Genomic DNA, 114872 nt, shown 5'->3' with positions numbered 1-114872 from the left:
CGCATGGTCGGCATTGCCCAGATCAAGCTGGAAGACCCCAGCGCCTGCGAATCGTTGCGGCAGGCCCTGAAGTGGGGCGACGCGGCCGTGGGCGAGAAAGAGCTCAAGCGCATTATCAAAGAGCACTGCCGCTAGCAGGCGAGTGGCACAACCCCACCCGGGCCGCCCTGCGTATGCCCAGCAGTCTTCACGTCTTACGCCCTCACCCTATGGAAGCCACCGACCGCAAAATCGTGGATACCTCCCTCGACCAGCTACGCAGCCTGCACCAGAACATTGGCAAGCTCTGGCCCGCCGACACGCTGGCCGCTTTTTACTACGAGGTGCTCAGCGGTACCATTGCCCGCCACGGCCCCGAAGTGGCCCAGGCCATCAGCGCCATTCTAAGTGAGAAGTTCGACAATGCCTCCAAGGCCCACGCCAGCCTGGGCCAGCTGGGCATGAATGCCTCCGCCGCCGACGAAAGCTCAACTACAGGCAGCTAGCAACTTCGCTTTCCACCCTAAAAGTCCCGAAAACTACGCGTCCATGCGCCCAGACTGCTGCGTGTCGGGCATGCGCCAGTAAACGAGCAGGGAAAGCGCGGCGCAGAACGTAACGTACCAGTAAAACCAGGCTTCCACGCCCCACTGCTTGGCTTGCAGAGCCACGTACTCGGCCGAGCCCCCGAAAATAGCCACCGTGAGGGCGTAGGGCAGCCCCACGCCCAGGGCCCGGATGGTCGTTGGGAACAGCTCGGCTTTCACCACGGCATTGATGGAGGTGTAGCCGCTCATAATCAGCATGGCCACGGCCAGCAGCCCCAGCGCCGCCCCCTGGCTGTCGGCCCGGCCCAGCAGGGTCATCAGGGGCACGGTGCCCAGGGTAGCGCCCACGCCAAAAAACAACAGCACCGGCCGCCGCCCCACCCGATCCGACAAGGCCCCGAACAGGGGTTGCAGTACCAGGGCAATGGCCAGCGTGACAAAGGAAACCCAGGAGGCAGCGGCCTTGCTGAAGCCAGCGGTATTGACCAGAAACTTCTGGGCGTAGGTAGTAAAGGTGTAAAAGACGATGGTACCGCCCAGGGTAAGGCCCACCACAGTCAGGATTTCTTTGGGGTAGCGCAGCAGCAGCTTCAGCTTGCCAGGCTCCTTCGCCTCAGGCTTCTGCTGCTCCTGCACAACAAACGAGTCGGTTTCTTCCATGTGGCGGCGCAGATACAGGGCCACCAGGGCGGCCCCCGCTCCTATTCCGAATGGCACGCGCCAGCCCCAGCTATACATTTCCGCTTCGCTGAGCACTTGCAGCAACCCTAGCTGCACGGTCAGGGCCAGTAGCTGCCCGGCCAGCAGCGTTACGTACTGGAAGCTGGAGAAAAAGCCCCGGTTGCGGCGGTCGGCCATTTCACTCAGGTAGGTAGCCGAGGTACCATATTCGCCGCCCACGCTCAGGCCCTGCAGCAGGCGGGCCAGCACCAGCAGCACCGGCGCGGCCACCCCAATCTGCTCGTAGCCGGGCGTGAGGGCAATCAGCAACGAGCCCCCGCACATGAGCAGCACCGACACCACCAGGGCGGCTTTGCGGCCGTGGCGGTCGGCATACGCCCCCATCAGCCAGCCCCCCAGGGGCCGCATCAGAAAGCCCACGGCAAACACGGCGGCCGAGTTGAGCAGCTGGGCCGTGAGGTTGCCTTTGGGAAAAAACGCCGGGGCGAAATACAGGGAGAAAGCCGAGTACACGTACCAGTCGTACCACTCCACCAAATTGCCGATGGAGCCGCTGACGATGGATTTAATGCGGGAAGCCATGCTACGCGGGGGCAGCGCAGCGGGAAGAGGTGCGGACATACAACAAGCGGGAAAGCCGAGGTTCGGGCCGGCGGGAATACGTCCGTACACCGGCCCCTGAGAAAGCCAAGGTAGCCCGGCCCGCCGAAACTCCTACCTTTGCCGGTGTTGTTCTTGGTTTGATTTCAATCAGACGGCTCAAGGTTTTCGGGTAATACCGGAATTAATAGGGAACCGGGTGCAAATCCCGGACAGACGCGCTACTGTAAGTACCCAGTTGGTTTTCACCTCGCTACAGCCCATTGGCCCGGCCCCAAGCCGAGCTGAGAAGGGCGGTGAAAACCGGTATAAGTCAGGAGACCTGCCTAGGGCCATGTGGATAAGGCTGCCTTCGCGCCATGAGGCTCTTATCGGGTGCTGGTCGTGTTCGGGCGGGAGCGGGCGGGCTGCGGCGCGCCGGCCCCACCGGGTAGCAGCCGTTCTTCCCGATTGTTTGCTTTGCTGCGTGGGGCGCCGGAAATCGGCCGCAGGACGTTTGTTTCCTTCTTTTCCCCTCTTGTATGCCTACTCTTGAAGAGAAAATTGCCCGCGCCGAAACGCGTATTTTCAAAGCGGTATTTCCCAACACCACCAACCACTACGACACGCTCTTTGGCGGGGCTACCCTGCACATGATGGACGAAGTGGCCTTTATCTGCGCCACCCGCTTCAGCCGCCTCAAGATGGTCACCGTCTCGTCCGACAAAGTCGACTTCACCCACCCCATTCCCGGCGGCACCCTGGTGGAGCTGATCGGCAACGTGGTGCGGGTCGGCAACACCAGCCTGCAGGTGCGCGTGGAGCTGTTTGTGGAGCAGATGTACTCCGAGGAGCGCACCAAAGCCGTGACGGGTTTGTTCACCTTCGTAGCCATCGACAACGAAAAGCGCCCGGTCCGGATTCTTCCCGAGGCAGTTGTAGCCGAGTAGTAGTGCCTTACCCCAAGAAGGGCGGTGCTGTCTTCCATTAATCGCCAGGGCCGCTCTTCTTGACAAGTGACTCCCTGGCGTATCTTTGCCCCCGGAAAAACACCTTTTGCTTAGGTCTAAAGGCTAAACACCTTTCACCCACTATGTTTGAAAAACAAGAAATTGAGGCCCTGCTTCCCCCGGAAGTGGCCTACGACGAGTACGCGCGCTACCGCGCCCTGCTGGCGGCGGCGGGCCTGGAACCCGGCCAGGCCGACTTTGTGCACCTGCGCAAGCGCAGCATCGACGCCCGGGGCCGCCAGCCCCTGGTGCGCCTGCGGGCCGATATCTGGCGCACCCCCCCACCGGCCGACTTATTCGGCCCCTGGTTTCAGTATCCGGATGTGAGCCGGGCGCGCCACTCGGTACTTATCGTGGGGGCGGGGCCGGCCGGACTTTTTGCGGCTTTGCGCGCCATCGAGCTAGGCCTGAAACCTATTGTACTGGAACGGGGCAAGGATGTGCGCACCCGCCGCCGCGACTTGGCCGCCCTCAACAAGGAGCACGTGGTCAATCCCGATTCTAACTACTGCTTCGGCGAAGGCGGGGCCGGCACCTACTCCGACGGCAAGCTCTACACCCGCTCTACCAAGCGCGGCGACATTCAGCGCATTCTCAAGCTGCTGGTGCAGCACGGCGCCACCCCGGAAATCATGGTCGACGCCCACCCCCACATTGGCACCAACAAGCTGCCGATGGTGGTAGCGGCCCTGCGCGAGTCCATTCGGCAGGCCGGCGGGCAAGTGCGCTTCGACACCCGCGTCACCGACCTGATTCTGGACGGCAGCCACCTGCGGGGCGTCGTGACGGCCAGTGGGGAAGCCATGGAAGCCGACGCCGTGATTCTGGCGACTGGCCACTCGGCCCGGGACATCTACGAGCTGCTGCACCGCCGCGGGGTCCGCATCGAGGCCAAGCCCTTTGCCCTGGGCGTGCGCGTAGAGCACCAGCAGGAGCTTATCGACCAGGCCCAGTACCGCCGCGCCGACCGGGGGCCGCTGCCGGCTGCCTCCTACTCGCTGGTGCACCAAACCCAGTGGCAGGGCAAGCAGCGGGGCGTGTTTTCGTTTTGCATGTGCCCCGGCGGCTTTATTGTGCCCGCCGCCACGGCCCCGGGCGAAGTAGTCGTAAACGGGATGAGCCCCAGCCGCCGCGACTCCCGCTTTGCCAATTCCGGTATTGTAACGGCCATTGAGCTCGAAGACATGGACCTGCAGCGCTACGGCGCTCTGGCGGGCTTGCAGCTGCAACAGGAAATTGAGCAGCGGGCCTGTGCCTTGGCCGGCAACACCCAGCTGGCCCCGGCCCAGCGCCTGGGCGACTTTCTCAAAGGCAAAGTCTCGGCCGAGCTGCTCGAAACTTCCTACCAGCCGGGTCTGGTGTCGGTGAACATGGAGCAGGTGCTGGGCAAAGGCCTGGCGGCCCGGCTGCGACAGGGCTTTGAGAACTTCGGCCGTAAGATTCCCGGCTATGCCACCAACGCGGCCCAGATTGTGGGCGTGGAAAGCCGCACCTCGGCCCCGGTCCGCATTCCGCGCGACCCGGCTACGCTGCAGCACCCCGAAACGACGGGGCTGTTTCCCTGCGGCGAAGGAGCTGGCTTTGCCGGCGGCATCGTGTCGGCGGCCATGGATGGGGAACGGTGTGCCGAAGCCGTAGCGGCCCTGGTGGCTCGTTTTTAGGGATTGGTTTTTGGTTTTTTACCGCCAGAATCCGTTAAAGACCTGGCACCACACCTCGTGCGGGCCGCAGTTCGGGCTTTCTGGCTTGGAACGGCGGCTAAAAACCAAAACCGATAAACCACTACCCAAGATGAAAAAGACCCTTGTTCTCGGCGCCAGCGACAACCCGGCCCGCTACTCTTACCGCGCCGTGCACCAGCTCAAGCAGCACGGCCACGAGGTAGTACCCGTCGGGATTCGCAAAGGCCAGGTCGCCGGCCTCGACATTCACACCGACCGGCCCACCGGCGACGATATCGACACGGTGACCCTGTACGTGGGCCCGCAAAACCAGCCGGCCTGGTACGATTATATCCTGGACCTGAAGCCCAAGCGCATCATCTTCAACCCCGGCACCGAAAACGAGGAGCTGGAGCGTATGGCCCAGCAGCGGGGCATCCGGACCGAGGAGGCCTGCACCCTGGTGATGCTGAGCATCGGCAATTACTAATGTGCGAATGTGGAGAACGTGAGGAAGGGGCTACTGCCAAAGACGTGTCATAGTAAGGCATAAGCCGAAGCCATCCGTCCTCTGAAATGCATCGAGCTTTCTAAAGTAAAAAGCCCTTTCTCGTTGATACGAGAAAGGGCTTTTTACTTTAGGGCGGTTATCACCAGTAGAGGACGAATTGCTTCGCGCTGCTCGCCAGGACACGTCTTTGGCAGTAGCCCCTTCCTCGCAGTAGCACATCAGCACATTCCCACCACATTTCTCGCATTAATTTTTCTTTTCCAGGCAACCGCGCCGACTGCTTTGGTATCTACCCCGCCAAACACCTTCTTACCGTCTGATTCTACCCTTTACCCCGTGACTGACGCTGACCTCATTGCTGCCTGCCGCCAAGGCAGTGGCCGTGCCCAGAAACTGCTCTACGAGCGGTTTGCGGGCATGATGCTGGGCGTGTGCATCCGGTATCTGCGCCGCCGCGAAGATGCGGAGGAAGCCATGCTGGGCGGGTTTGCCAAAGTGTTCCGGGCCCTGGATCAGTACCGGCACGAGGGCAGCTTCGAGGGCTGGATTCGCCGCATCATGGTAAACGAGGCCCTGGGCCAGCTGCGCCGCAAGGAACCCCTGCACCTGGCCATCGACGACATGGTGACCGACGTGCCGGCCACGGCCGCCGAAGCCGAAAGCAACCTAAACGCCGCCGACCTGTTGGCCTTGCTGGCCGAGCTGCCCGCCGGCTACCGCACCGTCTTCAACCTGTATGCCCTGGAAGGGTATTCCCACCCCGAAATTGCCGAGCTGCTGGGCATTTCCGAGGGCACTTCCAAATCGCAGCTCAGCAAGGCCCGCGCCATGCTGCAGCGCCGGCTGGCGGCCGCCAGCCTGAGCGCCTCCAACTCCTCACCGAAAGAATACTATGCAACCGGAAGATATTGATAAGCTGTTTCGCGACAAGCTGCAGCACCACGCGCCCACCCCGCCGGCCTTCCTGTGGGAACAGCTGGAAGAGGAAATCCGGCCGGCCCGCAAGCGCCCCGCCCTGTGGCTCTACGCCGTCGCGGCCATGATTGCCCTGCTCATCGTGGCCGGCGGCACCTGGATGCTGCGCACTTCGGGCTCGGCGGCCACCAGGGGCACCCTGGCAACGACCACGACCGGCCCGGCCACGCCCGCCAGCCCAGCCGGGCAAGGAGCGGCCAACTCCGCCAAAAAATCTACCACGCCCCAGGCAACTGCCGACAACGGGTTTTCATCTGGCAGTGTAGAAGGACAAACAACCACGGAAGTGGCCAGCGCCGAAGCCCCGGCTTCGGCAAAGCAACAGCCGAAGCCCCGGCCCGCTCTCTCGCCCGCCGGACCCGCACCCCGGAAACCGTCCGTCCTGGTAGCGCAAACTACTGCTCACCCCACGAAGGCCAACCGCTCGGCGTCGGTACCCGCCCCCGCGTTGGCCCCTGCTGCTACCCTGCCTGCCGCGCCGCAACCGGAGCGTCGCCCAACGCAGGAAGTAGCAACTGTGGTGGAGTCTGCTACCCCCGTCTCATCGGCCCCGACGGGCCCTATCGAAGTAGAAGTGCACCGCGGCACCGAAGCTCCGGTAGTAGCCCTGGCTGCCGCGGACGCGCCGCAGCGCTACGAGTCGGATTCTCACCTGAAGAACTTATTCCACAAAGCCAAAACGGCCGTCAAAGATGGCCGGGTGCGGCTGCCCAAAGTCGAGTTGCCGGAAACGGTAACCGTGGAGGTCAACGTGTTCAACCGTTCGGCCACCAAAGTCATCCAACTCTAAGATTCTCAACCTCCCGTAGTCATGAAACGTTTTTCCTCCCTGTTGGCCCTGCTGCTGCTGACAGTTCTGGCGTCTCCCTCCCGCTCCCAGGCGGCCAGCAAGCCTGCCAACGACGATACCATTGTGGTGAAGCTGCCCAACCAGGCCACCATGACCCTGTATACCAAGAACAAGGAGCAGCTGCGCGAACTGCGCACCTACCGCCTCGACACGCTCATGGCCCTGCTCGACCGCTACATTCAGCAGGCTGAGGCAGCCAGCAAGAACGCCGGCAACAGCGCCGTCACCATGGAGTTTTACCCGGCCAAAGACCGCCCCGGCACCCAGGCTCCCGAGCAGATCCGGGTGACGGTGCGCAACGAGGAGCCCGCGAGCAAAGTAGCCGTGAAAGGCTACAAGTTCGGCCAGGTATTTAGCGTCACGGTGAAGGAAGGCAAAGACGGCAAGGGCCACAACGACGAGGTGTCCATCAGCATCGGCGACGATGATTCGCACCGCTCCGACTCCCTGCGCAACGTCCAGCGGGCGGCCAAGAAAGAAGAGCGCGCCAGCCGGGCCGTGCACAGCAACTTCTCCATCGACCTGGGGCTGAATGCGCTGACCAACCGCTCGAACCTGACCGAGGAGCAGTTTGACCTCAAGCCCACCGGCTCGCGCTACGTTAGCCTGAACTGGTACTACGATATCCGGGTAGGTGGCCGCCGCAGCCCCTTCTTCCTGACGCTGGGTCCGGAGCTGGCCTTCAATAACTACATGTTCGACCAAAACCGCCGGCTGGTAGCTACCGATACCCGCACCGACATTGTGCGCGAGCCCTCGGTAAGCCTGGAAAAAAGCAAGCTCGCTACCACCGTCATCAACCTGCCCCTAATGGCCAAGCTCAACTTCAAGGACAAGTCCGGCCACGATGCCTTCCGGATTGGGGCGGGCGGCTTTGCCGGCTACCGCCTGGCCAGCCACACCAAAATCAAGTACAACGACGAAGAACACACCCGCAAGGACAAAGACCGGGGCAGCTTCAACCTGGAAGATTTCCAGTACGGGCTGCAGGGCAAAATCGGCGTCCGGGGCATCGACCTGTTCGTGAAATACAACATGAACGAGCTGTTCAAGGAAAACCGCGGCCCCCAGGCCCAGTCCATCAGCTTCGGCATTTCGATTCTGGACTAAATCTGCCCGCGGGCAGCAACGCAACCGGGCCCGGCAGAAGCTTCTGCCGGGCCCGGTTGCGTTTTAGGAAGGCCGCTAAGGTTACAGCTCCCGATGGAAATTGTCGAGCAGAATAGCTGCTGAGACGGCCACATTCAGGCTTTCGGCCCCGCCGGCCCCGGGAATGTAGAGGCGCTGAGACAGGCGGGCCAGCACCTCGGCGCGCGGCCCGTGCGACTCGCTGCCCATAATCAGTACGCCGCCGGGGCGCAGGGTAAGCCGGTGCACGTTGTCGCCTTCGAGGTGGGCGCCGTAGCGGGGCAGCTCGGCCGGCAGTGCATCGAGCCACTCGGGCAGGCTGCGCTGCCACACGGCCACGCGCGTGAACGAGCCCATGGTAGCGGCAATGGTTTTGGGGGCCCAGGGGTCGGCGCAGGTTTCGGAGCACACCACCCCGTGCAGGCCGTACCAGTCGGCCAGCCGAATCAGGGTGCCCAGGTTGCCCGGGTCGCGCACCTCATCCAGGGCCAGCAGCAGGCGGTTGGCAGCGGGCAGCAGCACAGTTTCTTCGGGCAGGCGGGCAATAGCCAGGGCCGTGGTGTTGTTAGATAAGGTACCGAGTTTGGTTAATTCTTCCTCCGTCACGATTTCAACCGGTACCTTCGCGGGTAAAGGCGGGATTTTTGCGGCAAACTCAGCCGTCAGGAACACCCGCTCCGTTATAAGCCCGGAATTAAGCAGCTCCACCACACTTTTGCCGCCTTCTACCAAAAAGGCACCGTGGCGGAGCCGGTATTTCTTCAGGTGCAGCGCGTGCACGTATTTCGCTACTGCTTTTGAAACCATATTCGCTGTTTACGAACCGCCCTGGGCGGCACTCATTTAAATGGATACATCAGGCGGCGCTGGCCGGGGCTTTGCTGCTTCTGGCCGGCTGTTCGCCGTTGCGGCTGCTGGGTCCTAAGCAAAAGCTGCTGAGCCGGGTAAAGCTGGAAGGCGTGAAGGAAGCCGATGCGGCCCGCATCGAGGCCTTGTACCAGCAGAAGCCCAACAGCCGCTTTCCGCTGCCAAAGCTAACAATCTACCAGCTCGGAAACCGTTTTTACAACCAGCAGCGCCTACAAACCAAGCTGGCGCGCATTCGCACCGAGTTTGATGAGCGGATGCAGGCGGCCCGCACCGACTCGGTTAAAATCGGCAAGCTGCTGGCCCGGCGCGAGAAGCGCACCCGCCGCCTGCAGCTGGCCATCGACAAAGGCAACGCCATCATGCGCCTGGGCGAGCCGCCGGTTATCTACGATTCGACCCTGACGGCGCGCACCGTGGAGCAGATTGCCACCTTTCTGAAGTCGGAAGGATTTTTCCGCAGCGCGGTTTCGGCCACCGATACGGTGATGGACCGGCGCTTCTCCATCGGGCATATCTTCGCCAAGCCCGACACCGTGCACAACCGGCGGGTGACGGTGACGTACCGCATCCGCGAAAATCAGCCGTTTCACTACACCCAGCTCGACTACGACATTGCCGACTCGGCCGTGGCCCGGGTGGTGATGGGTGGGCAGCCAGCCTCGCTGCTCAAGGTGAATGACCGCTACAACGAAAACGTGATTGGCCAGGAGCGCAGCCGCCTGGAAACCCTGCTCAAAAACGCGGGCTACTACGATTTTCGACAGCAGTATATTACTCTGGAAGCCGACACGAGCTTTGGGGCGGGCACTGTGCGCCTGCGCACCATCATTGCCGACCCCGGCCCGGGTGAGCAGCACCAGCTGTATACAGTACAGCGGGTGCGCTTTATCACCGATGCGGGCACCGTCCGTTTTGGCGTGAGGCGCGACACGCTGGTGCGCGACTCAGTGTATTACCTGGCTTATAAACACCGCTTCAGTACCCGCATCCTGGACCGCAAGCTTACGGTGCGGCCCGGCGACCGATACAGTCTGCAAAGCACCCTGCTGACCCAGCGCCAACTCAGCGACCTGGACATGTTCCGCTTCAATACGGTCAGCTACAGCAAGGTGCGGCCCGTCAATGGCGACAGTATCAGCAGCCGGGGGCAGCTGATTGCCACCGTCAATGCCTCGCCGACGAAGAAGTACCAGGAAACCACCGAGTTTGGCGGCACCTACGTGGCGGGCCTGCCGGGGCCGTTTATCAACTTCCGCCTGAAGGTGCGCAATATCTTCGGCGGAGCCGAAGTGCTGGAGCTGGGTCTGCGCTCGGGTTTCGAAGGCCAGCTCAGCCGCACCGAGGCCCGCAGCGTGCTCACGACCCAGCTCGGGGCCAACGTCAACCTGGTGATACCGCAGTTTCTGGTGCCCTGGAACATGAACCGGTTTCTGACGCGCTATAACCCCAAAACCCGCATTAGCAGCAGCTTCACCTACGTGCGGCGCCCCGAATACACCCGCACCAACCTGGAGGCCACCTACGACTACATCTGGCAACGCTCGGCCTTCCACCAGTACGTGCTGACGCCCTTCGACCTGAGCGTGATTTACACGCCTACCATCGATACCAAGTTTGAGAAGGACCTGCAAACGCTGCGCGTCACGCAGGGCTCTCCCCTGTTCCGCAGCTTTACCAGCCTGTTTATTCCCAGCTTCAACGCGACGTCCCTCTACAACTCCAACGACTTCACCCAGACCCGGGACGCGCGCTACCTGCGGCTGTTTGCCGAAGTTGGTGGGCTGACCCGCTCGCTCTACCAGAGCAGTATCGACCGGCTGGGCCTGGACGTGTATAACTTCGCCAAGCTCAGTGCCGACTTCCGGCGCTACCACAAGCTGGGGCCCCGTTCCTACTTCGTGTACCGCGTCAATACCGGTATAGCGCATGCCCTGACCAAGACCGACGGGCAGTACACCATTCCCTACGACAAGTATTTCTTCGCCGGTGGTAGTTCCAGCGTCCGGGCCTGGCGCCCCCGCCGCCTGGGCACGGGCTCCTACACCACCTACAAGCTCAACGACGACGGTACCAACCGCATCGATGAAACCACCGGCCTGCCCGTGCGCGATTATGACCTCGAGCAGCCCGGCGAAGTGCTGCTGGAGGGCAACGTGGAGTATCGTTTCCCCATCTATAGCTTTATTAACGGGGCCTTGTTCACGGATTTTGGCAACGTTTGGACGCTGCAGGAAGAAGATGCCCGGCGCGAGGGAGCCGTGTTCCGCTTCAACCGGTTCTACCGGCAGCTGGCCGTGGGCTCGGGTATCGGCATCCGCTTCGACTTCACCTTCCTGATTCTGCGCCTGGACGTCGCCACGAAAGTCTACGACCCGACGGCGCCCGGCAACAAGTACGTGCTGCCCAACTTCCGCCTGGCCAAGTCACCGAATCAAACGGCTTTCAACCTGGGTATCGGCTATCCTTTTTAAGGCGCTCAGGTGCTAGTAAGGTTGAATGTGCTGATGTACAAACAAGTCTTTACGAGGCAGAAGCCACACGCCCTAAACGATGGGCAGAACAGTCTTTTACCAGAAAGCCCCTTACTGCCGTGCGCAGTAAGGGGCTTTTCACTTTAAGCAGCTCCGCACATTTCAGCGGACGGATTGACGCCGCTTGATGCGCGGAATGTCGTGCCGCCTGGCTATGACAGGAGAGGCATTAGCACCACAGCAGTACTCTTAATACTCCAGCAGCTCGGCCAAGGCCGTGGCTACTTTGTCGGCGCTGGGCAGCATCTGGCGCTCCAGCTCTACGTTCAGGGCAATGGCGGGTAGGTTGGCGGCTCCCAGGGTAAACACGGGCGCGTCGAGCTGCTGGAAGCAGGCGCGCTGAATCCGGCCGGCCAATGACTCGGCAAAGGAATTCATCAGGGGCTCCTCGGTGAGCACCAAGGCTTTGCCGTGCCGGCGCACCGCTTCCTGCACCGCCTCAAAATCCAGGGGATTGAGCGTCCGCAAATCCAGAATTTCCACCTGTCCGGCAAACTGCTTGCTGGCGGTTTTGGCCCAATGCACGCCCATGCCGTAGGTAATGACTACGCAGGTATCCCCCTGGCGCAGCTTTTCCGGATCGGCCTGCTGGGCCACGGCGGCTTGGCCGAGGGGAATAACGTAGCCCGTTTCCGGCTCCACGGTTTTAGCGTCCTCCGTGCCGGGCACCTTGCTCCAGTACAACCCTTTGTGCTCGAGCAGCACCACGGGGTTGGGGTCGAGAAAGGCGGCGCGCAGCAGGCCCTTCATGTCGGCCGCATTGCTCGGATACACGACTTTAATGCCGCGGATGGTGAGCAACGTGCTTTCTACCGAGCCCGAATGATACGGACCGCCCCCACCGTAGGCCCCGACGGGCACCCGGATCAGGCTTTGCACCGGAAACTTGCCGTTGGAGAGGTAACACGACTTGCTAAGCTCTTCCACCAGCTGGTTCATACCGGGCCAGATGTAGTCGGCAAATTGGATTTCGACAATAGGCTTGGCTCCCACGGCACTCATACCCGCCGTAGAGCCCACGATGTAAGCTTCCTGGATGGGGGTGTTGAATACGCGCGCATCGCCGTATTTCTTGGCCAGCAGCGCGGCCTCGCGGAACACGCCGCCCAACTCCCCGCCCACGTCCTGGCCATAGAACAGGGCTTCGGGAAACTCGCGCAGAATATCGTCGACGGCGTGCAGGGCGGCATCCACCATCAGGGCTTTGTCGGCCCCGGCGGGGTTTCGCTCCCCGGTTTCCACCGTTACGGCCGGCGGAGCAAACTCGTGGTCGGCAAAGGTGGAGGGTTCGGGGTTAGCCGCCGCCAGGGCACGCTGGTAGTCGGCCTCAACCCGGGTCCGGGCCTGCTGGCCCAGCTCTTCCAGCTCGGCTGCGCGCACGCCCAGTTCCAACAGCTGCTGATGCAGCCGGGGCAGCGGGTCGTTGGTGGTATGCTCGGCCAGGTTGTCGCCACGGTACCACTCGCGCCGTACGCCGCTGGTGTGGTGGCCCAGCAGCGGGCACTTGGCGTGCACCAGAATGGGGCCGCGGGTGCGCCGCACGTAGTCGAAGGCGGTGGCCAGGCCGGCGTAGGAATCGGGGAAGTCGGCGCCGTTGACGCGCAGGCGCTGCAGGCCTTTAAAGCCGGCGGCAAACTCGTAGGCGTCCATGGCGCGCATCTCGCGGCCGGTGGCCGAAATGCCCCAGTCGTTGTCCTGCACCAGGAAAATAATGGGCAACTGATGCAGCACGGCCATTTGCAAGGCCTCGGCGACCTCGCCCTCCGTCATGGCCCCGTCGCCGATGGAGCACACGACTACAGGGCTACCCTGCTGAGCTTCCGTGGGCAACAGGCCAAACAACCCGGGAATAGGGCCACCGCTTTCGTGCCAGTCGCGGGGGTCGGCTACCAGTGGATTCAGGCCCTGACTTTCCAAGTACTTGATGCCGTGGGCCATGCCCGTGGCCGGAATGGCCTGCATACCCGTCGCCGAGCTTTGGTGCGGAATGGTGGGAAAACCGGCCCGCCGCAGCGAAGGGTGAGAATAATAGGTGCGGCCGCCCGAAAACGGGTCGTCGCGCTTGGCCATGAGCTGCAGCATCAACTCGTACGGCTCCAGGCCCAGGCCCAGCAGCATGGCGTCGTCGCGGTAGTAGGGCGTCACGTAGTCCTGGGGGCCCAGAAAGCAGGCCGCGGCCAGCTGAATGGCTTCGTGGCCGCGGGCCGTGGCGTGCACGTACTTGGCCGTAACGGCCTTGTTTTCCTCGTAGAGGCGGGCCAGCTCGTCGCCCGTGCGCATCAGCGCGTAGGCGCGCAGCAGGGTTTCGCGCGGCGGCTGGGTGGCATTAAGCTCGGTGGTGAAGTCGGGTTCCAGGGTGGGAGCAGTTGAATTCGGCATGGGTGGCTAGGAATGCGGGGCGAAAGTACGGCATCGAGTTGATAGCAACAGCGTGTCCCGGCCCGGAGTTGCCTTAACGACTAGCTAATTAGGCCCAGGCGCCACCAGGGGACCCACCCAAAGATTGCCAAGCCAAGCAGGTTCATCACCGCTAGGTCGGCACTACGTTCGCCCGGCCATATTAACGCCTTACTTTGTACAATTCTGTTGGGTTTCAGCTCGCAATACCCCAAAGATGCTACCAATAGCCGGACCGCTTACTTATAAATAATTTTATTTTTAATATAACTATTATAATAAAATTAATTGTAGCTTCCCTTCGCACTAAGGGGATTTGCAGCACCCATTCATTCACATTTTCTATTATTTGTATGAAATCGACCGGATTACTTTTTGTCGTCTTTCTTGTCAGTGGCGTGGCTACGGCACAGGATAACAGCCAAACCTCCACTAGTTTCGGCAACAACAACCAGATTGCCGTAACGCAGGATGGCCGGAGCAACACGGCCACCGCCCGCCAGAACGATGCGGCCGTGAATGGTGGCAGCGCCAGCGGCAACAACAACCAGAGTACTCAAACCCAGATCGGCCGGAATCAGACGGCGCGGGTGGATCAGATGGGCAACGACCAAAAGGCCGTGCAGTATCAGAGCTCCGACCGTGGCCAACTGGCTACCATCCGCCAGGGCTCTGCCCAGGCGGGCAGCCACGGTAACGTCGCCGATCAGCGCCAGGGCGGCTTCAGCCAAACCGTAGCCATTGAGCAACTCAGTGGTCTGAACTATGCTACCCAGAACCAATCGGGTCGTAACAATAGCGCTACCATCCTGCAAAGTGTAGGCAACAGCAACGGAGCTAACCAGCAGCAGAACTCTGTTAATGCGTATGCGACGGCCACCCAACTGGGTACAGCTAATGGGGCCATCCAGCAACAGTCGGGGGGCAGTACTGCAGGCCAGCTTCATTATGTAACCATCCTACAGGAGGGAAATGCCAACAGCGCATGGCAGCTTCAGCAAAGCTCGAGCCTGCGCACAGAGGCCAGCATCAGCCAGCAAGGCCAGTTTAATGAAGCTAGTCAGACCCAGCTTGGAGGGTTGGCCAGTGCAACAATTACGCAGGTCGGGGAGAGCAACGCCGGGACGCAACGGCAAACCGAAGGATACGGGCAGAGTCCATTTGCTAACCCAACGCAAGCTACCCTGACGCAGACTGGCATGTATAATACCAGCACCCAGATGCAGGAGCGAATGGACCAGAGCTCTGTACGTGCCACCCAGATCGGCTTGTATAATACCAGCACCCAAAACCAGAGCAACGGCAACGGCTCCAGAGCATCGGTTTCCCAGAGCGGTAATCAGAACCGGGCCACCCAGACCCAGGAGGGCTCGTCTCAGAGCGCTACCATTGAGCAAACCGGCTCGGGCAGCACTGCCATGCAGGAGCAGGCCGCAGAAGGCAACTACGACACCAACTCGGCCTACATCAGTCAGCAAGCTACTGGCAGCGGCAACTATGCCCGGCAAGTGCAGCTGGGCTCCGGCAACAGCGCCCGCACGTATCAGGGCACGGCCGGCAACCAGAGCGAGGTGCAGCAGCACGGGGCTAATAACACCACCGTGGTGCGGCAAAATCAATAACAGTGCTTGGCTGCAAGTACCTGAAGCCCGCTTCCGTCCGGAGGCGGGCTTCACTTGCTTTGGATCCTGGCAGCACGCGGCGGGCAGGGCAGGAATGTGCCGGCTCCGCCAGGGCTTTGCCCTGCGGCTGTGCCCACCGCCGGCTGTTGCGGCTCCGTTGCCAGGCTTTCCAAAACCGGACCCGCCCGAAACGCGCGTAAACCCCTACCTTTGCGGCTTCAAACTTACCCCGCCGTCAGGCGGTTTTCTGTTTCTGCACGAGTCGGCCAGTGGCTGATTTGTGAGGAGTAGCCGCTTTACCTTCTATGCTGACCGATTCCTCTTCCCTTGCGCCGGTTGCCTCTACCTTCCGCGACTCCGTGGCCACCTGGCTGCGCGACTTCCAACGGCGCCTGTGCGCGCAGCTGGAAGCCGCCGATGGCCAGGCCACCTTTCAGTCAGATGAGTGGCAGCACGGCAGCGGCGGCGGCGGATTGTCGCGCGTGATTCAGGGTGGGGCCGTGCTGGAAAAAGGCGGGGTTAACTTTTCGGCCGTGTGGGGCGAAATGAGCGAACAGGCCGCCCGGGTGCTGCTCATGCCCAACCCCAACTACTTTGCTACCGGCGTTTCGGTCGTACAGCACCCGCGCAGCCCCATGGTGCCCATTGCCCACATGAACGTGCGCTACTTCGAGGCCGGCAACGGCGAGGCCTGGTTTGGCGGCGGCATCGATCTGACGCCGATTTACGTGGATGAAGCCCAGGCCCGCTGGTTTCACGAGCAGCTTCGGGCCGTCTGCGACCAGCACAACCCGGCGTACTACCCCCGCTTCAAGCAGTGGGCCGACGACTATTTCTTCCTGCCCCACCGTCAGGAAACCCGGGGCGTGGGCGGCATTTTCTTTGACCGCCTCACCGTGGGCCAAGACGGCAGCCGCGAAGAGCTCTTTGCCTTCATCCAGGCCGTGGGCAACGTGTTTGGCCCCACCTATACCGAGCTGCTGCGCCAGAACCGCGACCTGCCCTTCGGCGAGCGGCAGCTACAGTGGCACATGCTGCGCCGAGCCCGCTACGCCGAGTTCAACCTGGCCTTTGACCGGGGCACCCGCTTTGGACTCGAAACCGGCGGCCGTACCGAAAGTATCCTGATGAGCCTGCCTCCGCGCTGCGAGTGGCACTACGACCAGCGCCCCGAGCCGGGCTCGGCCGAAGCCGCTACCCAACAGTGGCTACGCAAGGGCGTGCAGTGGCTCGAAAACCCCAGCCAGCTTTGATCGAGAAACTACAAGACCTGGACCGTTGGCTGCTACTGGCGGCCAATAACAATCACTCCAACGCGCTGGATGCGTGGATGATTTTCTTTTCCGAACGCTTCGTGTGGTTTCCGGCCTACTTGGTCATTCTACTCGTACTGGGGTATATGTTCCGGCAGCGGGCCCTGCTGCTGCTGCCGTTGCTGGGCCTGAGCGTGGCCCTGGCCGATGGTATCTCCAGCCGGTTCTTTAAGCCCTATTTTGCCCGCCTACGCCCCTGCCACGACCCGCTCCTATCGGCTACGCTGAATCTGGCTAGTGGCTGCGGGGGGCAGTTTGGCTTTATGTCGTCGCACGCGGCTAATGCCTTTGCCCTGGTGGTTTTCCTGTGTCTGGCCCTGCCCCGGCGCTACCGCCTGGCCAAGGTGCTGGTGTTTATCTGGGCCGTACTGGTGTCCTACAGCCGCATGTACCTGGGCGCCCATTATCCATCCGACGTGCTGGCCGGCGCCGCCCTGGGCAGCCTGGCCGCCTGGGCCTGCTTCCGCCTCTACCAGCTAGGCGCGGCCCGCTGGTGGCCGGCCGCGCCTTTTTCCTCCGCAAACAATGCCTGAAACCCAACGCCGTTTTTTGTTTCTGCCGGGCAGCACCCGCCGCCAGGGCAATAGTGAGCAGCTAGCCAGAGTGGCTGCGCAGCATCTGCCCGCCGGTGCTGAGCAGCAGTGGCTCAACCTGCTGGACTACCCGCTGCCCGACTTTATCGACCTGCGCCACGATGCCCCCTATCCTGCTCCCGTAGGCAACGCCAAAGTGCTGATGGAAGCCACGCTGCACGCCACGGATCTGGTGCTGGTACTGCCTTTGTACTGGTATTCCATGCCCGTACCCACGAAGCAATACCTGGACTACTGGAGCGCCTGGATGCGGGTGGCGGAGGTACATTTCCGGGAGCGAATGGTGGGTAAAACCCTCTGGGCCGTGGTGGTCAGCAGCGGGGAGCCGGCCGAAGCCCAGCCCCTGCACGACACACTCCGGCTCTGCGCCAGCTATATGCGCATGCACTGGGGCGGCTTTCTCTTCGGCAATGGCTCCCGCCCCGGCGACGTTCAGCGGGACGTGGCCGCCCAGCAGAGAGCAGCTACTTTCTTTAGCGAAGCAACTCCGGGCTAGTCCTATTCGATACCCCGAAAGCAAAAAAGGCCCCATTAGCAAGTGCTAGTGGGGCCTTTTACGGGCTATAAAGCATTCTTACTTCTTGGCCGGCTTGCGGTTTCCCGTGTGGCCGTCTCCTTTGTCGCCCTGGCCGGGGCGGCTGGTGCGGTGGGAGTTGTGCTTATCGTCCTGCGACAGGGAACGATTCAGGTCTACTTCACTGGTGAACTGGCCTTTCTCGTTGCGGCGTACGTAGCGCTTGTCGCCCGGGGTGGGTTCTATTAATTCGCGTTTTGACATAGCTATGAGGGAGTTGGGTCTGTTTGCCTGTACGCAAACGGCCCGTAAAAGTGCCACAGGTTGCAAAGTTCAACGCATCGGCTCCGTTACGCCCACCAGTACGCCAAAGTCTCCGTCGGTTTGCACCCACCCCTTTGCGGGCAGGTAGGTGCGCGACACGAAGCCGTCCAGATACAGCGCGTTGCGGCAGCCCAACCGGCGGAAGTAGTCCGCAAACTCATAGAGGCTAACTTTCTGCCTGGACATGGCAAACACGACCTGCCCGTTCGGCAAAACACCCACGCCGTTGCGGACATTGAGATTAGCTGCACCCCGCCGAAACGCCGGGTGCATTCGCCCATGGAGCAGCAGCAGCGGCCCCGACTGGGTGGCATAGCGGATCCGGCGAGAATACCTGAACTGCTCGGTGCTACATACCTGCGCTTGCCCGTCGGAAGTCGTGTAAAAGACTCCGTTGGGTTTCAGGTAGAAGTTGCCCGCGCCCCGCGTCGTATCAAGCGGATTCAGGACGCGGCCATTCTGAATAAAGAGGCCCTGGGGGACATTGTTGGCTTTGTACATGCCCGCATTGGTGGCAAAAACCAGCCGCTGCCCCTGGCCTTCAAGCCAGTTTCGCAGATTGGCGATGCTGCGCAGGGGCTGTTGCCGGTCGTCTTGCCAATACAAACGCAAGTCCTGGCGGCGCACATCCACCGTGTAACGAACATACCCATCCGCGGAAGCCGGGCGCGGAGCTTTCCATAGCAAGGCCGCTCCTACCAAGCACGCCAGGAGCACCAGCACAAGAATGGCAGGTTTGCCCACGACCCAACTCAGGCCTACCGACCCAGCATTTTAGCTATGTACTTGCCCACGATGTCAAATTCCAGGTTTACCAGGTCGCCGGCGCGCAGGTGCTGAAACGTGGTGTGCTCGTAGGTATAAGGAATAATGGCCACCGAGAAGCCGTCGTCGGTGGAGTCGAAGCAAGTCAGGCTGGTACCGTTGACGCAGATGGAGCCTTTCTCGACCGTAACCCGGCTCGGGCCGGGCTCGTGGCGGAAGCGGTAGAGCCAGCTGCCGTTCTGGTCGGCGACGCTCTCGCACACGGCCGTCAGATCGACGTGGCCTTGCACGATGTGGCCGTCGAAGCGGCCGTTGGCGGCCAGGCAGCGCTCCAGATTTACCTGCCGGCCGGCGGCCCAGCTGCCCAAATTGGTTTTTTGCAGGGTTTCGTCGATGGCCGTGACGACGTGCGTACCGGCGGCGGCATCCACGGCTACCACCGTCAGGCAGACCCCGTCGTGGGCCACGCTTTGGTCAATCTGCAACTCGTGGGCGAAGGGCGCGGCCACGGTAAAGTGCCGGTTGGTGCCTTGGGTTTGCACGGCCGTGATGGTACCCAGCGCTTCTACAATTCCAGTAAACATGAGTTCTTTAAGGTGCTAATGTGGGTTGACGGTGCTGAGGTGCGAAGAGGCGCAAGTCGTGGCCATCCGTGCTCTGTGCCGGATTTTCCTCGGCGCCGAGCCCTCAGGTAGCAGGTATAACAACGAAACAGGCATTCTGGTAAAAGGTCGTATCGTACTGCGCAGAGGACGGCTTACTGCGCGCTGCTCGCCAGGACAGAGCCGGCACGTGCAAAACGCCAGCACCTGCGTGCATCATTTGCCCCGTCCTTCGACAATGATTTTCAGGGTGTAGAGCATGACGCGGAAATCCATGGCCAAGCTCATGTTCTCGATGTAGAGGATGTCGAACTTCAGGCGCTCGACCATTTGATCGACGGTTTCGGCGTAGCCGTATTTTACCTGCCCCAGGCTGGTAATTCCGGGCCGGACGCGGTGCAGATGCCGGTAGTGGGGAGCGACTTTCACAATCTGGTCGATGTAGAAACGGCGCTCCGGGCGGGGGCCCACCAGGCTCATATCACCTTTCAGCACGTTCCAGAACTGGGGTAGTTCGTCGAGGCGCACTTTGCGCATAAAGCGCCCCCAGGGCGTAATGCGCGGGTCGTGGTCGGACGACAGGGCCGGGCCCTGCTTCTCGGCATCCACGTACATCGAGCGAAACTTGTAGATGCGAAACGGCTGGGCGTTGATGCCGATACGCTCCTGGGCGTAGAAGATTGGGCCGGGAGAGGAAAGCCGCACCATCACGGCCGTGAAGGCATACACGGGCCAGGCCAGCAGCAGGAACAGGGCCGAGCCCACGATATCCAGCAGGCGCTTGGTAAACTCCTGCCAGGGCGGCAGCAAATCGTGCTTGATTTCAATCAGGGGCGTCCCAAACAAGTGGTTCACCTTCACCGAGCCCAGCAGCATCTGGTACAAGTCGGGCAGGATGCTGACCCGGGCCGGCGTGCCTTCCAGCAGCGAGAGAATCTCCTGAATCATGCGGTGCTCACTGGGCTCAATGGCAATGATGATCTGCTCGATTTTGAGAGCCCGGATCAGGGCCGGCAGACGGGTGTAGGAGCCGCGGGCGGGCAACTCGGCCGCTAGTTCGGGGTCGACGGTGTCGCCGACGGGCGCAAAGCCAACCAGCTTCAGCCCTAGGTGCTTGCCGGTGCGGGCCAGCTCGTGGTAGGTTTCGCGGGCCAGCATATTGGAGCCCACCAGCAGGGTATTAAAGGAAATAACGCCCCGCCGCACCAGGTGCTGCACAGTGGTAATGGCCCAGGTCCGCAGCACGGCCGTAATAAAGAAATGCAGCAGAAAGTAGGCCGTAATGGTTTTGTAGTAGAGCCGGTAGGAACTCACCCCCTGGTCGTCGAGCAGCAAGGCAAAGAAGATAATCAGGGCTCCCAGCACCGAAATGCGGGCCAGGCGGATAATCTCGGCCAGCCGCGACTTGCGGAAAATGTCGCGGTATTCGCCAATCAGGGTGTAGAGCACCGACCAGAACAGGCCAATCATCAGGGCCGAGCCGGTCAGGTTGAACAATTCGCCGCCGGTGAAGCGGTAGCCTTCGTTGATTTCGCTGAGCAGGTATTTGCGCAGCAGGAAAAAACACATCCACGCCAGCAGGGCCGCCACGAAGTCGGCAGTGATGAGCTTCAGCTTTTGAAAGGTGCGAGTCAAGGAGATAAGTATAGCAGACCGGCCAAGACCGGTAAACAAATGGGTTTTATGGGCAGGATGCCGTAATTTCGCGGCCGAGCGGCGTAGAAAGGCTTGGTTCCTTTTGCCGAGCCGCGCAAAGGTAGGGCATTAACCCATACCGCCGACACGGGCCCAACCCCAGACTCCATGCACGCTGACACGTACCGACACCGCGGCCTGCGCCGCACCCTTGTGGAAGAATTACGACGCAAGGGCATTCGGGACGAACGGGTGCTGACAGCCCTGGCCACGGTGCCCCGGCACTTGTTCTTCGAGCCCGCCTTTGAGCAGCACGCCTACCAGGACAAGGCCTTTCCCATTGGGCAGGGCCAGACGATTTCGCAGCCCTACACGGTAGCCTACCAAACTGCGCTGCTGCAGCTGCGGCCCACCGACCGGGTCCTGGAAATCGGGACGGGCTCGGGCTACCAGTGCGCCGTGCTGCTGCAGCTGGTGCCCGAAGTATTCAGCATCGAGTACAACCAGATTCTGTTCGAAAACACCCGCCGGCGCCTGGTGGGCTTTGGATTGCGCCCCCACCTGTACTGCGGCGACGGCTCGGTGGGCCTACCCGGACAAGCTCCGTTCGACAAGATTCTGGTCACGGCCGGCTCGCCTACGATTCCGCGGGTCCTGCTGCGGCAGCTGCGCGTGGGCGGGGCCCTGGTCATCCCGGTGGGCGACGAGCATACCCAGCGCATGATGCGGGTGGTGCGCGAGAGTGAGGACGAGTTTGTGCGCGAGGAGTTCGAGGACTTCCGCTTTGTGCCGCTGCTGGGCCAGGCCGGGTGGCCGAAGTAGCAGCCGGGCCCGCAGTTTTTGAGTTATTACCGACCGGTTAGCCGCTATTCTTTCACCAGGCCATCGGCATTCCGGCGGCCGGGGCCCTATCTTTGCGGCCGTTACTTTTTTCAGAAACTGCTTTTCAGATGCGCAAACAGAAGCCCGTTAAAGAATCCTTCGTGATTATGACTGAGCTGGTGCTGCCCAACGACACCAATACGCTCAACAACCTGATGGGAGGCCGCATGATGCACCTGATGGATATTGCCGCGGCCATTTCGGCGCAGAAACACTCCAACCGCATCGTCGTCACGGCCTCGGTCGATAACGTGTCCTTCCGCGACAGTATCGCCCTGGGCAACGTGGTGACCCTGCAAGCCCAGGTGACGCGCTCCTTCAACTCCTCGATGGAAGTGCACATCGACGTATGGGCCGAGGATATTCCCAGCGGTACGAAGATGAAGACCAACGAGGCCTTTTTCACCTTCGTGGCCGTCGACCAGTCGGGCCGCCCGATTGACGTGCCCGAGGCCGTAGCCGAAACCGAGGAAGAAATCCGCCTCTACGACGGGGCTTTGCGCCGGCGGCAGCTGCGCCTCGTGCTCGGGGGCCGGATGCAGCCCCAGGATGCCAATGAGCTCAAGGCGTTGTTTGACATGGAGTAATTGTGGTTATTAGTCGTTGGGGGTCAGCTGGTCGCTTCTTGGGAAGAGCCAACTGAAACCCGGTACCTGACAATTCCCCACCGTCTATGGATCAAGCGTCACTGGCTTTTTTTCAGAGTTTCTACACCAACGTCTCGTTGTATGTAGTACCCGAACCGGACGCGGAAGCAGCGCCCGGAGCCCGGGAGCCGCGGCCAGGGCCGGCGGTAGCGGCCCCGGCCGCGGCTCCCGCGCCCGCCCCGGCCGGCCGGCCAGTTCCGGCCCCCGTTGCTCCGCCGGCTACTCCCGTCCCGGTGGCCTCGAATCCGCCCGCTGCCCCGGCCGCCCAGCCCGGGGCCTCTCCCCCCGCGGGTCCGGGCAAGCTACCCTCCCTGTCTACCCTACACCTGACGCCACCAGCCCCGCCCCGGCCGCCCGTAGCCCCCGCCTCGGCGCCCGTGGTGCCGGCTGCACCTGCTCCAGTGGCGCCCCAAGCCCCGGCAGATGCTCCCCCGACGCGTACGGCTCCTCCGCTGAGTGCCACGCCCTACTCCACGCTGGGCAGCAACCCCAACGGCTTGGTAATTCTGGTGCGCATGGACCCGGTACGCTTCCAGCGTCTGCCCAAAAATGTGTTTTTGAATAACCTGCTCAAGGCCATTCGGCTGGTGATGGAAGACGTGGTGTTGATCAACGTGGAGTCGCACCTGCCGGTGGAGCTCAACACCATTCGCCAGAAGCTGGCCGCCAAACAGATTATTGCCTTTGGCAAAAATCTGCTCGACGTCGCCATCCGGACCACCCAGCTCTATGAGCCCGTTATCCTGGTCGGTGACGCGGCCTACCTGCCCGCGGCGGAAATAGAGCTGTTGGAAGAAGATAACAGCCGCAAAAAACTACTCTGGCAAGCCATGCAGCGAATGTTCCTGAGTTAGGGGCGGCTTGTCAGCCAGTCGTCGTGGACCATAAAAAAAGGCACGTCATATGACGTGCCTTTTTCGTGTTCTGACAGAGCTAAAATGAACGGCTACTTCAGCACCGAGGCCAGCTTGGCTTCCAGGGCATCGCCGCGCAGGTTTTTAGCCACGATACGGCCCTGGGGATCCAGCAGCACCGACTGCGGAATGGCTTTCACGCCGTAGGCCTGCCCGGCCGCACTTTCCCAGCCGCGCAGGTCCGACACGTGGGTCCAGGTCAGCCCGTCGGCCTGAATGGCCTTGAGCCACTTTTCCCGGTCCTGATCAAACGACACGCTGTAGATTTCGAAGCCCTTGCCTTTGTACTTGTTGTAGGCCCGCACTACGTTGGGATTTTCCTTGCGGCAGGGGCCGCACCAGGAAGCCCAGAAGTCGATGAGCACGTACTTGCCGCGCAACGAGGACAAAGCCACACTTTTGCCATCGGGAGCCGGCAGGGCAATTTCCGGGGCCGCCGACCCCACGGCCGTGGCCCGCAGCGGGTCAAGCTTGGCCGACAAGGCCTTGGTGTAGCGCGAGTCGGGCATCGACTTCTTGAACTGCGTCGCCATCGAGTCAATGAAGGCGAAGTTTTCGTCGGGATTCAGCAGGTTGCCCACCACGAAGGCCGAAACCACGGAATTGGGGTTCTGGCGCACCAGCTCCTTGATTTTAGCCGTGTTCTGGGCCTGAGCGGCGTAGAACTTGCCCTCAATCAGTTTCATCGAGTCGGACTGCCCGGCCTGGGCGCTGTTGTTGTAGCGCATTTCCAGCAGGGCCATGGCCCGCTTCGACTCGACCATGGTGCGGCCCAGCTGCTGCAGGGCTTCCGAGTCTTTGGAGCCTTTCACCACATAGCCGTCCGTGAGCTTCTTGGCGTCGCCGGAGAGTTGAATGTTGCTGCCGTTGTCCAGGGCCAGCATTACTTGGTTGGCATCATCCACCTTCACCTGGTAGAGCCCGGCCTCGGGCACCGTGCCTTGCAGCGTGAAACGCCCCTGCTCGTCCACCGTGGCCGTATCGCGCGACACAAACTGGGTTTCGCCCAGCTCGGCCAGATACACCTTCGTCCCGGCCGGGGCGTTGGTCAGCTGGCCGCTCACCTGGTAACCGGTGCCATTGGTGCTGCCCGTAGTCGGCGTGGCCGACTTACTGCAGGCATTGGCCATGCCCAGCACGGTGGTCACCAGAAGTATGCTTTTCATTTTCTCAATCATTCTAATGTTAGGCTACCAGCGGATCAGCACGCGGCTTTCCGCTTTTTGTGAAAACAAGCCTCCGGCGGCCAATTTGGTTCAGCCCGTAGGCTCAACAACGAAACCGGCCGCCTGGTTGGTGTAAAGTACAGGGCTTAGGCGTCGAGTTTCTGGCGCAGCAGCTGGTTGGCCAGCTTGGGGTCGGCCTTGCCGCCGGTAAGCTTCATGAGCTCCCCCATAAACATGCCGGTCAGGGACTTTTTGCCGCCGCGGTACTCTTCCACCTTGCCTGGGTTAGCGTCCAGCACCTGCTGAATCATGGCTTCCAGGGCCCCGGCGTCCGACTGCTGGGTGAGGCCTTGCGCCTCGGCCGCTGCCGCCGCCGATTGGCTTGGGTTGTCGAGCAGGTAAGGAAATAACTGCTTGGCTGCTACCGAGTGCCCTACCTTGTTCTCATCAATGAGGTGAATGATGTCGGCCAGGTGCTGGGGCGTGAGCGGGAAGTCGCTCATCGTCAAAGCCCGCTCGTTGAGGAAGGACTTCACCGGGCCCTGCACCCAGTTGGCGGCAGCCTTGGCGTTCGGGGTCAGGCGCGAAACCTCGTCGAAGAACAGGGCCACTTCCTTCTGGTCGGTGAGCACCGTCGCGTCGTAGTCCGAGAGGCCCAGTTCGCCGGTAAAGCGGGCGTAGAGCTGCTGGGGCAGGGCGGGCAATGAAGCCTGCACCTCGTGCAGCCACTCGTCGCTGATGATGAGTGGGGGCAGATCCGGCTCGGGGAAGTAGCGGTAGTCGTTCAGAGTTTCCTTCGAGCGCTGCCCGCTGGTCGTGCCGGTGGCGGCGTCGAAGCCGCGGGTTTCGCTGTCGAGGGTGTCGCCGGCTTCCAGAACTTCGATCTGCCGCTCGATTTCGTACTCAATGGCGCGCTGCACGTTGCGGAAGGAGTTCATGTTCTTGACTTCCACCTTGGTACCGAACTTCTCGGCGCCCTTGAGCATGACCGAAATGTTGGCGTCGCAGCGCAAGGAGCCTTCCTCCATGTTGCCGTCGCAGATGCCCAGGTACACCACCAGCTTCTTGATTTCGCTCAGGTAGGCATAGGCCTCGTCGGCGTTGCGGATGTCGGGCTCCGACACGATTTCAATCAGCGGCACCCCGGCCCGGTTCAAGTCCACGAGCGTCTCCACCTCCCCGGCCAGGTGCATCGACTTGCCCGCGTCTTCCTCCATGTGAATGCGGGTGATGCCGATGTTCTTGGTCGAGCCGTCGGCCAGCCGAATCGGGACATTACCGGCCGTGCAAATCGGGGTTTTGTCCTGGGTAATCTGGTAGCCCTTGGGCAGGTCGGGGTAGAAATAGTTTTTGCGCGCAAACAGGTTGTCGCGCGTGATGTGGCAGTTGGTGGCCAGGCCCATTTTCATGGCGTACTCCACGGCCGAGCGGTTCACCTTGGGCAAGGTGCCGGGGTGGCCCAGCGTGATGACCGAAAGGTTGTTGTTGGGCAGAGCGCCGTATTCATTCTCGTCCGAGGAGTACATCTTGCTCTGGGTGAGCAGCTGGGCGTGTACTTCCAGTCCGATTACGGGCTGGTATTTGGCTTTTATTGCGTCGTCCATATCAATCAAATTGAGCCGTTGGGGCGGGTTTGGCCCCAATGCGGCCGCAAGATAAAAACTATCCGGCGCCGCACCGGGACAAAAAAGCCGAGCCGGATGCGCATCCGGCTCGGCTTTGCTCAACCGCCCCCGCGGGGCCGCGGTTTCGTTAATCGTTAAACACCGGCACGTAGGTGGCCATAAAGGTGCTCCCGGCTTGGTTATAGGCGTTTACTACCTTCTGGTTCTGGGTGTTGTAGAAGCTAATGCACTTGTTGTAGAGGTCCACGTCGGCCTTGCTGAGCTTGTCTTTGCGCTCCAGCAGGTCTTTGAGCTTCACAAACTGGTCGGAACACATGCTGTGGTAGGTCTTTACCAGGGTGCGGGCCGCGTCGCGGTACTGCCCATCCTTGCCGCGGAAAGCCGGCACATTGGCTAGTTGGTCGAGGGCGGCCTGGGTATCGGTCAGGAGCTGCACGCGGGCTACCTCAAAGTCGGCCGCGTTTTGCTGGCGCATGGCATCGGCGAGCATGGCGCTGGCTTTTTCGGTGCGAAACTGGGCCAGGAAGATCTGGTGCTGGTAGGTATTCACTTCCGACACCTGCTTCATGTACTGCGACAGCCGCTTCCCCTCGGGGTCTTCGCCCACGGTCATGTTATGCCGCTTGGCAAAGCGCTGCTGGGCCGCGTCTACGCTGTCGTTGACGGCCCGCAGCTTGGCTTCGGCCACTTCCTGGGCGTGCAGGTAGCGCTCCATGTTTTCCACGCTGGCCGTGCGGGTAGCGGCCATCATGTCCACGGCCTTGTAGTCCTCGGAATACACTTTCAGTTGCTGGTAGAAGGCTTCGGTCGTTTGATCCTTAAAGCCCTTGTCGTCCTCGAAGGCAGGCAGCTTGGCCAGCTTAGCCAGCGAAATTTCGGTTTGCTTTACCAAGTCCATGCGCTTGGCGTCCACTTTTTTCTCGTTGTCGCTGTGGGCGGCCTTGCTGATGTAGCGCAGGTTTTTCTTGAGCATGGCCCGCTGCTCGCCGATAATAAAATTGTTGTAGGCCCCCGGGTCAGTGAAGGTCTGGGCCAAGGCCGGGGCGGCGAAAAAGCCAGTCAGCAGGGCGCTGGCCAGCAACAGGGTAGAAATGCGCATCCGTGAATAGGATAAAAATGAAAAAATCTGTTAAGAAAATCGGTCCTTCACCTCCATCAAGGATAAGCTAGCGGTGCTGACCGGAATACTGTATGAAAATAAAACCTCGTACCAGGGCGCGAAAAAATGGTGCTTCATGGCTGCCAGCGAAGCCGGGCGCACTGAATCTTTCACCCGAGTAGCAGACCGGCCCGCGCTTAGTGCTCCCCAACCCGGGCATCAATCAGCCGGATCAGCTGGCGGCTATGCTGCATCACGTCGTGGTACCGCTTTAGGATATAGGGAATCTGGTCTGCGTGACTGAGGTAGTTCTGCATGGGACCCACGGCCATTACCGCAGCCAAATTCTGTTGATTGGGCGCCAGGTGGTCGTCGAGGTAGCGGCCAATGGTTTGGGTCTTGTAATCCGAAAAATTATCGGCTTCACTCACCAGGCCAGGAACCAGCTCTTGGTAGTGGTCAAGAATCCCATTGAGCAGGGCTTCCTCTTCAATCACGTCCAGGTCGCCCGACGATTTCAGTCCTTCAAACCGGGAAGCATTGGGCACCAGCACCGTGGTGTTGCGCAGGGTCCAGCTATATTGTTGCAGGCTGTCGGGGTGCTGGGTCTGGGGCGTCAGGGCCCGGAAATAGCGGAATGCCTTGTACTGGGTGACGTACGAGGCCGAGTCGCCCTGCATTTCCTGAATATCGTGCCCTAAATCCTGGCGCAGCCCCAGCAGAAACTTCCGCTCCTTGTCGCGCTCCAAAGAGTGTTCGTGCCAGCTGTGGAGCTGAATGGAAAGCGTGATGGCAAAGACGATAATGCCAATTTCCAGCAAGATTTCGGGCAGGCGCTGCCGCCACGTTTGGTGGTGAATATGCTCTTCCATGCCCAAGGCTTTTTTACCGTGTTTGGTAACGAGGTCAACTTCAATCATAGGGGTACTCCGTAGGGCCGGCAAGATAGGCAGCCGCGCAGCTGCCAAACAATACGCACCCGCTGGATTCGGCCATCCACCAGACGCCTTAACCAGTCAAAGTATTCGGCTTCAAGCGCTTGCCGGTGGGCCAGAGCAAGCTACGACTTCCTTGGGGTTGCCCGCTCTTGAACAAACCGACCAAAAGAAAGCGGGCTGGACAGCCGCCGCCCGAAGAGCAGCACCATCCAGCCCGCAAACCGGGTTGGTCAAGCTTACGCCAAGGACTTACCGATCAGCTCCTCGGCCTTGGCAATAGCGGCGCCCAGGCCGGCCACGTTCTTGCCGCCGGCCGTGGCAAAGAACGGCTGGCCGCCGCCCCCACCCTGGATTTCCTTGGCCAGTTCCCGCACCAGCGTCGAGGCATTGAGCTTGCCGGCTTTGGCAATATCGTCGTCGAGCATCACGGCCAGCTGGGGCTTGCCTTCGATGTCGGCGCCGAGCACCAGCACGAGGTTGTCCACGGTCTGGCGCAGGTGGTAGGCCAGGGTTTTCAGGGCATCGGCCGAGCCGGCCTGCACCTGGGCGGCCAGGAAGTTGACCCCGCCGAGCGGCTTCACCTGGGCGGCCAGCTGGTCTTTCTGCTGGTTGATGCTCTGCTGCTCAAACTGCTCGATCTGCTTGCGCAGGGCGGCAATTTCCTCGGTTTGCTTCTGCAGGCTGGGCAGCAGGTGCTGGGGGTTGCCCAGGGCCTCGCGCACCTGGCTCAGCAGGTCGAGCTGCTGGTCCACGTAGGCTTCGGCGGTTTCTCCGGTTACGGCCTCGATGCGGCGGACGCCGGCACCCACGGCGCTTTCCGAGGTAATTTTGAAAAAGCCGATTTCGCCGGTGCCCCGCACGTGGGTACCGCCGCAGAGCTCCACGGAGTAGTTCTTGTCGAAAGTGATAACGCGCACGAACTCGCCGTACTTTTCACCAAAGAGGGCCATGGCGCCCAGGTTTTTGGCCTCGGCAATGGGCACGTTGCGCCGCTCATCCAGCGGAATCTGCTGGCGGATCCGCTCGTTGACCAGGCGCTCAATCTCGCGCAGCTGCTCGTCGGTGACCTTGGTGAAGTGCGAGAAGTCGAAGCGCAGCAGCTTATCGTTCACCAGGGAGCCTTTCTGCTGCACGTGGCTGCCGATGATTTCGCGCAAAGCGGCCTGTAGCAAGTGGGTGGCCGTGTGGTTTTTGCGGATCAGCTCGCGGCGGGCGTGGTCGATTTTGGCCGAGAAGTCGGCGTCCAGGTCCTGGGGCAAATCCAGAACGGTGTGCACAATCAGGTCGTTTTCCTTCTTGGTATCAATCACGCGCACCTTGCTCAGGGGCGACTCCAGGTAGCCCGTGTCGCCGATCTGCCCGCCCGACTCGGCGTAGAACGGGGTCTGGTCGAGCACCACCTGGTACTCGGTTTTGCCCTTCTTATCGATTTTGCGGTAGCGCAGGATTTTGGCCGGGGCCTCGTCCAGGTCGTAGCCTACGAAAGCCGGCTGCTCCTCGGATTCCAGCACCACCGTCCAGTCGCTCTGCTCGGTTTCCTGGGCGTTGCGGCTGCGGCTTTTCTGCTGGGCCAGCTCTTTCTGGAAGCCCTCTTCGTCCACGGTCAGGCCCTTTTCGCGGGCAATCAGGGCCGTGAGGTCCAGGGGGAAGCCGAAGGTGTCACTCAGCTCAAAGGCGGTTTTGCCGTCGATACGGTTGCCGTTCTGCCGGGCGGCTTCTTCCAGGGCATCGAGGCGGCGCAGGCCGTTTTCCAGGGTTTTGAGGAAGGCGACTTCCTCCTCCTCCACCACGCGCTGCACAAAGGAAGTCTGCTGCTTGAGTTCGGGGAAGATATCCTTCATCTGGTCGGCCAGCACGGGCACGAGCTTATAGAGGAAGGGCTGCTTCTGGCCCAGGGACGAAAACGCGTAGCGCACGGCCCGGCGCAGAATGCGGCGAATCACGTAGCCGGCCTTCACGTTGGAGGGCAGCTGCCCGTCGGCAATGGCGAAGGAAATCGTGCGGATGTGGTCGGCCAGGACGCGAATGGCAATGTCGGTTTTCTCGTTTTCGGTGGCCGGCTGGTCGTTCACGGTGGCTGGGGCCGTGCCGTGGTATTTCACGCCAGCCTCGGCGGCAATAAACTGAATCAGGGGCTGGAATACGTCGGTGTCGTAGTTCGACTTCACCCCCGACACGGCCATCATCAGCCGCTCGAAGCCCATGCCGGTGTCCACGCTCTGCTCGGGCAGCTTAATCAGGGACTTGTCGGCCAGGCGCTGGAACTCCATGAACACGTTGTTCCAGATTTCGACTACCTGCGGGTGGTCGGCATTGACCAATTCGCGGCCGGGCTTCTGCTGCCGCTCCTCTTCGGAGCGCAGGTCGATGTGGATTTCGGTGCAGGGGCCGCAGGGGCCGGTGTCGCCCATTTCCCAGAAGTTGTCCTTCTTGTTGCCGGGCAAAATCCGGTCGTCGGTGGTGTATTGGCGCCACAAGCCCTGGGTTTCGGTGTCGGCGGCGGTGCCGTCCTTTTCGTCGCCCTCAAAGTAGGTTACGTAGAGGCGGTCCTTCTCCAGCTTATAGACTTCGGTGAGCAGCTCCCAGGCCCAGGCAATGGCGTCCTTCTTGAAATAGTCGCCAAACGACCAGTTGCCCAGCATTTCGAACATGGTGTGGTGGTAGGTGTCGTAGCCTACCTCTTCCAGGTCGTTGTGCTTGCCCGACACGCGCAGGCACTTCTGGGTGTCGGCAATGCGCTTGTAGGGCGCGGGCTTGTTGCCCAGGAAGTAATCCTTGAACGGGGCCATACCCGAGTTAATGAACAGCAGCGTGGGGTCGTCCTTCACCACGATGGGCGCCGAGGGCACGATGTGGTGGCCTTTGGAAGCGAAGAAATCGAGGAACTGCTGGCGGACGTGGCTGGCGGTGGGAAGTGACATAAGAAGTAACGCGAAGCTGAACTTGGCGAGTCGAGTGATGCGGTGAATGAAACGGCCGAGCCCCAGAGGAATTGGCCGCAGCCGGGAATTTGGTTACTTTTCGCTTTTCCAGCGGAAAGGCCGTTCCGGCAAAGGTAGCCGACTTTGGAGAAGTGAGAAATCAGAAGTTAGAGCTTAGACTCGTTCCTGCGGATTTTTAGGCTTCACTCCTTCTTTTCCCGTCGCCCTTCTAAGCTCTAATATCTAAGTTCTAAGTTCTACCAAATGCCCTACAAAGAGCGCGACATCGAGAAGCAGTACTTCACCATCGGCGAGGTGGCGGCCCAGTTCAACGTGGCCCCGTCGCTGATTCGCTTCTGGGAAACCGAGTTTGAGGAGCTGCGCCCGCGCAAAAGCAAGAAGGGCAACCGCCTCTACACGCCCCAGGACGTGGATATTTTCCGCACGATTTACCACCTGGTCAAGGAGCGGGGCTACACCATTCCCGGGGCCCGCGACATGCTCAAGCAGAAAGGCCCCCAGCTCAAGGAAAAAATCGACGTGATTCAGAGCCTGGAGAAAGTGCGGGGCTTTTTGGTGACCATGAAAAAGGAGCTGGACGCCATTGGCAAAACGCAGGGGTAGCAACAGAACCCATTGCCATATTAACCCAGCTATTCCCGTTGACTCGAATTAAAGAGTATTTACCCAATCTGATAGCCACCATATGGCTGCTGTGCTGGCCATTGGTGCTGCTTACGTATTTCACGCCTCTAGAATTCGTGCCTTTGCAGCTAGGCAACTTGCCACGCTTGGGGTTATGGCTGCTGGCCTTCCCGGCCACTCGCTGGCTAAAAACCCGCACCAGAATTTTATCCTGGCTCTGGACGCTGCTGCCATGGCTTATGTGGGGTCCGCTGGTGCTGGTGCAGTTAGTCGTTGTTGCCAGTTGGTACCAGAAGGCGAAAAGCTATACTCCGGGCAAATTCCAGTGGACCTCCTGGCGGCAGGCAGTAATACCGGTTGAAGACCTATTTGTCCGACAATATCCGTGGCACACAGTTGCTTTCGACTATCGGCAGGGCGATGTTGTAGCAGTCAGGCAATTACGTTTTACAAACGCGGGTGCCGAGCCGCGACGGGTTATCATCACTCCCGTGATGCCCGGCCTGCAATGGTGCGTGCCAATTCCTTACGACAGTCTGCTGAAGGCTCCCTGGCAAATGGTTGATACGGTAGCTGCCCGGGAGTTGGAGCGGGTTGAGTAGTATCTTGATATTGAAATACAAGACCTAATTTACGTCCCTATTTTATCCATTAAACTATTATGCCTATTTCTACCGACGAAGTACTCTTCCACGAAGTCGCCCTGACGTTATTTCCCGGTATCGGGCCGCAGCTTACGCGGCAGCTGATGAGCTACGGGGGCTCGGCCAAAAACGTGCTGCTGCTGCCGCCGGGCAAGCTGCGCAAGATTCCCGGCGTGGGCCCTACCACCGTGGCTACGCTGACCGGCGGCGAACGGACTACCGCCCTGAAAAAGGCCGAAGAAGCCCTGCGCAAGGCCGAAAAGGACGGGGTACACCTCCTGTTCTACACCAGCAAGCAGTACCCGAGCCGGCTCAAAACCATTCCCGACGCGCCCGTGCTGCTCTACTACCAGGGCACGGCCAACCTGAACCAGCCCAAAACCATCGGCATCGTGGGCACCCGCAAGGCCACCGACTACGGCCGGGAGCAAACCGAGAAGCTGGTGCTGGGCCTGGTGCCCCACCGCCCACTGGTGGTGAGCGGGCTGGCCTACGGCATCGACATTATGGCCCACCGCGCCGCCTTGCAGGAAGGCCTGGAAACCGTGGGCGTGATGGCTACCGGCCTGGACGTGCTCTACCCCGCCGCCCACCGCAAAACGGCCGAAAAGATGCTCACCCAGGGCGGCCTGCTCACCGAGTTTGCCTTTGGCACCCAGCCCGACCGGTTCAACTTCCCGGCCCGCAACCGCATCATTGCCGGCCTTTCGGATGGGACGGTGGTGGTGGAAGCGGCCAGAAAAGGTGGAGCGCTGATAACGGCCGAAATTGCGCTCAGCTACAACAAGGACGTGCTGGCCGTGCCCGGCAACCTGGGCTCCGTAGCCTCTGAGGGCTGCAACGACCTGATCAAAGCTAACAAAGCCGCCCTCTACGGCGAGCCGGCCGACCTGGAGCAGCTCCTGAACTGGGACGCGGCCCTGCACCAGACCGGCAAGTTCAAGCCCACGCCCACCTACGACCCAGCTGATTTCACCGCCGAGGAATTCCAACTGCTGGAAGTGCTGCTGGCCAGCAAGGAAGAGCAAATGGATGATCTGAGCTGGAAAGCCCAATTACCGGTCAATAAAGTAGCCACGCTGCTACTGGGCCTGGAATTCCGGGGCGTGGTAAAGGCCCTGCCGGGCAAGAAGTTTGTATTGGTATAAGCTACTTTGCCGCTCGGCTACTCTGTTACTCATCCCTCCCTTTTCCCACTCGTGCTGCTGCTCAACAACCAACTGCTGCCTACTGCTACCCTGGCTTTACCCAACCGCGGCCTAGCCTTTGGCGACGGTTTTTTTGAAACCCTGGTCTATACCGACAACCGCCTGCGCCACGCGGCCCTCCACACGGCCCGGATGCAGCAAGCCGCCTCCGCCCTCTTCCTAACGCTCCCGCCTCAACTGGCCACGCCCGAAGCCCTGGAAACGACTCTGGCGGGGTTGGCCACAGCCAGTCGGCGGTCCGCGGCCCGCCTGCGGGTGCAGCTGTGGCGGGCCGGCGGCGGCCGCTACACTCCCCCAACCACCGACGCAGAGTGGCTGGCCACGGCTGAAGATTTTGCCGCTGATACTTCCCCTATTCAGCGTGCCGGCTTCGCCGAGGAAACCCAGGCGCTGTACTCGCCCCTGAGCTTTTGCAAAGGCCCGCAGGCCTGGCTCTACGTGCGCGCCGCCCACGAGCGGCAGCAGCGTGGCCTCGACGAAATTATTCTTTGTGATGCGGCGGGCCACGTGGCCGAAGCCGGGGCTTCTGCGGTTTTTTGGTTAAACGCAGGCAAGCTGTTCACGCCGTCCCTGACGACGGGCTGCGTAGCGGGCGTCCGGCGGGCTCACCTGCTGCGGGTAGCCCGGCAGCACGGCTTGCCTTGTGAGGAAGGCCTGTTCTACCCAGAAACTTTGTTGGCGGCAGAAACGGTGTTTGTTGCCAACGTGGCTTCTATTCGGACTATCCGCCAGATAGGGCACCAGATTTTTGCTACCGACCATGCCTTGCTAGCGCAACTGCTCGCCTGGGAACGGCCAGCCTAGCGGGTGGGCGACAAGTTCCGGCAGCGCAGGCGGAGCCAGCTTTCTTCAAATTCGGCCAAGTCAGCCTCGGTCACGTTGTTGATGCGCAAAATTTCGGCTCGATCCTGCTCGCAGCCTTCCAGGGCATAAAGCGCAATCCAAGCGCGGTGCTTACGAGGTAAGGACGTGGTTTCGAGAGGGGGCACTGGGGTACTGAGCAATAGAAGTGGGAGAGCAAGACTGAGACGATACTTACGCAATCTACACCCTTTTGGATTTTATATATACAGTTGAACTATTTCTAAACAAAAACCGAGCAACAAAATTCCGCAGGTATTAGAAATTTACAAAAGCACCCCCTCTTACGCGTTCAAGGACCAGAGGTTATACAAAGTCAAAAAATAGCCTATACAAAGCTTATAAGGGGCTATATACTAAAAACACATACCGTTCGTCTGCTATTAAGAAACAGAAAATCATGGATAAACATCATTTACCGAGGCAATAAATTAGTTTTCCGTTTTAGTGCTATACCCTTTTCATCACCTGTTTGCCCTACGATTCGACCCATAGCCCAAATACAGGCGCCACAGCAAAGGCTCCTTATTACCCTAAATCAGGTAGTGAATCCGGGCTTGAAGAGGGTTGGCAAGCGGTGCTACTATTGGGAGCATAGCTCGGTATAGTAGCCCCTGATAACGACAAGCAAATCACCCTAGCAACATCAGCGGCCCGCCCAACAAGCTCACAACACCCTGTGCGAGGCCGTCAGCTGGCAGGTCTGCCCAAAATTTCAGCCTACGGTAGCTTACACTGCTACGGGCGCCTTAATGGCCGGATGAGGAGTATAGTTCTCGAGAGTGAAGTCTTCGTAGCGGAAGCCGAAAATATCTTTTACCTGCGGATTCAGGTGCATCTGGGGCAAGGGCCGCGGTTCGCGGGTGAGTTGCAGGCGGGCCTGCTCGAGGTGGTTGGAATACAGGTGGGTGTCGCCGCCGGTCCAGATAAACTCCCCGGGCTGCAGGCCAGTCACCTGGGCCATCATGAGCGTGAGCAGAGCGTAGGAGGCAATGTTGAAGGGCACGCCCAAAAAGACGTCGGCGGAGCGCTGGTAGAGCTGGCAGCTGAGCTTGCCGTCGGCCACGTAGAACTGGAACAGGGCGTGGCAGGGCATCAGGTGCATCTGGTCCAGCTCAGCCACGTTCCAGGCCGACACCAGGATGCGGCGCGAATCGGGCGAGGTGGTGAGCTGGCGCACGACTTCGGAAATCTGGTCGATGTGGGAGCCGTCGGGCCGGGGCCAGTTGCGCCACTGCTTACCGTAGACCGGGCCCAGCTCGCCGTTTTCATCGGCCCACTCATCCCAGATTTTGACGCCGTTGTCGGTCAGGTACTTGATGTTGGTATCACCCTGTAAAAACCACAGCAGCTCGTGGATAATGCTTTTCAGGTGAACCTTCTTGGTCGTGACCAGCGGAAAGCCCTGTTGCAGGTCGAAGCGCATCTGGTGCCCGAAAATACTGAGCGTGCCGGTGCCGGTGCGGTCGGTTTTCTGGGTGCCGTGGTCGAGGATGTGCTGGACGAGGTCGAGGTACTGCTGCATGGCGCGAAAGTACGAACCCGCGCCGGAAACTCGTTAAGATTTGCGCCCGGTGGGCAGTACGGCAGCCTGGGCCGACACAGCCTGCCAGCGCCCCCCCTGCTTCACGTACACATCGGTATAGCGCAGACGCAGGGCGAAGGGCTGGCCCAGCCACGTGCCGGTTTGCAGAAACCAGCCGGTCAGAATCACCGTGTTTTTGCCGTACTGCCGCACCCGCACGCCCTCGCTCTGGAAGGGGTTGATGACCGAATTAGGGTTGCTGACGGCCAGCAGCACGGTTTTCTTGTCGTTCACGCTGCCGTCGGCGGCAATGTAGAGGAAGTCGGGGGCCAGTAGGCGGCTGATAAAGGCCGTGTCGCGGCTGACGATGGCTTCGTTCCAGCGCCGCTCCAGTTGCAGCAGCTCCTGAGCTACTTTGGGGTCGGGTGGCCGGGGCACGCCGCGCTGGGCGAAGGCGGCGGGCAGGGTCAGCAGGTTGAGCAGGCAGAACAGGAAGGTGCGCATGGAAATCAACTTGGGCGAAAATCAGCAGGATAAAAATCCAGTGTGTCATCCTGCGCTTAGCGAAGGACCTTACGACGAAAGAACGAATCGGAGCAACGATTGTCGTTTCTACCCTACAAGGCCCTTCGCTAAGCGCAGGATGAAAGACCTTGTACCAACGAAAAAGCCGCCCGTGTGGGCGGCTTTGTCAGGCCTAAACTTTTACCAACGGCGTATCTGGAAAGCCTTAATTGCGGCGGGTGAACTGCTCAATAACAGCTCGCAGCTGCGGAAACTCTTGAATCAGGGCTTCCTGCTGGCTCAGCTCAAAGTCCCGAAAGTCGAAGCCTGGGGCCACCGTGCAGCTCACCAGGGCAAAGCCTTGCTCGCCTTTTACCCGGGCCCCAAACCAAGTGTGGGCCGGAATAACGGCCTGGGGCACCTGGCCCTGCGCAAGGTCGTTGCCCAGCTCGATGGTAACCAGCTGGCCTTGCTGAATCAGGACGATTTCCAGGGCCTGCCCCTGGTGAAAAAACCACAGCTCATCCGACTGAATCCGGTGGAAGTGGGACTTGTCGGCGCCTTTCAGCAGGTAGTAAATAGCCGTGCTGACGTTACGGGATGCGCCGGCCGCCGTGGTGAGGGTAGCGGCGGCCCGGTAGGTTTCCTTGTAATAGCCGCCTTCCGGGTGCGGTAGCAGCTGGAGCTTCTCAATGATGGATTGGGCACTCATGGGGTAGTAAGCTCGGGGTTTTCGATGGGTAATTCACCGGTTGATGAGCTACTTACTTTCGGCGATGAGTCTGACCATGGCAAAGTCGTCGGTTGGTTTCAGCCCGTAAAGATGCTCTAGCTTCTTCAATTTCAGGCTAAGCATTTCTTTGCTGTCGGCATTCTGTTTATCAACGAGTAAAAAATCAACAGGATTAATTTCATCCAACGCATCCGCTTTTTTAACGGGCGCAAACATAAATATCCCATCCGTAGCGATGCTAACATCCTGCAAGGTGTCAAACTCTATCTTCTGAGTCTGGCTGTCGTACCACACCTCGAAGTTCTCGTGTAAATGAAAGCCTAGGTAATCTGGCTTGTTGTCCTGGTCAAATTCGGTAACCGTACCATTAACACTCACCAATCCGTCGCCGACTACCAAGACAATTCCTTGCTCAGTGCTTCGGTCAAAAATCAGAATAATTAACGTAGTCAACAATTCGTTTCGCTCAAGCATGAGTTGCTCTTTAGCAATATTCAACTCTTTGAACAAGCTGGCTACTACCGACTTTAAACAAGCATCAATGTCGGTTTTTGTATCGAGCTTATACAATTCCCGGTAGCCTTTTTCCTTGGCAATCTTACGCAATATCTTGCCAACCAGAGTAGAAACAAAGTAACTATCGGTTGCCATTGTACAGCCATCCATTACGGCGCACAAGATCTTATCAGACCCGATGTTCCCTACAAATACATAATCTTCGCAATGATTCGTGTGGTATTCTCCGATTTGTAAAGCTGAGTATATCTGCATTTAAACAAAGGTAGATTTTATATCCGCAACGAAGTTTCATACTATGAAAAAGCAGAACAGCACTTGCTTTTAAATTCGGGCATCTAACAGCCAACAGAAAACAAAAAAGCTGCCTTTTCAGGCAGCTTTTTTAAAACGAAATTCCAACTGCCGCTTACAGCGACTTGGCTACCGACGTTACGGCGGCAGGTGTGGTTTCGGCAGGCTTTACCGAAGCCGTTTTGCCGCCTTTTTTCATGCAGCAGCTGGCCGTGCCTTTCTCAGCCATCGAGCAGGATTTCGCGCTTTTCTTGCCTTTCTTGTCGTCTTTGCCCTCGTGGGCGGAGGCGGTGCCGACAAAGGCCAGCAGGGTCAGGGCGAGCAGGACGTTTTTCATGAGTAGATATCTTAAGAAGTGAGGAAACAAAAGGCGGCAGGGCATGGTTGGCCTCCTAGTGCCTCTAAAGTACAAAAGCGGCGGCATAGTTCGACGCTGCCGGAGGCTGCTTTTTTGTTTGGTTGCCCCGGTCCGCCACCGGGGCTCTAGCTCCTGGAATGCCGCTTCGCAAACTCAGTTACCTTACCCTGCTCCTGCTGACCCTGGTGACGGCCGTCAGCATCTATTTCGTGGCCCAGCTGCGGTTCAACTACAATTTCAACGACTTCTACCCCGCCGGCGACCCGGACCTGGACTACTACGAGCAGTACTCGGCCCGCTTCGGCAACGACAACGACTATGTGCTGCTGGGCCTGGAGGCGCCCCCGGGCCACTCGGTATTTGAGCCGCAGTTCTTGGTCAAAGTCGATTCGCTGACCCGCTTTATCCAGCAGCGGCGGCACGTGGTGCACGTCACCTCGCCCACCAACGCTACCAACCCCGTGGTGGAAGGCTTTGGGGTCTTCAATATTCCGTATCTGCACCCCCAGGAACCCGCCCGCCGCGCCCAGGACTCGACGCTGGTGTACCGCACCCCGGGCCTGGTCGACAACCTGATTGCGCGCGACGCCCGCTCGGTCACCATTCTGTTTCAAACTGCGCCTAACCTGAGCAAGCCGCCCGGCGACTCGCTGCTGGCCGCCGTGCGCACGGAGCTAACCCGCCAGGGCATTACCGACAGCCAGTACCACCTGGCCGGCAAAATGGTGGCCCAATCGGTATTCGTCGACCGGCTGCAGTGGGAGCTGGTTGTGTTTATGAGCCTGTCGGTAATGCTGGTCACGGTGCTGCTCTGGTTTACCTTCCGCACCTGGTGGGGCGTGGTCTTGCCGCTGGTAGTGGTCATGGGGGCCATTATCTGGGGCCTGGGGCTGATGAGTGCCTGCGGGGTCAGCATCGATTTGATGACGGCCCTGCTGCCCATCATGCTCTTCGTGGTGGGCATGTCCGACACGATTCATATCATTACCCGCTACAGCACCGAGCTGGGCTACGGGGCCAGCAAGAAGGATTCGCTGCTGATTGCCCTGAAGGAGTCGGGCTTCGGCTCGGGGCTGTCGGCCCTGACGACCAGCATCGGGTTTTTCACCCTGATGACCAGTACCATCCGGCCCATTTACAACTTCGGGCTCTTTACCGGCATTGCGGTGCTGCTCACCTTTGTGCTGTCCTTTACGCTGCTGCCGGCCATGCTGGTGCTGCTGCGTAAGCCCCAGCTGCGGGTGCCGCGCCGGGAAGGCCACAGCTGGGACGGGGTGCTGGGCCGGATGTTTCGCACGGTGCTGGCCCGGCGCCAGCTGGTCGTGGGCCTGAGCGCGCTGATTCTGATTGGCTCGGTGGCTTCGGCCTCCCGCATCCGCATCAACTCGTCCTTGCTCGACGACTTGTCAAAAAACGACCCGGTGAAGCTGGATTTCGCCTTTTTCGAAAAGAACTTCGCCGGCGTACGGCCTTTTGAGCTGGCGTTGCAGCCCGCGGCGGGCCGTAGCATCTACGACTTACAGGTGCTGCGCGAAACCGAGGAAATCGAGAAGTACCTACAGAAAACCTACGGCCTGAACTTCGTGGCCTCGCCCGTAACCATCATCAAATCGGTGCGCAAGGCCCTGAACGGCGGCCTCCTGGAGGAATACCGCCTGCCCGAGTCCGAGGCCGAGCTGGCCCAGCTGGTGCGCCGGGTGAAGCTGTTTCGCAAAAAGCCCGAGTTTCGGGCCCTGGTGCTGCCCGACGCCTCCGAGGGCCGCCTCACCGGCCGCATGCCCGACATAGGCAGCATCCGGGCCGACGCGCTGAATGCCGATTTGCGGCAGTTTCTGCGGCAGCACACCGACCCGAAAATCCTGACTACCCGCCTGACGGGCTCGGCCAACTTAATTGACAAAAACAACGAAAACCTCACGCTCAACATGATTACGGGCATGAGCATCGACATTGTGATGGTCACGCTCATCGTGCTGCTGCTGTTTCGCAGCCTGCGCATGACCCTGGTGGTGCTCATTCCCAACCTGGTCCCGATTCTGATTGTGGCCGGCGTCATGGGGCTGGCGGGCGTGAGCATGAAGGTCAGCACGAGCATCATTTTCACCATTGCCTTCGGCATTGCCGTCGACGACACGATTCACTTTATCAGCAAGCTCAAGCTGACCCTGCTGCAGGAGCCCAGCCTGTTTAAGGCCGTGCGCAAAACCTACCTCATGGCCGGTAAAGCCGTCATTGTGACTTCCCTGATTCTGGTCGGCGGCTTCAGCACCCTGATCTTCTCCTCCTTCGACGGCACTTTCTACGTGGGCCTGCTCATCGGCCTGACCCTGCTTTTCGGCGTAGTAGCCGAGCTGACCTTGCTGCCCATTCTCATCCTGTATTTCTACAAGCACAAGCCCAAAGAAATCCGCCAGCCGGTGCCGATGCTGACGGAATAAGGCGGAAAAAGGTGCTAATGTGGTTGTAGGTACCAAGATGCTAATGTAAAAGCCGTGCCCTTGCAAGGCAGCACGACACGTAGGTTTTAGCGCCTGCCAACCGTTCAGGCTACTTCCTCGTTACTTTGCTCCATGATAAAGCGTCTTTTCTTCCTGGTTTTGCTCGCAACAACGCTAAGCACCACCCGCGCCCAAACCCCGGAGCCGGTCCCCGCCCAGCCCGACCCTTTAACGCCCCTGATTAAGGAGCGGGAAACATTGATCCGTCAGTACGAAGAGGCTAGTGCTCAGCGCAATGCCTTTCTGGCCAACAAGCCCTCCAAGAAAGACCTGCAGGAAGTAATCGACGCACTAAAAGGCATTATTCGCAAAGACACCGAGATTGTGAAGGCCCTGAAGGAGTCCTCGATTCGGCGCACGGCGACCATTGTGGCCGAGAAAACCCAGGCGGAGCGGCAGGTGACCGTGGCCCAGGGCGACCAGTCGATGACCCGGGAACGGTTCTACGACCTGGAAAACCAAATTCAGAACCTGCAGATCCGGGACAAGCAGCGCGAAAAAAAGCTGCTCGATGCCCAGGCCGCGGCCACCGAAGCGGAAGGTGCCCGCACGAGTCGGGAACTGATTGCGGCAGGTCTGGCGGCTTTGTGCATTGCCCTGCTGTGGTACATTTTCAAGCTGCGCGGGCAGGTGCGTCCTGCCCGCCGCGCCGTGCGCCGGTAAAATGAGCTCTAGCCCATTACCCCAAACACCGTAGGGAATCTGGCGGGCGCTGCAATTTTTCACCCACTGAGCTCTCCGAGGGACCATAGTACCCCAGCCCGCGTGGTTCTGCCATACCCGGTCTTTCGCGTAGCTCCGGATAACAGGTTTTTCACTTTTCATCACCTCTATGCTCATCCCCGCCGCTCACTACCTGACGTACGCGGAGGCGGTGCAGCTGTATAACGAGCTGCTGGACGCCGGTATAAGCGCCCTGGTGAAAACCTGCGGGCCGCCGTCTTTTCCTTTTGGCGACGGTATCTGGTATCAGCTGCTCATCGAGGAAGCCGACGCGGCGGGGGCCCGGGAACTGGTGGAAAGTTTTGAAACCCAGCGCGCCACGGTGGCCGTGGTGCGCTGCCCCCGCTGCGGCAGCACCGCTACCCGGATCCTGGAGCAGCGCAGCCTCTGGCAACGGTTGTACTACGCCGGCACCACCTTGTACGGCTGCGCAGCCTGCAGCCGAAACTTTGCTGGCTAACAATTTCTATCTGCTTCGTTTATAGCACTCTATCAATAAGCAACAGCAGCAAACCAAGACATTTCGGGCCTTGGGCGGTTGTTGGAATACGGTACTTGTCCGGGCTTTCCGTTTATCTCCGTAGATCTACTTCTTTCAACCGTATCAATGGCTAACCACACCACACCCGCCAAAACCTTCGCCCTCGGCGGCGAGCTAACCCTTAACCGCATGGGCTACGGCGCCATGCGCATCACCGGCGACGGTATCTGGGGGCCTCCCCAAGACCACGCCGAAGCCATCCGGGTGCTGCAGCGCGCCGTGGAGCTGGGCATCAACTTTATCGACACAGCCGACAGCTACGGCCCCCACGTGTCGGAGGAACTGATTGCCGAGGCCCTGCATCCCTATGCCTCGGGCCTGATTATCGGGACCAAGGGCGGGCTGCTGCGCACCGGCCCCAACCAGTGGCCGATTGATGCCAGCCCCGAACACCTCAGGCAGGCCCTGGAAGGCAGCCTGCAACGCCTCAAACTGGCGCAGATTGACCTCTACCAATTGCACCGCGTGGACCCGAACGTGCCGTTTGAGAAAACCCTGGAGTTCCTGCAAAAAGCCCAGGAAGAGGGCCTGATCAAGCACATCGGCCTCTCGGAAGTGACGGTAGAGCAGATTCAGCAGGCCCAGCAGTACGTGAACGTGGTGTCGGTGCAGAATATGTACAGCGTCGACAACCGCAAGTGGGAAGCCGAGCTGGAATTCTGTGAGCAAAACGGCCTGGCCTTTATTCCCTGGTACCCGCTGGCCGGCGGCAATGAGCAGGCCCTGAGCAAGCTGACGCAAATTGGCGAAAAACACGGCGCCAGCAAGCAGCAAGTAGCTTTGAGCTGGCTGCTCCACCGCTCGCCCAACATTCTGCTGATTCCGGGCACCTCGAAGGTAAAGCACCTGGAAGAAAACGTGAAAGCCGCTGACATTCAGCTTTCGGCCGAGGATATGGCCGAGCTGGAAAACCTTGGCGGCCAGGCGTAGCCTGCTGTAACCGGATACCCGGCCCGTACGGAGCACCGTAATAGTGCTTCGTACGGGCCGGGTTTTGTTGTGACCGGTCCGCCGTATCTCTTCTCACCTCCTCATCCTACCGCCTTGCCATGCTTTACGTTCTAACCCTTGGCCTGACGCTGGGCACCTTCCTGGCTACCGGCACAGCCAGTGCCCAGTCGGCGGCGCCGGCCCCGAAGTATATCAAAACGACCACAGGCTTTTTGCTGGTACTGCGCCAGGGCGACAACGTGCTGCAGGAACTGGAGCAGCTAGCCACCCGGGAAAAGATTGCCGGGGCCAGCCTCACGGGCCTGGGTTTCGTGCATCCCACCTTCGGCTTCTGGAACCAGCAAACCAAAACCTACGACCCCAAATCCTTGCGCGACACGGAGCTGGCCAGCCTCACCGGCAGTATTGCCTGGAAAGACCAGCGGCCAGCCCTACACCTGCACGGCGTGGTCACGGATAAGACTTTCGCGGCCTACGGCGGCCACCTTCTGGCCTTGGAAGTCGGCACCGGCTCGGTGGAAATTACCATCACGGTGCACCCGCAGCGCCTGACGCGGACGGTGGACGAGCGGAACGGCGCTACGGTGATGAGCTGGTAAGATGCTTGTGCGGCGGCGTTTATGCCCTACATTAGGCAGCAGGACCACTCTTGGCGCTGCTCATGAACAATACTGCTGCCCCGGCCCCGCCGGCTTTACAGAAAGTACTGCGGCCCCTGCACCTCTGGGCCCTGGCCGTGGGTCTGGTTATATCGGGCGAATATTTCGGTTGGAACTACGGCTGGGCCGTGGCCGGGCCGGTGGGCTTTCTGGTGGCCACCCTGCTGATTACGGTGCTCTACGTCACCTTCATTTTCAGCTTCACCGAGCTGACCACGGCCATTCCGCACGCGGGTGGTCCGTTTGCCTACTCCTACCGTGCCTTCGGGCCCCTGGGGGGATTTGTGGCCGGCTACGCCACGCTGGTCGAGTTTCTGTTTGCCCCGCCCGCCATTGCCGCGGCCCTGGGTAGCTACGGCCATTTTCTGTACCCGCGGGTGCCGGTGCTGGGCACGGCCCTGGGCTGCTACGTGGTATTTATCGGCATCAACCTGCTCGGCATCCGGGAGTCGGCGCGGTTTTCCCTGCTGGTGACGCTGCTGGCCGTGGCCGAACTGCTGCTGTACATGGGTCTGGTAGCGCCGCATTTCAAAGTCAGCAACTTCCTGGCCCACCCGCTGCCGCTGGGCCCGGCCGGGGTGTTTGCCGCCCTGCCCTTTGCCATCTGGTTTTACCTGGCCATTGAGGGCGTGGCCATGGTTGCCGAAGAAGTGGAAAATCCGCGTCAGACCATTCCCAAAGGCTACCTCTACGGTCTGGGCACGTTGGTGGTACTGGCCCTGGGCGTGATGGTGCTCACGGGCGGCGTGGCCGACTGGCGCCGCCTGAGCCGCATCGACTACCCCCTGCCCGAGGCCCTGGGCCTGGTGCTGGGCCGCCACAGCCGCTGGACGCAGCTATTTGCCAGCATCGGCTTGTTTGGGCTGGTGGCTTCGTTTCACGGCACTATCATCGGCTACTCCCGCCAGGTTTTTGCCCTAGCCCGCAGCGGCTACCTGCCCGGCTTTCTGGCCCGGGTAAACCCGCTGTTTCGCACACCGCACTGGGCGTTGGCAGCGGGTGGCGGCGTGGGCGCGGCGGCCCTGCTCACTGGCACCACCGCCCAGGTGATTGTGCTGTCGGTGCTGGGGGCAGTGGTGATGTACGGCATGAGCCTGCTGAGCTTGTTTGCCCTGCGCCGCAAGGAGCCGCAGCTGGAACGGCCTTTCACGGCGCCATTCTACCCGTTTTTTCCGCTGCTGGCCTTGGCCCTGACGCTGTTGAGCCTGGGCGCCATCGTGTACTACAACTGGCTACTGAGTCTGCTTTTCTTTGCCGGCCTGGGTCTGATGCTGGGCATCTACGCACTGCTGGGCCGCCACCGCCGCCCCCTGCACGACGACGCCCTCCTGGCCCCAGCGCAGGATTTGTAGCGTGTTGGGGGCATTCAAAATAGAACGGAATGCTTCACTCGGCAGGACTAATAACCAACAACCAGCATGGCTTATCAGCACACCATTCGCCAGCGGACCTACCGCTTCCCCGACCTGAAAACCCTGCTGGCCCGGGCCTCGCCTCCTCGCTCGGGCGACGGGCTGGCCGGCGTAATGGCCGACACCTACGAAGAGCGGGTGGCGGCCCAGCTCGCCCTGGCCGACGTGCCCCTGCGCACCTTCCTCAACGAGGCCCTCGTTCCCTATGAGCACGACGAAGTGACCCGCCTGATTCTGGATACCCACGATGCCGCGGCCTTTGCCCCTGTCAGCCACTTCACCGTAGGCCAGCTGCGCGACTGGCTGCTTTCCGAGGCGGCCACCCCGGCCAGCTTGCAGCAGCTGGCTCCGGGCCTGACCCCGGAAATGGTGGCGGCCGTGAGCAAGCTCATGCGCAATCAAGAGCTGATTGCCGTGGCTCGCCAGTGCGAAGTTGTTACGCAGTTCCGCAACACGCTGGGCCTGCGCGGCCATCTGGCCACGCGCCTGCAGCCCAACCACCCCACCGACGACGCCCGCGGTATTGCCGCCAGCCTCGTGGATGGCCTGCTCTACGGCAGCGGCGACGCGGTGCTGGGCATCAACCCGGCCACCGATAACCCGCGCGTAGTGCGTCAGCTGCTGGAAATGCTGGACGCGGTGCGCGAGCAGTATCAGATTCCGACCCAGACCTGCGTGCTGAGCCACCTGACGACCACCTTGGCCCTTATCGAGCAAGGCGCGCCGGTAGACCTGGCGTTTCAGTCCATCGGTGGTACGGAGGCTACCAATACCAGCTTCGGCGTGAACCTGAGCCTGCTGCAGGAAGCGCACGAAGCGACGCTGAGCCTGCACCGCGGCACGTTGGGCCAGCACGTCATGTACTTCGAAACCGGACAGGGCAGCTCTCTTTCGGCTAATGCCCACCACGGCCTCGACCAGCAAACCTGCGAGGCCCGGGCCTACGCCGTGGCCCGGCGGTTTGCCCCGCTGCTGGTCAACACAGTAGTTGGCTTTATTGGCCCCGAGTACCTCTACGACGGCAAGCAGATCATTCGGGCGGGGCTGGAAGACCATTTCTGCGGCAAGCTCCTGGGCCTGCCCATGGGCGTTGACGTGTGCTATACCAACCACGCCGAGGCCGACCAGGACGACATGGACACCCTGCTCACGCTGCTGGGCGTGGCCGGCTGCAACTACATCATGGGCATCCCCGGCGCCGACGACATCATGCTGGGCTACCAGTCCACGTCGTTTCACGACGCGCTCTACGTGCGGCAAGTACTAGGCCTGCGCCCCGCACCCGAGTTTGAGGCTTGGCTGCAGCAGCAAGGAATTTTCAACGAACAAGGCCAGCTTCTGCCCGCTGCCGCGGGGCACCGGCTGCTGGATGTAGGTAAAGGAGCGTCGAAATTGTAGGCCACGGCAGCAGGATGGGCCGCAGTTGCGTACTTACACCCGTGTCTCACCAACTCCTAGCCCGGCATGTCCCAGGAAAACAGCTTACAGCGCTTCGTTACGGCCCAAGCCGCCGACTATGCCACGGCGCTGGCCGAAATCAAGAGTGGCCGCAAGCGCAGTCACTGGATGTGGTATATCTTCCCGCAAATTCAGGGCTTGGGCTTCAGCGAAACGTCCCGGTTTTACGCCCTGAAAAACCGGCAGGAAGCCCAGGCCTACCTACAGCACCCCACGTTGGGCCCTCGGCTGGTGGCCATAAGCCAGACGCTGCTGGGCCTGGACAACCCGGACGCTAGCCGCATCTTCGGCAGCCCCGACGATATGAAGCTGAAATCGTCCATGACCTTGTTTGCCGCCCTCGACAACCCCGACCCGGTTTTTCAACGGGTGCTGGAGCGGTATTTTAACGGGGCCGCCGACGCGAAAACCCTACAACTGCTGCAGCACGCCCACTAGCGCAACCCCACCGCGCACTCTTTCTCCAGCCAACCTATTTTACGCACTCTTTCGACGTACCCTGCATGGAAGACATTGCCCCTGGCCGGGGAGTACAGTACCTGAACTGGACCATTTCGGCCCTGCTCCTGCTGACCAATCTGCTCTTCCTCACGGAGCTGTTCCAGACTGTTCGCTCTTCCGGCGGGCCCATGGGATATGGCCTACTCGTTTCGCCCTTCCTATTGCTTTCCCTGGCTACCCTGCTTCCGGCGGCTCTTACGCTCACGCTTCGCGGCCGCCACAGCAAAGCTCTCCTACTGCTCAACCTGCTCGGCCTGCTCTGGAACTGCGGGTGGACTTTTTTGCTGCTGACCACTCCTCGAATGGACTAACAATACGGCCCTGGCCTCCTTCTTATGCCTGACGAAGTCACCCCCCCGCTGCCCAACCCGCCCCTCGACCCCTGGGACGGCCTGCGCGCCTTTACGGCGGCCCGCATTGCCTTGGGCCGCACCGGCAGCAGCGTGCCGCTGCGCGAGGCTTTGGCCTTTCGGCTGGCCCACGCCCACGCCCGCGACGCGGTATATTCCGAGTTGGAAACCGAGCGACTGATGACCGAACTGGAGGCCTTACAAATGCCGGTGCTGCGGGTGCGCAGCCAGGCCGAAAACCGCCCGCACTACCTGCAGCGCCCCGACCTGGGCCGACGTCTGCACGAAGACTCGGCCCGCGCGTTGCGGGAAATAGCCCCGGTAAAAGCCGACCTAGCTATTGTTCTAGCCGATGGCTTGTCGGCCACGGCCCTCAACCGGCATGCTCTGCCGCTGCTGCAACAGCTGCTGCCCAGGTTGCAGCGGGCCGGTTACAGCCTTGCCCCGCTTACCCTGGCCGAGCAGGGCCGCGTGGCCCTCAGCGACGAAATTGGGGAGGTCCTGCACGCCCGCCTGGCGCTGATTCTTATTGGGGAAAGGCCGGGCCTGAGCGCGCCCGACAGCCTGGGAGCCTATTTCACCTACGCTCCCCGCCCCGGCCGCACCGACGAAGCCCGCAACTGCGTGTCCAATATTCGCCCCGAAGGCCTGCCCGTTGAAGCCGCCGCCGAAAAGCTGTTTCGGCTGCTACAGGAAGCCCTGCGGCGGGAACTGTCGGGGGTAGCGCTGAAGGATGAAACCGGCCTACTGGACAGCTAAGCTAGCTGGCGCGGCCTGTTTGCTTGGGGCGGCGGACGAGCAACCAACCCCCAATAGCGGCCAGGGCCAGCGTGGCCAAAACTACGCCCGGCGTAGGCACGGCCCGCGGCCGGGTGGGCTTCTCGGCCGCCTGAGCAATGGCTTGGTCACGGAACGGCTGGCGGCGCAGAGTCGCCAGAATCAGGCGGGCCGCTTCGGCGGGCTGGTCCCACTGCGGGAAGTGGCCGCAGTTTGAAAACCAGTACAGGCGGGCATCGGGAAACTTAGCCAAAGCCCGCTCGGCCTGACCGGGCAGGCACACCCGATCTTGCCGGCCCCAGCCAATAACAAGCGGGGCGGTAATGGAGCCGGCCGGAGCCGGCTGTTGCTGTTCGCCGTGAGCCAGAGCCTCGAGCAGCTCTTCAAACACGGGCGTGTGCCCCATGGTGTACATCTCATCCTGAGCCTGGGCGGCATCCAGAGCCCAGGGCCGGGCCGAAAACTGCGGCAGCAGCGCCGTACGGCCGACGGGGGAGTTCATCAGCGCGGGCATGATGGGCTGCAGGGCCGCGACCAGCTTCTGCGACACCGCCACTGAGTGATAAAAGAACGGCACTTCCCAGCCTGCCCAGAAACCGCCCGGGTCCAGGGAAACGACGGCACCCAGCACGCCCCCGCGCCGGGCCAGTTCCAATACCAGCCGGGCGCCCATGGAGCTGCCTACCGCGTCGATGCCCAGCAGGTTGTGCTCGGTCAGGAAGTCGGTCAGCGCGTCGGCCAGCGTGGCAATGGTATGCTCACCGGCCAAGGGCGGCGAGGCCCCGTGCCCGGGCAAATCGACGGCAATAACGTCGTGCTCGGCGGCCAGCGCGTGCAGAACAGAGTTCCAGGAACGCCAGCTCCCGCCGATGCCATGAACCAGAAGCAGAGTCGGGCCGGAACCTTGCCGGATGTAGTGTAGGGCCATAGGAGTGCGCAGGAAAACGCCCGGCCAACAAGCAGCAGGCGGTGGAAATGAGAGCCTGCCAACTCATACGCCGCTGCTTCGGCATAGTTAGGGGGCCCGCCCCCAACTATTGGTCGTAGCTTTGGGCCTAACCTGCGGCTGTTCCGATGCAAACCACCTTTCCCTTCAAGATCTTTGCTCTGCCCGCCGAGATGCGCGTGGAAGACTTCCAGTTCGGCATCACGGCCGACGTTGAGGCCGACCCGGCCCTGGAGGGCCATTTCTACCTGTTCGAAAAGTACGGCTACGGCGGGGGCGGCACGTCCTGGGAAGAGCATATCCTGACCATTCTGGAAGAGCAGGCCCCCGAGCTGCTGGAGCACGTGCAGGGCTTTTCCACCGAGGCCAACCTGCTCCTCTACGCCGACTCCGAAGCGGCCGTACGTCAGTTTATGCGCCTCATCCAGCCCATCTTCGCCGACTTGGGCAGCCTGAATAAGTATTTCAGCCAAACCGATTCGAGCGACTTTTTCGCTTAGCAGGGCATCATGCTCTCAGGGTCTGGCCGAGGTCCGGTAGTGCGCCGTGAAGAATCTTCGTTCTCCATACAATTATGGGTTGTGCCAAGGTGGCAGCGCAGAGAGTAGCAGAGGCATTAGCCGGGGGCATTCTCAGAAAGCCTTTATCTTGGCTGCGGGTAGGGCTACTCAAGTTAACGGCCTGCTCACCGAACGTCAATGAATATTTTTGCGTGGATTCTTGGGGTTAGCCTGCTGCTGGCCCTCCCTTTTCAAACCGAGGCCCAGACTCGTAAGCGGAGCCGGGCCCGAACCAAAACCCGAACCCAGGCCCCGGCTGCCGCAGCCGCGCCCGCCCAGGTGTACCAGGCGGCCTACCAGCACATTCTGCGCAGCCCAGAGTTTGAGGAGTACCGCCGGCCCTGCGTAGCCGTCTTCGACAGCCTCGTGTTTCAGGACTACGTCACCTTCAGCGAACCGCTGCGGACTGAGCTAAACTTCCCCAAAAACCACCCCCAGGTGCAGCTGCTCGACTCGCTCTTCACCCTGGATGAGGCCAACAGTCATTCACCCTACTATTCGCCTTTGGTGGCCAAGCTCACCCCGGCTTCCGGCGCCCAGAAAGACTGTTCGGTCATTCTCTTCTCCCGCCTGAACAAAGGCCTGCTGCTGGCAGAGGTCAGCCTCAACGAGGAAGGCGGCCCCCGGGTGCGGGATATTGTGTCGCCGCTCAACAAAACCCTACGCTACTTGCTGGTCGTCGGCTCCGATGGCAAGGTGAAGCAGTATTATACCAAGGTGATAAACTATAATTGAGCGAAGACCGAACCAGCGGCGGAGCTAGCGACAGAGGCCCAGCGGGGGCCTTTGAAACACTTTATGGATGTTTCTCTACCGACATGGCGCCCCGCTGGGGCTACAGGACTTGCTCGTTTACGACTCTGTTCAATAGGGTAAGTAGTTGCGGCCGGTATAGGTTATTGAGTTGCTCTAGTTCTTCGGATACCTTCTGCAAAGCACTCGGCTCCCAGGCAAGGCGCTCCTCACCCAGGGGGAAATTTATGATTTGGGCATGATACGCCTCAACCAATTCCCACTCATCGTCGGTCAGCGGCTTAATATCATGCTGTGCCAGCCAGTATAAGGTGGCATCCAGGCGGAGAATCCCGGATGGCAGGTCTACTTGGTTGGTTAGAATGGAGCGGGCGATTGAAAGGAACTGCTGTAACAGTCCAACTGCTTTGGGAGGATTTTTGGCCATTGTAAATTACTTGAGCACGATACCAGCCGGCACAGACAACGACCCGGCCGATAAAGTTAATTTTCTCCCCGACCTTCGGCCACCATTTTGCCGTTTCCGTTGTTATAGCGGACTTCATAACGACTACCCATTTGTCTGAACAACCCACGTATACCGACCCGTACGCCATCGAGAAAGAGCTGCGGAAGGTGCAGGCCCTCATGAAGCTGGAGCAGAAAGAGGACCTCGAACAGTTTAAAATCAAGAGTGCCCAGGCCACCATTGCCGAGCGCCAGAAGCGCGGCCTGACCTGGTACCCGGTTAAAATCACCCAGGAAGAAATCGGCTTCGGCGGCAAGCTGGTGCTCGAAATTGAGCGGCCCGCGGGCCAGGGCGGCCTGCACCTGTTTCAGGTCGGCAAAAACGCGGCCCTGTTTGGCAACATTCCCGGCCGCGCCGCCACCGACCGCCCCACGCTCTCGGGCGTGATTACCAGCGTGAAGCGCAATAAAATCCTGCTGGCCACCAACAAGGAAGACCTGCCCGACTGGGTCGACGACGGCAAGCTGGGCGTGGACCTGACCTTCGACGAGGTGAGCTACCGGGAGATGGAGCACGCCCTGGGCAAGGTGATGGGCGCCTACGAAAGCCGCCTGGCCGAGCTGCGCGACGTGCTGCTGGGCGCTAGGCCCGCCCGCTACCGCGACGAGTCGGAAGCCACTTTGTACTACCCTTCGCCCCTGAATGAGTCGCAGCTGGCGGCCGTGCGCCACGTGCTGGCGGCCAAGGACGTGGCCATCATTCACGGTCCGCCCGGCACCGGCAAAACCACCACGCTGGTGCAGGCCATCCTGGAAACCATCCGGCGGGAGCGGCGGGTGCTGGTGTGCGCGCCCAGTAACACGGCCGTGGACCTACTGACCGAAAAGCTGGCCGAGCGGGGCGTCAACGTGATTCGCATGGGCAACCCCTCCCGCGTGTCGGACCTGCTGCTGCACCACACGCTCGACGCCCAGATTATGGAGCACAAGAGCTACGGGGAGCTGAAAAGCATGCGGCAGACCGCCGAGCAGTACCGGGAGCAGGCCGGCAAGTTTAAGCGCCACTTCGGCTGGGAGGAGCGCGAGCAGCGCCGAATGCTGAAGGAAATGGCCCACCAGATGCTGCAGGATTCCGACAACCTGGAGCGCTACATCACCGAGGACTTGCTGGAAAAAGTGCAGGTCATCACCTGTACCCTGGTGGGCGCTTCGAACCGCGCCATTCGCCACCTGACCTACGAAACCGTGTTTATCGACGAGGCGGCCCAGGCCCTGGAGCCCGGCTGCTGGATTCCGATAACCAAGGGCAACCGCGTGGTGCTGGCCGGCGACCATCAGCAGCTGCCGCCCACCGTGAAAAGTGAGCAGGCCGCCCGCGACGGGCTGCGCGAGACGCTGTTCGAGAAGTGCATCAAGCGCCAGCCCGATTCGGCCCGGATGCTGGAAGTGCAGTACCGCATGCACGAGCAGATCATGGAGTTCAGCTCCGAGCAGTTCTACGAAGGCCGCCTCAAAGCCGCGCCCGGCGTGGCCCGCGCCGACTTGCCCGACTACGACCTGCGCTTCGCCCCCGACCTGCCGGTGGAGTTCTTGGACACGGCCGGCTTCGGCTTCCAGGAGCTCGGTATCGAGGAAAGCCGCTCCATTGCCAACCCCGAGGAAGCCGACCTGCTGCTCAAGCGCCTTTCCCAGCTGCTGGAAGTCTACGACCCGGCCGACCACACCGACGACTTGCTCACCATTGGCGTTATTGCCCCCTACCGCGCCCAGATCAACTACCTCAAAGACGCGGTGGAAGACAACGACGAGCTGGTGGGCCTGATGGAGCACCGCATGCTCAGCATCGGCACCGTGGATTCGTTCCAGGGCCAGGAGCGCGACATTATTGCCATCAGCCTCACGCGCAGCAACGCCCAGAGTGAAATCGGCTTCCTCTCCGACATCCGCCGCATGAACGTAGGCATGACCCGGGCCCGGCGCAAGCTGCTCATCGTCGGCGACTCCAGCACCCTAGGCTCCCACCCCTTCTACAAGGCCTTTCTGGACTACGTGGAAAGCATCGGGGCCTACCGCACGGCCTGGGAGCTGCAGTAATTAAGCTTCTCGATACTAAATGCGTGTCATTGTGAGGCCAAAGGCCGTGGCAATCCGTCCTCTGCGAAGGTAGCCCCGTTCTATTACCACAAGCCCTATCGTCTGCTCAGGCGGTAGGGCTTTCTAGTAACGAAGTGTAGAGACGCATACTTGCGTCTCCTCGTTAAACGACAGGCAACGTCAGCAACGATTGAGACGCAAGTATGCGTCTCTACACTACACCGGGCAACGAGAAAGGTTTAATGGGGAAATGTCACCAGCAGAGGACGGATTGCTTCGTTCCTCGCAACGACACAAGGTTGTTTTGCCTTCTTTCTCTCTTCGCCACTAACCAACAAAAAGGGGCACCTACGCCGGGTGCCCCTTTTTGTTGGTTAGTGGCGAAGAGCTTTATTGATTCATAATCCGCTTGGTCAGCGTCTTGCCATCGGCCGTTATGCGGAGCACGAGCAGGCCCTTCGGCAGCTTAGCTACTGGCAACTGCAGGCTGTTCACATTCTGGTACGAGGCCCGGCTGGCCTCGTGGCCCCGGTCATTGACTACCACAACTGTTACTTGCTCGTAGCTCCGTCCCAGCTCCACCGTCAGGGCCGGGCCCTGCGCCGGGTTAGGATACACCAACAGCTCGGAAGCCAGACCGGATGCTACGTCGGCAGAAGCGGCGGTACGGGCGCTGGCGCAGGGGCCCACGAGCTGCCAGGGACAGTACTGGCAGCTGGCCGTCAGCGGGTCCTCGTTCTGGGTCCACCACTTGGCCACATACACCTGGCCGTTGCGGCTGGCCTGCATGTCCTTCGTGTACACGGCCGACGCCGACCACGCCGCCACCGTGCAGCCGGTGCTGCCTGATGTTACGGTGATGCTCACCGCCGCTGAGGTCGTCGTGGCGCCGGCGTTGTCGGTAGCTTTGGCCGTCAGAGAATACGTGCCGGCCGCGACGCCCGTCCACGAGTAGCTGTAGGGAGAAGTCAGGTCCTCGCCCAGTTTTGTACTGCCTTGGAAGAACTCCACTTTGCTCACCGTCCCGTTGGCATCGGCCGCGTTGGCTGTGATGGGGATGCTGGCCGGGGCCGTGTAAGACGCCCCACCAGTTGGCGCGGTCAAACTCACCGTCGGGGGCGTGTTGGTGCCGGTGCTCAGAGTACTGAAGAAGCTGTAGGCGTTGGTTACGAAGGGGTAGTTCTGGGTTTTGTCCCAGTTTATGGACCAGGTCATAATGCCCCGCAGGTTGGGATAGGTCGTGTTGAGCACGTACTGGCCGCCGTAGGATATGCCTTTCACCAGGTAGTTCAGAGCCTTGGTCACGTCGGCCGGGGTTACGTAGCCACCGGCGGGAGCGGCGCCGTTGCCGGTGGCGGGCAACCCGAAGGCTACTTGGTCCTGGCGCAGGGCGGGGAAGAAATTGGCCGCGTTGCGGGCGACGGGGAAGCCTTTGAGCAGCATGTCCGTCATCGAGACGATAAAGTCGGCCGTGCCCTGCCCGTAGATTTTGTCGTCCAGCGCGTTTTGGGAGCCGGTATTATAGTACTGCACGTGCACGAAGGTGAGCAGGTCGCGCAGGCCGTAGAGCACGGGCAGGTAACCGCCGAAGGCCGTGCCGTAGTTGCCGTAGCCGCCCTGCACGTACTGCACTTCCGGGGCCGAGGTCAGCCAGAAATCCTTGCCCTGCCCCCGGAAATACGTGGTCAGCTCCCGGGCCGCCGTCACCAGGTTGTTGATTTTGGGCGTGGTGGAATTTTTGAAATTGGTGTCGCCGGAGTTGAGAATCACCGAGGTGCCTTCCAGGTCAATGTCGAACCCGTCGAAGCCGTACTCGGTGATAATGGATTTCATTGAGGTGACGAATTTGTCCTTATCGGCGGTGGTGTTGAGTTCCACGGGCGCATCGGCGCCCCCTATTGAAATCAGCACCTTCTTACCCTGGCTTTGCAAGGTGCGGATGTCGGCAATAAACTCGGTTTTGGTTTGCTGGGTCGGGGTAAAGGTCATGGTCATGTCGCCGTAGGCCACGGGCGTAGCAAAGGCAATGTCGATGACGTTGTAGCGCGAATCGACGTCGCGCAGGCGGATATAGGGCGCGCTGGCGTTGTTCCAGTTGTGGAAGTAGCCCACGATAACCCGGCCCTGGGCCGCGGCGTCGAAGCCGCCGGTCAGCAGCGCAAAAAATAAGGCCAGCAGCCGCAGCAAGGACTTTTTACGCCCCAGAGGAGCTTGGTGAGGCGGTAATAGTTTGCGTGTTTTCATAGTAGTAGGAAAGAGTTGGTTGGGAAAAGAAAAAAGGGGAAGCCCGCGCAGAGCTTCCCCGGAGAACTATCTATTCATTCAGCAGGCGCTTGGTAAAGGTCTGGCCGTCGGCCCGCACCTGGAGCACCAGCACGCCCTTAGGCAGGGCCGGCAAGGTCAGCTCGACGGTGCGCGTGTTCTTTGCTGCCACTTTGTAGGGCTTGCTCCCGCTGATGCCGGTCAGCTCGAGTTCCACTTGGTCGTAGTGCCGGCCCAGGTCCAGGGTGAGCTTGTTGCCCGTCAACACTGGATTGGGGTAAACCGATAGGGCGTCGGAAGCAGTACTAGCCGGTGCGGCAGTGCGGGCGGAGCCGCAGGGGCCCACGAGCTGCCAGGGACAGTACTGGCAGCTGGCCGTGAGCGGGTCCTCGTTCTGGGTCCACCACTTGGCCACATACACCTGGCCGTTGCGGCTGGCTTGCATGTCCTTCGTGTACACGGCCGACGCCGACCACGCCGCCACCGTGCAGCCGGTGCTGCCCCCCGTTACGGTGATGCTCACCGCCGCCGAGGTCGTCGTGGCGCCGGCGTTGTCGGTAGCTTTAGCCGTCAGAGAATACGTGCCGGCCGCTACACCCGTCCACGAGTAGCTGTAGGGAGAAGTCAGGTCCTCGCCCAGTTTTGTACTGCCTTGGAAGAACTCCACTTTGCTCACCGTCCCGTTGGCATCGGCCGCGTTGGCCGTCAGCGTGATGCTGGCCGGAGCCGTGTAGGACGCCCCACCAGTTGGCGCGGTCAAACTCACCGTCGGCGGCGTGTTGGTCGTGCCACCGGTGACCGTCACCGTTACTGCGGCTGAAGTTGTGGCCGCGCCGGCGTTGTCGGTGGCTTTGGCCGTCAGAGAATAGGTACCCGCCGCTACGCCCGTCCAGCTAAAGCTGTAGGGCGCGGTGAGGTCTTCGCCGAGCTTGGTCGTGCCCTGGAAGAACTCCACTTTGCTCACGGTCCCGTTGGCGTCGGCCGCGTTGGCCGTCAGCGTGATGCTGGCCGGGGCGGCATACGTGGCGTTGTTGGCAGGGCTCGTCAAGCTCACCGTCGGCGGCGTGTTGGTTGCCGTGCCCGCGCCGAATACTTCGTTGAGCTTGTTGACCAGCGGAGCCTTGGTGTTGGGGCTGAACACCAGCTTGCCCCCGTAGGTCGTGGTATTACTGGCCAGGTCCAGCCAGTCACCGCTGGCCGACCAGACGATGACGCCGGCCAGCTGCTGGTCTTTCACGTACTGCGCCTTCAGGCCCACCGACCGTTCGTTGTCGTAGCTGAGGAAGTAGCTGCCGTTGGTTTTGTAGGGCACCTTGGCGTTGTCGTCCCAGAATTCAGCCCAGCTGCTGGTCTGGGCCACGATGGCCTGGTAGTTGGGCGTGCCGTCCCACACGTCCTTGGGCCAGTTGGTGAAGTCGGCGCTGGTCGAGACCTGGCCGTCGGGCGTCACGGTTTCGGGCCGCTTCACGGTGGGCGCGTTCAGGGCGGCCGGGCCGCTGGTTACCACGCCCCGGCCGTAGAAGGCCACGCCCAGGTTGACCTTGCTCAGCGGAATGCCGGCCGCCTTGATGCCCTTGGTGGTGGCATCGAGGGAGAAATTGGCGGCTTCGGCGCCGGGGTAGTCGTACAGCGGCGAGTTGTGCCCGGCCTTGCTCGACCAGCCCCCGTTGTAGTCGTAGGTCATGAAATTGAAGTAATCCATCGACCGGCTCAGCCGAACCCAGTCGAACTGGCTGAAGCGCGACGGCACCGCCGTAAAAGCCGCCGTAATCAGCTTGTTGGGTCCCACGGCCGCCCGGATGGCTTCGACCAGCACCGCGAAATTGGCATAGTCCTGGGCCTGGCCGACGAAGTTCATGCCCTCTTGCCCGGGGTATTCCCAGTCTAGATCAATGCCGTCGAAACCCAGGCCAATCAGCTTCTGACAGTCGCTCACGAAGCGGGCCCGCTTGGTGGGGTCGGCGGCCATGTCGCCGAAGTGCTTGCTCATGCTCCAGCCCCCGATGGAGGCCATGACCTTGACGCCCTGCTGGTGGGCCAGCTCGATGAGGCCAAGCCGGCCGTTTTGCTTATGAATAGCCAGCGGAAACGCACCCGTGGCCCCGGTATTCACGTTCGACCAGCCACCCGCGGCGTTGCGGTAGCCCAGCGAGTAGGCGTAGCTGCCGTCGGAAATGTACTGCACCAGGTCCAGCTCGCCCTGCAGCAGGTACAAATCCCAGCTGCTGTAGGTGTCGGAGTTGACGAGCGGGGCCGGCTGCTGCACCGAGCCGGGCTGGGCAATGTTGGGGTTGCGGTAGTCGCCGCTGTGAATGGAGCCGTCGACGGCCACCCCGAAAAAGGAGAAGTTCAGAATCGTGTACTGCGAATAGTCCACGTTCAGCTGGTTGAGGCTGCCCTTGGGAATCAGGCCGGGAATATCTTTCCAGGGCCCCCACTGGGTCAGGTAGCCGATAATCTGCTTGGTGTGGTCGGTGCGCTTCTTGGGCACCGTGGGGCTCACCTGGGCCCGCAGGGTGCCGGGCAGCAGACAAAGCAGCAGGGCTAAAAGGCCAAGCAGGCGCCGGGCTGGGGCTACCTTGTGGGCAAAGCGGGGCCGGGCTTCGGCTAGCCGAAGCATCGTAAGAGTTTTCATAGCTGTGAATGGGGTTAGATGGGAAATCCAAATTCAGCAGCAATGAATGCCGCGGAAGTTGCGCTAGGTTCTTGCGGCCCCGCCAGGGTGCGGGGCAGGTAGTGCCGGTGGTGCGAGGGGCAACAACCGGGCGGGGCCCGCAGCGGCGGGACCAGAATAGCTACCAAATGAGTTGCTTAGGCAAACGCAGGCCGCGGGGCCAGGCCCCGGGAACTCAGAGTATGGGCAAGAACGGCGCAACTGCCGTGGTGTGCTCTTGCGGAAACAAGAAGGACGGAAAAAGCGGAAGTGCTAGTTAACCAGTAGCTCGGCCGGCGGACTTTTGCGGCCGTTAGGCGTGATAGTAACGGCCCGCACGGTAAGACCCTTGTTCAGGGGTACGGCCAGGGGCTTGGTGTAGAGCTCGGTGGTTTCGTCGGGCAAATGACCGTCGAGAGTGTAGCGGATCTGGGCGCCGGGCACTAGGGAGCGAAGCGTGAATACGGCCTTGCCGTTCTGCCGCACCACGCTGGCGCTGTCGAGGCCCAGGGGCTCGGGCACCCGGTAGTAGACTTTCTTGGCGTCGAGGCGGGCAAACTGCTGGCCCATGCGGGGCAGAAACTCGGCGTACGTTTTACCCGCGGCCGGCCGCCAGGCCACTTCCGACACGGCCAGCAGCCGCGGAAACAGCATGTACTCGGCCGCGGCGGGCGTGGTAATGTACTCGGTCCACATATTGGCCTGGGGGCCGAGCACGTGCTGTTGCTGCTCCGCAGTCAGCTCGGCGGGCAGCGGGTTGTAGTTGTAAATGACCTCGAGCGGGATGTAGCCCCCAATCATCAGCGGCTCGTAGGGACTGTGGGGCTTCTTGCTCTGCCCGTAGTTGATGTACAAGTGGGTCGTAGGCGACATGACCACGTCGTGGCCCATTTTGGCGGCCTCAATGCCGCCTTTTTCGCCCCGCCAGCTCATCACCGTGGCGCTGGGCGCAATGCCGCCTTCCAGAATTTCGTCCCAGCCGATGAGCTTTTTGCCCTTGCTTGCAAGAAACTTCTCGATGCGGCGGTTAAACCAGCCCTGAACTTTCTCCACGTCGGTATAGCCTTCCTTCTTCATGATTTCCTGCACCGCGGCGCTTTCCTTCCACCGGGTTTTGGGCGCTTCGTCGCCGCCGATGTGCACGTAAGGGCCCGGAAACAGGGCGGTTACTTCGCTCAGCACGTCTTCAAAAAAGCGGAATGTAGGCTCCGTGGGGCACACGATGTCCTCGTTCACGCCCCACATGGTCCAGGTTTCGTAGGTGCCGGGCTTGCAGGCCAGCTCCGGATACGCGGCCAGAATGGCCACCGAGTGACCCGGCATTTCAATTTCGGGCACGATGGTTACGTAGCGCTTTTGGGCGTAAGCCACCACGTCGCGGATCTGGTCCTGGGTGTAGAAGCCGCCGTAGGGCGTGGCGTCGTACTTGAACTCGGCGGGGGTCTTGAAGAGCTGCTGGGCGCCAATCAGGGTTTCCTTGCGGAAGGCGCTGACCTGGGTGAGCTTGGGGTACTTCTTGATTTCAATGCGCCAGCCCTGGTCGTCGGTCAGGTGCCAGTGAAAGGTGTTGAGCTTGTAGGCGGCCAGCAAGTCGATGTAGCGCTTGACGAAGTCCACCGAGAAGAAGTGCCGGCTCACGTCGAGCATGGCCCCGCGCCACCGGAAGGCCGGCTGGTCATTGATGCGCACGTAATTCACCGGGCTGGTGGCCGCCGCGCGGGCCGGTAGCAGCTGCACCAGCGTCTGAGCGCCGTAGAACAGCCCCGGCCCACCGGCCGCCGTAATCCGGATTCCCTGCTGGTCGACATTCAGCTGGTAGGCTTCCGGGTTGGGCGCCGCGGCCGTGACCAGGGCAATATTCGCTCCGGCCCGGGTAGTGGTCAGCGTCACGGTTTTGCCCAGCCCGGTCAGCATTTCCTTGAGCAGACCGGCCACGTTCTTCTCGTCTTTGCTGGCGGCGTAGATGCTTACTTTCTGGGGCAGGGCATACGTGGCGCTGTAGGCTTTCACCTCGCGCGGCAACGGCACCAAACCCAGGCGCTGCGCCGGAATTTCAGTCAACTGGGCCAAAGCCGGCCGGCCGGCCAGCAGGCTTACTGCCAGAATTCCACCCAGGCGGGTAGCAGAAAAGAAAGAAAAGGGCATAAACGGTGGGTTGGTCAGCAGAAAGGAAGAATTGGCGAAATGGCAAGCAGCACGAGCTGAGGTAGCTGGCCGCCAAAATAAGCACTCGAAAAAGATAGATTCACAGGATATTCTGGGGTATGGATAGGACCATGCGGCGCCTGGCGACCTACCCGGTAGCTGACCCGTTGCAGCGGGGCAGCTACCGGTTGGCATCACTCAGCCCTCTCCTATTACTTATCCCACCACACCCGGCCCGTCAGGAAGTCCCCGCCCGGTACGGCGTCGCGGGCCGCTTTGTAGTTGTCGGGGTTGCTGGTGATTTCCGACGTCGGATACGGGAAGCGGCGCGGTATCTGGCCGTTGGTGGCGTTGTTGGGGTATACTACCGGCGTAAGCACCGGGAAGCCGCTGCGGCGCCAGTTGGCCCACGACTCGTAGAAGTCCAGCATGGTGTTGGTCAAGGCCCAGTACTGGGTGTTGATTTGTTCCAGCCCCGTGCCGGCGGTGTAGGGGTGGGCTGTCAGGTAGGCACTGGCATCCGTTTCGGCCACGGCCATAGCCGGGTCGTACTGGCTTAGGTAGGTCATAGCGGCCGTGACCCCGGCATTGTAGTGCTGGGCGGCGCTACCACCGATACCCCAGCGCTGGGCCGCCTCGGCCAGCAGCAGTTCCGACTCGGCGTAGGTAAGCACAAACGTGGGACCGTTGCGCTTGATCATCCCGGGGCTGGGCGAGGAGTAGGCGGGCATCGTGGTATAGTTGGCCGCGCCCGAAACATCGTAGGCCGGCCGGCCGCTCAGGTCCTTGCCGTTGGGCATGCCCTTCTGCGCGGCCGGGGTTGAAATGGCGCCGGGGTTCTGGGTTTTGCTCACGTCGGTGAGGTAGAGCTGGGTAACGGCTACTTTCGAGAGCCGGGGGTCGTTGTTGGTTTTGAGGAAATCAATAAAGGTCTGCGACCATTTCACGTAGTAGTTTTCCTGCCCCCCGTCGCCGAGCAACACCTGACTGTTGCGGTTCTGCGTTACCCGGGCACCGGCTACGTCGTGCACCACGTACGCGTTGTCGGCATTGCTCTGCAGGGTTTTGCCCACCACTTTGGTGGCGTAGGCCTGGGCCTTGGCCGGGTCAGCCTTGGTCAGGCGCATGGCCAAGCGCAGCAGCAGGGTGTTGCCCAGCCGCTGCCACTGAGTAATGTTGCCTTTGTAGAAGACGTCTCCGGTCGGAATATCGGCGCTGGGGTCCAGGGCCGCCGTGGCTTCTTCCACTTCTTTCAGCAGATCGTTGTAGATGTCCTGCTGCTTGTCATACTTGGGCCGGATAATGCCCGTGTAGTAGCCCTTGCCCGCTTCACTGTAGGGCACGTCGCCGTAGAGGTCGGTGATGCGGGCCATAATCAGGGCCCGCATGATGCGGCCAATCTGATGCAGATTCTTATACTGCGCCTTGCCCTGGGTAAGCTGCACCATTTCCGTGATGGGCTTCACCTGCTCGACGTAAGCCCCCACGGTAGTACCGCCCCAGTAGGCGGAAGTAAAGGCTTCATTCAGCAGGTACTTGTCGCCGGCCCAGTAGCCTACTACCGTCGAGAACCCCTGAATGAGCGTCGCACTGTAAATCAGGTTGGCCCGCCAGGTATCGTAGGCAAAGTCGGAGCTACCGGTGTAGGCCAGCTGGGAGGTGGTGAGCAGGAAGTTGGCATCAAACGACGACTGCGTGTAGGTCGACGGGTTGGTATTGATTTCGTCGAAGTCCTTGGTGCAGCCGCTAGCCAGCAGCAGCGCGGCCAGCATGGCGGCCGAGAATTTGGGAAGGATATTTTTCATGGGGAAGTGCATTGAGAGGAACTGGAGAGGCAAGCCCTAGAATTTGGCGCTCAGGTTCATACCGAACGTGCGAACCGGGGGCACACCGCCCAGCTCTAAGCCCTGGGCAAAGGCATTGTAGTTGCCCTCGGGGTCGATGTTGTCGGTGTTGCGCTTCAGGAACGCCAGGTTGCGGGCCACCAGGCTCAGGGTCAGGCGCTGAATGTGGTTGCCAAACAGACTGCTGGGAAAGGAGTATCCCAGCGTCACTTGCCGCAGCTTGATAAAGCTGGCGTCCTGCACGAAGTCCTTCGACACGTTGTTGGCCAGCGTGCTGTAGTACGTAGCCGCATCAATTTTGTCGCTGCCAAAGGTGCCTTCGCGGTTTTCCAGGGTGCGCTTGTGCAGCCCGAATACGGTGCCGTAGTAGTCGGTAGCCGAGAAGATCTTGCCCCCGAACTTGCCATCAATCAGCACGCCCAGGCTCAGGTTCTTGTACACGAAGTCGTTGCTCCAGCCTTCGGTCCAGGGGTGAAAGGCCGTGCCGAAGGACTTCAGCTCGCCGCGGGTCGGCACGCCGTTGGGCGTGGTGGCAATGCTGCCGTCGGGGTTGTAGAGGTAGTCGTAGGCCAGGATCTGTCCGTAGGGCTGGCCCACAATCTGCCCGACGAACCCGACGCCGGAGCGGGAGGTAGCATACACCGACTGCTGCTGCCCAGCGGCCAAGGACAACACCGTGTTCTTGTTATAGGCCGCGTTGAAGGACGAGGTCCAGGTGAAGTTCGTGGTGCGGATGGGCTGCACGGTCAGCAGCATTTCTACGCCCTTGTTCTCCATCTCCCCCGAGTTGAGCACGGCGCCCTGGTAACCCGAGCTGATGGAGGCCGGGGCAAAGACAATTTCGTCCTTGGAGTTCTTCTTGTAGAACGTCAGGTCCAGGCGCACGCGGTTCTGCACAAACGCCAGCTCCGTGCCGACTTCTATTTCCGTGGCCCGGGAGGGGCGCAGTCCCGTGTTGGGAATATTGACGTTGTCGGGGCTGATGGTGCCCAGGGGCAAGCCATTGAGGGAAATGGGCAGGAAAGCGTAGCTCAGCTGGGTCTGGAAGGGCAAAGTCGCCTGGCTTACTTCCGAGTAGCCCGCCCGGATCTTGCCAAACGACAGGAATTCGGGCTTTACCAGCTCCGAGAAAACGAATGAGGCGCTGACGCCGGGCGTCGTGTTGTAGAGCTTGTTGTCTTTACCCGGCGTAGCCAGGGTCGAAAACCAGTCGCGGCGCACCGTGGCCGTCACGAACAGCAGCTCCCGATAGGCCACTTCCAGCGAGCCGTAGGCCGACTGCACTTCCTGGTCGCTGAAAAAGCTCTGGGCCGATTTGTTTTTGGCGTTCCCCAGCGTGTTTACCCCAAACACGGCCAGGTCGGAGCCGAGGTTCTGGAAAGCCTCGGATTTGGTACGCCGGTAGCTGGTGCCCAGGTTGGGCGTGAAGGCAAAGTCCTCGCCCACCGAGAAGGTCTTGCCAATCAGGGCATCCGCGTTCAGGTCCGTAAACTGGGTAGTAAGCTCCGTAATGCGGCCCGTGGGCAGGTAGGCCGTGCCCGAAGGCGTCACGCTCGTAAACCGGTCGGTGTAGCCGTCGCGCCCCACCCGGCCCTGCAGAAACAGCCCGTTGTCGAAGGCGTAGCGCGCACTCACCGACGACAGCAGCCGTTCCCGCCGCGTGTCGTTGACGAACTTATAGGCGGCGAAGTACGGGTTGGTGTTGTAGGGGTTGCCGGTATTGTATTGCAGCTCGGTGCGGTCGGCATTCACCGTGGGCTCCAACGAGCGTACGTCGAGGCTGGTGGGCAGGAAGGTCACGTTGAAGTTCGCATTGCCGGCCCCGTCGGCCAGAATGGGCCGGTTGTCGGCCTGCTCCAGGATGTAGTTGGCCCGGGCATCAATGGTCAGGCGCTTGAACGGGTCGAAGGTGCCGACGAAGTTGAAAGTCTGCCGGCCCAGGCCCGAGTTGGGCACCACGGCCTTGTTGGTCAGGTTGCTGGCCGAAAGCCGGACCGAGCCGCCGGTGAAAGCCTTGCTGAAAGCCAGGGTGTTGGTCCAGCTGGAGCCCGTGCGGTAGAAGTTCTGCAGGTTGTCTTTCTGGGCCACGTAGGGCCGCAGGGTACCATCGAACTGCACCACCTGGGAGCCGTCGAGCCGGCCGCCCCAGCTCGAGTTGCCCACCTGCGCGGCCCCGGCGGCCGTGGTAGGCTTCAGGTTGTTGGCCCCCTGCCCGTACTCGTACTGCCAGTCGGTCAGGTTGTAGATCCGCTCGACGACGTAGTTGCTGTTGAACTCGATACCACCGTTGTTTTTGGCGCTTTTGGTCGTAATCAGAATCACGCCGGCCTTGGCCCGGTAGCCGTACAGGGCCGAGGCGGCGGCGCCCTTCAGCACCGATATGCTTTCAATATCGTCGGGGTTGATGTTGGAAATGGCGTCGCCCAGGTCGGGCGAGTTGTCGTACTGCCCGCCGGTGTTGGCAATGCTGGGCTGGCTTTCCACCGGCACCCCGTTGATGACGTAGAGCGGCTGGTTGGTTTGGTTCAAACTCGATACGCCCCGGATGATAACGTTGCTCGAGGAGCCCGCCCCGCCGGAGGTGGAGTTTACGTTCAGACCCGCTACTTTGCCCACCAGGGAGTTGGCCACGTTGGTTTCCCGGGCCTGGGTCAGGGTTTCGCCCTTCACCTCCGTGACGGAATAGCCCAGGGTTTTCCGCTCCCGCGCTACGTTCAGGGCCGTTACCACTACCTCGCCCAGCTGCTGCGCATTCTCGCTCAGGCTCACGTCGATAACTCTTCTGGAACGCACCGCAATGGTTTGCGGAGTAAAGCCAATGGAAGAGAAGACCAGGGTGGCCGTATCCGCAGCGGCAAGAGAATACGCCCCGCTGGCGTCGGTGCTGGTGCCCTGCTGCGTACCGCGGACAATGACGGTAACGCCCGGCAAAGTACCCCCTTTCGCGTCGGTGACTTTACCGGTCACGGTCAGGGTTTGGGCCATTCCTAGGCCCGGCAGGCCTAGAAGCAGCAGTAAAGTAAGCCAAGTAAATTTTCGCATAGCCTTCTGTGGGGGTTGGTGAGAGAGAAAACGCGGCAAACCAGTTTCCCAAGCCAGACCTCAATAGACTTCTGGGCGGCACACGCCCCGAAACCACCCGGAAATCAGGCAGGAAAGAAGAATTCGTAGTAAATGCGCAACTAGGTGGACGTACTGCGGGCAGTACCGGGAGCAGGCTCTGACGGGCAAAGCGGCTGGGATAATCAAGGATTAGTCAGCCGGAACGGAAGTATTACCGGCAGCCGAAGCCGCAAAGGGCTTCAAGGGCTGGTAATAAAGCGGTAGGCAATGCACTCGGGCGTATTCATGAGCGGCCACTTGTGGCGAGTTGGCAGGTGGCTACAACTCTTCACAGGGCAAAACATTGGCGTTCAAATCTGACCAATGCGGACTGTTAGCACCGGCTACCCGATTGGCTGATTCCACGAATGGCTTCAGCCCAGCTAAGCGGCTGCGAACAGTTATGTTCCAAACATAGATTTCCTTCGACGAGGAAACAAGTACTAGATCGAAAATATGTGTGCGCACACGCAAATAGTATGTAGTTTGAGTGGCCGCACACGCACAGTATTTTCAACTTAATAGTGCTATTAGGGCTAGCTGGCTGGTGAAGTAGAAGCCGGCATCGTCTATTAGAATATTCATTTATTAGTGATATAACTTTTTTCCTTACTTAGTCCAGCTTCAGTTCCCAACGGATAGTACTGTTCAACCGGCCTGAGTAATTTAGCTGACGGGCACTGCATACTTCAGCCGGGTTTTCACTTGGTAAGCATACCCCTTCAGGCCAAAAAACAAAATGTAGAGGTAGCAGGGAATCAGCAGCAGATACGCCTGCTGCAGGCCGACATTTTCACCCAACCAGCCGTAGAGATAAGGCAGGATGGCTCCTCCCCCAATGCCCATTATCAGCAGCGCTGAGCCCCGCTCGGTAAAGGCCCCCAGCCGCTGAATGCTAAGCGGAAAGATAGCCGGCCACATCAGCGAGTTGGCCAGCCCCAGCAGGGCCACCAGCAGCACCGACGCGTAGCCATGGGTACATACAATCCCAATGGTACAGCCCACCCCTACCAGGGCGCAGATGCTTAGGGCCGTCTGCTGATCCACATACCGCGGAATCGTGACCACACCAATGACGTAGCCCACGAGCATGGCTATCAGGGTCAAAGAGGTGAAGTTGCGGGCCACATCGAGGCTTATGCCCTGGGTCCGGCCGTACTGAGTAATCGTGTCGCCGGCAATGACTTCTACCCCTACGCAGCAGAAAATAGCCAGCACGCCCAGCAGCAGGTGCGGAAACTGAAACACGCTGTGGGCCGGCTCCTGGCTAGCTTCAAGCGGGTTTTCCGGCCGCGGGTCAATTTCGGGCAGGCTGGAAAGCCGGATCAGCCCGGCCAGCCCTACCAGCCCCACCGCCATGCACACGTAAGGCAGTATTACCCGGTCGGCCAACTGCTGGAGCAGGACGTTTTTCTCTGCCGCCGAGGTTACGGCCGCTAGTTGAGCTTCCAGCGCAGTAGCGCCCTTGAGCACGACGGCCCCGATAATGACCGGACTCAGGGCACCCGCCACTTTGCTACAGATGCCCATGATGCTGATGCGCTGGGCGGCACTTTCCAGCGGCCCCAGAATGGTTGCGTAGGGGTTGGAAGCCGTTTGCAGCAAGGCCAGGCCCGCCCCCTGCACAAACAGCCCGAGCAAAAACAGCCCAAACGAGCGGGCCTGGGCGGCCGGTACAAATAGCAGCGCCCCGGCCGCCATAACTACTAGCCCCAGCGCCATGCCGTTCTTAAAGCCGGTTTTCTGCAGAATGACCGATGAGGGGACCGCCAGAAAAACGTAGGCAATGTAGAAGGCAAACGTGACCAGCAGCGCCTGCGAGTACGTCAGTTCGCAGGCTAGCTTCAAAAACGGAATCAACGTGCCGTTGAGCCAGGTGATAAACCCGAAAATAAAGAACAGGGCGCCGATAATTGCCAGCGGGGGCACGACGCGAGTAGAAGCTTGTTTCATAGGTCAGAAAGGGTTGGGCAGGTGGCCAGCAGGGCATAGCGGTGGCAGGAACAGCCGCTTTTAGGTAGCGGCTGCTCAGAAAACAGCTTATTTCCGGCCGGTGGTGGGTTTTCTAGAATTTTTCGGGGCCAGCGTTAAAACCGGTGGCGGACGAAAGCCTCCATGGCTTCGTATTCGGCTAGGCCGAGCTTGTCATAAAGTTTGGCGGTGGTGTGGTTGCGGTCCTCGGAGCGCTGCCAGAACTCGCGCTTATCGTTGCCGGGGAATACGGCGCTGTCTTTCTGCGACTGATGCTTGAAAATGGCTTTACGCTTGCGCAGCAGCTCTTCCGGACTGATGGGCACGGCCATTTCAATTTCTTCCACGTCCCACTCCTGCCAGGCGCCTCGGTACAGCCACAGGTTGCAGTCTTCCACCCAGGCTTCTTTACCCTTCAGGCGGGCCAGGGCCGCAAAAATGGCGTCTAGGCACACCCGGTGGGTACCGTGCGGGTCGCGCAGGTCCCCGGCCGCGAAAATCTGATGGGGCTTTATCTGCTGCAGAATATCAACCACGGCCTGGATATCGGCTTCGCCCAGGGGCTTTTTCTTTACCTGCCCGGTTTCGTAAAACGGCATGTTCATGAAGTGCACATTCGGCTCCTTGACGCCGCAGAAGCGGCAGGCAGCGGCCGCCTCACCTTTGCGGATGAGAGCTTTAATATCCTGCACCAGCGGGCTGTCTTCCTCTCCTAGCTTTTTATGGCGTAAAAACTCGACTACTTTGTCGTGCTCCTGCTGCATCTGGGCCACGCCCACATTCATTTTTTGGGCGAAATCGAGGGCAAAATCCGCGTAGCGGCGGGCGTCATCGTCGAACACGGCAATGTTGCCCGAGGTCTGGTAAGCTACGTGCACATCGTGGCCCTGGTCAACGAGGCGCAAAAGCGTACCGCCCATGCTGATAACGTCGTCGTCGGGGTGAGGGCTGAAAATCAACGACCGTTTAATCGCCGGTTCAGCCCGTTCAGGGCGGTGGGTATCGTTGGAATTCGGTTTGCCGCCGGGCCAGCCCGTGATGGTGCGCTGAATGGCGTTAAATACCTTTAAGTTAAGATTATAGGCATTGCCGGCTTCCACCAGCAGGTCGCTCAGGCTGCCGTCCTTGTAGTCTTCGTCGGTCAGTTTAAGAATGGGTTTCTGAGTTTTCAGGCTCAGCCAAATTACTGCCCGTCGAATCAGGTTGTCGTCCCAGCTGCACATGCCCACCAGCCAGGGCGTCTTAACCCGGGTCAGCTCGGTGGCGGCCCACTGGTCGACGACCACCGCCACGCGCGGGTGCAGCTGCAGAAAGGAAGCCGGTACCTCATCCGAAACCCGGCCCTCCACCGTTTTATGCAGGATTTTGGCCTTGCCCTCGCCCCAGGCCATGAGCATAATCTTACGGGCCTTCATAATGGTGCCCACACCCATGGTCAGGGCCCGGAGCGGCACGTATTCTTCCTTAATAAAGTCCTTGGCCGCATCAGTGATAGTTAGCGGATCGAGCTTTACCAGGCGAGTAGTAGAGGTGATGGCTGAGCCCGGTTCATTGAAGCCAATATGGCCGGTGCGGCCAATGCCCAACAACTGCAGATCAAGCCCGCCGCACTCCTCAATCTGCTTCTCGTAGGCCTGGCAATAGTCCTTAACCTTATCGATGGGCAGGGTACCATCCGGAATATGAATGTTCTGAGGCAGAATATCAATATGCTTAAACAGATGCTCGTGCATGAAGTAGACGTAGCTCTGTAGCTCGTCGGGCTGCATTGGGTAGTATTCATCGAGGTTAAAGGTGATGACATTGCGGAAGCTCAGTCCCTCCTCACGGTGCAAACGCACCAGTTCCCGGTACACGCTGATGGGCGACGAGCCGGTAGCTAGGCCCAGCACGACCATCTCGCCCCTGCGCTGCTTGCTGCGAATCAGCTCGGCAATTTCGTAGGCTAGGGTAACAGCTCCCTCCTGGGCATCGTCAAAAATAGTGACCGGGAGCTTTTCAAAAGTGGTTTCAGGATAATTGAGGACTTCCATTGCGGCCTTTCGTATTTAAAAGTGAGAGATTTTAAGAACGAGGCAAGAGGTGGCCATTCCGGGCGGTCCACCCCATGGTGAAACCATCCTATAGAGAGCGGCAGGTCAGTAAGCCGGGCGTAGTATTACTAGCGGAGCTAGATAATCTGTATAGGTGTAGAGGGCAGGAAAAGAATAGGATTTTCCTGGCACTTACTATAGCATCTAAGTCAAACGTAGGCAACCTTCCCAACTAATGCAAGCAAAGCAATGAAAAAATGTGCGCGCACACGCAAAATATTTCTTGTGTGAGTGGGCGCACACGCACAGTACCATCTAATTCTTACTATATTTAGTTGACCAAGCAGTCTTAGTAGGAAAAAAACCAGACACTACATTCGCTCTTTGAGCGCAAATGAGGTGGTCGAGCAACCACAGAAGATGGCAAGTAAAGCCGCTGTGGTGCTGGCTCCGCGACTGCTCCTACTCTTACTTTTCGTCTTCTTACAAGCGTAGCATCGAGTTCGGCGGCACTTGTCGCCTAGGTGTTACCTTCGTGATATCTTTGGCATTGTTTACCAAATAAGCGCAAGGACCCCCATGAAGAAAAACGCGGTGCGCATCAAGGACATTGCAGCTAAAGCCAATGTCTCGGTAGGAACAGTAGACCGCGTGCTACATAACCGGGGCCGGGTGGCGGAGGATGTGCGGCAGAAAGTGCTGGCGATGATGAAGGAAATGGAGTACGAGCCCAATATGATTGCGCGCACGCTCGGCTCCAACCGTACCTACCAACTGGCTGTGCTCCAGCCCGATCATACCCTGGACCCCTATTGGCAAGCTCCCTGGAATGGCATCGAAAAGGCGGCCCGTGAACTAAAGCAATACGGGTTGAACATTGTGGTGTATCCGTATAATCTAACCCAGGTGGAATCGTTTCGGGAGCAGGCCGAAATAGCTACCCAGGCCCGCCCCGACGGTATTCTTATTGCCCCGCTGTTTTACCGGGAGTCGCTGACCTTCTTCGAGCAGTGGCAGCAAAAGAGCATTCCCTACGTGTTATTTAACACGTATATCGCCGAGCTGCAGCCCCTGAGCTACGTGGGGCAGGATTCGTATCAGAGCGGTTTTCTGGCGGGCAAACTGGTGCATATCGGGCAAACGGAGCCCGGCACCTTCCTGATTGCGCACATCGCCGAAGATATTGCCAATTCCGCCCATATTACTCAGAAAGAGCGCGGCTTCCGTGACTACTTTGCCCAACTGCCTACCGCCCCGGACTCGGCTGCTCTAGACCAGCCGAAGAGTCCGCACACGGTGCTCAGCGTGGACCTGCCCCATCCCGCCGATCCGTCGTTTGCCCGGCTGCTCAACCGGCTGCTGGATGAGGCGCAAACCCAGCTCAAGGGAATTTTTGTCAGTACTTCCAAGGCCTACGAAATAGCACCCTACCTGCAGGCCTACCGCCGCGAGGACATCCGCTTGGTAGGCTATGATCTGCTGGAAAAGAACATTCACTTCCTCAACGAGGGCGTGATTGACTTTTTGATCAATCAAAACCCCAAAAAACAGGGCTACCGGGGCATCTACGCTCTGGCCGACCTGCTGATCTTCAAGCAAGAGGTGCAGCGGCTGAAGTACCTGCCGCTTGATATTATCACCCGGGAAAACCTGGACTACTACCTGTAGCTGTTGCGGCTATCAAGCCTAGAGTTGCAACCCAACGGTATTCGTGCTAGTGGAAACCCAGCCGTGCACCGGATACAGGTCGCTATAAACCCTTTGCTGGTTTGGCAGCTGGGTAATTATCTGGTAGAAGGTCGAGAAATAATAGCGCTGGCTGGTCGAATCATAGTGCCCGGTCCCCTGACCAATTTGCTTAGCCTTCTGGCCTGAATTGCGCAGTCCATAGGCCAGGGAAAGCTTCTCAATGGAACGCTGCGCCGGATTCAATTTCATTTCCAGAAGCAGCGTTCCCACTGAGTCTCGCCTGCAGATTACGGAAGCTGTGTAGTTGGCCGGTTCAGCCGCAATCGGCTGGATTGCCATTTCTCGGTACGGCTTGTTCGGGTCCGGGTCCAGCGACTCTGCTTGCCCGGCAGATACAGTAGTAGAAGCTGGTGCCGTGGTAGTTACTCCGGGCTCGTGGGTCGAAACACACTGGCTTAGCAGCACTCCGGACACGCTGAGCAAACAGGCAAGCAGGTGGATACGCATAATGAACTAGTGGAATAGGATTGGATAAAAACGGCTTGCCGAAAGTAGCTGAATCCGCGCAACTGGAGGGCCGGGGTGCGGCAAAATTAGCTGATCCACAACCTTGCCCCTTGGCTTTGGGTATGTACTAGCTAAGTGTATACGTAGTGCCGGACCGATTTACAGGCCTTTTCCGTAACTAGCCGCCCTAAACTGTTTTTTCACCCAACCCGGATACCTAATCCACCCCGATTATGGCCCAGATCAGCCCCAATAAAGTCGTCACCATCACCTACGACTTGAGCGTGACCGACGAAAATCAAGAAAAAGTGTTGGTAGAATCGGCCGAGGCCGAGGCACCCATGGTATTCCTCTTTGGCCAGAGCGGCCTGCCTGAGGAGTTCGAAAGCCAGCTCAGCGGCAAAAGCGCCGGCGACGCCTTCAACTTCTCCCTGACCCCCGAGCAAGCCTACGGCGACTACGACCAGCAAGCCGTGGTCGATATCCCGAAAAATGTCTTTGAAATCGACGGCAAAATCGACGAGGAAATGCTGCAGGAAGGCAATTTCCTGCCCATGGCCGACAATCAGGGCAACCACATGCAGGGTAAAATCGTCGAAATCGGCGCCGACACCGTGAAAATGGACTTTAACCACCCCCTGGCCGGTATGGTTATGCACTTCGACGGGAAAGTAGCCGCCGTGCGCGACGCCACCCAAGAAGAACTGGCCCACGGCCACGTCCACGGCGAAGGCGGCCACCACCACTAGGCCGCTGCCACTTGTTGATACAAAAAACGGGGCCTTCGGGCCCCGTTTTTTGTTTTTATGCTTGCCCACCCGCTAGTGCAGCCTGCATTTCATCGGCCAGCTTGTCGGCGGTAGCTGTTTGCAGCAGGCGCAGCTGGGCAATAATTTTCCGTTGGTCGTCTCGGCTGTGCTGCTCGACTAGTCCGGGTGTTGCCCGGTGCACCACCCGGTGCCGGGGGGCGAGGAAATAGCTGCGGAGCCACTCGTTGACGATGCCGTCGATAACCAAGTGGACCCGGGCGGTGCGCCCCTCGTTTTTGACGTGGTGGGGCCGAGAGAGGTTGAGATACCAACAGCTGCCTTCTTCCATTACCAGGCGCTCCTCCTCCAGGTAAAACTGTAGCTGCGGGTTGGTTAGCACCGGAATGTGGAGGCGCACCTCGCCCTGCTCGAAATTAAGGTCCGGGTCGCGGTGCGGCTTAATGACCGCGCCGGGGGCTAGCTGCATAAACCGGACGGCGGTTTTCTCAATTTGAAAAAAATCGAGTACTTCTTTTGTGTAGGGGCACTGGGCTAGCAGGGGCGTATCGTGAAACAACTCTGCGCCCGGCAGCCAGCCGGGGTGGTTGGCGGCGTTGTTGGTGGGTAGCCCGTGCAGGGCGCGCAGTTGCAAGGTCTGCCAGCTGCCCTCGTAGCCGCCGCGGTTGTAGTGAGCCTGCCACAGCGTGGTTGCCAGCTGGGCTACTTCCTGCTGCAGTCGGGCCGCGTCAAACTGTTGGTCGAATTGAATGTACTGTATCACTGCTGCCAAGGAAGGGGTTGAACACAATCACCATAGACCACTGCTATTACGCCACCATCTGCACGGCCGGCCAGACAATCAGGGCATAAGCCTGACGAGCTCCTGCGCCACTCCCGCCCGCAGCTCCGGCCAAAACTCCCGAAAATCGGCCTCGTAGGCGGGCAGTTCCCGCAGAAACGCGGCGGCACCCGTCGCCAACACGGCCCCGCTGGGGGCACGGCGGCTGAGGCCCAGCAAGGCCCGCTCTAGGCCTTGGGGCTTGGCATACCCCGTCAGCCAATCGTCGCGGCGCATGTACTGGAGCATGTGCTGCAGGCGGTCGGGCAGCTCCTGGCGGCGGGCGTGCAGCAGGGCGTAGAGGCGCTGGCTAAACTCGGGCAAGGGCTCGGCGGAATGAAACTGGGGGAAGTAGCGGGCCAGCAGGTGGTCGTAGCCCACGTCGGCCACTACGCCGGCCCATTTGCCCAGGCCGGCCTGGCGCAGGCGGGCCGTGGTGCGGCGCACTACCGGGTGCGAATCGGTAAAGGAGTCGATGAAGCGGTGCAGATGAATGCCGCGCTGCACGCTGGCCGGGTAGGCCTGCACCTGGGCCCGGCCCCGCACGGCCTCGGCGGCGAAGTTGCCGATGACAAGGTCCTCGTAATCGGGCGTGGCGGCGGGGGCGCCGGAGAGCAGCAAGTGGGCCAGAAAATTCATGGCAGGCAAAGTACTGGAAAACTGCGGCAACCACCCCCGCCCAGCCCAACTGTAGAACCTTCCCCTGCCCCGCCCGTACTTCCTTGCACAACCCTTACACTACCAAAACCCTAGATACTATGGCCGAGCAAGTAGCCGTTAGCCACGATGTCACCAAGCTCGTGGAGCGCATTAAAGACATCAAAATTGCCATGATGACCACCGTGGAGCCCAGCGGGGAGCTGCATAGCCGCCCGATGTACACCCACGAGCCCGAGGAAGACGGCACGCTGTGGTTCTTCACCGAAAAAGACTCCGCTAAAATCGACGAGGTCAAGCAGGAGCGCCACGTCAACCTGGGCTACTCCAAGCCCGATCAGAACCTGTACGTGTCGATTTCGGGCACTGCAACAATTGTCAACGACCGGCAGAAAATCAAGGACTTGTGGAGCGAAGGCCTGCGCGCCTGGTTTCCCAAAGGCTCCGACGACCCAAACATTTCCCTGTTGCGCGTCGATATCAACCGCGGCGAGTACTGGGACCAGCCCAGCAACGTGCTGGTGCGCGCCTTCGGCTACGTGAAGGCCGTCACGACCGGCGAGCGGTACCAGCCCACCGGCGACGAGCATGCCAAGGTGAACCCCTAATTCGGAGACCTTGAAGTGCATCCAAAGGGCCGGAAGCAATTCCGGCCCTTTTTTGTTGTTTTGATGCGCGCACCAGCTACGTTGCTTGTCGCCGCGCTGGCCTTGGGATCTTAAAATCTCCTTTTCTCTTGCTCACCACCCTGTCCATTATTACCCTGCTACCCAACAATACCCGGTGGGCCCTGGCTCAGATGGGCACGGCCCAGCAGCCGCTCCGCCGGGTGCCGGGGCTGCGGTTTCAGAAACTGCTGGGTAGCGGGGCCGGCGGTTTTGGGGCCCTGCCCAACTTGCGGCGCTATGGCTTTATGGCCGTTTGGGACTCAGCAGAGGCGGCGGCGCAGTTCTTTGCAACTCACCCACTCTGGCAGCAGTACCAGCAGCGGACCCAGGAAATCTGGACGGCCGAGCTAGCCCCGCTCAAATCGCATGGTCTCTGGGACGGAGTCAACCCTTTCGATTATCAAGCTGAGGATGCCGGCGCCGAAGGGCCGGTCGCCGTGCTGACCCGGGCCTCCATCCGCTGGACGAAAGCACTGCGCTTCTGGCGCTACGTGGCCCCCACAAGTGCAACCGTAGCGCAGGCGCCGGGGGTGCGGGCAGCCATTGGGCTGGGCGAGTTGCCGGTGGTTCGCCAGGCCACCTTTAGCCTCTGGGAATCAGCGCAGGCTATGCAGCACTACGCCTACCGTAGCGACAAGCACAAGGAAGTAATCCGGCTCACGCGCCAGGAAAACTGGTATGGGGAGGAGCTGTTTGCGCGTTTTCGCGTGCTGGCTAGTGTAGGCACCCTGGACGGAAAAAACCCGCTGACCGGGGTATAGCCGGCGCAACGGGTTTCTGATTTCGGGGCGGGCCAGCCCTGCCGATGAAAATAACACTAGAAAACCACCTTACTCCTGCCACTGGCTGATGTCACTCAGTATTTTGTAGGAGCGCAGCCGGGCTGAGTGGTCGTAGATGTGCGACACGGCCAACAACTCGTCCACTTGGGTGAAGCGCAGAAAGTTCTGCAGTTGCTGCTGCACTGTAGTAGGCCCCCCGATAAAGGAATAAGCCATCATCTGCCCCACGGCCTCTTCTTCCAGATCATTCCACAGGCCCTGCATGCTCGGCACTGGCGGCTGCAAAGGGCGCGACGTGCCCCGGATAATGTTCAGGGCAAACTGGTAGAACGAGGTAGCCAGCCGCTCGGCCTCGGCATCCGAGTCGGCCGCAATGACATTGACGCAGGCCGCAGCATAGGGTTTATCCAAATGCTCGGAAGGCTGGAAGGAGTTGCGGTACAGCTGCAAAGCGGCCTGCAGGTGGGTGGGGGCAAAATGACTGGCAAATGCAAACGGCAAGCCCAGCATGCCCGCCAGCTGGGCGCTGTAAGTACTGGAGCCCAACAGCCACATCGGAATGTCAAGCCCCTCGCCCGGCATGGCCCGCACCCGGCTCGTGCGGTTGTCGGCCGAGAGGTAGGTTTGCAGTTCCTGCACCTGCTCCGGGAAGTCGTTTACGGCCCCGTGGGCGTCGCGGCGCAGGGCCCGGGCCGTGAGCGGGTCGGTGCCGGGGGCGCGGCCCAGCCCTAGGTCGATGCGCCCTGGGTACAAGGAGGCCAAGGTGCCAAACTGCTCGGCCACCACCAGCGGGGCGTGGTTGGGCAGCATCACCCCGCCCGAGCCGACCCGGATAGTGGAAGTGCCGCCGGCAATGTGGCCAATGAGCACGGCCGTGGCCGAGCTGGCAATGCTGGCCATGTTGTGGTGCTCGGCCAGCCAGTAGCGGGTATAGCCCCACTGCTCGGCGTGGCGGGCCAGGTCCAGGCTGTGGCGGAATGTATCGGCAGGCGTTGATCCTTCGAGAATGGCGGCCAAGTCCAGAACGGACACGGGCACGCGGGAGCTATGGTTGGGCATTATCTACTTGCTTAAAGCCTGCACAACCGCCGGCCGGGCGCGGTTGTTTGGCCCAGCCGCCTAGCTGAGGCATGCAAAAGGCCCGGCGGTGGGCCGGGCCTTGCAGCAAGAATCAGGAAAGCTGCTCTAGCTCCCGATGGGAGCAGCTTTAGTCGTCGGCTGGTTTTTCAAGGCCTGCTTCATTTCTTTCTCCTTGAGCTTCTTGCAGGTCAAGACGACGATGGCGTCGTTGCTCATGGCGTTTTCGTCGTAGCTCATGTGCACCTTCTTGCCGTTCCAGGCGTAGCGCTGGGCAAAGGCGCTGCTGCGCGTGCCTGTGCCAGCCTTCTGCTGTAGGGCGGCCAGCATAGCCCGGCTGTTTTTTATTCCCTGGGCCTTAATCAGAATCACACTGAGCTTGCCCTGATAAAAGCCGTAGGTCACGTCGGCCACTTCGCCCTCACCCAGGGTTTTGGGCTCCGACTTGCGGCGGTAATAGCGCGTCTGACCCGCAGTTTCGGCCAAGGCCAGGTCGCGGAAGGCACTGGTATCACTCTCAAAACGCGCGCCGCGGTAACCGTATGTTTCGTCCAGGGCCTGGAGGCTGGCCGGCGCCTGCTGGGCGAGCAGGGGCGCACTGCTCAGCAGTAGCAGGCCGGTTAAGGTAGAGTAGAGCTTCATTAAAGACAACTTAGAAGTAGCACAGAGCGTCGTAAGTCGGCAATATAGGCCCAACAGTACAATTTGGCACACCCTACTTAGCAGAACCCTATAAAACACCACCCGAACCAGGCAAAATACCCGGCCGACGGTCCGAGGCGCGCTTTTGCCCGGCTTAGAGCATTCCTGGCCCGCCACGCTGGCAAGCCCTAATCTTGGCAAGAATTACCCTTTCCCGGCATTTCCGCTTAATTTCGCCAGTTCAGCAAGTAACCACCTAATCGGAAGCCCATGCCCGGCTATAGTCCCCAGGAAATTGAGAAGAAGTGGCAAGCCCACTGGAAAAATAACGGCACCTTCAAGGCCGATAATAACTCGCAGAAGCCCAAATACTACGTCCTCGACATGTTCCCCTACCCTTCAGGGGCAGGCTTGCACGTGGGCCACCCGCTGGGCTACATTGCCTCCGACATCGTGACGCGCTACAAGCGCCTGCAGGGCTTCAACGTGCTGCATCCCATGGGTTTCGACTCTTTCGGCCTGCCCGCCGAGCAGTACGCCATCCAGACCGGCCAGCACCCCGAAAAAACCACCCGCGAGAATATTGCCCGCTACATCGAGCAGCTCTCGGCCCTGGGCTTCAGCTACGACTGGAGCCGCGAGGTCCGCACCTCCGACCCTTCGTACTACAAGTGGACGCAGTGGATTTTCCTCAAGCTCTTTAATAGCTGGTACAACCTCGACACCGACCGCGCCGAGCCCCTGAAAACCCTGCTCGACAAGTTTGCCGAAGGCGGCAGCCAGGGCGTACGCGCCGCCGGCGACGAAGAGGAGCGCCACGATTTCACGGCCGGCCAGTGGCAGATGTGGAGCGAAAAGCAAAAGCTCCAGGCCGTTCACCCCTACCGTTTAGCCTATCAGTCAGATACTTACGTCAACTGGTGCGCCGGTTTGGGCACGGTATTGAGCAACGACGAAGTAAAGGACGGCCTCTCCGAACGCGGAGGATTCCCCGTGGAACGTCGGCTGATGCCCCAGTGGAACCTGCGCATCACGGCCTACGCCGACCGCCTGTTACAGGGCCTCGACCACATCGACTGGCCCGAAGCCGTGAAGGAAATGCAGCGCAACTGGATTGGCAAATCCATCGGCGCTGAAGTCACCTTCCAGGTGCAGGGCCACGAGCAGGCCCAAATCAAGGTGTATACGACCCGCGTCGATACCATCTACGGCGCGACTTTCCTGGTGCTGGCGCCCGAGCACGAGTTGGTAAAGGAGTTGACCACACCCGAGCAGCAGGCCGAAATTCAGGACTACATCGACGCCACCAAGCGCCGCTCGGAGCGCGACCGGATGGCTGACACCAAAACGGTATCGGGCGCCTTCACCGGAAGCTACGGTATCAACCCGTTCAGCAACGAGCCCATCCAGATCTGGATTGCCGACTACGTACTGGCCGGCTACGGCACCGGCGCCGTGATGGCCGTGCCCAGCGGCGACCAGCGCGACTACGTGTTTGCCAAGCATTTCGGCCTGCCCATCGTGCAGGTCGTGGACCAGCAGCAGATTGAGGAGCAGGCCGACCCGACCAAGGAAGGCAAATACCTGCACGGCCTCATCCAGGGCCAGGACTACAAGCAAGCTACCCAAACCCTGATCCAGCAGCTCGAGGAGCGCGGCATCGGCAAGGGCAAAACCAACTTCCGCATCCGCGACGCCATCTTCGGCCGGCAGCGCTACTGGGGCGAGCCCATTCCGATTTATTACAAAGACGGCGTGGCCTACGGCGTCGCCGAAGAAGACCTGCCCCTGGTGCTGCCCGAAATCGATGAGTACAAGCCCACCGAAACCGGCGAGCCGCCCCTGGGCCGCGCCAAGGACTGGAAGTACAAGGGCCAGTACGAGTACGAGCTGAGCACCATGCCCGGCTGGGCCGGCTCCTCGTGGTACTTCCTGCGCTACATGGACCCGCAGAACTCGGAGCGGTTCGTGGGCCAGGAAGCCGAGCAGTACTGGCAGAATGCAGATTTATATCTTGGTGGGGCAGAGCACGCTACGGGCCACTTGCTCTACTCCCGCTTCTGGCACCTGTTCCTCAAAGATCTGGGCCTGGTAACGGCTGCCGAGCCCTTCCAGAAGCTCATCAACCAGGGCATGATTCTGGGCCGTTCGAACTTCGTGTACCGCATCAACGGCACCAACACGTTTGTAACGGCCGGCAAGAAAGACCAGCACGAAACCACCGCTTTGCACGTCGATGTGAACATCGTAGAAAACGATGTACTCGATATTGAAGCCTATAAAAAGTGGCGTGACGAGTACGCTACGGCTGATTTCATCCTTGAAGACAACGGCACCTACGTTTGCGGCGTCGAGGTCGAGAAAATGTCGAAGTCGAAGTACAACGTGGTAAGCCCCGACGTGCTGATTGATCGGTACGGGGCCGACGCGCTGCGCTTGTACGAAATGTTCCTTGGCCCCCTGGAGCAGTTCAAGCCCTGGAATACCAACGGCATGAGCGGGGTGGCGGGCTTCCTCAAGAAGCTCTGGCGCCTCTACCACCCCCAGGATGGCGACTTTGCCGTAACCGACGAAGCAGCGACGCCGGCCGAGCTGAAGGCTTTGCACAAGGCCATCCGGAAGGTAGAAGAGGACATCGAGAAGTTCTCGTTCAACACCACCGTCAGCGCCCTGATGATTACGGTGAACGAGCTAACCGCCCTCGACTCGCACAAGCGCGCCATCCTGGAGCCCCTCACCATCCTGATTTCGCCCTACGCGCCCCACCTGGCCGAAGAACTCTGGGTAAAGCTGGGCCACGAGGCCGGCAGCATCAGCTCGGCGCAGTACCCCGAGTTCAAAGAGGAATACCTGGTGGAAGACACCGTGAACTACCCCGTAGCCATCAATGGCAAAGTGCGCGAAACCCAGCAGTTTGCCGCTGCCGCCACCGCCGCCGAAATCGAAGCCGCCGTGCGGGAATCCGGTTTCCTGGCGCGGTTTGCCGAAGGCAAGGAGCCCAAGAAGTTCATCGTCGTGCCCGGCCGCATGGTGAACGTGGTAGTTTAGTTTTACCACCGCTTAGCAGCAAAAAGGCCCGCTGGATTCTCCAGCGGGCCTTTTTGTCTGTCCTGGCGAGGCCGCAGGACGAAGCCATCCGTCCTCTGCGCAGGTAGGCACAGCCCTTACCCAGAAAGCCCTAACGTCTGCTCAAGCGTTAGGGCTTTTCATGTAAGAGAGCTTAGTACATTTTAGAGGACGGATGGCCACGGCCTGCGGCCTCGCAAGGACACGGGGTTTAGGCTTTATCTATCACGCCGCAACTTGCTGTGCCTTCACCTTATGATTTCCCACCATTGTTCTGAAGATTAAGACACTGGCTGCAGAGCAAGCGGTGATAGTGGCGGCCATGGGTAAGGCGGTATTATTGGCTAAAACACTGACGCTGATGGCGGCCAGGGCCCCGCAGCTGTACATGAGCGTACCCATCAGGGCCGAGGCGCTGCCGGCCTGCTTACCGTGGTGCATCATGGCCCCAGCTGTGGCGTTGGGTACGGCCAGGCCCACGCAGCCCACGGTGCAAAACAGCGGCACGGCAATGCCATAGATGCCCAGCCAGCCCGTGCTGGCCATCAGCAGCAAGACCAGAGCCGCGCCGAAGTAGAACACCGTCACGGCCCGCAGAATCTGCTGGAAGGTAAAACGTTTGAGCAGCAGGTTGTTGACCTGGGAAGCGGTGATAATACCGGCTGCATTGAGGCCGAAGAGAATGCCAAACTGCTGCTCACTCAGGCCAAACAGCTTCATGAACACGAACGACGAGCCGGTGATGTAGGTAAACATGCCGCCCTGTACCATGCCCGCCGTTAGGGCATAACCCACAAACTCTTTGTCGCGCAGCAGGGCGGCGTAGGTGCGAAACGAATTGCGCACGGCCACCGGGTTGCGGCGCTCAGCGGGCAGGGTTTCGGGCAACACCAGGACAATGAAAATCAGCGTAATAGCCGCCAGTACGGCCAGTAGCCCAAAGATGTAGCGCCAGTCGAAATGGGCAATAATGAGGCCGCCCACGGTGGGCGCCAGAATCGGGGCCACGCCCATGATGAGCATCAGGGTGGAAAATACCTTGGCCGACTCGTTGCCGTCGAACCGGTCGCGCACGATGGCGCGGGCCAGCACCATACCCGCGCAGCCGCCCACGGCCTGCATAAACCGCACGGCGACGAGGCCATCGACGGAAGTAGCAAAGGCGCAGCCCACCGCCGCTACGCCGTAGAGCAGCATGCCCGCCAGCAGGTTGGGCTTGCGGCCCAACTGGTCGGCCAGCGGCCCGTAGAGCAGCTGGCCCAGGGCTATGCCAATGTTATAGGAGGCCAGGGTAAACTGCACGGCCGAAATCGGGACGCCAAACTCGCGGGCAATGGCCGGAAACGCGGGCAGGTACATATCGATGCTCATAGGCCCGAAGGCCGTGAGCAGGCCCAGCAGCAGAATCAGGCTGGTGTGGCCGGTAAGCGGTTTGCGCATCAGGGTGGAAATGAGAGCCGAAAAGCCAAGCCGTCAGGCACAGCTGCGGCGGCAGCTACACCTGACGGCTTGGGAAGAACAGAGAAGCGTGCCGGGCACGACCTACAACGCAAAGGTCGGCAGCGGACTCGGCAACACCATCCGTTGGGCTTGGCTAAACTTAGTAAGCGGCCGTAAAACGCTGCCGGCTAAAGCGCGGCTGCTCCAGCTCGTCGAGTACGGCCACGGCCAGATCTTCCCCCGACAGCACGCTGCGGCCGTTTTCGTCAAACACGGGGCTTTCGGTACCTACGCGGTAGTGGCCCGTGCGGCCCTTGTCGATGCCCCGGTGCATCTCGATGGCCGGGCTGAAGAAGGTCCAGTCGAGCGTGGTGTTGTGGCGCAGCCGGTTCAGGTAGTCGCGGGCGGCGGTGGCCCCGGGCTTGTACTCAGCCGGAAACTGCGGGCCGTCGACCAGCTGCTGCCCATTGATGTAGAGGCTACCCGCCCCGCCGATAACGACCAGACGCGGCACTCCCGATTTTTCGGTTGCCGCTTCAATATCTTGGCAGCCCTGCAGGAAGTCCTGGTAGAGGTTGGGATTAGTCCAGCCCGCGTTAAAAGCGTTGAGCACCACATCATGCCCCGCCAGCTGGGCCGCCAGCTCGTCTACTTTCGTGGCGTCGCCGGTTACCACGGTCAGGTTTTCGTGCTGCTGGGCAAGCTTGGCGGGGTCGCGCACAATGGCCGTTACCTGGTGGCCGCGGTTCAGGGCTTCATGCAGCAGGTTCGAGCCCACAAATCCGGTGGCTCCAATCAAGGCAATTTTCATAGAATGAGAAAGTAAAAAAGGTGAAAACAAGACACATTGTAACAAAAGCAGTTACAATTAAAGGCAAAAAAAAAGACCCTCAGGCTTTGGCCACAATATCGGTCGTGACCTGCTGCAGCGTAACCCCGGCCAGCACCTGCTCCAGGGCGGTTTGGGCCCGTTGCAGGGTATCATCCAGGGCCGACTGAATATTACGACCCACCAGGCAGGCCGGGTTGGGCTTGTCGTGGACGCTGAAGAGCTGGCCTGCTTCCACCACCTCCACGGCCCGGTACACTTCCAGCAGGGTAATGGCCGCCGGCCGGCGCGTCAGAAAGGTGCCGCCCGCGGCGGGGCGCACTTCCACCAGGCCCGCCTTTTTCAGCTGCCCCAGCAGGCGCCGGATCACCACGGGGTTGGTGTTCACGCTGCCCGCCATCCGCTCCGACGTCAGCAGCACGTCATTTTCCTGCTGCAAGGCCAGCAGGGACAACACGTGAACGGCGACGGAAAAGCGGCTGCTGATCTGCATGGTAAAGGTAAGCCAGCTACGTTGCTCCTGACTTCGAGGCAAAGGTAGCACTGTAACCAGCAATGTTACAATACTGTTCAAAAAATAAGAAGTGAAGCGTCAGCTCCACCTCCCGAATGTTTCTGCCGTTGACGTTTCAGGCTTGCTCCTGCTCTGCCTCCCTGAGTTCTTCCCGCAGCTTTTTAGGCAAAGAGGCCCGCACCAGGTCATAAGAATGGTCAATCAACTCGCGCAGCTGCCCGGCGGGAATGCCCGTTCCTACCAGCACCGTGTTCCAGTGCTTTTTGTTCATGTGGTAGCCCGGCAGTACGTAGTCGTGCTGTTCGCGCAGCTCCACGGCCCGCTCCGGGTCACACTTCAGGTTGATGCTGCCAAAGGTGTCGATATCGGTCAGGGCGAAGACCTTACCGCCCACCTTAAACACGAGCGTTTCAGGGCCAAAGGGCGTTTCTTCGGTCACCCCGGCCTTGAGCAGGCAGTAGTCGCGGAACTCTTCAATATGCATGGCGTCAGGGCAGCAAAAAGCAACGCCCTGCCGGTGGAGCTATTTCCGCCGGCAGGGCCGCTAGATCTATTGGTTAGCGCATAAACAAGCGGTAGAGCACCACGCACAAGCCGACCAGAAACATGGCCATACTGAGCTTGTTGATAAAGTGCATCGTGCGCAGGTTGAAATTGGTTTTGCGGTTGGGGTCGTTCTTCCGGAAGAAGTATCCGAGGGCTGGACCAAAATTAAACAGGTTGCGGCCGTCCATATCAGTGGGCTTTAAGTACAAAGAAAGAACACTCCGCGGGGCAGAATGATTTGCCGGAAAGGTAAATAGATTCAACAAAATACCTTGCATTGGGCCCTAATGGTGGCACTACGATACCCGCTGCTGACTAAGTAGAGCTACGCGGCGGGCTGGGCACCAGGGCTTGCTTTTCGCGCCACTCGACTCCTGGCGGAAGCTCCAAAGAGGAAAATTCCAAGTGCAGCACCCGGCGGCTATGGCTGCTCGTGCTGCGGTTGGAGGCGTGCAACAACAGTGGCTTCATCAGCATGGCGCCGCCGGCGGGCACCGGGCACAGAACTGGAGCGGCCGTAAGTTCGGGTAGTTCGGCACTGTGAATCGGCCCCCGCCGGTGCGAACCGGGCACCACCTTCAGGGCTCCATTGCGGGCATCGCAGCTATCGAGGTGAAGGCGGATGGTACAGATATTTTCCAGCACCGGCTGCGGCGGCTGCACGGCTATGCCTTCAGACTTTACGGTCCAGGGGCCGTAACCGGGCAGGTCGGCTCGGCAGTCCACACTAATCATCAGATCCTGGTGCCAGGCAACCACCCAGTTGGAATGGGCGGGCTTATCAAAGTAGATGGACTTCACCAGGTGGCAGCCACCGGGAAACAAGGCCGCCAGCAGCGTCGGCAGCGCCGAAGCGGCTAGTATGGGCTGCAGAGCGGGTATTTCGGCCAGCACCGCCCGAATAGCAAACAGATCCTGGCTGCGTCGGAAATTACTACCCGTAACGGGGGCCGCCTCAATGGCCCGGAGCAAGGCGGCCGTTTCGGCGGCTGTCAGCACGTTTGGCAATACTGCAAAGCCCTCGGTACGAAGTGCTAAGGATAATTCAGGAGCGGATACGTGCATACGAAGCAGGACAATGTGCTAAGGGCTGGCAATCTACGGGCAAATAACCATTGACAGCCCGTTCCCAACGAATGCAAGAAGCCGCTTTCCTTGCAAGTGAGGTGCTTGGCAGACTATTCCTGCGCTAGGGCAAAAGCTGGTGTAGCGGGCCCCGCCAAGTAGGTCAGCTACGGAGTTACGAGTTCTCGGATTCCGGCAAGTGGGTGTACTGCTTAGCATTCAGGCGCCGCAGCAGTGGCGACTCATGGCCGGACGTAGCATTGGGTGTTGGCGCAGCAACAGTGCAACTCTGCCCGCACTTACGTTTCTTTTCCCAACCGTAACCATCACGTCAGCCTCTCTCCATGAAGAAACTTCTCCCCGGCCTGTTGCTCACCTGCTCTTCGGCGGCTTATGCCCAACAAGCGGCCCCGGCCGAAAAAGAGGCTGTTAAGCAAACTATTACCCGCTTTTTCGACGGCATGCGCAAAGGCGACAGCACCATGGTACGCAGCACCCTGGCCCCGGGCGTGGTGCTGCACACGATTGGGAGCCGCAACGGGGTGCAACTAGGCAGCGAAAAAGCCTCGGAGTTTCTGAAACTGGTCGGCACGCCCCATAAGGAGGTTTACGATGAGCGCATTACCTTCGAGCAGGTGCTGATAGACGCCAACCTGGCCAGCGTCTGGACGCCCTACCAGTTCTACGTGGGCTCCAAGTTCAGCCACTGCGGCTACAACTCGTTTCAGCTGGTGAAGTACGCGGCGGGCTGGAAAATTGTGCACATCATCGATACCCGGCGCAAGGACGGCTGCCAGTAGGGCGTTAAAAAGCCGGAATGCGCCGCAGGGGCGTGTCATCGACCTTCCAGCAGTCCAGTTCATACAGCTCGCCCTGCTCATCGAGGTAGAGCGACACGAACACCGGCACACCGTCTTCGTCCAGAAAGCGGGTGCCGGCCACCTTTTCCCCCAGCCGGCGGTTGGGCAGTGCGCTAACAAAGCGCAGACTGCCGGTTTGACCAGGCTCCAGCTCGGTTACTTCAGCCGAGTACAGAATCGTGAGTAGCCGCTCGGCAGCGGGCGTGCCGCGCAGCATAAACATGAGCAAGCTCAGCTCAGGTAGTTTCAACGCCCGGGTGGCCATCCGACAAGTCTCCTTATCTAGGTCTAGTGTTGCCTTGCATACGTAGCCGGGTCGGAAATGGGTAGGCCCCCTAAATAAGTAGGTTCACGCGCCTTCCGGAACCCTAACGCCGGAGCTACAACGCCTGAATCACGGCCGCGCTCAGCTGTCCCAGATCCACTACGACTTGGTCGGCGTGGTGCAGGTCCTGGCCGGTGGAATGCTCGCTCTGGTACCCGATACACCGCATGCCGGCCGCTTTGGCCGCCGTTACGCCGTTGGCCGAATCTTCAATGACCACGCAGTGCGCCGGCGCCACGCCCGCCAGCCGGGCCGCGTACAGGAAAATGGCCGGATCGGGCTTGGAACGCGGAAAATCTTCCCCACTGACCAGGTTGTCGAAGTACGGGTAGAGGCCAAAGCGGGTAAAGACGCGGGCAATGGTTTCCTTGGAGGCCGACGAAGCCAGCTGCAGCGGGATGCCGGCTTGGTGCAGGTCTTCAATCAGGGCCCGGGCGCCGGGCAGCAAATCCAGCGCCGTCGATTCGTCGAAAGACTTGCCAAACAGCTCCCGCTTGCGTTGAATCAGGGTTTCGACTTCCTGCGGTAATCCAAACTGCTCTTTGAGCTGCTGGTACACGTTGCGCGTCGAGGCGCCCAGAAATGTGGCGTATTCCTCGGCCGTCATGGGAATGCCCAGCTCGGCGAAGTGGCGAAAAAAGGCGTCGTGGTGGAGCGGCTCGGTGTCGACCAGCACGCCGTCCATATCGAAAATGACGGTTTGAATCATGCAGCAAAGTGGGGTGGCGGGCAAAGGTAGTAATCCGGCCGGGTTGGGCCGCGGCCGCCTAAAAAACGAACAGCCGGGACCTGCGGCCCGTACACCGGCCTAGTGTTCAGCTGCCCGCGGCGGCATTTCTACCTCCTATCTGCTATGCATCGTACCCTGGAAATTACCGTACCGGCGGCGGTAACAGACTCGCTTTGTCAGGAATTAACCGCCCTGCAGGAAGTTATTGGCCTCAGCGTGCAGCCCGGCGCCTCCCGCAAGCCCATCGGCGACGTGCTGGTGGTGCACGTGCTCAACCGCGGGGCCGACGAGGTGCTGCGCCGGGCCCGGGCGGCGGTGGCTTCCGAGAATGACCTGAGCGTGGTGACGAGCGAGGCCGCCAGCTTTATTGCCCCGGCCGAGCACAAAACCATTGTCGATGACAAAGATGAGGCTATCTGGGAAGAGGTAGAAAGCGGCCTGCGCCACCAGGGGGCCATTACCACCAACTATCTGCTGCTCATGGCCCTGGGCGGCCTGATCTGCGCCGTAGGCTTGGTGTCGGACCCTGTACCGCAGGCCATAGCCTTCGTGGCCTCGGCCATCATTGCCCCCGGCTTCGACCCCATGACCAAAGTACCCGTGGGCCTGGCCCTGCGGCGCTGGATTGTGGTATGGCGCGGCCTGCAGTCAGCACTGGCGGGCTACGCCGTGCTCATTGGCACCGCCGCCCTGACCATGTACGTGCTCGTAGCCACCGGCGAAACCACGGAAGCGAAGCTGGCCACCAACCCCGAAGTGCTACACCTGCTGCACCCGAAGTGGATGGAGCTGCTGGTAGCCGGGGCTGGGGCCCTGGCCGGCGTGGTGATGCTGGCCGCCTACCGCCGCAGCTTCCAGGCCGGGCCCCTGATTGCCATGGCCTTTATTCCGGCCGCCGCCCTGATTGGGGCCGGCCTGGCCGTGGGCCGCTTCGATCTGGCCCTGGAAGGCCTGCAGCGCTTCGGCGCCGACTGGGGCTTTATCGTGGGGTTGGGCGTGCCATTTTTCTGGATGAAGCAGCAGTTTCTGCACCGCCGCCGACCGATTGTGTAGCCCCACTACTAGCCTTACCGCTTGGCCAGGGCCACGATGTCGGGTACTTCCAACACCTTTTTCGGGGCGCCGTACCGGGCGACGTGCAGCATGGCCTGCCCCAGCTCGGCTATGGTCGAGGCGAACTTGGGCGACAGGGCGCGCACGACCGGGTAGAGCCAGCCAAAGTACTTGTAGTACGACAGCACGTGCTGCTGGCCGGGCGTGGCGCGCAGAAAGCCGGGGCGGAACATGTAGGCAGCCTTGAAGCCTAAGTCGAGCAACGTGTTTTCGGTTTCACCCTTCACCCGGGCCCACATCTGCCGGCTTTGCAGGGTACTATCGGTGCTGGCCCCCGACACGTAGCAGAACGTCAGCTCGGGGTTGCGGGGCAGCAGGGTTTGGGCGAAGTGCAGGGTCAACTCATAGGTGTGGCGGCGGTACTCGGGCTCCTTCATCCCCACCGACGACACGCCCAGGCAGAAAAAGCAGGCGTTGTAGCCCGTGAGCTGGTCCTGAATCGGCGTCAGGTCGTGGAAGTCAGCATGAATGATTTCGCGCAGCTTGGGGTGCTGGTGGCCGCTGGGCCGGCGGCTCACGCTCAGTACCTGCTCCACATCGGGGTTGCTTAGGCATTCCAGCAGCACGCCCTCTCCTACCATGCCGGTCGCGCCGGTCAGTATCACTCGTAGTTTCATGCAGGTGCAGACGGCTGAGCGGCGCGGATGTTTTAGGGCACCTTATCCTCGGCCCGCCTTACTGCGGCACGTTACCCGGGGAGCCAGAAAAAATCGGCAGCAGTCGGTCACTTTTTCGTGCCCCCGCTACGGCGGCTTACTTTTTCCTCAAATCAGTGGGCGTCGCCACAATAACTAACAGGCTAGCAGCCAAGCCACACCAGCCATAGATGTTCAGATGGGTTTTTAGCCTTCTGTGGTACGAGCAATTACCGTGTCGGCCAATCTTTGTGGTATTCCATTTGTCGGCGCACCCTTCGTAGGCACCCAACGCGGCAAAGCCACAGGCAATTACGAAGGTGCCGCCCAGTATCCATTTAGGCCGCTTGTCCAGGTTCAGAAGCTTGGCCAGCAGAATCGCACCGGCAAAACCACACAGGAGAAACAGCATCAGTCTCATCTTGTAGCGGCGTTTGCCTACACTCCCACCGGCTCTTCCAGCACCACGGGCTCCAGCCACTTGCCGTCTTCGCGCATAAGCTCGATAAGCTGATCCACGGCCTGCTCCTCGGGCACGGATTTCTTGATGACTTCCTGACCGCGGTAGAGGGCAATTTTGCCTTTGCCCACGCCCACGTAGCCGTAGTCGGCGTCGGCCATTTCGCCGGGCCCGTTCACGATGCAGCCCATGATGCCGATTTTGACGCCCTTCAAATGGTCGGTGCGCTTGCGAATCATGGCGGTGGTTTCCTGCAAATCAAACAGCGTCCGGCCGCAGCTGGGGCAGCTGATGTACTCGGTCTTGGACATGCGCGTGCGGGCCGCCTGCAGAATGCCGAAGCTGAGCTGGTTGAGCTGGTCCAGGGTCGTGAGCCACTGCTCTTTAGGGCGCTCGGGCAACAGCTCGGTGCTCAGCACCACTCCGTCGCCGAGGCCGTCGAGCAGCAGGCCGCCCACGTCGGTGGCGGCGTAGAGCTGGGTTTGCTCGGCGGTCAGCTCGGGGTACTGCCGGTTGATAATCACCGGGTTGGTGATGCCATTATTGAGCAGCTCGAAAAACGCCCGGCGGATTTCGGGCATGGCGTGGGCGTTATCGGTATGAAGAATCACGACAGCCGTGGCATCCTGGCGGAGCTGGTCGAGGGCGGCGGGCGTGAGTGAATCCAGGGTCTGGAACACGAAGTTCAGCTCCGGATGCTTGGCGCCGGCTACGGCGTATTCGGCCGGGGTGAGTACGGGGTAATGGTCGGGGCGGCGGCCGGCATCGAGCCAGGCGCTGTAGTCCACCACTTCTTTCAGGCCGTTGGGCAGCATAAACGGCACCGGGCGCTGCCCGCTATACACGTAGTCGGCACCCAGATCATTCATTTGAAATTTATCCAGGAAGGCCGAGTACAAGTGCCCCACGGCCCGCAGATCGGCATATTCTACCGACGACAGCCGGGAAATATCCACCAGTACCCGGGGCACGTTCTGCCCGCCCAGGTTCTGCACTTCGCGGGTGTGGCGGCGGAAGTACTGGAAGGGGTCGATGGGAGGCTGGTTGTTGGTTGCTGGTTGTTGGTTGTTAGTCTCGTTTGACTTGCTCGTAACGGACTCTACGCCCAGCGGCCGAATGGGCTTGGCCTCAATAGCCCGGGTGGTGTAGCGGTCAATCAGGGCCCGGGCCACGGGGGCTTCGGCTTCGGGCGCTTCGGTGAGCGACACGCGCACGGTGTCGCCGAGGCCGTCTTCGAGCAACGTGCCGATGCCCACGGCCGACTTGATGCGGCCGTCTTCGGCCTCACCGGCTTCGGTTACGCCCAGGTGGAGCGGATAGGGCTGCAGGCCTTCTTCGTCGAGCTTCTGGACCAGCAGGCGGTAGGCCTGCACCATCACCTGGGTATTCGAGGCCTTCATCGAGAGCACCACATCGTAGTAGTTCTCTTCCTCGCAGAGGCGCAAAAATTCCAGGGCCGACTCGACCATGCCCAGGGGCGTATCGCCGTAACGGCTCAGAATCCGGTCGGACAGGGAGCCGTGGTTGGTGCCGATGCGCATGGCCGTGCCGTACTGCTTGCAGATCTGCACCAGGGGCCGGAACCGTTCCCGGATACGCTCCACTTCGGCCGCGTAGCTGGCGTCGGTGTAGTCGATGACGTCAAACTTCTTCTTATCGGCGTAGTTGCCGGGGTTGACGCGCACTTTCTCCACGATGCGGGCGGCCAGCTCGGCGGCGTTGGGCGTGAAGTGAATGTCGGCAATCAGCGGCACCGAGCAGCCGCGCTTGCGCAGCTCCTTCTTGATTTCGAGCAGGTTCTGGGCTTCTTTCACGCTGGGGGCCGTGATGCGCACGTACTCGCAGCCGGCCTCCACCATGCGCAGGGTTTGCTCCACCGAGCCCAGGGTGTCCATGGTGTCGACGGTGGTCATGCTCTGCACCCGGATGGGGTTGAGGCCGCCCAGGGGCAGGTCCCCGATTTTCACTTCGCGCGAGAGGCGGCGCTTGTATTCGGTCAGGCTGGGGCAGTAAATCTTGGAGGCGGAAGTCGAGGTCATGCGGCGGGCAAGGTAAGCGTAGCAAAAACTACGCAGCGGCGCGTAAAGTTGCGGCCGACAAAGGTACGCAAGGTTTGGAAGTGGTGCTTGGGCGAAAAACGTTGGCCTGTAGAGCTGCCTACTCCTGTCTGGGGCGTCGAAGGTTCGTCTACTACGTCTTCCTGCGCAATGCAGAAGAGTCTTATTCAGGCACCACAAGTCACTATTAGGCTGGCCGTTCGAATTCCGTGAGGCCCGGTGCCGGCCCAGGCAGACCAGAATAAGTTCGGAATTGTAACGGGTCGGCCTGTTCTCCCCAAAACGCAGGCAAGCGTCTGGTCGGGCAGCGGGCAACTTTCCGGCGTATCAGCTGTCTTTCCTCAAACGACTTGATTCTATGAAATTCCTAACGCTCTTTTTATTAGTTACCGGGCTGTTGTACGGCGCGTCGGCCCAGGCCCAGCAGGTTGCCGTTATCAAGCTGCCGGAGCTGCAGAAGCGGCTGAGCCAGCAGAATGACACGACTTACGTAGTCAACTTCTGGGCCACCTGGTGCGCCCCCTGCGTGAAGGAGCTGCCGCTGTTTGAGCAGCTGAACACGACCCACGCCGGAAAAAAGGTGAAGGTGCTGCTCGTGAGCATGGACTACGCCTCCCAGCTCGACAAGAAAGTGAAGCCCTTTGTGCTCAAGCGCGGCTTGAAGTCGGAAGTGGTGCTCTTGAACGAGTCGGACCCGAATACCTACATGGATAAGGTGGACCCGAAATGGTCGGGGGCGCTGCCGTTTACGGTAATATGGAACGGCCGGAAGAACCGGCGGGCCACCTTTGAAAAGGAGTTCACCCAGGCCGAGTTGACGGCCGAAATCAGTAAGTTTTTGCAGTAGCAGTACCGCTCATGTTTTCCACCTTTTCCCTTTTCCCATGAAAAAGCTTCTCTCCTTCTTCCCCGCTCTGCTGGCGGTGGTTTTGCTCAGCAACTTCGTGGACGGCCCAGCGGGCTACCAGGTCGGCGACAAAGTCGCGGACTTCAAGCTCAAGAACGTGGATGGTAAGATGGTGTCGTTGGCTGATAACAAGGCCGCCAAGGGCTACATCGTGGTGTTTACCTGCAACACCTGCCCCTACGCCAAGGCCTACGAAAGCCGCATCATCGAGCTGCACCAGAAATACGCGCCCCAGGGCTACCCCGTGGTGGCCATCAACCCCAACGACCCCGCTACCGTACCCGGCGACTCCTACGCCGAAATGAAAAGCCGCGCGGCCAGCAAAAAGTACCCCTTTGCCTACCTGCAGGACGAAACCCAACAGGTGGCCCGCACCTACGGCGCCACCCGCACGCCCCACCTTTACGTGGTCAGCAGGAAAGGCGCCGACCTGGTAGTATCCTACATCGGGGCCATCGACGACAACTCGGAAGATGCCAAGCTGGTCAAAACCAAGTATGTAGAGCAGGCCATGACCGACATCCTAGCCGGCAAGCCCGCCGCCCTGAGTTCTACCAAAGCCATCGGCTGCACGATTAAGTGGAAGAAAAACGGCTGATATGCGAAGGCGAAGGAATGTGCTGAGGTGGTGATGCCCGTGTCCTGGCGAGGCAGAGCCGAAGCCATCCGTCATTTGTCATGGCGAGCGAAGCGCGGCCATCCGTCCTCTGCGAAGTGACTACTGCTCTTGTACCAGAAAGCCCTGTATTCCAGCTGGAGTAAAGGGCTTTTCAGGTTAAAAGGCGCCGCACATTTCAGCGGACGGATTGCCACGGCTGCGCCTCGTAAGGACAGGTAAAAAGGGCTTCGTGGGCAAAGGGCGTGACTTCCTTCGCAGCGGACGGATGGCTTCGGCTCTGCCTCGCCAGGACACGAGCATTAGCACCAGCACATTTCTTCGCGTTAGCACGTTAGCACGATTTTGCCGATATGCTCGCTGCTTTCCATCAGTTGGTGAGCGGCGGCGGCTTGGGCCAGGGGAAAGGTGCGGTAGATGACGGGCTGGAACTTACCCTGCGCCAGCAGCGGCCAGACATGCTTTTCGACCTCGGCAGTTAGGGCGGCTTTGAAGTCGGCGCTGCGGGGGCGCAGGGTGCTGCCGGTGATGGTAAGGCGGCGGCGCATGATTTCCAGCGCGTTGAACTCCGCTTTGGCGCCGCGCATGGCGTTGATAAAGACCAGGCGGCCATCTTCCCGGAGCAGGTTCAGGTTTTTCGGAATATAGTCGCCGCCAATCATGTCCAGAATCACGTCGAAGCCGGTTTCGCGTAGCGCAGCCTCAAAATCTTCTTCCCGGTAGTTGATGCAGCGCGTGGCCCCTAGCTGCTCGCAAGCCTGGCACTTGGCGGGGCTGCCGGCCGTGGCAAATACCGGAGAACCCAGAGCGGCGGCCAACTGTATGGCCGTACTACCAATGCCGCTGCTACCGCCGTGCACCAGCAGGGTTTCGCCCGGCCGCAGCTGGCCGCGCTGAAACACGTTGTGCCACACGGTAAAGACGGTTTCGGGCAGCGAAGCGGCCTGGGGCATCGTCCAGCCGGGTGGCACGGGCAGGCAGTGGCGAGCGTCCACAACGGCGTACTCGGCGTAGGCCCCGGCCGTAAGCAGGGCACATACCGCGTCGCCGGGCTGCCAGCGCGTGACGTCCGCCCCGCAGGCTTCGACAAGACCGGCCAGTTCCAGGCCGGGTACCAGACCGGTGACGTCGCCCGCGCCGCCATACTTGCCCTGGCGCAGCAGCACATCCGGCCGGTTGAGGCCGGCGGCCTGCACCCGAATCAGGACTTCGTGGGCGGCGGGTGCGGGCCGGGGCAGCTGCCGGAGCTGGAGTACCTCGGCCCCGCCCGGCTGACTAATGACTATAGCATTCATAGCATCGATTCGAGAAGAAAAATAGGGCGAGCTAGTTGGTGGTAGCGGCCCGGCTTTCGGTTTTAAAGTGGATTCGGAAGGTAGAGCCCACTCCCACCTCACTGTCGACTTCCAGCCAGCCTCCGTTGAGTTGCACCATCCGGTTGACCAAATACAACCCCATGCCCGAACCTTCGACGTGCTCGTGAAAGCGCCGGAACAGCTGAAACAGCTCTTTGCCGTGCCGCTCCAGGTCGATGCCCTGCCCATTATCGGCTACGCTCAGTACGGGCAAGCCAGCTTCCAGACTGCTCCAGACCCGCACCCGGGGCGTGCGGCCGGGCTGGGCGTATTTGAGGGCATTGCTGAGCAGGTTGTAGAGGATGCTTTGCAGGTTGGGCCGCACAAACCAGACGGTGGGCACGGCCTGAAAGTCGAGGCTAAACTCGGCGCCCAGCGCCGTGCTTTGCTCCTGCATGCTGCTTAGAACCTCCCGGGTCAGGAGCTCCAGGGCTACTTCGCCGGCCGGCACCAGGGCATGGCGGCGCTGCAGCTGCACCACGTCGGAGAGGTCGTGAATGGTCTGGTGAATCTGCTGCAGGGCCCGCTCAAACATGGTGATGAGCTTGATGGCGTCCGGGTCGCGGAAGTAAGCCGTGCGCGTGAGTTCCTCGAAAATGCCAGCCATGTTGTTGATGGGCTGCTTCAAATCGTGGGAGGCCGTGTACACGAAGCTGTCCAGGTCGGCGTTGGTGCGGGCCAGCTGCTCATTGCGGGCCTCCAGCTGCCGGCTGGCCTGCTTGAAGTCGTCGATGTCGGTACTGGTGCCAAACCACTTGAGCAGGGTGCCCTCCGCGTCGCGCATGGGCGTGCCGCGGTGCAGAAACCACCGGTAGCGCCCATCCTGGACCGAGAAGAGCTGGCTTTCCTGCTCATAATCATGGCCACTCTGCATACCGGCCACAAACTTTGCCGTCACCTCTTCCCGGTCCGGGGGCGGAATCAGCTCGGTCCAGCCAAACTCCAGCGCGTGCTCCACGGACACGCCGGTCAGCTCGGTCCAGCGCTGGTTGATGTAGTCGAGCTGGCCGTCGGGCCGGGCGGTCCAAACAATTTGCGGAATGCTTTCGGCCATAAAGCGGAATTGCTCTTCGCTACGGCGCAGCTGGTTTTGCAGCTCTTTCTGCTCGTGGTTGTCGACCATGGTGCCATACCAGCGCAGGGCCTGGCCCTGGGCATCGTACTCGGGCACTCCCCGGCTGATCTGCCAGCGGTAGTGCCCATCGTGGTAGCGCAGGCGGTATTCCAACTCCCAGGGTTGCCCCTGCCGCAAGGCCTGCTGCAGGCTCCGCCGCACGCTGGCTTCGTCGTCGGGGTGCAGCAAGGCCGTAAAAATGTCGTGGCTGGCCAGCTCAGTGGTTTGCCCCGTGTAGTGATACCACTGGGGGCTCAGGTATTCCATCCGGCCATCGGGGGCGCAGATAAATGATACGGCCGGCAAGGCTTCGGTCATGCGGCGCAGGCGCACGTCGCGCCGACTTACCTCGGCGGCCAGGGCACCGGCGCTCTGCCGGGCCCGCACCCGCTCGGTGGCATCCACGGCAAAAGCCAACACCCCGTAGATCTGCCCCTGCTCGTCGCGCAGGGCCTGGAAAGTCAAGTCCAGGTATAACATAGCTTGGCCTGTGGGAGCTCCCACAGGCTGCATGGGCACTTCGTGCCCCACAAAGGTTTCTCCGGTCTGATACACCCGGTCGAGCCGGGCCACAAAGCCTTGCTCCACCATTTCGGGCGCTACTTCGGCCAGCGGGCGGCCCAGCACTACTCTTCTGTTCATCAAGGCATTATGGCTCTCATTGAAGAAAGCGTAGCGGTGGTCGGCGCCCTCCATGGTGGCAATAATAGCCGGAGCCTGCCCCAGAATCAGGTTCAGCCGTTGATCCTGGCGGCGGAGCTGCTCCTGCACCCGCTTCTGGTCGTCGATATCGGTATTGGTGCCCAACCACTGGGTAATGGCTCCCGAGGCGTCGTGCAGGGGCAGCAGGTTGCCCAGAAACCAGCGGTAGCGCCCATCGGCTCCCCGCAGGCGGTGCTCAGACTGCGCCGGTTCCCCGCGCTGAATCACGTCGGTTAGCTTCGTATAAGTAGCGGCGGCATCATCGGGGTGCACAAATTCGCGCCAGCCGGCGCCCAGCAGCTCGGCGGCCCCGGCCCCGGTGTAGGCCTGGTAGCTGCGGTTGGTGTAGGTTACCTGCCCGTCGTCAGGGTGGGCCGTCCAGGTGAGTTGGGGCAGGGCCTCCAGGAGCTGGCTGAAATGCGCCGTGCTGGCGGCCAGCTCCTGACTCAGGCGCTTCTGCTCGTGAATATCTACCGTAGAGCCGTACCATTTCAACCCCTCGGCCGTATCGGCCGGCACCGTGTGGCTCAGGTGCCAGCGGTAGTGCCCATCGTGGCGGCGCAGGCGCACTTCAATGTTCCAGCCGCGCTTTTCGGCCAGGGCTGCCGCGTATTCGGCCGTGGCCCGGGCCCGGTCATCGGGGTGCAGCAGCTCGTTCCACACCTCGTTCACGTCGGTCCCGTCGGGGTAGCCGGCGTAGTGCCACCACTGCGGACTGGTATATTCGGTGCGGCCGGTGGCATCGTTGATGAACGTCATGATGGGCAGGGCTTCGGTCATGCGCCGCAGCCGCTCGTCGCTGTATTGCAACTGCGTGGTCAGGGCCTCGGCGCGCTGGCGGGCCACTACCTGCTCGGTTACATCGATGGCGAAGGTGAGAATTCCCCGGGTTTCGGGCTGGTCTTCCAGGGGCGGCAGCAGCTGGTAGGAAAAGTTGAAAAAGTGGGGTTCCGGCTCCTGAGTCAGGGCATTGGGCAAATCTACCCGCTGCTCGAAGGCCTTGTAGGGTTCCCCGCTGCGGTAAACCTCGTCCAGGATCCGGCCGAAGCCCTGCTCGATTATTTCGGGCTGGGCATCGGCCACGCGCTGGCCCAGGGCGACGCGCCCCCCCATCAGCTGCAGAAACTGCTCGGAAAGAAAGGAATAGCGGTGCTCGGGGCCTTCTATCGTATTGATGATGGCGGGCAGGTTGTTGAGAATGCGCTGCAGCTGCTGGTCTTTGCCTTCGAGCTGCTCCTGAAATTGCTTTTGGTCGTTGATATCGACGCTGGAACCGTACCAGCGCGCCACCGAGCCATCGGGACGCAGCATGGGCACGGCACGCAGCAGCTGCCAGCGGTAGTGCCCGTCGTGGCGACGCAGCCGAAACTCCCCCGACCAGGGTTGGCGCTGCTCCCGTCCGCGCGCAAAGGCCGTCAGCATCCGGGGCCGGTCGTCGGGGTGAATGGGCTCGGCCCAGTTAATGAAGTCGGGGGCGGGCTGCTGGCCCGTGAATTCGTAGCGCTGCGGATTGATGTAGAGCATCTTGCCTTCCGCATCGGTGATATACACAAACAGCGGCAACGACTCGACCATGGTGCGAAACTGGGCATCCTGCTCCCGGATTTCGGCCATCAGATCGGCCGTGCGCTGCTTGGCCAGCACCCGCTCGGTCACGTCGATGCCAAACACCAGAATGCCCTGGGTGTGGCCCTGCTCATCGGTCAGGGGCTGCAGCACCCCGTCGAAGTAGAGCGTAGCCACCGAGCCGTCGGCGGCGGCGGGCTGCTCCATGGGCATTTCGGTGAGCACGAAGGGCTGACCGCTCTGGTAAATTTCGTCGACCAGTTTGATGTAGCCGGTGGTCACCAAGCTCGGCACGGCTTCGGCGGCGGGCATTCCCAGCTGCACCTTGCCCCCGAACAGCTGGTTGCCCTTCTCATTTAGAAAGCCATAGACATGGTTGGGCCCCAGCAGCGTGGCAATATGGGCCGGCACCTGACTCAGAATCTGCTGTAAGTGCCGGTCCTGGGAAGCCAGGCGCTGCTCTATCTGCTTGTGGTCGTGCACGTCGAAGGTAGTGCCCACCCAACTGGTGATGGCGCCGGCCGCATCCCGGCTCGGGGCGCTGCGCACCAGCATCCAGCGGTATTCGCCGTCGTGGCGCCGCAAGCGGTATTCCGCCTCGAAGTCGGAGCCCGTAGCCAAAGCCTCCTTCCAGGTCTGCTGCATCGTGGCCCGGTCCTGGGCGTGGGTGGCTTGCAGCCAGCCTTGCCCCAGGGCCTGGTCCGGAGGCAGGCCGGTATAGGCCAGCCAGCGGGAGCTATGATACTCGGCGGAGCCATCGGCAGTGGCCATCCAGGCCATGACCGGGAGCGTATCGAGCAGCTGCTGAAAAGGCGGTCGGCCCTCCACGGTGGGCGCGGAGTTCTGGGCTTCGGGCACCGGCTCGGCGCGGTACAGAAAAAAACGAATGTCACTTTCCGGCCCGACTACCGGCCAGGTCCGGTGCCGCCAGCCGTGCTTGGTTACTTCGTACGCCTGCCGGGAAGCCCGGACGTGGTCCACTGCGTCGAGCAGAATACGGAGCAACCCGTCGGGCAGCCCCGCCGCCGAGCCGGCAAACAGCCTCTCTACTGTCTGGCCCAGCACTTGGTCGAGGGAACAGCCAATGGCCGCCGCGGCCGCCCCAGATGCTGCCACTACGGTCAGTTCCGGCGTTAGGGCCAGGTGCAGGTCCGGCAAGGCCTCAAACAGGGTTTGGTACTCGGAGTGGAGAAGCATAGAAGAGGAATTACCGACTGCCGGTCCAGCTGGGCATGCGCAGTATACGGACTTGGCCGCACAGTGAAGAACCGAGGCGCACCGGAGGCTGGGCAACGGGCCCTAATCCGGTAGGCAACCTACGGAACAGAGCCGGCAAGAAGTAGCCCGGCCGGGCTTTATTTTTCGGCCACCTCCCGCCGGGCTTTGCACTAGTATTGAATGGCTACACCGGCCCACCCCGCCAACTCCTTTTTTTACCCTTTCTTCGCGCTGCCGCGTAGCACTATTCGGCAGCCAGCGCCTTTGCGTATGAAAACTCCTCTCTTCCTTCCTCCTTTATTTAATGCCGCCCGGGCCACGGGCCTGGCGGCCTGGCAAACCGGGCGGCTGTTTCAGCAGCTGGCCAAAAAAGCCCTGGATTCGGTGCAGGATATTCTGCGGGCCGAAGTGCAGAAGGGCAATGTGCAGCTGGTAGCCGATTTTTTAGCCGACAAAGCCCTGCCCGCGGCCAAAGCCCTGCTGCTGGAGCGGATGGCGGCCCGCCTGCTGGTGCGCATCGGCCTGCGCGGGGCGCTGGCCACCAATGTCGTGGGCTGGATTTTGCCCTTCGTGCTGGAGCGGCTGGTGCAAGTAGGCGTGTCTACCGGCTTCTTTGAGAAAGTAAAAAGCCACGCCACCGTGTCGGACACCCTGCGCCGCCTCGACGAACTGAAGCGTGCCGCCTGGAAAACCCTGGTACCCGATGCCGGCAGCAGTGCCGAAGTACTGCCCGACGACGCGCCCACCCCGCCCCAGCTACCGGCCGCACCTAAGCCGTAGCCCAGCCGCTTTTCTTCCACAAAAAAAGCCCCGAAGTAACAACTTCGGGGCTTTTTGCCAAACGAATACCTGCAGGGCTAGTGCGCAATCAGGATCCGCTGGGTGAAGGTATCAGCCCCTTTCTGCCCGACCAGTACATACAGGCCGCTGGGCAGGGTGGCAATAGACATCCGCACCTGGTTGTCGCCCAGGCTCAGGCTGTGCTGGGTCGAGGCCACGCGCTGCCCCGTCGCGTTAAACAAGGCCAGGCTCAGCTGCTGCTCGGCCGGGGCCTGCACGGCAATGGTGAGCTGGTCGTCGGAAGCCGGGTTCGGGTATACCTGCACGTCGCTAGTGGCCACCCCGCTACTAACCGGGATAAGCTCGGTGCCTCCCCCAACGGTTACAACCACCGGCGTGGAGAACCGGGAACCGCTGTTGTTGTCGATGGCCCGGGCCGTGAGCGTGTACGAGCCTGCTCCCACGCCGCTCCAGACGAAGCTATAGATGCTGCCGGGCCCCGCCACGATTGACTCGCCGATTTTGGTAGCCCCGTTGTAGAACTCCACTTTGGCCACGGTGCCGTCGGCGTCGAAGGCAATAGCCTCAATTTTGATGGTAGCCGGGGCCGTGAAGCTGGCCCCGGTGCGCGGCTGCGCAATAGCCACTTTCGGCGGAATGTTGGTATCCACCGTCACGCTGACCAACACCGGCGCCGACGTGGTGGTGGCGTCGTTGCTGTCGGTGGCTTTGGCCGTGAGACTGTAGCTGCCCACGGGCACGCCCACCCAGCTGTAGGTATAGGGCGCGGTCAGGTCTTCCCCGATTTTGGTAGCGCCGCTGTAGAACTCCACCTTGGTCACCGTGCCGTCCACATCGGCCGCCGTAGCGGCAATGTTGATGGTGGCCGGGGCGAAGTAGGAAGCGCCCGAGGCAGGAGCCGTAATGCTCACGGTTGGGGCCACGTTTTCGTTCACCGTCACAGTTACGCCCGCCGAGGTAGTAGCCGCCCCGTTGTTGTCGGTGGCTTTGGTCGTCAGGGTGTAGGTACCGGCCGCTACGCCCGTCCAGCTGTAGGTATAGGGGGCCGTTAGGTCTTCGCCCAGCAGGGTAGCGCCGTTGTAGAACTCCACTTTGGCCACGGTGCCGTTGGCGTCGGTAGCCGTAGCGGCAATGTTAATGGTAGCCGGGGCAATAAACGTAGCGCCCGAAACCGGTGAGGTAATGCTCACGGTAGGAGCCACGTTGCTGGGCACGGTGCCCGAAATGAAGTAGGCGCCCAGCGAGGCATAGTCGGAGTTGGCGCCCAGGGCGCCCTGCACCCCATCAATCTGCAGATAGTAGGTACCGGCGGGCAGAGCCTGCGAAATAGAGGCATTCAACCCGGCCGGGTCGGCGGATGCGACGACGGCGTTGGCCGAGTTACGCAGCACCAGGGCAATGTCCAGGTTGGGATAATCCGGGTTGGGATTCACGTTCAGCGTTACGGTGCCGCCGCTGGTGGTAAAGGAAAACACGTCGACATCAGTTCGCGTCGTGATTACGCCCTGGTTGGAGGCCGCAATCACGCCGGCCCCGCTGACGCTCAGCGCCGTGGCGCCGGCGCTGGTATTGCCGTGGTCGTCGCCGCGGTAGGTGAAGCCGTTCAGGGTGGTGATTTTCAGCAAGTCATCCTCCGTGTTATTGGCGTTAGGGTACTCGCCTTTGCTCCACTGCACCACGGGCCGGTAGTAGCCCACGCCCATAATGGGGGCCCAGGATTCCTGCCCTTGGAAGTAGGCCTCGGACGGCGTGGTGCGTCCGTCGTGTGACAAAGACAGCGTATGACCGACTTCGTGGGAACCCGCTTCCCCGGCCCCGATGATGCCGGAGTTCCACACCCAGCAGGGCGTTTCCCCGCGCGAGGTGCCGCCCCAGATAAAGGAGTTCAGGTAGGCTACTCCCCCGGCCCCGGGGTAGAAATAGTTGGTGGGAGTGAAAATAACCCGCATGCGCCGGTTGATGGGGGCACTGTTGAACACGGCCTCATTGGTCGTAACGTTCAGGGCAAAAGGCCGGAAATCTTCGGCCATAATCTTCCAGACCGCCAGAATCTGGGCTTCCGTCAGGGACGAAGGGGCGGCCACGATGGGAGCCCCGCCGTTGAAATTCGTGTTCCAGAGCGTGCCCGAAACCGTCTGCCCGTCCAGGTCGAGGTACACTACCGCCCCGGCGCCGGGCAGGCTTTCGAGCACGGGGATGGCCGCGGCGCGGGAGGCCGCCGACGGGTCGGATACCGGCTGCTCGCCCTGGGCCTGGTCGTAGGTCACGCAGAGTATCTTATCAATATCTTTTTCTTCCAGGTACACCACCCCATCGGGCCGGGAGGTGAAGCTGTAATACTTCTTCTGGTCGCGCATCACGATTTCACCCGTCACCTGCGCACCCACAACTTTGACGTAGAAACTGCTGTGTGCGGCCCCGGCCACGTCGCCAAAAAACAGCTCGGCCGCACCTTCCTGCTTGCTGGATTTCAGGTTTAGCGCCAAAGCCGACCCACCGGGCACTTGCTGGCGAAGGGTGCTGGGCCGGCCGGCCACGGCCTGGGCTTTCTGCCGGAATGCGGCGGTAACGGAAGCAGCCGAACCCAGCTGCAGGCTTGCCTTGGCGGGAACTTCCACAGAGGTAGTCTGGGCCAGTACCCGCGAAACGGGGCTGAGCCACAGGCACAGGCAACTGACGAAGAACATGGTGCAAATCTGTTTCATAGTCATTAGGGCTTGGGGTAGGATGGGGTTGGGAATAGTAAGGAACATGAACAGAGGCTAAGCTCTTCAGGAGCTTAGTCAAGCGCAGAAGGTGGCCGCAACCTGGTCGCAACCAGACTTGCCCAGGCAACAGGCAAGTAGTGCCGGCAAAAACTCGAATGAGTTTTCGGCGGACAGGACCTCGGTATGGACTCTTAGCAGGTGGGACGGACACCTGGAGCAAGAGCACCGGAAAAGAGTAGCCGAACCGGCAGCCGAAAATCTATCTGCTGTCAGTTCAAGCACTTAAAAATCACAGTGGGTACGCTTCGCCTATCCGCTTCGGGGAAGCGCCAGCAGATCAAGGCTTATTCTTCACCGCATGTAGAGAATCAGTGGCCCGGGCTCCGGGTCACACTTCGGCTGGGGTTGTTATAAGGCCCGCCGTGTACTATGCTTATATTTAACATGATTAATATTAGCGATAATTAAATTTAACTTCAAAATATTAATATAAATAAATGTAATATTCCTATTATTATGCATCTACCCCTTCTTAATCATATAACCAGCACCGGCGGGATTCCTCCCCCGCCGGGCCGCCAAGGCAGGTAGCGATTAGCCAGCTACGGAGGAAAGGTCAGGAAAAAAGCCCCGCCGTATGCGCCACCCGAATTAAATCGGGGGCCGCCTTGAGCGTAAGCCGCACAAACCGCTTGGTGGATTCTTTCACTTCGTCCTTGCTTACCTCCCGCGACTCCTCCCGCACAAACTCGCTCAGCATCTTGAATGCCTCCACGATGGCCTCGCGCTTGGGCTTATCAGTCAGTAGCAGCTTCTGAGCCAGGGCCATTTGAGCGTTGATTTTCTCGCGCCGGGATGTAAAAACTGAATCATTGGCCATATGAGGCCGTATTCTTTCAAGCAATTCCAGCAGGGGAATCAGCTTGGCGGCGGTAGCCACCATGGCCCCATCCAGCCTCTTTTGCTTATCGGCCACAGCTCCTTGTTCCGCTGGCCACCCTGCCTCGCCCAGGCTATCCACAACTGTATTTTTGTCAGTGTACATCTTACTACTTATTTCTGCTACCCTTCTCGAAGGTAGCACCAAACCACGCAAGCACCTACTGGCCGGCGCGTAAACTCCTTATCCGGAAGTTGCTTAATACCCCCAGCAGCTGGCCGTTACTCCCGAGCGGGGCTACCTACCCGTAGCTATGCGTGCCCGGGCCACGAGCCGGAAGGCGCTGCCCCGAATAAGTTTGCTGGCCGGCGGCCAACCAAATTCAGGCTTGGCAGTATAGCCAACCTCGATTTCCTCACTTCACGCTAGTACCCCTCATGAATTCTCTCTCCCCCGTCGGTTGGATTGGCCTAGGCACAATGGGCCTGCCCATGTCGCGCCGCCTGCTAGCGGCTGGTTACCCGCTCACGGTTTATAACCGCAGCAAAGACAAAACCGAGGCGTTGCGGGCACTGGGCGCCACCACAACTGATTCGCCGGCCGCCCTGCTTCCGCAGGTCGACATCGTGTTTTTGATTGTGTCGGATGATCAGGCGGTGCGCGAGTTGTTTACCGGCCCGCAAGGCTTGCTGCAGGCCCCGGCAACGGGCAAGTTGCTGATAAACATGAGTACGGTTTCCCCGGGCATCAGCCAGGAGCTAGCCGCCCTGAGTCAGGCCCAGGGCCATACCTACCTGGACGCGCCGGTATCGGGCAGCGTCAAGCAGGCCGAGGGCGGGCAACTCGTCATCATGGTGGGCGGCCAGGAGCAGGCATTTTCCCTAGCTTCTCCCCTGTTTGAACACCTGGGTAAGCTGGCCCTCCACCTCGGAGCGCCCGGCAACGGCAACCGGGCCAAGCTAGCCATGAACACCTTGCTGGCTTTCCACGCCCAGGGGCTGGCCGAAACTTTTCTCTTCGCTCAGCAACAGGGCTTGAAAGCGCAGGACCTGCACACGCTCATTGCCAACAGCGCCATGGGCAACGTTTTTGCCAAGCTCAAGGGCGAGGCCATCCTGGCCGACAACTACCAGGCGGCCTTTGCCCTGAAACTGCTGGCCAAGGACCTGCGGCTGGCTAAAGCCGAAGGCCTGGGCACCCCCATGAGCGAGGTCGTGCACCACACCTTTCAGGAGGCTCTGCCCGCCCTGGGCGACGAAGATGTCATTGCGGTTCTCAAGCACTTGAGCGGCCACTGATGCAGCCCCCTAGTTTGCCCCACTTCCTGACTCCGGCAGGCCGCATCATTGGCTGGCGTGATGGCACCGTAGTGCGAGCTTCGGGAATTCGCTACGCCCGGGCCGAGCGGTTCCAGTTTCCCGAGCCTGAGCCCGCCGCGGCGGAGCCCATTCTGGCCACTTCCCCGGCCCCGGCCTGCCCACAGGTAGCCGACCCGCGCCTTGCCCTGGCCTTCGGCGACTTCTACACCGATGCCACGTTCGACGAGGATTGTCTGCGGCTTTCCATCACCGTTCCGGCCGACCGACCGCCGGAAGAAGTATTGCCGGTTCTGGTGTGGGTGCACGGGGGCTCGTATGTAACCGGAGCGGGCGACGTGCCGCTCTACGACCCCGCGGCCCTCGTTACGGAGCAGCGGGTGGTATTCGTGGCCGTTACCTACCGGCTCGGACTCTTGGGATTTTTAGGCAGCCCCAGTGGCACGCCGCCGAACCTGGGCCTGCTGGACCTGCGAGAAGCGCTCCGCTGGGTGCAACGCAATATTGCTGCGTTTGGCGGCAACCCCGGGCGGGTAACCCTGTTGGGCCATTCCTCCGGGGCCGACGCCATAGCTCACCTGATGGTGGCTGAGGGGACGGCAGGCTTGTTCCGGCGCGTGATTATGCATAGTGCTCCGCTCGGGCTGGCGCCCAACCGCCAACGCATGGTTCAGGTCATGCTCCAGGCGGCGGGTAGGCTTCCGCCTACTGCTCCGGTAGCGGAAATACTGGCCCGGGAGAGTAGTGTGACGAAAGCCGTGCGCCGGTTTGGGCTGAAGAGCGGAATGCCCTTCGGCACCCAGTACGGAGCTTATCCCTTGCCGGCGGAGGCCGAACTAGACCAGGCGTGGCAGGCTGTGGCCCCCAGCGTGGACGTCCTGATTGGGGCAACGAGGGAAGAAACCCGGTTCTTTGCCGTTATTGAGCCCAAGCTGCGGTGGCTACCCCGCCTTCCCCTGCTCGGCGCCCCGCTGACGCAGCTGCTGGTCGGGGCTACCTCCAAGCGCATTTACCTGGCCCCCGCCCAAGCCTTTGCCCAGCGGCACGCCCGGGCCGGCGGGCGGGCTTTCCTGTTTTCAGTGGTGTTCCGGCCCGCCGGCGACACGTTTGGCGCGGCCCACACCGTGGATTTACCCTTATTGCTAGGCACCCAGGCCAGTTGGGCGGCCACTCCCCTGCTGGCCAACTCCACCTGGGAGCAGATTCACCAGGCGGGCCGCCAAGTACGCCAGCTGTGGGCCGATTTTGCCCGCACTGGGGAGTTACCCGCCCATCTATCCATACCGGATGTGCTGACGGTGGAGCAAGTGTAGTTTTACTCGCCATTCTTCTCTTCACTCTATGCCCCAGCGCCCAACTCCCGCCCCGCACGTAGCCGGGGTTTCTATTTCCAGCAAAAATGGCTTGGTCGTTCTGGCTATTATCGTAATTCTGCTGGCCCTTTTCGGTAAAAAGCCTACCGCACCAGGCCCTTTCCCAGCTCCCAAGCAAACCCCGGCCCCAGCCGGTAACGATACCATAACGGTAGCAGACTCACGGGCCGACTAGCGGAATGACCTATTTGTTTTGGCTTTGCTGCCTATATGTTGCGGGCTTTTGCAAGTCTTGTTGCCACTTTTCAACATCATAGGTCACCATAATTTTTGGCAAAGGACCTAAATAGAACAACTTAGGTGCGGTGCGGAAGGTAACTAACGAACAGATTTCAACACAAGAAGCCCCGATGGATGTTGGGGGTTCTTGTGTTGAAGAAATATGGGCCATAAGATACGTAGCTACCCGCCTCCTGGGTACCTGACACAGCTTATTGTTTCGCCTATTTTGCAGGAAGCTACTGGCTTAATAAGCCGAAAAGCTCTGTTTTGTCTCTGGGCCGACTTCCAGAACGTACACTCCGCTCGGTAGCGCCGCCACCGAAACCCGCGCGCCTGTGGCGCGCGATAAATCTACCGAAGCTGCGCTAGGCCTAAAACACAAAAAAGCCGCCCCACCCGGAACGGCTTTAGTGAAATCAGAAACCGGAGAAAATTCCCACCCAACTCCGGTCTGATTCTAACCTCTGGACTTAGTGCCGGAACAGAAGTTCGCGGTACTTTACCAAAGGCCAGTCCTCATCGGCTACCATCAGCTCCAGCTTGTCGACGGAGCGGCGGATGGTGTCGAAATGCGTTTTAACCGTGTCGCAGTACGCAATGGCACGCTCCCGGGTATCCTCAATCTTGTTGGCCACTTTGCGGGCATTGATCATCTCATCCACTTGGGTTTTGATGGTCGAAATGTGGCGCGAAATTGCTTTGATAGTATCCACCGTCACCTGCGACAGCTCGTCGTCGAGGCCCAGTTCGCGCAGGCCGCGTACGTTGGTAATCAGCTTGGTCTGGTACGCTACGGCCGTGGGAATGATATGGTTTACGGCCAAATCACCCATTACGCGGCTTTCAATCTGAATTTTCTTCATGTACTCTTCCAGCAAAATATCGTGGCGGGCGTGCAGTTCCACGTGCGAGAAGATGTTGTGACGGGCAAACAAATCGGCAGCATCGTCGCGCACCAGGGCGTCGAGGGCCTGGGGCGTGGTCGGGATGTTGCTCAGACCGCGGCTAGCGGCTTCTTCCTTCCACTCGTCGGAGTAGCCGTTGCCTTCGAAACGGATATTCTTAGAGCTAATGACGTACTCGCGCAACACCTCTACAATAGCCACTTCCTTCTTTTTGCCCTGCTCAATCAGAGCATCAACGGACTCCTTGAACTCGATGAGTTGATCGGCTACAATTGTGTTGAGCACCGTCATCGACGAGGAGCAGTTGGCCGACGAACCCACGGCCCGGAACTCGAACTTGTTGCCGGTGAAGGCGAAGGGCGAGGTACGGTTGCGGTCGGTGTTGTCGAGCAGGATGGCTGGAATCTTGTCGATACCGAGCTTGAGGTAGATGTTGTCGCCTTTGTCGAGCGGCAGTTTGGCCGTGCGCTCCAGCTCATCCAGCACCGAGTTCAGCTGCGAACCCACGAATACCGACATGATGGCCGGGGGGGCTTCGTTGGCGCCGAGGCGGTGGTCGTTCGAGGCCGAGGCAATGCTGGCGCGCAGCAAGTCGCCGTAGCGGTGCACAGCCTTGATAGTCGTGATGAAGAAAGCCAGGAACTGCAGGTTTTCCTTGGGCCGGCGGCCGGGCGCCAGCAGGTTCACCCCCGTGTCGGTACTCATGGCCCAGTTGTTATGCTTGCCCGAGCCGTTGACGCCCGAGAAAGGCTTCTCGTGCAGCAGCACCTTCAGACTGTGCTTTTCGGCCACGCGGTCCATGATGTCCATGAGCAGCTGGTTGTGGTCGACGGCCAGGTTGGCATCCTCGAAGGTCGGGGCGCACTCAAACTGATTGGGGGCCACTTCGTTGTGGCGGGTGCGCAGTGGAATGCCGAGGCGGTTGGCTTCCTCCTCGAACTCGAGCATGAACGCGTGTACCCGGCTCGGGATAGAGCCAAAATAGTGGTCTTCCAGCTGCTGGCCCTTGGCCGGAGCATGACCAAACAGGGTGCGGCCGGTCATTACCAAGTCGGGACGAGCATCAAACAGCGCCTTGTCGACGATAAAGTATTCCTGCTCGATACCTAGCGTGGTGCTCACGCGGTTCACATCCTTGTCGAAATACTGGCATACGTCGACGGCCGCCTGTTCCAAAGCCGCCAGCGACTTGAGCAGCGGGGCTTTGTAGTCGAGGGCCTCCCCGGTGTAGGCCACGAAAATCGTGGGAATGCACAGGGTCTTGGCACCGGCCGTTTCGATGATGAAGGCGGGGGAAGTTGGATCCCAGGCAGTATAGCCGCGGGCTTCGAAGGTATTGCGGATGCCGCCGTTGGGGAAGCTGGAGGCATCGGGCTCCTGCTGCACCAGCGCTGAACCTTTAAAGTTCTCGACCGGGCGGCCGTCGGAGTTCAGATCGAAAAAGGAGTCGTGCTTCTCGGCCGTGGAGCCCGTCAGGGGCTGGAACCAGTGCGTGTAGTGCGTGGCGCCCTTGGCCATGGCCCAGGTTTTCATGGCCGAAGCTACCGCATCGGCTACCGAGCGTTCTACAGGTGAGCCCTGTTTAATGGCGGCTTGGAGCTTTTTGAAGTACTCACCCGGCATGGTAGCGCGCATGGCGTCCAGGTTGAATACGTTCTTGCCGAAGCTGTCGGAGCGGCGCTCATCGGAAGAAACAACGGCCAGCGGCTTACGCTGGTCAACTAGCTCGAGAGCTTTAAAGCGAAGAATTGCCATGAAGTGTTAACGGGAACCAACGATGGAGATTGACAGCAGCAAATGTAAGTGGACCTACACGGCATTTGCAAATACCCCCTATCAAATAAAGGCATTTTATCGACAAACCCCCTGCTTTATCACACAAACACCTCCCAAACAGCGACACATTGTGCCGGTCAAGCTGTATTTTTAACTGAACACCCCTAAAACTGCAGAGTACCCTCCGCCATGTTCCTTCCAAAGGATTCCGGGGGCCGTTTCGGCACCACCGGCTTTCACCCTACCTTTGCAGGGTGAGAAACCGCTTTGCGTTCCAGCCCCGCTACTTTCTATTCTGGCTGGTATTCTTCGTCATCACGAAGGCTGCTTTTTTACTGTACCACTTCGCCAAAACCGCCGCTTTGCCCCCGGGCAGCGTCGCGCGCATCTTTGGCTACGGCCTGCGCCTCGATGCCTCGGCCACGGCCTACCTGAGCATAGTGCCGTTTGTGCTGTTTCTGCTGGGTAGCGCCCTGCCCAGCCGCTTTTTCCCCCGCCGCCTGCTGCTTTTCTATTCGGCAGTGGTAGGCGTGGTGGTTTGTTGCTTGTCGGTAGCGGATTTGGAGTTGTACCGGGCCTGGGGTTTCCGCCTCGATGCTACCCCGCTGCAATACCTCAACTCGCCGGGCGAAATGGCGGCTTCCGCCGGCAGTGCTCCACTCCTAGTATTAGCAGGAGTTCTGGCGGGGCTTTTACTGCTGGGCTGGTGGCTCTACCAAAAGCTAGTAGGCCCGATACCGGAGCTACCGCCGCAGTTCGGGCTGGGGCGGGCTATGCTGGCCAGCCTGCTGTATCTGGCCTTGCTGATTGTGCCGCTGCGCGGGGGCGTGCAACAGATTCCGATTAATCAGAGCGACGTGTACTTCAGTGCCCTGCCCTTTGCCAACCACGCCGCCCTGAATGTTCCCTGGAATGTGGCCAACTCCCTGCTCCTGACTGACGGCGGCCCCAACCCCTACCAGTTTATGCCCGATTCGGTGGCCACAGGTCTGGTCGGGCAGCTCTACACGCCGGCCCGCCCCCAGCCCGACACCACTCGGCTGCTGCGCACCACCCGTCCCAACGTGCTGTTTATTATTCTGGAGAGCTTCACGGGTAAGTTTGTCGAAAGTATCGGCGGCGAGCCCGCCGTGACACCTAACCTCGACAGCCTCGCCCGCACGGGGGTGCTGTTCACGAACATCTACGCGGCTGGCGACCGAAGTCAGAAGGGATTAGTAGCCTTACTCAGCGGCTACCCCAGCCAGCCGACCACCAGCATCATCAAGTATCCGCGCAAAACCGAAGGCCTGCCCCACCTGTGCCGGTCGCTGGAGCAGGTCGGTTATAAATCCCGCTATTATTATGGTGGGGAGCTGGCCTTTGCCAACATGAAAAGCTACCTGGTAGCGGCCGGCTACGACCAGTTTACCGAGCGGGCCGACTTTCCCCGCAGTCAGCAGAACTCGAAGTGGGGAGCTCACGACCATGTGCTGTTCGACCGGGTACTGCAGGATTTAAATGCCCAACCAACGCCCTTTTTTGTTACGGCCTTTACCCTGAGCAGCCACGAGCCGTTCGAAACCCCGATTCCGCGCAAATTCCAGGGTACCGACGAAACAGCCCTGTTTCGTAATTCGGTGTATTATACCGACTGGGCCCTGGGCCGCTTTCTGCACGCGGCCCGGCAGCAGCCCTGGTGGGACAACACCCTGGTGGTGGTGGTTGCCGACCATGGCCACACCCTGCCCGGCAACGACCCGAACGAGAGTCCGCGCAAATTTCGGATTCCGCTGGTGCTGGCTGGGGGCGCCCTGCGGCCCGAAGCCCAGGGCCGCGTCATCCGCCACGTCGGCTCCCAAACCGACATTGCCGCTACGTTGCTCACGCAGTTGCAACTACCCACCACGGAGTATACCTGGAGCCACGACCTCTTGCAGCCCCTGCGCCAGCCCTTTGCCTTCTACTGCTTTTCCGATGGGTTTGGGATGACGACCTCGGCCGGCACCGTTTCTTACGACAACATCGCCCGCCGTATTATTACTGGCGACTCAACCGTTACCAAGGAGCAATTGCGCCAGGGTCAGGCCTACGAACAAGTGTCGTTTGATGAGTTTCTGCACAAATAATTACGGACAGCCAATCTTTTCATCCAGGTAGATTCGTAAGTAGAGGCTATGCAGCAACTTGTTTTTGTGTACAATGCGGATGCCGGCCTGTTTGGCGCAGTGCTGGATCTGGCGCACAAGCTGGTTTCGCCCACTACCTATCCCTGCTCCTTGTGCGCCATTACCTACGGGGTGCGCATGCGGCCCGAGTGGAAGGCCTTTATTGCAGGCTTGCCCATAGACTCGGAGTTTTTGCATCGGGATGAGCTGGCCGCGCTGTATCCGTGGCTTTCTGACACTCCGCTGCCCGCCGTATTTATGAAGGACCGCCACGGGGAGCTGACGCCGTTTATTGCGGCCGCCGAGTTAAAATCAATTGACTTAACGGGGCTAATGCAGCTCGTTGAGCAGCGCTTGAGCATCCTGATACAGGCCCCAAGTCCGGCGCCCCGGCGGTAGGTAATAGATGCGCTTTTGCCGAGTTATTCGGGCAGCAGGGTGTTATTTCCGCTTGGGCAAAGGCTCTGAACCTAAGAAGCTGTATCTTTGCGGCCTTGCTTATGGAAACCAGAAAAGTTGCCTTTTATACGCTGGGCTGCAAGCTCAACTTCTCCGAAACCTCGGCCATTGGCCGGCAGTTTGAGGAACGCGGCTTCCGCAAAGTAGCCTTCGAGGAAGCGGCCGACATCTACGTCATCAACACCTGCTCCGTCACCGACCATGCCGACCGCAAGTGCCGCAAAGTGGTGAAAGAAGCCCTGAAGCATAATCCGGAGGCCTTCGTGACCATTGTGGGCTGCTACGCCCAGCTCAAGCCCCAGGAAATTGCCGAAATTCCCGGGGTGCATGCCGTGTTGGGAGCCGCCGAGAAGTTTCAGCTGGTCGACATCCTGGCCGGCTTTGAAAAGCCCGCAACGGGGCAGCCCGGCCACGTGCACGCCTCTCCTATTGCGGCGGCTACTGAGTTTCACGCGGCCCACTCCTACGGCGACCGGACCCGTACTTTCCTGAAAGTACAGGACGGCTGCGATTATTCCTGCTCGTTCTGCACCATTCCGCTGGCCCGGGGCAAAAGCCGCTCGGGCAGCGTGCAGACCGTGGTGGAGCGCGTGCAGCAGCTGGCCCAGACCGGCGTGAAGGAAATCGTGCTGACCGGCGTTAACCTCGGCGACTTTGGCTTGCAGGGCCCCGACCGGGAACGGCGGGAAAACTTCTACGACCTGGTACGAGCCCTCGACGAAGTAGAAGGCATCGAGCGGTTCCGCATTAGTAGCTGTGAGCCCAACCTGCTTACCGACGAGATTATCCGCTTCGTAGCCCGTTCGAAGCGCTTTATGCCCCATTTTCATGTTCCGCTGCAATCGGGCTCCAACAAGATCCTGGGGCTGATGCGCCGGCGCTACCGCCGCGAGCTGTACGCTGAGCGAGTGGCCTTGATTAAGGAGGTGATGCCCCACGCCTGTATTGGTGTCGACGTTATTGTGGGCTTTCCGGGCGAAACGGAGGCTGATTTTCTGGAGACGTATCAGTTCCTGAATGATCTGGACGTGAGCTACCTGCACGTCTTCCCGTATTCGGAGCGCGAGAACACCCTGGCTCCTACGCTACCTGGCCGCGTGCAGGACCGCCACCGGCATGATCGGACTACGCAGCTGCGCGGGCTCTCGGAGAAGAAGAAGCGTTTCTTTTACGAACAGCATCTAGGTGATGAAACCATTGTGCTGTTTGAGGACGACGTAACTAACGGGCAAATGGAAGGCTTCACTCCTAACTATATTCGGGTGGTGGCTAAGTACGACCCGCTGTTGGTAGGCGAGATGAAGCGCCTGCGCCTGACGGCCGTAAACCCGCAGAACCTAATGGAAGCCGAAGAAATTGGCATAGAAGTACTTCAGCACTAAAGTTTCTGACCGCATTTTTACAAAAAGGCCCGCTACTCTCGGTAGCGGGCCTTTTTTTTGCAATTACCCAAATGTTTTCTTGATCTATTTAAACATTTGTTGCTTCATTAAATCCATCATCTGCTGCATCATGCGCTGTTGTTCCTGTAAGTGCTGATTACGGAGCTCGGCCATAGCGAGCTGATGCGCCATTTGCTGCGTATACAAGGCTGTCTGCCAACTGGTAGTATCAACTGCGGGCGCTGCCGCAACCGGAGCGGGCATGAACGGGGTTTCTAGCTGAGCAGTATGAGCAACCGACGGGGCTGGGGCTGGGGCTGGGGCTGGGGCTGGGGCTGGGTTGGCAGTTACCTTCTCAGCAACGGTTTCTTCCGCAACTGTAGACTCAGCCATGGCTGGCTTTGCAGCTACGACTTTATCGGCACTGATTTTTAGGTCAGCAACGGGTGCTGTTCGTGAAGCTGGGTTAGGCAAATCACCCGCTGATAGCATTGGGCCTGTACCCTGTAACAACCAATCCTTAGACACATTTGGATATACTTCAAAAACCTTACACAAAAGGTCAAATCCGGGTTTATTTCGCTCATCCACAATGTGCTGGATAACAGTTGCCGTCTTGTCAAGGGAAGAGGCAAAGGCATTTTTTGATATTCCCAAATGAGCAATAAGCTGCGTAAATCTCTGCCCAACTGTTCCGGTAGCAACCATATCCAAATGTTTATTTACAACCCAAATGTAGCAAACAATTTATTCTTTATTATATATCCGCGGCTACTTTTTTGCTGGCCGCAGCCTGTACTACCGGCAGCAGCAAGGGTTGTGGCAGCCGGTGAGTGAAAAGCAGCATTTACGTTTCATGCTGCAGAGATTTGAAGGTATAATGCCCGCGTCATCGGATAAGAAGCGACAGCGCATCAGGCTGGCACGCAAATTCAGTTGATTAAAGCGCAGCATCAGTAACGGGCCGTTTCGCCTCTGTTTCCGGCCTCGTGGCGAGGGGACACTCTACACCCTAGTGTTGTGGCGTGAGTCACGCGTGATAGTAGATGAAGAATCGGCGCCGCAATTGCCCAAGCTCCAGGCCCTCTACCCCACTCCAAACCAAACCTACTCATGCCTGAATAGTAGGATAATTGCTGGCGAGGGCAACGCCAGTAGGGCCCCGTACGGATCTGCCTTGAGAAGAAGCTGCTTCAGCAGCCGGGGCGGGGTGGCTTCGTATCCATCGGAGTGGTAGCCGCGCCTCGAGAAAAGCAGGGTTATGCTGACGCAGGAACTCATTTACCTTCGTAGCCTCTTCGCCGAATTGTTGCTGCGCCGCATACCCATCCGAAATAGTGAGGGCAATAGTTGCCGGCGCTGCTGGGCCAGCGGCGCCTTACCGAAGCTGCACTTCATCGGTGCGACGCGTTCATCGTGGCCGCTCGGGCCGCGGCGCAGTAAGGCAAAATCGAGCCTTAGGCAGGGCTTATGATAGGGTTACAACCTGCCTGGCCGTAGGCATGCTATTCGTAGCGGAGCGACTCAATGGGGTCGAGGCCGGCGGCTTTACTGGCCGGGTAGTAGCCCGAAGCCAGGCCCACGCCAATGCAGATGGCCAGGCCCATTGTCATCCAGAACCAGGGCACTAGGAAGGCCCCCTCCCCGATAAAGAGCGAAATGGAGTTGCCCATCGTGACGCCCAGCAGGATGCCCAGTAGGCCGCCGAGTACGCAGATGACAATGGCTTCAATGAGAAACTGCTGACGAATCTGCCGGGAAGTGGCGCCCAGAGCCTTGCGGATACCGATTTCGCGGGTGCGCTCCGTCACCGATACCATCATGATATTCATCAGGGCAATGCTGGCTCCGAGCAAGGTGATAAAGCCGACCAGTCCGCCGCCCATGCGCAGATTGCCCGACAACGAATCGAGCTTGCCCGCCAGCGAGTCGCTGCGCTCTACGTCGAAGCTGTCGGCCTGCCCGAGCTGGTCGTGGCGCACGGCGCGCATAATACCGGTGGCCTGCCCGGTGAGAAAGGCCAGGTTTTCGGGCTGCAAAGTGGCCGTCTTGATATCGTAGGTCAGGGCCCGCTGCCGGGGCATCTGGTTGCCGGTTTCCAAGGGAATCAATACCATCCGGTCGGCGCCCCCGCCCCCCATCGTGCTACCGCTTTTTTCCAGCTCGCCCACCACCTGAAAGCGGCGGCCCAGCAGGTAGATGTATTGGTCGACGGGGCTCTGGTTGGGAAACAGCTTATCGGTTATTTCCTTGCCTACGATGGCCACATTAGAGCCGTTATCCAGCTCAATGGCGGAAAAAGCCCGCCCGCGCGACAGGTTGTAACTCTGAATCTGCAGGTAGTTTTCGTCGCCGGCCACGACATTCATATTCGGGTTGGTTTTTTTGCCGTTGGCTTTTACCTCGGCCGCTCCGGCAATAAAGGCGGAAATGCCGACCTGCCCTTCTTCCCCAATCTGCTCCTTATACTGCTTGGCCTGCAGGTAGGTAATGGCCGGGTAAACCTTGTCTTGCACCCCGCCGCGCCGCGAGCGGTTGTTGTAGCCCTTGGCTTTCATCTCGAATGAATTCGCGCCCAGGCTGGCAAAGGTTTGGTTCAGGGAGTACTTGATGGCGTCGATGGCCGTCAGGATGCCGACCAGCGACATAATGCCGATGCTCACAATCAGGGCCGTCAGGATGGTCCGCAACAGATTGCTGTGAATGGAGCGAAAAGCCTCCTTGATGTTTTCGAGCAGGTGCATGGAGCGACGAACAATAAACGAACGGGAGCAAACGACCAAAAGTGGCTTAACCAGGCGTAAACGCGGATTATAAGCTACTAACTGGTCCCGCAAGGTAACCGCTTTCCGGCAAACTCCGGCCCGTTTCGCTACATTTGTTTGGGCCTACCCTGCCCCAGCTGACAACCTAAACGGAATTCTCTGC

The 114872-nt window shown here is 60.4% G+C and carries 100 protein-coding genes and 1 riboswitch (1 of these 101 only partly in view); of the genes, 49 read left to right on the top strand and 51 right to left on the bottom strand.

The genetic code is table 11. The features are described from left to right. Together E5K02_RS03390 and E5K02_RS03385 are read left to right on the top strand one after the other, a co-directional pair. Positions 1–135, top strand: partial view of a tetratricopeptide repeat protein gene (locus E5K02_RS03390; RefSeq protein WP_135392079.1) — the 3' end only. 825 nt of this gene lie to the left of the window's left edge; 135 of the gene's 960 nt are visible here — the last part of the coding sequence; its start codon lies off the left edge, out of view; the stop codon is at positions 133–135. A gap of 74 nt (positions 136–209) precedes the next feature. Continuing rightward, the gene (locus tag E5K02_RS03385; protein WP_135392077.1) at positions 210–485 is read left to right on the top strand and encodes a hypothetical protein; all 276 of its coding nucleotides are present in this window, start codon (positions 210–212) and stop codon (positions 483–485) included. 33 nt (positions 486–518) lie between these two features. On the opposite strand, the gene E5K02_RS03380 is transcribed toward E5K02_RS03385, so the two are convergent. Continuing rightward, the gene (locus E5K02_RS03380) at positions 519–1829 is read right to left on the bottom strand and encodes an MFS transporter (RefSeq protein WP_135392075.1); all 1311 of its coding nucleotides are present in this window, start codon (positions 1827–1829) and stop codon (positions 519–521) included. A 124-nt stretch (positions 1830–1953) separates the two neighbouring features. Beyond that, positions 1954–2152, top strand: a riboswitch (cobalamin riboswitch). A gap of 177 nt (positions 2153–2329) precedes the next feature. Here E5K02_RS03380 and E5K02_RS03375 point away from each other — a divergent pair. The 6 genes from E5K02_RS03375 to E5K02_RS03350 all read left to right on the top strand — a co-directional run bounded on the left by E5K02_RS03375 (position 2330) and on the right by E5K02_RS03350 (position 7904). Beyond that, the gene (locus tag E5K02_RS03375; RefSeq protein ID WP_135392073.1) at positions 2330–2737 is read left to right on the top strand and encodes an acyl-CoA thioesterase; all 408 of its coding nucleotides are present in this window, start codon (positions 2330–2332) and stop codon (positions 2735–2737) included. 143 nt (positions 2738–2880) lie between these two features. Continuing rightward, on the top strand, positions 2881–4458 hold the full coding sequence (locus E5K02_RS03370; RefSeq protein WP_135392071.1) for an NAD(P)/FAD-dependent oxidoreductase: 1578 nt from the start codon (positions 2881–2883) through the stop codon (positions 4456–4458). A 130-nt stretch (positions 4459–4588) separates the two neighbouring features. Then, the gene (locus E5K02_RS03365; protein WP_135392069.1) at positions 4589–4948 is read left to right on the top strand and encodes a CoA-binding protein; all 360 of its coding nucleotides are present in this window, start codon (positions 4589–4591) and stop codon (positions 4946–4948) included. 357 nt (positions 4949–5305) lie between these two features. Then, entirely contained in the window at positions 5306–5881 is a 576-nt protein-coding gene (locus tag E5K02_RS03360; RefSeq protein ID WP_135392067.1) for an RNA polymerase sigma factor, read from the top strand. Then, positions 5862–6734 carry a hypothetical protein gene (locus tag E5K02_RS03355; protein WP_135392065.1) on the top strand — a complete coding sequence of 291 codons (873 nt, stop codon included), beginning with the start codon at positions 5862–5864 and terminating at the stop codon, positions 6732–6734. Before E5K02_RS03360 ends, E5K02_RS03355 begins: the two co-directional genes overlap by 20 nt. Positions 6735–6755: 21 nt before the next feature. Beyond that, positions 6756–7904: an outer membrane beta-barrel protein gene (locus E5K02_RS03350; protein ID WP_135392063.1), complete on the top strand. Its 1149-nt coding sequence runs from the start codon at positions 6756–6758 to the stop codon at positions 7902–7904. Positions 7905–7985: 81 nt separating this feature from the next. On the opposite strand, the gene E5K02_RS03345 is transcribed toward E5K02_RS03350, so the two are convergent. Continuing rightward, a complete protein-coding gene (locus tag E5K02_RS03345; protein WP_135392061.1) occupies positions 7986–8729 on the bottom strand; it encodes a TrmH family RNA methyltransferase in 744 nt (247 codons plus the stop codon). Between E5K02_RS03345 and tamL the strand changes: the two genes are divergently transcribed. Beyond that, entirely contained in the window at positions 8720–11263 is a 2544-nt protein-coding gene (gene tamL, locus E5K02_RS03340; protein WP_135392059.1) for a translocation and assembly module lipoprotein TamL, read from the top strand. The two genes, E5K02_RS03345 and tamL, sit on opposite strands and share 10 nt — an antisense overlap. A 249-nt stretch (positions 11264–11512) precedes the next feature. Here the strand turns inward: tamL and E5K02_RS03335 are convergent, their stop codons facing one another. After that, a complete protein-coding gene (locus E5K02_RS03335) occupies positions 11513–13702 on the bottom strand; it encodes an alpha-ketoacid dehydrogenase subunit alpha/beta (RefSeq protein WP_135392057.1) in 2190 nt (729 codons plus the stop codon). Positions 13703–14073: 371 nt separating this feature from the next. On the opposite strand from E5K02_RS03335, the gene E5K02_RS03330 reads away from it, so the two are divergent. The 4 genes from E5K02_RS03330 to E5K02_RS03315 all read left to right on the top strand — a co-directional run bounded on the left by E5K02_RS03330 (position 14074) and on the right by E5K02_RS03315 (position 17744). After that, positions 14074–15342 carry a hypothetical protein gene (locus tag E5K02_RS03330; RefSeq protein ID WP_135392055.1) on the top strand — a complete coding sequence of 423 codons (1269 nt, stop codon included), beginning with the start codon at positions 14074–14076 and terminating at the stop codon, positions 15340–15342. 305 nt (positions 15343–15647) lie between these two features. Then, positions 15648–16595, top strand: coding sequence for an oxygen-dependent coproporphyrinogen oxidase (gene hemF, locus E5K02_RS03325; RefSeq protein ID WP_135392053.1), 948 nt, complete (start codon positions 15648–15650; stop codon positions 16593–16595). Continuing rightward, the gene (locus E5K02_RS03320; protein ID WP_135392051.1) at positions 16592–17188 is read left to right on the top strand and encodes a phosphatase PAP2 family protein; all 597 of its coding nucleotides are present in this window, start codon (positions 16592–16594) and stop codon (positions 17186–17188) included. Before hemF ends, E5K02_RS03320 begins: the two co-directional genes overlap by 4 nt. After that, positions 17181–17744, top strand: a complete 564-nt coding sequence (locus tag E5K02_RS03315) for a flavodoxin family protein (protein WP_135392049.1) — start codon at positions 17181–17183, stop codon at positions 17742–17744. The genes E5K02_RS03320 and E5K02_RS03315 overlap by 8 nt, the downstream gene beginning before the upstream one ends. Before the next feature lie 78 nt (positions 17745–17822). Here the strand turns inward: E5K02_RS03315 and E5K02_RS03310 are convergent, their stop codons facing one another. The 4 genes from E5K02_RS03310 to E5K02_RS03295 form a co-directional block, all read right to left on the bottom strand. Next, complete coding sequence (locus tag E5K02_RS03310; RefSeq protein ID WP_135392047.1) at positions 17823–18026, bottom strand: hypothetical protein; 204 nt, start codon at positions 18024–18026, stop codon at positions 17823–17825. 69 nt (positions 18027–18095) lie between these two features. Then, positions 18096–18809 carry a phosphodiester glycosidase family protein gene (locus E5K02_RS03305; protein ID WP_240737135.1) on the bottom strand — a complete coding sequence of 238 codons (714 nt, stop codon included), beginning with the start codon at positions 18807–18809 and terminating at the stop codon, positions 18096–18098. Between the two features lie 35 nt (positions 18810–18844). Continuing rightward, a complete protein-coding gene (locus tag E5K02_RS03300; RefSeq protein ID WP_135392045.1) occupies positions 18845–19435 on the bottom strand; it encodes a riboflavin synthase in 591 nt (196 codons plus the stop codon). A 234-nt stretch (positions 19436–19669) separates the two neighbouring features. Beyond that, positions 19670–21088, bottom strand: coding sequence for a sugar transferase (locus E5K02_RS03295; RefSeq protein ID WP_240737133.1), 1419 nt, complete (start codon positions 21086–21088; stop codon positions 19670–19672). Between the two features lie 168 nt (positions 21089–21256). On the opposite strand from E5K02_RS03295, the gene E5K02_RS03290 reads away from it, so the two are divergent. The 3 genes from E5K02_RS03290 (at position 21257) to E5K02_RS03280 (ending at position 23471) form a co-directional block, all read left to right on the top strand. After that, entirely contained in the window at positions 21257–21910 is a 654-nt protein-coding gene (locus E5K02_RS03290; RefSeq protein WP_135392043.1) for a protein-L-isoaspartate(D-aspartate) O-methyltransferase, read from the top strand. Between the two features lie 128 nt (positions 21911–22038). After that, positions 22039–22557, top strand: coding sequence for an acyl-CoA thioesterase (locus tag E5K02_RS03285; protein WP_135392041.1), 519 nt, complete (start codon positions 22039–22041; stop codon positions 22555–22557). Between the two features lie 86 nt (positions 22558–22643). Further along, complete coding sequence (locus tag E5K02_RS03280) at positions 22644–23471, top strand: hypothetical protein (protein WP_135392039.1); 828 nt, start codon at positions 22644–22646, stop codon at positions 23469–23471. 92 nt (positions 23472–23563) lie between these two features. Here the strand turns inward: E5K02_RS03280 and E5K02_RS03275 are convergent, their stop codons facing one another. From E5K02_RS03275 to alaS, 5 genes are all read right to left on the bottom strand, one after another. Beyond that, complete coding sequence (locus tag E5K02_RS03275) at positions 23564–24697, bottom strand: TlpA disulfide reductase family protein (protein ID WP_167856272.1); 1134 nt, start codon at positions 24695–24697, stop codon at positions 23564–23566. 146 nt (positions 24698–24843) lie between these two features. Continuing rightward, positions 24844–26301 (bottom strand): Asp-tRNA(Asn)/Glu-tRNA(Gln) amidotransferase subunit GatB, encoded by a 1458-nt coding sequence (gatB, locus tag E5K02_RS03270; protein ID WP_135392035.1) that lies wholly within the window; start codon positions 26299–26301, stop codon positions 24844–24846. A gap of 148 nt (positions 26302–26449) precedes the next feature. Further along, positions 26450–27421, bottom strand: a complete 972-nt coding sequence (locus E5K02_RS03265) for an LIC11966 family surface protein (RefSeq protein ID WP_135392033.1) — start codon at positions 27419–27421, stop codon at positions 26450–26452. 197 nt (positions 27422–27618) lie between these two features. Next, entirely contained in the window at positions 27619–28341 is a 723-nt protein-coding gene (locus E5K02_RS03260) for a hypothetical protein (protein WP_135392031.1), read from the bottom strand. A gap of 254 nt (positions 28342–28595) precedes the next feature. Next, entirely contained in the window at positions 28596–31280 is a 2685-nt protein-coding gene (gene alaS, locus E5K02_RS03255) for an alanine--tRNA ligase (RefSeq protein WP_135392029.1), read from the bottom strand. A 264-nt stretch (positions 31281–31544) separates the two neighbouring features. Here alaS and E5K02_RS03250 point away from each other — a divergent pair, with 264 nt between their 5' ends. From E5K02_RS03250 to E5K02_RS03235, 4 genes are read left to right on the top strand one after another with little or no spacing between them, the layout of a single operon-like run. After that, a complete protein-coding gene (locus tag E5K02_RS03250) occupies positions 31545–31904 on the top strand; it encodes a MerR family transcriptional regulator (RefSeq protein ID WP_135392027.1) in 360 nt (119 codons plus the stop codon). Between the two features lie 38 nt (positions 31905–31942). Next, positions 31943–32527, top strand: coding sequence for a hypothetical protein (locus E5K02_RS03245; protein WP_135392025.1), 585 nt, complete (start codon positions 31943–31945; stop codon positions 32525–32527). Positions 32528–32586: 59 nt separating this feature from the next. Continuing rightward, on the top strand, positions 32587–33717 hold the full coding sequence (gene dprA, locus E5K02_RS03240; protein ID WP_206025918.1) for a DNA-processing protein DprA: 1131 nt from the start codon (positions 32587–32589) through the stop codon (positions 33715–33717). A 51-nt stretch (positions 33718–33768) separates the two neighbouring features. Next, entirely contained in the window at positions 33769–34581 is an 813-nt protein-coding gene (locus E5K02_RS03235; protein ID WP_167856271.1) for an aminotransferase class IV, read from the top strand. Here the strand turns inward: E5K02_RS03235 and E5K02_RS03230 are convergent. The 6 genes from E5K02_RS03230 to E5K02_RS03205 all read right to left on the bottom strand — a co-directional run bounded on the left by E5K02_RS03230 (position 34578) and on the right by E5K02_RS03205 (position 38547). Continuing rightward, positions 34578–34766, bottom strand: a complete 189-nt coding sequence (locus tag E5K02_RS03230) for a hypothetical protein (RefSeq protein ID WP_135392021.1) — start codon at positions 34764–34766, stop codon at positions 34578–34580. The genes E5K02_RS03235 and E5K02_RS03230 overlap by 4 nt on opposite strands. Before the next feature lie 602 nt (positions 34767–35368). Continuing rightward, complete coding sequence (locus tag E5K02_RS03225) at positions 35369–36163, bottom strand: thymidylate synthase (RefSeq protein WP_135392019.1); 795 nt, start codon at positions 36161–36163, stop codon at positions 35369–35371. Between the two features lie 33 nt (positions 36164–36196). Continuing rightward, on the bottom strand, positions 36197–36667 hold the full coding sequence (locus tag E5K02_RS03220) for a nuclear transport factor 2 family protein (RefSeq protein WP_135392017.1): 471 nt from the start codon (positions 36665–36667) through the stop codon (positions 36197–36199). A 226-nt stretch (positions 36668–36893) separates the two neighbouring features. Further along, the gene (locus E5K02_RS03215) at positions 36894–37379 is read right to left on the bottom strand and encodes a cupin domain-containing protein (protein ID WP_135392015.1); all 486 of its coding nucleotides are present in this window, start codon (positions 37377–37379) and stop codon (positions 36894–36896) included. A gap of 48 nt (positions 37380–37427) precedes the next feature. Then, complete coding sequence (locus E5K02_RS03210; protein WP_135392013.1) at positions 37428–38171, bottom strand: protein phosphatase 2C domain-containing protein; 744 nt, start codon at positions 38169–38171, stop codon at positions 37428–37430. Between the two features lie 154 nt (positions 38172–38325). Further along, positions 38326–38547 (bottom strand): hypothetical protein, encoded by a 222-nt coding sequence (locus E5K02_RS03205; RefSeq protein ID WP_135392011.1) that lies wholly within the window; start codon positions 38545–38547, stop codon positions 38326–38328. 158 nt (positions 38548–38705) lie between these two features. Between E5K02_RS03205 and E5K02_RS03200 the strand changes: the two genes are divergently transcribed. The 10 genes from E5K02_RS03200 to eutC all read left to right on the top strand — a co-directional run bounded on the left by E5K02_RS03200 (position 38706) and on the right by eutC (position 48420). After that, a complete protein-coding gene (locus E5K02_RS03200) occupies positions 38706–41006 on the top strand; it encodes an efflux RND transporter permease subunit (protein WP_135392009.1) in 2301 nt (766 codons plus the stop codon). A 132-nt stretch (positions 41007–41138) separates the two neighbouring features. Next, entirely contained in the window at positions 41139–41729 is a 591-nt protein-coding gene (locus E5K02_RS03195; RefSeq protein ID WP_135392007.1) for a hypothetical protein, read from the top strand. A 169-nt stretch (positions 41730–41898) separates the two neighbouring features. Beyond that, positions 41899–42249, top strand: coding sequence for a hypothetical protein (locus E5K02_RS03190; protein WP_135392005.1), 351 nt, complete (start codon positions 41899–41901; stop codon positions 42247–42249). Positions 42250–42396: 147 nt separating this feature from the next. After that, positions 42397–43260 carry an aldo/keto reductase gene (locus E5K02_RS03185; RefSeq protein ID WP_135392003.1) on the top strand — a complete coding sequence of 288 codons (864 nt, stop codon included), beginning with the start codon at positions 42397–42399 and terminating at the stop codon, positions 43258–43260. 119 nt (positions 43261–43379) lie between these two features. After that, the gene (locus tag E5K02_RS03180) at positions 43380–43880 is read left to right on the top strand and encodes a PPC domain-containing DNA-binding protein (protein ID WP_135392001.1); all 501 of its coding nucleotides are present in this window, start codon (positions 43380–43382) and stop codon (positions 43878–43880) included. Positions 43881–43942: 62 nt separating this feature from the next. Beyond that, a complete protein-coding gene (gene eat / locus E5K02_RS03175) occupies positions 43943–45292 on the top strand; it encodes an ethanolamine permease (protein WP_135391999.1) in 1350 nt (449 codons plus the stop codon). A gap of 66 nt (positions 45293–45358) precedes the next feature. Then, complete coding sequence (locus E5K02_RS03170) at positions 45359–46750, top strand: ethanolamine ammonia-lyase subunit EutB (protein ID WP_135391997.1); 1392 nt, start codon at positions 45359–45361, stop codon at positions 46748–46750. A 66-nt stretch (positions 46751–46816) separates the two neighbouring features. Continuing rightward, entirely contained in the window at positions 46817–47248 is a 432-nt protein-coding gene (locus E5K02_RS03165) for a DUF1810 domain-containing protein (protein WP_135391995.1), read from the top strand. 65 nt (positions 47249–47313) lie between these two features. Then, entirely contained in the window at positions 47314–47622 is a 309-nt protein-coding gene (locus tag E5K02_RS03160; RefSeq protein WP_135391993.1) for a hypothetical protein, read from the top strand. A 24-nt stretch (positions 47623–47646) separates the two neighbouring features. Further along, positions 47647–48420 (top strand): ethanolamine ammonia-lyase subunit EutC, encoded by a 774-nt coding sequence (eutC, locus tag E5K02_RS03155; protein WP_135391991.1) that lies wholly within the window; start codon positions 47647–47649, stop codon positions 48418–48420. A gap of 1 nt (position 48421) precedes the next feature. Here the strand turns inward: eutC and E5K02_RS03150 are convergent, their stop codons facing one another. After that, positions 48422–49366, bottom strand: coding sequence for an alpha/beta fold hydrolase (locus E5K02_RS03150; RefSeq protein WP_135391989.1), 945 nt, complete (start codon positions 49364–49366; stop codon positions 48422–48424). Between the two features lie 146 nt (positions 49367–49512). Between E5K02_RS03150 and E5K02_RS03145 the strand changes: the two genes are divergently transcribed. Continuing rightward, the gene (locus E5K02_RS03145) at positions 49513–49884 is read left to right on the top strand and encodes a hypothetical protein (protein ID WP_135391987.1); all 372 of its coding nucleotides are present in this window, start codon (positions 49513–49515) and stop codon (positions 49882–49884) included. A gap of 198 nt (positions 49885–50082) precedes the next feature. After that, complete coding sequence (locus E5K02_RS03140; protein WP_135391985.1) at positions 50083–50679, top strand: hypothetical protein; 597 nt, start codon at positions 50083–50085, stop codon at positions 50677–50679. 100 nt (positions 50680–50779) lie between these two features. Here the strand turns inward: E5K02_RS03140 and E5K02_RS03135 are convergent, their stop codons facing one another. Then, on the bottom strand, positions 50780–51124 hold the full coding sequence (locus E5K02_RS03135; RefSeq protein ID WP_135391983.1) for a hypothetical protein: 345 nt from the start codon (positions 51122–51124) through the stop codon (positions 50780–50782). Positions 51125–51255: 131 nt separating this feature from the next. Between E5K02_RS03135 and E5K02_RS03130 the strand changes: the two genes are divergently transcribed. After that, positions 51256–53238, top strand: coding sequence for an AAA domain-containing protein (locus E5K02_RS03130; protein ID WP_135391981.1), 1983 nt, complete (start codon positions 51256–51258; stop codon positions 53236–53238). A gap of 390 nt (positions 53239–53628) precedes the next feature. Here the strand turns inward: E5K02_RS03130 and E5K02_RS03125 are convergent, their stop codons facing one another. The 7 genes from E5K02_RS03125 to nagB form a co-directional block, all read right to left on the bottom strand. After that, positions 53629–55482, bottom strand: coding sequence for an Ig-like domain-containing protein (locus E5K02_RS03125; protein WP_135391979.1), 1854 nt, complete (start codon positions 55480–55482; stop codon positions 53629–53631). 70 nt (positions 55483–55552) lie between these two features. After that, positions 55553–58135: a glycosyl hydrolase family 18 protein gene (locus E5K02_RS03120; RefSeq protein WP_135391977.1), complete on the bottom strand. Its 2583-nt coding sequence runs from the start codon at positions 58133–58135 to the stop codon at positions 55553–55555. Between the two features lie 291 nt (positions 58136–58426). Next, the gene (locus E5K02_RS03115; RefSeq protein ID WP_167856270.1) at positions 58427–60298 is read right to left on the bottom strand and encodes a beta-N-acetylhexosaminidase; all 1872 of its coding nucleotides are present in this window, start codon (positions 60296–60298) and stop codon (positions 58427–58429) included. Positions 60299–60510: 212 nt separating this feature from the next. Continuing rightward, positions 60511–62103, bottom strand: a complete 1593-nt coding sequence (locus tag E5K02_RS03110) for a SusD/RagB family nutrient-binding outer membrane lipoprotein (RefSeq protein ID WP_135391973.1) — start codon at positions 62101–62103, stop codon at positions 60511–60513. A gap of 36 nt (positions 62104–62139) precedes the next feature. After that, positions 62140–65184 (bottom strand): SusC/RagA family TonB-linked outer membrane protein, encoded by a 3045-nt coding sequence (locus E5K02_RS03105; protein ID WP_135391971.1) that lies wholly within the window; start codon positions 65182–65184, stop codon positions 62140–62142. A gap of 726 nt (positions 65185–65910) precedes the next feature. Beyond that, positions 65911–67197, bottom strand: coding sequence for a sugar MFS transporter (locus E5K02_RS03100; RefSeq protein WP_135391969.1), 1287 nt, complete (start codon positions 67195–67197; stop codon positions 65911–65913). Positions 67198–67331: 134 nt separating this feature from the next. After that, positions 67332–69248 (bottom strand): glucosamine-6-phosphate deaminase, encoded by a 1917-nt coding sequence (gene nagB / locus E5K02_RS03095; protein ID WP_135391967.1) that lies wholly within the window; start codon positions 69246–69248, stop codon positions 67332–67334. Between the two features lie 579 nt (positions 69249–69827). Here nagB and E5K02_RS03090 point away from each other — a divergent pair. Continuing rightward, positions 69828–70916: a LacI family DNA-binding transcriptional regulator gene (locus E5K02_RS03090; RefSeq protein ID WP_135391965.1), complete on the top strand. Its 1089-nt coding sequence runs from the start codon at positions 69828–69830 to the stop codon at positions 70914–70916. A gap of 18 nt (positions 70917–70934) precedes the next feature. On the opposite strand, the gene E5K02_RS03085 is transcribed toward E5K02_RS03090, so the two are convergent. Further along, a complete protein-coding gene (locus tag E5K02_RS03085; RefSeq protein WP_135391963.1) occupies positions 70935–71444 on the bottom strand; it encodes a hypothetical protein in 510 nt (169 codons plus the stop codon). 233 nt (positions 71445–71677) lie between these two features. On the opposite strand from E5K02_RS03085, the gene E5K02_RS03080 reads away from it, so the two are divergent. Further along, complete coding sequence (locus tag E5K02_RS03080; protein WP_135391961.1) at positions 71678–72193, top strand: FKBP-type peptidyl-prolyl cis-trans isomerase; 516 nt, start codon at positions 71678–71680, stop codon at positions 72191–72193. A gap of 55 nt (positions 72194–72248) precedes the next feature. Here the strand turns inward: E5K02_RS03080 and E5K02_RS03075 are convergent, their stop codons facing one another. Continuing rightward, a complete protein-coding gene (locus E5K02_RS03075; protein ID WP_167856269.1) occupies positions 72249–72974 on the bottom strand; it encodes an aspartyl/asparaginyl beta-hydroxylase domain-containing protein in 726 nt (241 codons plus the stop codon). A gap of 78 nt (positions 72975–73052) precedes the next feature. Beyond that, positions 73053–73670 (bottom strand): acyl carrier protein phosphodiesterase, encoded by a 618-nt coding sequence (locus tag E5K02_RS03070; RefSeq protein ID WP_135391957.1) that lies wholly within the window; start codon positions 73668–73670, stop codon positions 73053–73055. Positions 73671–73789: 119 nt separating this feature from the next. Between E5K02_RS03070 and E5K02_RS03065 the strand changes: the two genes are divergently transcribed. Then, positions 73790–74296 (top strand): pyridoxamine 5'-phosphate oxidase family protein, encoded by a 507-nt coding sequence (locus E5K02_RS03065; protein ID WP_135391955.1) that lies wholly within the window; start codon positions 73790–73792, stop codon positions 74294–74296. Between the two features lie 128 nt (positions 74297–74424). Continuing rightward, on the top strand, positions 74425–75117 hold the full coding sequence (locus E5K02_RS03060; RefSeq protein ID WP_240737130.1) for a spheroidene monooxygenase: 693 nt from the start codon (positions 74425–74427) through the stop codon (positions 75115–75117). 69 nt (positions 75118–75186) lie between these two features. Here E5K02_RS03060 and E5K02_RS03055 read toward each other — a convergent pair whose 3' ends face one another. Next, complete coding sequence (locus E5K02_RS03055) at positions 75187–76197, bottom strand: LLM class flavin-dependent oxidoreductase (RefSeq protein WP_135391953.1); 1011 nt, start codon at positions 76195–76197, stop codon at positions 75187–75189. Between the two features lie 126 nt (positions 76198–76323). Continuing rightward, positions 76324–76857 (bottom strand): hypothetical protein, encoded by a 534-nt coding sequence (locus E5K02_RS03050; protein ID WP_135391951.1) that lies wholly within the window; start codon positions 76855–76857, stop codon positions 76324–76326. Positions 76858–77127: 270 nt separating this feature from the next. On the opposite strand from E5K02_RS03050, the gene leuS reads away from it, so the two are divergent. Next, positions 77128–79905: a leucine--tRNA ligase gene (leuS, locus tag E5K02_RS03045; protein WP_135391949.1), complete on the top strand. Its 2778-nt coding sequence runs from the start codon at positions 77128–77130 to the stop codon at positions 79903–79905. A gap of 243 nt (positions 79906–80148) precedes the next feature. Here the strand turns inward: leuS and E5K02_RS03040 are convergent, their stop codons facing one another. The 6 genes from E5K02_RS03040 to E5K02_RS03020 all read right to left on the bottom strand — a co-directional run bounded on the left by E5K02_RS03040 (position 80149) and on the right by E5K02_RS03020 (position 84317). After that, on the bottom strand, positions 80149–81363 hold the full coding sequence (locus tag E5K02_RS03040) for a Bcr/CflA family multidrug efflux MFS transporter (protein WP_135391948.1): 1215 nt from the start codon (positions 81361–81363) through the stop codon (positions 80149–80151). A gap of 160 nt (positions 81364–81523) precedes the next feature. Continuing rightward, on the bottom strand, positions 81524–82174 hold the full coding sequence (locus tag E5K02_RS03035; protein ID WP_135391946.1) for an NAD(P)-dependent oxidoreductase: 651 nt from the start codon (positions 82172–82174) through the stop codon (positions 81524–81526). Between the two features lie 79 nt (positions 82175–82253). Beyond that, a complete protein-coding gene (locus E5K02_RS03030; RefSeq protein ID WP_135391944.1) occupies positions 82254–82685 on the bottom strand; it encodes an Rrf2 family transcriptional regulator in 432 nt (143 codons plus the stop codon). A gap of 136 nt (positions 82686–82821) precedes the next feature. After that, complete coding sequence (locus E5K02_RS03025; protein WP_135391942.1) at positions 82822–83190, bottom strand: MmcQ/YjbR family DNA-binding protein; 369 nt, start codon at positions 83188–83190, stop codon at positions 82822–82824. 73 nt (positions 83191–83263) lie between these two features. Further along, on the bottom strand, positions 83264–83440 hold the full coding sequence (locus tag E5K02_RS25440) for a DUF6728 family protein (RefSeq protein ID WP_167856268.1): 177 nt from the start codon (positions 83438–83440) through the stop codon (positions 83264–83266). A 127-nt stretch (positions 83441–83567) separates the two neighbouring features. Then, positions 83568–84317, bottom strand: coding sequence for a phytanoyl-CoA dioxygenase family protein (locus E5K02_RS03020; RefSeq protein ID WP_135391940.1), 750 nt, complete (start codon positions 84315–84317; stop codon positions 83568–83570). 344 nt (positions 84318–84661) lie between these two features. Between E5K02_RS03020 and E5K02_RS03015 the strand changes: the two genes are divergently transcribed. Further along, positions 84662–85117 (top strand): nuclear transport factor 2 family protein, encoded by a 456-nt coding sequence (locus tag E5K02_RS03015; protein WP_135391938.1) that lies wholly within the window; start codon positions 84662–84664, stop codon positions 85115–85117. A gap of 4 nt (positions 85118–85121) precedes the next feature. Here E5K02_RS03015 and E5K02_RS03010 read toward each other — a convergent pair whose 3' ends face one another. After that, a complete protein-coding gene (locus E5K02_RS03010; RefSeq protein WP_394346412.1) occupies positions 85122–85442 on the bottom strand; it encodes a DUF6984 family protein in 321 nt (106 codons plus the stop codon). A gap of 115 nt (positions 85443–85557) precedes the next feature. Continuing rightward, positions 85558–86211, bottom strand: coding sequence for an HAD family hydrolase (locus E5K02_RS03005; protein ID WP_135391934.1), 654 nt, complete (start codon positions 86209–86211; stop codon positions 85558–85560). 144 nt (positions 86212–86355) lie between these two features. Here E5K02_RS03005 and E5K02_RS03000 point away from each other — a divergent pair, with 144 nt between their 5' ends. After that, positions 86356–87285: a DUF389 domain-containing protein gene (locus E5K02_RS03000; protein WP_135391932.1), complete on the top strand. Its 930-nt coding sequence runs from the start codon at positions 86356–86358 to the stop codon at positions 87283–87285. A 14-nt stretch (positions 87286–87299) separates the two neighbouring features. Here the strand turns inward: E5K02_RS03000 and E5K02_RS02995 are convergent, their stop codons facing one another. The 3 genes from E5K02_RS02995 to ispG form a co-directional block, all read right to left on the bottom strand. Then, positions 87300–87962 carry an NAD-dependent epimerase/dehydratase family protein gene (locus E5K02_RS02995; RefSeq protein WP_135391930.1) on the bottom strand — a complete coding sequence of 221 codons (663 nt, stop codon included), beginning with the start codon at positions 87960–87962 and terminating at the stop codon, positions 87300–87302. 136 nt (positions 87963–88098) lie between these two features. Then, a complete protein-coding gene (locus tag E5K02_RS02990; protein WP_167856267.1) occupies positions 88099–88401 on the bottom strand; it encodes a hypothetical protein in 303 nt (100 codons plus the stop codon). Between the two features lie 17 nt (positions 88402–88418). Further along, entirely contained in the window at positions 88419–90479 is a 2061-nt protein-coding gene (ispG, locus tag E5K02_RS02985) for a (E)-4-hydroxy-3-methylbut-2-enyl-diphosphate synthase (RefSeq protein WP_135391926.1), read from the bottom strand. A 376-nt stretch (positions 90480–90855) separates the two neighbouring features. Here ispG and E5K02_RS02980 point away from each other — a divergent pair, with 376 nt between their 5' ends. Next, positions 90856–91344, top strand: coding sequence for a TlpA disulfide reductase family protein (locus E5K02_RS02980; protein ID WP_135391924.1), 489 nt, complete (start codon positions 90856–90858; stop codon positions 91342–91344). A gap of 37 nt (positions 91345–91381) precedes the next feature. Further along, entirely contained in the window at positions 91382–92002 is a 621-nt protein-coding gene (locus E5K02_RS02975; protein WP_135391922.1) for a thioredoxin family protein, read from the top strand. A gap of 344 nt (positions 92003–92346) precedes the next feature. Here E5K02_RS02975 and E5K02_RS02970 read toward each other — a convergent pair whose 3' ends face one another. After that, positions 92347–93315, bottom strand: coding sequence for an NAD(P)H-quinone oxidoreductase (locus tag E5K02_RS02970; protein ID WP_135391920.1), 969 nt, complete (start codon positions 93313–93315; stop codon positions 92347–92349). A 31-nt stretch (positions 93316–93346) separates the two neighbouring features. After that, complete coding sequence (locus E5K02_RS02965; RefSeq protein WP_135391918.1) at positions 93347–97954, bottom strand: PAS domain S-box protein; 4608 nt, start codon at positions 97952–97954, stop codon at positions 93347–93349. A gap of 291 nt (positions 97955–98245) precedes the next feature. On the opposite strand from E5K02_RS02965, the gene E5K02_RS02960 reads away from it, so the two are divergent. After that, on the top strand, positions 98246–98755 hold the full coding sequence (locus E5K02_RS02960; protein WP_135391916.1) for a hypothetical protein: 510 nt from the start codon (positions 98246–98248) through the stop codon (positions 98753–98755). 77 nt (positions 98756–98832) lie between these two features. Here E5K02_RS02960 and E5K02_RS02955 read toward each other — a convergent pair whose 3' ends face one another. Together E5K02_RS02955 and E5K02_RS02950 are read right to left on the bottom strand one after the other, a co-directional pair. Further along, positions 98833–101481, bottom strand: coding sequence for an Ig-like domain-containing protein (locus tag E5K02_RS02955; protein WP_167856266.1), 2649 nt, complete (start codon positions 101479–101481; stop codon positions 98833–98835). A 619-nt stretch (positions 101482–102100) separates the two neighbouring features. Next, a complete protein-coding gene (locus E5K02_RS02950) occupies positions 102101–102529 on the bottom strand; it encodes a hypothetical protein (protein ID WP_135391912.1) in 429 nt (142 codons plus the stop codon). Between the two features lie 272 nt (positions 102530–102801). Between E5K02_RS02950 and E5K02_RS02945 the strand changes: the two genes are divergently transcribed. Genes E5K02_RS02945 through E5K02_RS02935 form a run of 3 tightly spaced genes read left to right on the top strand, consistent with a single transcriptional unit; the run spans position 102802 to position 105228 of the window. Beyond that, positions 102802–103662: an NAD(P)-dependent oxidoreductase gene (locus tag E5K02_RS02945; protein ID WP_135391910.1), complete on the top strand. Its 861-nt coding sequence runs from the start codon at positions 102802–102804 to the stop codon at positions 103660–103662. Beyond that, positions 103662–104993, top strand: a complete 1332-nt coding sequence (locus tag E5K02_RS02940) for a carboxylesterase family protein (RefSeq protein WP_135391908.1) — start codon at positions 103662–103664, stop codon at positions 104991–104993. Before E5K02_RS02945 ends, E5K02_RS02940 begins: the two co-directional genes overlap by 1 nt. A 28-nt stretch (positions 104994–105021) precedes the next feature. Then, on the top strand, positions 105022–105228 hold the full coding sequence (locus tag E5K02_RS02935; RefSeq protein WP_135391906.1) for a hypothetical protein: 207 nt from the start codon (positions 105022–105024) through the stop codon (positions 105226–105228). A gap of 9 nt (positions 105229–105237) precedes the next feature. Here E5K02_RS02935 and E5K02_RS02930 read toward each other — a convergent pair whose 3' ends face one another. Then, positions 105238–105444, bottom strand: coding sequence for a hypothetical protein (locus E5K02_RS02930; protein WP_135391904.1), 207 nt, complete (start codon positions 105442–105444; stop codon positions 105238–105240). 301 nt (positions 105445–105745) lie between these two features. Next, positions 105746–107935 carry a glutamine synthetase III family protein gene (locus tag E5K02_RS02925; RefSeq protein WP_135391902.1) on the bottom strand — a complete coding sequence of 730 codons (2190 nt, stop codon included), beginning with the start codon at positions 107933–107935 and terminating at the stop codon, positions 105746–105748. A 275-nt stretch (positions 107936–108210) separates the two neighbouring features. Here E5K02_RS02925 and E5K02_RS02920 point away from each other — a divergent pair, with 275 nt between their 5' ends. From E5K02_RS02920 to mtaB, 3 genes are all read left to right on the top strand, one after another. Beyond that, the gene (locus E5K02_RS02920; protein WP_135391900.1) at positions 108211–110064 is read left to right on the top strand and encodes an LTA synthase family protein; all 1854 of its coding nucleotides are present in this window, start codon (positions 108211–108213) and stop codon (positions 110062–110064) included. A 48-nt stretch (positions 110065–110112) separates the two neighbouring features. Next, a complete protein-coding gene (locus tag E5K02_RS02915; protein ID WP_135391898.1) occupies positions 110113–110502 on the top strand; it encodes a hypothetical protein in 390 nt (129 codons plus the stop codon). Between the two features lie 101 nt (positions 110503–110603). Further along, positions 110604–111944 (top strand): tRNA (N(6)-L-threonylcarbamoyladenosine(37)-C(2))-methylthiotransferase MtaB, encoded by a 1341-nt coding sequence (gene mtaB / locus E5K02_RS02910; protein ID WP_135391896.1) that lies wholly within the window; start codon positions 110604–110606, stop codon positions 111942–111944. An 84-nt stretch (positions 111945–112028) separates the two neighbouring features. Here the strand turns inward: mtaB and E5K02_RS02905 are convergent, their stop codons facing one another. Together E5K02_RS02905 and E5K02_RS02900 are read right to left on the bottom strand one after the other, a co-directional pair. Beyond that, complete coding sequence (locus E5K02_RS02905; RefSeq protein ID WP_135391894.1) at positions 112029–112652, bottom strand: helix-turn-helix transcriptional regulator; 624 nt, start codon at positions 112650–112652, stop codon at positions 112029–112031. A 797-nt stretch (positions 112653–113449) separates the two neighbouring features. Then, the gene (locus E5K02_RS02900; protein ID WP_135391892.1) at positions 113450–114688 is read right to left on the bottom strand and encodes an ABC transporter permease; all 1239 of its coding nucleotides are present in this window, start codon (positions 114686–114688) and stop codon (positions 113450–113452) included. Between the last annotated feature and the right edge of the window lie 184 nt (positions 114689–114872).

Origin of the sequence: Hymenobacter metallicola (assembly GCF_004745645.1) — a bacterium.
Lineage (GTDB): Bacteria > Bacteroidota > Bacteroidia > Cytophagales > Hymenobacteraceae > Hymenobacter > Hymenobacter metallicola.
The sequence above is the reverse complement of the archived record's forward strand: the minus strand, read 5'-3'. Positions and strand labels throughout refer to the sequence as shown.

Coding starts and splice junctions, on each gene's coding strand:
- E5K02_RS03035 (WP_135391946.1), bottom strand. CDS start 82,174: ATGAAAATTGCCTTGATTGGAGCCACCGGATTTGTGGGCTCGAACCTG.
- eutC (WP_135391991.1), top strand. CDS start 47,647: ATGCCTGACGAAGTCACCCCCCCGCTGCCCAACCCGCCCCTCGACCCC.
- E5K02_RS03180 (WP_135392001.1), top strand. CDS start 43,380: ATGCTTTACGTTCTAACCCTTGGCCTGACGCTGGGCACCTTCCTGGCT.
- E5K02_RS03010 (WP_394346412.1), bottom strand. CDS start 85,442: ATGGCCACCCGGGCGTTGAAACTACCTGAGCTGAGCTTGCTCATGTTT.
- E5K02_RS03370 (WP_135392071.1), top strand. CDS start 2,881: ATGTTTGAAAAACAAGAAATTGAGGCCCTGCTTCCCCCGGAAGTGGCC.
- E5K02_RS03140 (WP_135391985.1), top strand. CDS start 50,083: ATGAATATTTTTGCGTGGATTCTTGGGGTTAGCCTGCTGCTGGCCCTC.
- hemF (WP_135392053.1), top strand. CDS start 15,648: ATGCTGACCGATTCCTCTTCCCTTGCGCCGGTTGCCTCTACCTTCCGC.
- E5K02_RS03120 (WP_135391977.1), bottom strand. CDS start 58,135: ATGAAAACTCTTACGATGCTTCGGCTAGCCGAAGCCCGGCCCCGCTTT.
- E5K02_RS03210 (WP_135392013.1), bottom strand. CDS start 38,171: ATGCAGATATACTCAGCTTTACAAATCGGAGAATACCACACGAATCAT.
- E5K02_RS03365 (WP_135392069.1), top strand. CDS start 4,589: ATGAAAAAGACCCTTGTTCTCGGCGCCAGCGACAACCCGGCCCGCTAC.
- alaS (WP_135392029.1), bottom strand. CDS start 31,280: ATGTCACTTCCCACCGCCAGCCACGTCCGCCAGCAGTTCCTCGATTTC.
- E5K02_RS03265 (WP_135392033.1), bottom strand. CDS start 27,421: ATGCGCATTTCTACCCTGTTGCTGGCCAGCGCCCTGCTGACTGGCTTT.
- E5K02_RS03205 (WP_135392011.1), bottom strand. CDS start 38,547: ATGAAAAACGTCCTGCTCGCCCTGACCCTGCTGGCCTTTGTCGGCACC.
- E5K02_RS03125 (WP_135391979.1), bottom strand. CDS start 55,482: ATGAAAACACGCAAACTATTACCGCCTCACCAAGCTCCTCTGGGGCGT.
- E5K02_RS03300 (WP_135392045.1), bottom strand. CDS start 19,435: ATGTTTACTGGAATTGTAGAAGCGCTGGGTACCATCACGGCCGTGCAA.
- E5K02_RS02965 (WP_135391918.1), bottom strand. CDS start 97,954: ATGCTTCTCCACTCCGAGTACCAAACCCTGTTTGAGGCCTTGCCGGAC.
- E5K02_RS03145 (WP_135391987.1), top strand. CDS start 49,513: ATGCAAACCACCTTTCCCTTCAAGATCTTTGCTCTGCCCGCCGAGATG.
- E5K02_RS25440 (WP_167856268.1), bottom strand. CDS start 83,440: ATGGACGGCCGCAACCTGTTTAATTTTGGTCCAGCCCTCGGATACTTC.
- E5K02_RS02900 (WP_135391892.1), bottom strand. CDS start 114,688: ATGCACCTGCTCGAAAACATCAAGGAGGCTTTTCGCTCCATTCACAGC.
- E5K02_RS03350 (WP_135392063.1), top strand. CDS start 6,756: ATGAAACGTTTTTCCTCCCTGTTGGCCCTGCTGCTGCTGACAGTTCTG.
- E5K02_RS03315 (WP_135392049.1), top strand. CDS start 17,181: ATGCCTGAAACCCAACGCCGTTTTTTGTTTCTGCCGGGCAGCACCCGC.
- E5K02_RS03275 (WP_167856272.1), bottom strand. CDS start 24,697: ATGAAAAGCATACTTCTGGTGACCACCGTGCTGGGCATGGCCAATGCC.
- E5K02_RS02925 (WP_135391902.1), bottom strand. CDS start 107,935: ATGGCAATTCTTCGCTTTAAAGCTCTCGAGCTAGTTGACCAGCGTAAG.
- E5K02_RS03195 (WP_135392007.1), top strand. CDS start 41,139: ATGATAAAGCGTCTTTTCTTCCTGGTTTTGCTCGCAACAACGCTAAGC.
- E5K02_RS03065 (WP_135391955.1), top strand. CDS start 73,790: ATGGCCGAGCAAGTAGCCGTTAGCCACGATGTCACCAAGCTCGTGGAG.
- E5K02_RS03110 (WP_135391973.1), bottom strand. CDS start 62,103: ATGAAAAATATCCTTCCCAAATTCTCGGCCGCCATGCTGGCCGCGCTG.
- E5K02_RS03085 (WP_135391963.1), bottom strand. CDS start 71,444: ATGCGTATCCACCTGCTTGCCTGTTTGCTCAGCGTGTCCGGAGTGCTG.
- E5K02_RS02955 (WP_167856266.1), bottom strand. CDS start 101,481: ATGAAACAGATTTGCACCATGTTCTTCGTCAGTTGCCTGTGCCTGTGG.
- E5K02_RS02915 (WP_135391898.1), top strand. CDS start 110,113: ATGCAGCAACTTGTTTTTGTGTACAATGCGGATGCCGGCCTGTTTGGC.
- E5K02_RS03160 (WP_135391993.1), top strand. CDS start 47,314: ATGGAAGACATTGCCCCTGGCCGGGGAGTACAGTACCTGAACTGGACC.
- nagB (WP_135391967.1), bottom strand. CDS start 69,248: ATGGAAGTCCTCAATTATCCTGAAACCACTTTTGAAAAGCTCCCGGTC.
- E5K02_RS03015 (WP_135391938.1), top strand. CDS start 84,662: ATGAAGAAACTTCTCCCCGGCCTGTTGCTCACCTGCTCTTCGGCGGCT.
- E5K02_RS02970 (WP_135391920.1), bottom strand. CDS start 93,315: ATGAATGCTATAGTCATTAGTCAGCCGGGCGGGGCCGAGGTACTCCAG.
- ispG (WP_135391926.1), bottom strand. CDS start 90,479: ATGACCTCGACTTCCGCCTCCAAGATTTACTGCCCCAGCCTGACCGAA.
- E5K02_RS03220 (WP_135392017.1), bottom strand. CDS start 36,667: ATGCGCACCTTCCTGTTCTGCCTGCTCAACCTGCTGACCCTGCCCGCC.
- E5K02_RS03150 (WP_135391989.1), bottom strand. CDS start 49,366: ATGGCCCTACACTACATCCGGCAAGGTTCCGGCCCGACTCTGCTTCTG.
- E5K02_RS03285 (WP_135392041.1), top strand. CDS start 22,039: ATGCGCAAACAGAAGCCCGTTAAAGAATCCTTCGTGATTATGACTGAG.
- E5K02_RS03050 (WP_135391951.1), bottom strand. CDS start 76,857: ATGAAGCTCTACTCTACCTTAACCGGCCTGCTACTGCTGAGCAGTGCG.
- E5K02_RS02995 (WP_135391930.1), bottom strand. CDS start 87,962: ATGAAACTACGAGTGATACTGACCGGCGCGACCGGCATGGTAGGAGAG.
- gatB (WP_135392035.1), bottom strand. CDS start 26,301: ATGGACGACGCAATAAAAGCCAAATACCAGCCCGTAATCGGACTGGAA.
- E5K02_RS03200 (WP_135392009.1), top strand. CDS start 38,706: ATGCCGCTTCGCAAACTCAGTTACCTTACCCTGCTCCTGCTGACCCTG.
- E5K02_RS02950 (WP_135391912.1), bottom strand. CDS start 102,529: ATGTACACTGACAAAAATACAGTTGTGGATAGCCTGGGCGAGGCAGGG.
- E5K02_RS03345 (WP_135392061.1), bottom strand. CDS start 8,729: ATGGTTTCAAAAGCAGTAGCGAAATACGTGCACGCGCTGCACCTGAAG.
- E5K02_RS03080 (WP_135391961.1), top strand. CDS start 71,678: ATGGCCCAGATCAGCCCCAATAAAGTCGTCACCATCACCTACGACTTG.
- E5K02_RS03000 (WP_135391932.1), top strand. CDS start 86,356: ATGCATCGTACCCTGGAAATTACCGTACCGGCGGCGGTAACAGACTCG.
- E5K02_RS03330 (WP_135392055.1), top strand. CDS start 14,074: ATGAAATCGACCGGATTACTTTTTGTCGTCTTTCTTGTCAGTGGCGTG.
- E5K02_RS03025 (WP_135391942.1), bottom strand. CDS start 83,190: ATGCATATTGAAGAGTTCCGCGACTACTGCCTGCTCAAGGCCGGGGTG.
- E5K02_RS03170 (WP_135391997.1), top strand. CDS start 45,359: ATGGCTTATCAGCACACCATTCGCCAGCGGACCTACCGCTTCCCCGAC.
- mtaB (WP_135391896.1), top strand. CDS start 110,604: ATGGAAACCAGAAAAGTTGCCTTTTATACGCTGGGCTGCAAGCTCAAC.
- E5K02_RS03005 (WP_135391934.1), bottom strand. CDS start 86,211: ATGATTCAAACCGTCATTTTCGATATGGACGGCGTGCTGGTCGACACC.
- E5K02_RS03100 (WP_135391969.1), bottom strand. CDS start 67,197: ATGAAACAAGCTTCTACTCGCGTCGTGCCCCCGCTGGCAATTATCGGC.
- E5K02_RS03355 (WP_135392065.1), top strand. CDS start 5,862: ATGCAACCGGAAGATATTGATAAGCTGTTTCGCGACAAGCTGCAGCAC.
- E5K02_RS03375 (WP_135392073.1), top strand. CDS start 2,330: ATGCCTACTCTTGAAGAGAAAATTGCCCGCGCCGAAACGCGTATTTTC.
- E5K02_RS03030 (WP_135391944.1), bottom strand. CDS start 82,685: ATGCAGATCAGCAGCCGCTTTTCCGTCGCCGTTCACGTGTTGTCCCTG.
- E5K02_RS03105 (WP_135391971.1), bottom strand. CDS start 65,184: ATGCGAAAATTTACTTGGCTTACTTTACTGCTGCTTCTAGGCCTGCCG.
- E5K02_RS02930 (WP_135391904.1), bottom strand. CDS start 105,444: ATGGCCCATATTTCTTCAACACAAGAACCCCCAACATCCATCGGGGCT.
- E5K02_RS02935 (WP_135391906.1), top strand. CDS start 105,022: ATGCCCCAGCGCCCAACTCCCGCCCCGCACGTAGCCGGGGTTTCTATT.
- dprA (WP_206025918.1), top strand. CDS start 32,587: ATGCCTATTTCTACCGACGAAGTACTCTTCCACGAAGTCGCCCTGACG.
- E5K02_RS02990 (WP_167856267.1), bottom strand. CDS start 88,401: ATGAGACTGATGCTGTTTCTCCTGTGTGGTTTTGCCGGTGCGATTCTG.
- E5K02_RS02945 (WP_135391910.1), top strand. CDS start 102,802: ATGAATTCTCTCTCCCCCGTCGGTTGGATTGGCCTAGGCACAATGGGC.
- eat (WP_135391999.1), top strand. CDS start 43,943: ATGAACAATACTGCTGCCCCGGCCCCGCCGGCTTTACAGAAAGTACTG.
- E5K02_RS03225 (WP_135392019.1), bottom strand. CDS start 36,163: ATGCAGCAGTACCTCGACCTCGTCCAGCACATCCTCGACCACGGCACC.
- E5K02_RS03260 (WP_135392031.1), bottom strand. CDS start 28,341: ATGATTGAAGTTGACCTCGTTACCAAACACGGTAAAAAAGCCTTGGGC.
- E5K02_RS03040 (WP_135391948.1), bottom strand. CDS start 81,363: ATGCGCAAACCGCTTACCGGCCACACCAGCCTGATTCTGCTGCTGGGC.
- E5K02_RS03165 (WP_135391995.1), top strand. CDS start 46,817: ATGTCCCAGGAAAACAGCTTACAGCGCTTCGTTACGGCCCAAGCCGCC.
- E5K02_RS03070 (WP_135391957.1), bottom strand. CDS start 73,670: ATGAATTTTCTGGCCCACTTGCTGCTCTCCGGCGCCCCCGCCGCCACG.
- E5K02_RS03055 (WP_135391953.1), bottom strand. CDS start 76,197: ATGCCCAACCATAGCTCCCGCGTGCCCGTGTCCGTTCTGGACTTGGCC.
- E5K02_RS02940 (WP_135391908.1), top strand. CDS start 103,662: ATGCAGCCCCCTAGTTTGCCCCACTTCCTGACTCCGGCAGGCCGCATC.
- E5K02_RS02975 (WP_135391922.1), top strand. CDS start 91,382: ATGAAAAAGCTTCTCTCCTTCTTCCCCGCTCTGCTGGCGGTGGTTTTG.
- E5K02_RS03090 (WP_135391965.1), top strand. CDS start 69,828: ATGAAGAAAAACGCGGTGCGCATCAAGGACATTGCAGCTAAAGCCAAT.
- E5K02_RS03290 (WP_135392043.1), top strand. CDS start 21,257: ATGCACGCTGACACGTACCGACACCGCGGCCTGCGCCGCACCCTTGTG.
- E5K02_RS03185 (WP_135392003.1), top strand. CDS start 42,397: ATGGCTAACCACACCACACCCGCCAAAACCTTCGCCCTCGGCGGCGAG.
- E5K02_RS03380 (WP_135392075.1), bottom strand. CDS start 1,829: ATGTCCGCACCTCTTCCCGCTGCGCTGCCCCCGCGTAGCATGGCTTCC.
- E5K02_RS03135 (WP_135391983.1), bottom strand. CDS start 51,124: ATGGCCAAAAATCCTCCCAAAGCAGTTGGACTGTTACAGCAGTTCCTT.
- E5K02_RS03020 (WP_135391940.1), bottom strand. CDS start 84,317: ATGCACGTATCCGCTCCTGAATTATCCTTAGCACTTCGTACCGAGGGC.
- E5K02_RS02905 (WP_135391894.1), bottom strand. CDS start 112,652: ATGGTTGCTACCGGAACAGTTGGGCAGAGATTTACGCAGCTTATTGCT.
- E5K02_RS03335 (WP_135392057.1), bottom strand. CDS start 13,702: ATGCCGAATTCAACTGCTCCCACCCTGGAACCCGACTTCACCACCGAG.
- E5K02_RS02980 (WP_135391924.1), top strand. CDS start 90,856: ATGAAATTCCTAACGCTCTTTTTATTAGTTACCGGGCTGTTGTACGGC.
- leuS (WP_135391949.1), top strand. CDS start 77,128: ATGCCCGGCTATAGTCCCCAGGAAATTGAGAAGAAGTGGCAAGCCCAC.
- E5K02_RS03190 (WP_135392005.1), top strand. CDS start 41,899: ATGCTCATCCCCGCCGCTCACTACCTGACGTACGCGGAGGCGGTGCAG.
- E5K02_RS03115 (WP_167856270.1), bottom strand. CDS start 60,298: ATGCCCTTTTCTTTCTTTTCTGCTACCCGCCTGGGTGGAATTCTGGCA.
- E5K02_RS03310 (WP_135392047.1), bottom strand. CDS start 18,026: ATGTCAAAACGCGAATTAATAGAACCCACCCCGGGCGACAAGCGCTAC.
- E5K02_RS03280 (WP_135392039.1), top strand. CDS start 22,644: ATGGATCAAGCGTCACTGGCTTTTTTTCAGAGTTTCTACACCAACGTC.
- E5K02_RS03385 (WP_135392077.1), top strand. CDS start 210: ATGGAAGCCACCGACCGCAAAATCGTGGATACCTCCCTCGACCAGCTA.
- E5K02_RS03250 (WP_135392027.1), top strand. CDS start 31,545: ATGCCCTACAAAGAGCGCGACATCGAGAAGCAGTACTTCACCATCGGC.
- E5K02_RS03215 (WP_135392015.1), bottom strand. CDS start 37,379: ATGAGTGCCCAATCCATCATTGAGAAGCTCCAGCTGCTACCGCACCCG.
- E5K02_RS02960 (WP_135391916.1), top strand. CDS start 98,246: ATGAAAACTCCTCTCTTCCTTCCTCCTTTATTTAATGCCGCCCGGGCC.